100 protein-coding genes, 5 tRNA genes, 3 rRNA genes and 3 pseudogenes (2 of these 111 only partly in view) are annotated in these 115,343 nt (G+C 54.3%); 55 read left to right on the top strand and 56 right to left on the bottom strand.

What is annotated here, in order from left to right:
* From HO274_RS04475 to HO274_RS04450, 6 genes are all read right to left on the bottom strand, one after another.
* Positions 1–53 carry the start of a magnesium transporter gene (locus tag HO274_RS04475; RefSeq protein WP_273121757.1) on the bottom strand. It extends 823 nt beyond the left edge of the window, so the window shows 53 of its 876 coding nt (coding positions 1–53); the start codon lies at positions 51–53; its stop codon lies off the left edge, out of view.
* Between the two features lie 216 nt (positions 54–269).
* Positions 270–1,082, bottom strand: a complete 813-nt coding sequence (locus HO274_RS04470; RefSeq protein WP_273121755.1) for an RNA-guided endonuclease InsQ/TnpB family protein — start codon at positions 1,080–1,082, stop codon at positions 270–272.
* On the bottom strand, positions 994–1,722 hold the full coding sequence (locus tag HO274_RS04465; RefSeq protein WP_273121753.1) for a transposase: 729 nt from the start codon (positions 1,720–1,722) through the stop codon (positions 994–996). Before HO274_RS04465 ends, HO274_RS04470 begins: the two co-directional genes overlap by 89 nt.
* Before the next feature lie 69 nt (positions 1,723–1,791).
* Positions 1,792–2,466, bottom strand: a complete 675-nt coding sequence (locus HO274_RS04460; protein WP_420537376.1) for an ISAs1 family transposase — start codon at positions 2,464–2,466, stop codon at positions 1,792–1,794.
* 38 nt (positions 2,467–2,504) lie between these two features.
* Complete coding sequence (locus tag HO274_RS13395; protein ID WP_337954673.1) at positions 2,505–3,155, bottom strand: transposase family protein; 651 nt, start codon at positions 3,153–3,155, stop codon at positions 2,505–2,507.
* A complete protein-coding gene (locus tag HO274_RS04450) occupies positions 3,119–3,595 on the bottom strand; it encodes a Druantia anti-phage system protein DruA (RefSeq protein WP_337954672.1) in 477 nt (158 codons plus the stop codon). The genes HO274_RS13395 and HO274_RS04450 overlap by 37 nt, the downstream gene beginning before the upstream one ends.
* Positions 3,596–3,810: 215 nt before the next feature.
* Between HO274_RS04450 and HO274_RS04445 the strand changes: the two genes are divergently transcribed.
* Positions 3,811–4,332, top strand: a complete 522-nt coding sequence (locus HO274_RS04445; protein WP_273121751.1) for a hypothetical protein — start codon at positions 3,811–3,813, stop codon at positions 4,330–4,332.
* Between the two features lie 282 nt (positions 4,333–4,614).
* Entirely contained in the window at positions 4,615–5,073 is a 459-nt protein-coding gene (locus HO274_RS04440) for a hypothetical protein (RefSeq protein WP_273121749.1), read from the top strand.
* 338 nt (positions 5,074–5,411) lie between these two features.
* Here the strand turns inward: HO274_RS04440 and HO274_RS04435 are convergent, their stop codons facing one another.
* The 3 genes from HO274_RS04435 to HO274_RS04425 all read right to left on the bottom strand — a co-directional run bounded on the left by HO274_RS04435 (position 5,412) and on the right by HO274_RS04425 (position 7,672).
* A complete protein-coding gene (locus tag HO274_RS04435) occupies positions 5,412–6,119 on the bottom strand; it encodes a Crp/Fnr family transcriptional regulator (RefSeq protein WP_273121747.1) in 708 nt (235 codons plus the stop codon).
* Positions 6,120–6,253: 134 nt separating this feature from the next.
* Entirely contained in the window at positions 6,254–6,892 is a 639-nt protein-coding gene (locus tag HO274_RS04430) for a DUF1003 domain-containing protein (protein WP_273121746.1), read from the bottom strand.
* A gap of 75 nt (positions 6,893–6,967) precedes the next feature.
* Positions 6,968–7,672 (bottom strand): Crp/Fnr family transcriptional regulator, encoded by a 705-nt coding sequence (locus HO274_RS04425; RefSeq protein ID WP_062188478.1) that lies wholly within the window; start codon positions 7,670–7,672, stop codon positions 6,968–6,970.
* An 18-nt stretch (positions 7,673–7,690) separates the two neighbouring features.
* Here HO274_RS04425 and HO274_RS04420 point away from each other — a divergent pair, with 18 nt between their 5' ends.
* Entirely contained in the window at positions 7,691–7,846 is a 156-nt protein-coding gene (locus HO274_RS04420) for a hypothetical protein (RefSeq protein ID WP_273121743.1), read from the top strand.
* 14 nt (positions 7,847–7,860) lie between these two features.
* Here HO274_RS04420 and arsB read toward each other — a convergent pair whose 3' ends face one another.
* The 5 genes from arsB to HO274_RS04395 all read right to left on the bottom strand — a co-directional run bounded on the left by arsB (position 7,861) and on the right by HO274_RS04395 (position 12,072).
* A complete protein-coding gene (gene arsB, locus HO274_RS04415; protein WP_273121741.1) occupies positions 7,861–8,883 on the bottom strand; it encodes an ACR3 family arsenite efflux transporter in 1,023 nt (340 codons plus the stop codon).
* 31 nt (positions 8,884–8,914) lie between these two features.
* Positions 8,915–10,771: an arsenical pump-driving ATPase gene (arsA, locus tag HO274_RS04410; RefSeq protein WP_273121739.1), complete on the bottom strand. Its 1,857-nt coding sequence runs from the start codon at positions 10,769–10,771 to the stop codon at positions 8,915–8,917.
* 14 nt (positions 10,772–10,785) lie between these two features.
* Positions 10,786–11,145: an arsenite efflux transporter metallochaperone ArsD gene (gene arsD / locus HO274_RS04405; protein WP_273121737.1), complete on the bottom strand. Its 360-nt coding sequence runs from the start codon at positions 11,143–11,145 to the stop codon at positions 10,786–10,788.
* 87 nt (positions 11,146–11,232) lie between these two features.
* Positions 11,233–11,712, bottom strand: a complete 480-nt coding sequence (locus HO274_RS04400; RefSeq protein WP_273121735.1) for an arsenate reductase ArsC — start codon at positions 11,710–11,712, stop codon at positions 11,233–11,235.
* Positions 11,713–11,715: 3 nt separating this feature from the next.
* Positions 11,716–12,072 (bottom strand): ArsR/SmtB family transcription factor, encoded by a 357-nt coding sequence (locus HO274_RS04395; RefSeq protein ID WP_273121733.1) that lies wholly within the window; start codon positions 12,070–12,072, stop codon positions 11,716–11,718.
* Between the two features lie 146 nt (positions 12,073–12,218).
* Between HO274_RS04395 and HO274_RS04390 the strand changes: the two genes are divergently transcribed.
* Positions 12,219–12,683, top strand: a complete 465-nt coding sequence (locus tag HO274_RS04390; protein WP_273121731.1) for a hypothetical protein — start codon at positions 12,219–12,221, stop codon at positions 12,681–12,683.
* Complete coding sequence (locus HO274_RS04385) at positions 12,670–13,113, top strand: DUF3293 domain-containing protein (RefSeq protein ID WP_273121729.1); 444 nt, start codon at positions 12,670–12,672, stop codon at positions 13,111–13,113. The genes HO274_RS04390 and HO274_RS04385 overlap by 14 nt, the downstream gene beginning before the upstream one ends.
* A gap of 22 nt (positions 13,114–13,135) precedes the next feature.
* On the opposite strand, the gene HO274_RS04380 is transcribed toward HO274_RS04385, so the two are convergent.
* Complete coding sequence (locus HO274_RS04380; protein WP_273121727.1) at positions 13,136–13,462, bottom strand: hypothetical protein; 327 nt, start codon at positions 13,460–13,462, stop codon at positions 13,136–13,138.
* Positions 13,455–13,742, bottom strand: coding sequence for a BrnT family toxin (locus HO274_RS04375; protein ID WP_420537389.1), 288 nt, complete (start codon positions 13,740–13,742; stop codon positions 13,455–13,457). The genes HO274_RS04380 and HO274_RS04375 overlap by 8 nt, the downstream gene beginning before the upstream one ends.
* 363 nt (positions 13,743–14,105) lie before the next feature.
* Here HO274_RS04375 and HO274_RS04370 point away from each other — a divergent pair.
* From HO274_RS04370 to rrf, 5 genes are all read left to right on the top strand, one after another.
* Positions 14,106–14,182: transfer RNA gene (locus HO274_RS04370), tRNA-Met, on the top strand.
* A 146-nt stretch (positions 14,183–14,328) separates the two neighbouring features.
* Positions 14,329–15,865, top strand: a 16S ribosomal RNA gene (locus tag HO274_RS04365).
* A 50-nt stretch (positions 15,866–15,915) separates the two neighbouring features.
* Positions 15,916–15,992 (top strand) — tRNA-Ile (locus tag HO274_RS04360).
* 229 nt (positions 15,993–16,221) lie between these two features.
* Positions 16,222–19,239: ribosomal RNA gene (locus tag HO274_RS04355) — 23S ribosomal RNA — on the top strand.
* A gap of 87 nt (positions 19,240–19,326) precedes the next feature.
* A 5S ribosomal RNA gene (gene rrf, locus HO274_RS04350) occupies positions 19,327–19,440 on the top strand.
* Together the 16S, 23S and 5S rRNA genes with 2 tRNA genes alongside form the textbook arrangement of a ribosomal RNA operon.
* 21 nt (positions 19,441–19,461) lie before the next feature.
* On the opposite strand, the pseudogene HO274_RS04340 reads toward rrf, so the two are convergent.
* Positions 19,462–20,681: pseudogene (locus HO274_RS04340) on the bottom strand (glucose-1-phosphate adenylyltransferase).
* Positions 20,682–21,150: 469 nt separating this feature from the next.
* On the opposite strand from HO274_RS04340, the gene HO274_RS04335 reads away from it, so the two are divergent.
* Positions 21,151–22,395: an MFS transporter gene (locus HO274_RS04335; protein ID WP_273122273.1), complete on the top strand. Its 1,245-nt coding sequence runs from the start codon at positions 21,151–21,153 to the stop codon at positions 22,393–22,395.
* A 56-nt stretch (positions 22,396–22,451) separates the two neighbouring features.
* Here the strand turns inward: HO274_RS04335 and HO274_RS04330 are convergent, their stop codons facing one another.
* From HO274_RS04330 to HO274_RS04320, 3 genes are read right to left on the bottom strand one after another with little or no spacing between them, the layout of a single operon-like run.
* Positions 22,452–23,885, bottom strand: a complete 1,434-nt coding sequence (locus tag HO274_RS04330) for an efflux transporter outer membrane subunit (RefSeq protein WP_273121719.1) — start codon at positions 23,883–23,885, stop codon at positions 22,452–22,454.
* A gap of 4 nt (positions 23,886–23,889) precedes the next feature.
* Entirely contained in the window at positions 23,890–25,407 is a 1,518-nt protein-coding gene (locus HO274_RS04325) for a DHA2 family efflux MFS transporter permease subunit (protein WP_273121717.1), read from the bottom strand.
* Entirely contained in the window at positions 25,397–26,431 is a 1,035-nt protein-coding gene (locus HO274_RS04320; RefSeq protein WP_273121716.1) for an HlyD family secretion protein, read from the bottom strand. Before HO274_RS04320 ends, HO274_RS04325 begins: the two co-directional genes overlap by 11 nt.
* 157 nt (positions 26,432–26,588) lie before the next feature.
* Here HO274_RS04320 and HO274_RS04315 point away from each other — a divergent pair, with 157 nt between their 5' ends.
* Positions 26,589–27,485 carry a LysR family transcriptional regulator gene (locus tag HO274_RS04315; RefSeq protein WP_273121714.1) on the top strand — a complete coding sequence of 299 codons (897 nt, stop codon included), beginning with the start codon at positions 26,589–26,591 and terminating at the stop codon, positions 27,483–27,485.
* A gap of 24 nt (positions 27,486–27,509) precedes the next feature.
* Here the strand turns inward: HO274_RS04315 and gstA are convergent, their stop codons facing one another.
* Positions 27,510–28,115, bottom strand: coding sequence for a glutathione transferase GstA (gene gstA, locus HO274_RS04310; RefSeq protein WP_273121712.1), 606 nt, complete (start codon positions 28,113–28,115; stop codon positions 27,510–27,512).
* Positions 28,116–28,292: 177 nt separating this feature from the next.
* Between gstA and HO274_RS04305 the strand changes: the two genes are divergently transcribed.
* Positions 28,293–28,736 carry a hypothetical protein gene (locus HO274_RS04305; protein ID WP_273121710.1) on the top strand — a complete coding sequence of 148 codons (444 nt, stop codon included), beginning with the start codon at positions 28,293–28,295 and terminating at the stop codon, positions 28,734–28,736.
* Positions 28,737–28,789: 53 nt separating this feature from the next.
* On the opposite strand, the gene HO274_RS04300 is transcribed toward HO274_RS04305, so the two are convergent.
* From HO274_RS04300 to HO274_RS04285, 4 genes are read right to left on the bottom strand one after another with little or no spacing between them, the layout of a single operon-like run.
* Positions 28,790–30,463: an asparagine synthetase B family protein gene (locus tag HO274_RS04300; RefSeq protein ID WP_273121708.1), complete on the bottom strand. Its 1,674-nt coding sequence runs from the start codon at positions 30,461–30,463 to the stop codon at positions 28,790–28,792.
* 2 nt (positions 30,464–30,465) lie between these two features.
* Complete coding sequence (locus tag HO274_RS04295) at positions 30,466–31,704, bottom strand: pyridoxal-dependent decarboxylase, exosortase A system-associated (RefSeq protein ID WP_273121706.1); 1,239 nt, start codon at positions 31,702–31,704, stop codon at positions 30,466–30,468.
* Positions 31,705–31,725: 21 nt separating this feature from the next.
* On the bottom strand, positions 31,726–32,754 hold the full coding sequence (locus HO274_RS04290; RefSeq protein WP_273121704.1) for an SDR family oxidoreductase: 1,029 nt from the start codon (positions 32,752–32,754) through the stop codon (positions 31,726–31,728).
* The gene (locus tag HO274_RS04285) at positions 32,751–34,037 is read right to left on the bottom strand and encodes a nucleotide sugar dehydrogenase (protein ID WP_411463765.1); all 1,287 of its coding nucleotides are present in this window, start codon (positions 34,035–34,037) and stop codon (positions 32,751–32,753) included. The genes HO274_RS04290 and HO274_RS04285 overlap by 4 nt, the downstream gene beginning before the upstream one ends.
* Before the next feature lie 243 nt (positions 34,038–34,280).
* Here HO274_RS04285 and HO274_RS04280 point away from each other — a divergent pair, with 243 nt between their 5' ends.
* Positions 34,281–35,867 carry a DHA2 family efflux MFS transporter permease subunit gene (locus HO274_RS04280; RefSeq protein WP_035417058.1) on the top strand — a complete coding sequence of 529 codons (1,587 nt, stop codon included), beginning with the start codon at positions 34,281–34,283 and terminating at the stop codon, positions 35,865–35,867.
* 3 nt (positions 35,868–35,870) lie between these two features.
* Here the strand turns inward: HO274_RS04280 and HO274_RS04275 are convergent, their stop codons facing one another.
* From HO274_RS04275 to aceE, 3 genes are read right to left on the bottom strand one after another with little or no spacing between them, the layout of a single operon-like run.
* Complete coding sequence (locus HO274_RS04275) at positions 35,871–36,845, bottom strand: polysaccharide deacetylase family protein (protein WP_273121701.1); 975 nt, start codon at positions 36,843–36,845, stop codon at positions 35,871–35,873.
* A gap of 28 nt (positions 36,846–36,873) precedes the next feature.
* Complete coding sequence (locus HO274_RS04270; protein WP_273121699.1) at positions 36,874–38,850, bottom strand: APC family permease; 1,977 nt, start codon at positions 38,848–38,850, stop codon at positions 36,874–36,876.
* Positions 38,851–38,854: 4 nt separating this feature from the next.
* Entirely contained in the window at positions 38,855–41,521 is a 2,667-nt protein-coding gene (gene aceE / locus HO274_RS04265) for a pyruvate dehydrogenase (acetyl-transferring), homodimeric type (RefSeq protein WP_273122271.1), read from the bottom strand.
* Positions 41,522–41,685: 164 nt separating this feature from the next.
* Here aceE and lptF point away from each other — a divergent pair, with 164 nt between their 5' ends.
* The 6 genes from lptF (at position 41,686) to HO274_RS04235 (ending at position 50,114) form a co-directional block, all read left to right on the top strand.
* Positions 41,686–42,807, top strand: coding sequence for an LPS export ABC transporter permease LptF (lptF, locus tag HO274_RS04260; protein ID WP_273121697.1), 1,122 nt, complete (start codon positions 41,686–41,688; stop codon positions 42,805–42,807).
* Between the two features lie 108 nt (positions 42,808–42,915).
* Entirely contained in the window at positions 42,916–44,400 is a 1,485-nt protein-coding gene (locus tag HO274_RS04255) for a leucyl aminopeptidase (RefSeq protein ID WP_273121695.1), read from the top strand.
* Between the two features lie 2 nt (positions 44,401–44,402).
* Positions 44,403–44,831 (top strand): DNA polymerase III subunit chi, encoded by a 429-nt coding sequence (locus tag HO274_RS04250; protein WP_031596023.1) that lies wholly within the window; start codon positions 44,403–44,405, stop codon positions 44,829–44,831.
* 37 nt (positions 44,832–44,868) lie between these two features.
* On the top strand, positions 44,869–47,583 hold the full coding sequence (locus HO274_RS04245) for a valine--tRNA ligase (protein ID WP_273121693.1): 2,715 nt from the start codon (positions 44,869–44,871) through the stop codon (positions 47,581–47,583).
* Between the two features lie 70 nt (positions 47,584–47,653).
* Positions 47,654–49,087, top strand: coding sequence for a beta-barrel assembly-enhancing protease (locus tag HO274_RS04240; protein WP_031596026.1), 1,434 nt, complete (start codon positions 47,654–47,656; stop codon positions 49,085–49,087).
* A gap of 13 nt (positions 49,088–49,100) precedes the next feature.
* Complete coding sequence (locus tag HO274_RS04235; protein ID WP_273121690.1) at positions 49,101–50,114, top strand: NAD-dependent epimerase; 1,014 nt, start codon at positions 49,101–49,103, stop codon at positions 50,112–50,114.
* Between the two features lie 31 nt (positions 50,115–50,145).
* On the opposite strand, the gene HO274_RS04230 is transcribed toward HO274_RS04235, so the two are convergent.
* The 8 genes from HO274_RS04230 to HO274_RS04195 form a co-directional block, all read right to left on the bottom strand.
* The gene (locus HO274_RS04230; RefSeq protein WP_273121688.1) at positions 50,146–51,786 is read right to left on the bottom strand and encodes a phospholipase D family protein; all 1,641 of its coding nucleotides are present in this window, start codon (positions 51,784–51,786) and stop codon (positions 50,146–50,148) included.
* Positions 51,787–51,850: 64 nt separating this feature from the next.
* Positions 51,851–52,771 carry a sensor domain-containing protein gene (locus HO274_RS04225; protein WP_273121686.1) on the bottom strand — a complete coding sequence of 307 codons (921 nt, stop codon included), beginning with the start codon at positions 52,769–52,771 and terminating at the stop codon, positions 51,851–51,853.
* Positions 52,772–52,892: 121 nt separating this feature from the next.
* Positions 52,893–53,120, bottom strand: a complete 228-nt coding sequence (locus HO274_RS04220) for a zinc ribbon domain-containing protein (protein WP_273121685.1) — start codon at positions 53,118–53,120, stop codon at positions 52,893–52,895.
* A gap of 1 nt (position 53,121) precedes the next feature.
* Positions 53,122–53,523 (bottom strand): HEPN domain-containing protein, encoded by a 402-nt coding sequence (locus HO274_RS04215; RefSeq protein ID WP_062188445.1) that lies wholly within the window; start codon positions 53,521–53,523, stop codon positions 53,122–53,124.
* Positions 53,507–53,818, bottom strand: a complete 312-nt coding sequence (locus HO274_RS04210; protein ID WP_031598993.1) for a nucleotidyltransferase domain-containing protein — start codon at positions 53,816–53,818, stop codon at positions 53,507–53,509. Before HO274_RS04210 ends, HO274_RS04215 begins: the two co-directional genes overlap by 17 nt.
* A 43-nt stretch (positions 53,819–53,861) precedes the next feature.
* Positions 53,862–54,281: a hypothetical protein gene (locus tag HO274_RS04205; protein WP_273121684.1), complete on the bottom strand. Its 420-nt coding sequence runs from the start codon at positions 54,279–54,281 to the stop codon at positions 53,862–53,864.
* Positions 54,282–54,693: 412 nt separating this feature from the next.
* Positions 54,694–54,770: transfer RNA gene (locus tag HO274_RS04200), tRNA-Arg, on the bottom strand.
* A 25-nt stretch (positions 54,771–54,795) separates the two neighbouring features.
* On the bottom strand, positions 54,796–55,647 hold the full coding sequence (locus HO274_RS04195; RefSeq protein WP_062188444.1) for a radical SAM protein: 852 nt from the start codon (positions 55,645–55,647) through the stop codon (positions 54,796–54,798).
* A 166-nt stretch (positions 55,648–55,813) separates the two neighbouring features.
* Between HO274_RS04195 and HO274_RS04190 the strand changes: the two genes are divergently transcribed.
* The 5 genes from HO274_RS04190 to HO274_RS04170 all read left to right on the top strand — a co-directional run bounded on the left by HO274_RS04190 (position 55,814) and on the right by HO274_RS04170 (position 60,457).
* Positions 55,814–57,061: an aspartate kinase gene (locus tag HO274_RS04190; RefSeq protein ID WP_031599179.1), complete on the top strand. Its 1,248-nt coding sequence runs from the start codon at positions 55,814–55,816 to the stop codon at positions 57,059–57,061.
* Positions 57,062–57,079: 18 nt separating this feature from the next.
* Positions 57,080–57,172: transfer RNA gene (locus HO274_RS04185), tRNA-Ser, on the top strand.
* Positions 57,173–57,958: 786 nt separating this feature from the next.
* Positions 57,959–58,381: a CHC2 zinc finger domain-containing protein gene (locus HO274_RS04180; protein WP_273121682.1), complete on the top strand. Its 423-nt coding sequence runs from the start codon at positions 57,959–57,961 to the stop codon at positions 58,379–58,381.
* On the top strand, positions 58,374–59,930 hold the full coding sequence (locus HO274_RS04175; RefSeq protein ID WP_062188441.1) for a YfjI family protein: 1,557 nt from the start codon (positions 58,374–58,376) through the stop codon (positions 59,928–59,930). Before HO274_RS04180 ends, HO274_RS04175 begins: the two co-directional genes overlap by 8 nt.
* Positions 59,927–60,457, top strand: coding sequence for a hypothetical protein (locus HO274_RS04170; RefSeq protein WP_062188440.1), 531 nt, complete (start codon positions 59,927–59,929; stop codon positions 60,455–60,457). Before HO274_RS04175 ends, HO274_RS04170 begins: the two co-directional genes overlap by 4 nt.
* A 97-nt stretch (positions 60,458–60,554) precedes the next feature.
* Here the strand turns inward: HO274_RS04170 and HO274_RS04165 are convergent, their stop codons facing one another.
* Both HO274_RS04165 and HO274_RS04160 read right to left on the bottom strand, forming a co-directional pair.
* The gene (locus tag HO274_RS04165; protein ID WP_273122269.1) at positions 60,555–61,760 is read right to left on the bottom strand and encodes an ISL3 family transposase; all 1,206 of its coding nucleotides are present in this window, start codon (positions 61,758–61,760) and stop codon (positions 60,555–60,557) included.
* Positions 61,761–61,994: 234 nt separating this feature from the next.
* Positions 61,995–62,597 (bottom strand): hypothetical protein, encoded by a 603-nt coding sequence (locus HO274_RS04160; RefSeq protein ID WP_273121680.1) that lies wholly within the window; start codon positions 62,595–62,597, stop codon positions 61,995–61,997.
* Positions 62,598–62,623: 26 nt separating this feature from the next.
* Between HO274_RS04160 and HO274_RS04155 the strand changes: the two are divergent.
* Positions 62,624–63,466: pseudogene (locus tag HO274_RS04155) on the top strand (IS66 family transposase).
* Positions 63,467–63,671: 205 nt separating this feature from the next.
* Positions 63,672–63,947, top strand: coding sequence for a hypothetical protein (locus HO274_RS04150; RefSeq protein WP_062188439.1), 276 nt, complete (start codon positions 63,672–63,674; stop codon positions 63,945–63,947).
* Between the two features lie 35 nt (positions 63,948–63,982).
* Here the strand turns inward: HO274_RS04150 and HO274_RS04145 are convergent, their stop codons facing one another.
* Positions 63,983–64,627 (bottom strand): hypothetical protein, encoded by a 645-nt coding sequence (locus HO274_RS04145; RefSeq protein WP_062188438.1) that lies wholly within the window; start codon positions 64,625–64,627, stop codon positions 63,983–63,985.
* A 404-nt stretch (positions 64,628–65,031) separates the two neighbouring features.
* Here HO274_RS04145 and HO274_RS04140 point away from each other — a divergent pair, with 404 nt between their 5' ends.
* Positions 65,032–65,187: a hypothetical protein gene (locus HO274_RS04140; RefSeq protein WP_160171574.1), complete on the top strand. Its 156-nt coding sequence runs from the start codon at positions 65,032–65,034 to the stop codon at positions 65,185–65,187.
* A 1,335-nt stretch (positions 65,188–66,522) separates the two neighbouring features.
* Here the strand turns inward: HO274_RS04140 and tnpA are convergent.
* A complete protein-coding gene (gene tnpA, locus HO274_RS04135) occupies positions 66,523–66,816 on the bottom strand; it encodes an IS66 family insertion sequence element accessory protein TnpA (protein ID WP_031599129.1) in 294 nt (97 codons plus the stop codon).
* 162 nt (positions 66,817–66,978) lie between these two features.
* Between tnpA and HO274_RS04130 the strand changes: the two genes are divergently transcribed.
* The 4 genes from HO274_RS04130 to HO274_RS04115 all read left to right on the top strand — a co-directional run bounded on the left by HO274_RS04130 (position 66,979) and on the right by HO274_RS04115 (position 77,848).
* Positions 66,979–70,704, top strand: a complete 3,726-nt coding sequence (locus HO274_RS04130) for an SIR2 family NAD-dependent protein deacylase (RefSeq protein WP_273121676.1) — start codon at positions 66,979–66,981, stop codon at positions 70,702–70,704.
* Positions 70,705–70,956: 252 nt separating this feature from the next.
* Positions 70,957–75,891 (top strand): DEAD/DEAH box helicase, encoded by a 4,935-nt coding sequence (locus HO274_RS04125; protein ID WP_273121674.1) that lies wholly within the window; start codon positions 70,957–70,959, stop codon positions 75,889–75,891.
* A gap of 167 nt (positions 75,892–76,058) precedes the next feature.
* Entirely contained in the window at positions 76,059–77,186 is a 1,128-nt protein-coding gene (locus tag HO274_RS04120) for an AAA family ATPase (RefSeq protein WP_273121672.1), read from the top strand.
* Positions 77,186–77,848, top strand: coding sequence for a DUF3226 domain-containing protein (locus HO274_RS04115; RefSeq protein WP_273121670.1), 663 nt, complete (start codon positions 77,186–77,188; stop codon positions 77,846–77,848). The genes HO274_RS04120 and HO274_RS04115 overlap by 1 nt, the downstream gene beginning before the upstream one ends.
* Positions 77,849–77,950: 102 nt before the next feature.
* Here the strand turns inward: HO274_RS04115 and HO274_RS04110 are convergent, their stop codons facing one another.
* The 3 genes and pseudogenes from HO274_RS04110 to HO274_RS04100 all read right to left on the bottom strand — a co-directional run bounded on the left by HO274_RS04110 (position 77,951) and on the right by HO274_RS04100 (position 81,335).
* The gene (locus tag HO274_RS04110; RefSeq protein WP_031597123.1) at positions 77,951–78,964 is read right to left on the bottom strand and encodes a site-specific integrase; all 1,014 of its coding nucleotides are present in this window, start codon (positions 78,962–78,964) and stop codon (positions 77,951–77,953) included.
* Positions 78,965–79,195: 231 nt separating this feature from the next.
* Positions 79,196–79,456 (bottom strand): annotated as a pseudogene (locus HO274_RS04105) (transposase); the annotation flags it as partial.
* 7 nt (positions 79,457–79,463) lie between these two features.
* Complete coding sequence (locus HO274_RS04100; protein ID WP_031597120.1) at positions 79,464–81,335, bottom strand: potassium transporter Kup; 1,872 nt, start codon at positions 81,333–81,335, stop codon at positions 79,464–79,466.
* A 306-nt stretch (positions 81,336–81,641) separates the two neighbouring features.
* On the opposite strand from HO274_RS04100, the gene rpmB reads away from it, so the two are divergent.
* From rpmB to HO274_RS04085, 3 genes are all read left to right on the top strand, one after another.
* A complete protein-coding gene (rpmB, locus tag HO274_RS04095; RefSeq protein WP_031597116.1) occupies positions 81,642–81,878 on the top strand; it encodes a 50S ribosomal protein L28 in 237 nt (78 codons plus the stop codon).
* A 20-nt stretch (positions 81,879–81,898) separates the two neighbouring features.
* On the top strand, positions 81,899–82,054 hold the full coding sequence (gene rpmG / locus HO274_RS04090) for a 50S ribosomal protein L33 (protein ID WP_031597113.1): 156 nt from the start codon (positions 81,899–81,901) through the stop codon (positions 82,052–82,054).
* A gap of 8 nt (positions 82,055–82,062) precedes the next feature.
* A tRNA-Ser gene (locus HO274_RS04085) sits at positions 82,063–82,153 on the top strand.
* A gap of 128 nt (positions 82,154–82,281) precedes the next feature.
* On the opposite strand, the gene HO274_RS04080 is transcribed toward HO274_RS04085, so the two are convergent.
* Together HO274_RS04080 and HO274_RS04075 are read right to left on the bottom strand one after the other, a co-directional pair.
* Entirely contained in the window at positions 82,282–83,388 is a 1,107-nt protein-coding gene (locus tag HO274_RS04080; protein WP_273122267.1) for an HD domain-containing phosphohydrolase, read from the bottom strand.
* Between the two features lie 20 nt (positions 83,389–83,408).
* Positions 83,409–85,010, bottom strand: coding sequence for a methyl-accepting chemotaxis protein (locus HO274_RS04075; RefSeq protein ID WP_273121664.1), 1,602 nt, complete (start codon positions 85,008–85,010; stop codon positions 83,409–83,411).
* 169 nt (positions 85,011–85,179) lie between these two features.
* Here HO274_RS04075 and HO274_RS04070 point away from each other — a divergent pair, with 169 nt between their 5' ends.
* Genes HO274_RS04070 through HO274_RS04060 form a run of 3 tightly spaced genes read left to right on the top strand, consistent with a single transcriptional unit; the run spans position 85,180 to position 89,650 of the window.
* Positions 85,180–85,779, top strand: coding sequence for a response regulator (locus tag HO274_RS04070; protein WP_273121662.1), 600 nt, complete (start codon positions 85,180–85,182; stop codon positions 85,777–85,779).
* A 14-nt stretch (positions 85,780–85,793) separates the two neighbouring features.
* Entirely contained in the window at positions 85,794–89,285 is a 3,492-nt protein-coding gene (locus HO274_RS04065; protein ID WP_273121660.1) for an ATP-binding protein, read from the top strand.
* Positions 89,282–89,650 (top strand): response regulator, encoded by a 369-nt coding sequence (locus HO274_RS04060; protein WP_273121658.1) that lies wholly within the window; start codon positions 89,282–89,284, stop codon positions 89,648–89,650. The genes HO274_RS04065 and HO274_RS04060 overlap by 4 nt, the downstream gene beginning before the upstream one ends.
* A 24-nt stretch (positions 89,651–89,674) precedes the next feature.
* On the opposite strand, the gene HO274_RS04055 is transcribed toward HO274_RS04060, so the two are convergent.
* From HO274_RS04055 to glyA, 9 genes are all read right to left on the bottom strand, one after another.
* Positions 89,675–90,040, bottom strand: a complete 366-nt coding sequence (locus HO274_RS04055; RefSeq protein ID WP_273121656.1) for a sirohydrochlorin chelatase — start codon at positions 90,038–90,040, stop codon at positions 89,675–89,677.
* Between the two features lies 1 nt (position 90,041).
* Entirely contained in the window at positions 90,042–90,491 is a 450-nt protein-coding gene (gene dut, locus HO274_RS04050) for a dUTP diphosphatase (RefSeq protein ID WP_031597730.1), read from the bottom strand.
* A gap of 16 nt (positions 90,492–90,507) precedes the next feature.
* Positions 90,508–91,743 carry a bifunctional phosphopantothenoylcysteine decarboxylase/phosphopantothenate--cysteine ligase CoaBC gene (coaBC, locus tag HO274_RS04045; protein ID WP_273121654.1) on the bottom strand — a complete coding sequence of 412 codons (1,236 nt, stop codon included), beginning with the start codon at positions 91,741–91,743 and terminating at the stop codon, positions 90,508–90,510.
* Positions 91,744–91,758: 15 nt separating this feature from the next.
* Positions 91,759–92,736, bottom strand: a complete 978-nt coding sequence (locus tag HO274_RS04040) for an HpcH/HpaI aldolase/citrate lyase family protein (RefSeq protein ID WP_031597728.1) — start codon at positions 92,734–92,736, stop codon at positions 91,759–91,761.
* A gap of 15 nt (positions 92,737–92,751) precedes the next feature.
* Complete coding sequence (sucD, locus tag HO274_RS04035) at positions 92,752–93,639, bottom strand: succinate--CoA ligase subunit alpha (RefSeq protein WP_031597727.1); 888 nt, start codon at positions 93,637–93,639, stop codon at positions 92,752–92,754.
* A 24-nt stretch (positions 93,640–93,663) separates the two neighbouring features.
* A complete protein-coding gene (locus HO274_RS04030; protein WP_273121652.1) occupies positions 93,664–94,833 on the bottom strand; it encodes a malate--CoA ligase subunit beta in 1,170 nt (389 codons plus the stop codon).
* A gap of 115 nt (positions 94,834–94,948) precedes the next feature.
* Entirely contained in the window at positions 94,949–95,899 is a 951-nt protein-coding gene (locus tag HO274_RS04025) for a D-2-hydroxyacid dehydrogenase (RefSeq protein WP_273121651.1), read from the bottom strand.
* A complete protein-coding gene (locus HO274_RS04020; protein WP_273121649.1) occupies positions 95,896–97,092 on the bottom strand; it encodes an aminotransferase class V-fold PLP-dependent enzyme in 1,197 nt (398 codons plus the stop codon). The genes HO274_RS04025 and HO274_RS04020 overlap by 4 nt, the downstream gene beginning before the upstream one ends.
* A gap of 29 nt (positions 97,093–97,121) precedes the next feature.
* On the bottom strand, positions 97,122–98,369 hold the full coding sequence (glyA, locus tag HO274_RS04015; RefSeq protein WP_062187870.1) for a serine hydroxymethyltransferase: 1,248 nt from the start codon (positions 98,367–98,369) through the stop codon (positions 97,122–97,124).
* Positions 98,370–98,468: 99 nt separating this feature from the next.
* Between glyA and HO274_RS04010 the strand changes: the two genes are divergently transcribed.
* The 7 genes from HO274_RS04010 (at position 98,469) to HO274_RS03980 (ending at position 104,616) form a co-directional block, all read left to right on the top strand.
* Positions 98,469–99,755, top strand: coding sequence for a glycerate kinase type-2 family protein (locus HO274_RS04010; RefSeq protein ID WP_273121646.1), 1,287 nt, complete (start codon positions 98,469–98,471; stop codon positions 99,753–99,755).
* Between the two features lie 112 nt (positions 99,756–99,867).
* Positions 99,868–101,139, top strand: a complete 1,272-nt coding sequence (folC, locus tag HO274_RS04005) for a bifunctional tetrahydrofolate synthase/dihydrofolate synthase (RefSeq protein WP_273121645.1) — start codon at positions 99,868–99,870, stop codon at positions 101,137–101,139.
* Positions 101,140–101,172: 33 nt separating this feature from the next.
* The gene (locus tag HO274_RS04000) at positions 101,173–101,565 is read left to right on the top strand and encodes a DsrE/DsrF/DrsH-like family protein (protein WP_273121643.1); all 393 of its coding nucleotides are present in this window, start codon (positions 101,173–101,175) and stop codon (positions 101,563–101,565) included.
* Between the two features lie 69 nt (positions 101,566–101,634).
* Positions 101,635–101,865 (top strand): sulfurtransferase TusA family protein, encoded by a 231-nt coding sequence (locus HO274_RS03995; protein ID WP_273121641.1) that lies wholly within the window; start codon positions 101,635–101,637, stop codon positions 101,863–101,865.
* Between the two features lie 42 nt (positions 101,866–101,907).
* Positions 101,908–103,041, top strand: a complete 1,134-nt coding sequence (locus HO274_RS03990) for an NAD(P)/FAD-dependent oxidoreductase (protein ID WP_273121639.1) — start codon at positions 101,908–101,910, stop codon at positions 103,039–103,041.
* A gap of 9 nt (positions 103,042–103,050) precedes the next feature.
* On the top strand, positions 103,051–103,662 hold the full coding sequence (locus HO274_RS03985) for a hypothetical protein (protein WP_273121637.1): 612 nt from the start codon (positions 103,051–103,053) through the stop codon (positions 103,660–103,662).
* A 33-nt stretch (positions 103,663–103,695) separates the two neighbouring features.
* On the top strand, positions 103,696–104,616 hold the full coding sequence (locus HO274_RS03980; RefSeq protein ID WP_273121635.1) for a DMT family transporter: 921 nt from the start codon (positions 103,696–103,698) through the stop codon (positions 104,614–104,616).
* A 7-nt stretch (positions 104,617–104,623) separates the two neighbouring features.
* On the opposite strand, the gene HO274_RS03975 is transcribed toward HO274_RS03980, so the two are convergent.
* Positions 104,624–105,328, bottom strand: a complete 705-nt coding sequence (locus HO274_RS03975; protein ID WP_273121633.1) for a heparan-alpha-glucosaminide N-acetyltransferase — start codon at positions 105,326–105,328, stop codon at positions 104,624–104,626.
* Positions 105,306–105,743: a type II secretion system protein N gene (locus tag HO274_RS03970; RefSeq protein WP_273121631.1), complete on the bottom strand. Its 438-nt coding sequence runs from the start codon at positions 105,741–105,743 to the stop codon at positions 105,306–105,308. Before HO274_RS03970 ends, HO274_RS03975 begins: the two co-directional genes overlap by 23 nt.
* 153 nt (positions 105,744–105,896) lie before the next feature.
* Between HO274_RS03970 and gspG the strand changes: the two genes are divergently transcribed.
* The 10 genes in view from gspG to gspF are tightly spaced (at most 2 nt apart) and all read left to right on the top strand, a layout consistent with a single transcriptional unit that may run on beyond the window.
* Complete coding sequence (gspG, locus tag HO274_RS03965; RefSeq protein ID WP_273121630.1) at positions 105,897–106,361, top strand: type II secretion system major pseudopilin GspG; 465 nt, start codon at positions 105,897–105,899, stop codon at positions 106,359–106,361.
* Positions 106,330–106,728, top strand: coding sequence for a type II secretion system minor pseudopilin GspI (gene gspI / locus HO274_RS03960; RefSeq protein WP_031597706.1), 399 nt, complete (start codon positions 106,330–106,332; stop codon positions 106,726–106,728). The genes gspG and gspI overlap by 32 nt, the downstream gene beginning before the upstream one ends.
* 1 nt (position 106,729) lies before the next feature.
* A complete protein-coding gene (locus tag HO274_RS03955; protein ID WP_273121628.1) occupies positions 106,730–107,329 on the top strand; it encodes a PulJ/GspJ family protein in 600 nt (199 codons plus the stop codon).
* The gene (gspK, locus tag HO274_RS03950; protein ID WP_273121627.1) at positions 107,329–108,372 is read left to right on the top strand and encodes a type II secretion system minor pseudopilin GspK; all 1,044 of its coding nucleotides are present in this window, start codon (positions 107,329–107,331) and stop codon (positions 108,370–108,372) included. The genes HO274_RS03955 and gspK overlap by 1 nt, the downstream gene beginning before the upstream one ends.
* The gene (gene gspL, locus HO274_RS03945; RefSeq protein WP_273121625.1) at positions 108,369–109,520 is read left to right on the top strand and encodes a type II secretion system protein GspL; all 1,152 of its coding nucleotides are present in this window, start codon (positions 108,369–108,371) and stop codon (positions 109,518–109,520) included. The genes gspK and gspL overlap by 4 nt, the downstream gene beginning before the upstream one ends.
* Positions 109,517–110,008 carry a type II secretion system protein GspM gene (gene gspM / locus HO274_RS03940; protein ID WP_273121622.1) on the top strand — a complete coding sequence of 164 codons (492 nt, stop codon included), beginning with the start codon at positions 109,517–109,519 and terminating at the stop codon, positions 110,006–110,008. Before gspL ends, gspM begins: the two co-directional genes overlap by 4 nt.
* Positions 110,005–110,757 carry a type II secretion system protein N gene (gspN, locus tag HO274_RS03935; RefSeq protein WP_062187889.1) on the top strand — a complete coding sequence of 251 codons (753 nt, stop codon included), beginning with the start codon at positions 110,005–110,007 and terminating at the stop codon, positions 110,755–110,757. The genes gspM and gspN overlap by 4 nt, the downstream gene beginning before the upstream one ends.
* Positions 110,747–113,089, top strand: a complete 2,343-nt coding sequence (gspD, locus tag HO274_RS03930; protein WP_273121619.1) for a type II secretion system secretin GspD — start codon at positions 110,747–110,749, stop codon at positions 113,087–113,089. The genes gspN and gspD overlap by 11 nt, the downstream gene beginning before the upstream one ends.
* 2 nt (positions 113,090–113,091) lie before the next feature.
* Positions 113,092–114,522, top strand: coding sequence for a GspE/PulE family protein (locus HO274_RS03925; protein WP_273121618.1), 1,431 nt, complete (start codon positions 113,092–113,094; stop codon positions 114,520–114,522).
* A protein-coding gene (gspF, locus tag HO274_RS03920; RefSeq protein WP_031596597.1) for a type II secretion system inner membrane protein GspF crosses the window boundary here: on the top strand, positions 114,519–115,343 show its 5' portion. Its footprint extends 387 nt past the window's final position; only the first 825 of its 1,212 coding nucleotides appear in the window; its start codon is at positions 114,519–114,521; its stop codon lies off the right edge, out of view. The genes HO274_RS03925 and gspF overlap by 4 nt, the downstream gene beginning before the upstream one ends.

The raw sequence follows: 115,343 nt of genomic DNA, 5'->3' as shown, positions 1-115,343 counted from the left end.
CCGGCTTTTAAGGCGCGCAGTTTGTGATCCGGTTGGGCGGTAATGACGAGCACTGGAAGGTAGCCATTGGGTTCAATGGTCCGGAGTGAGCGCGATCACTGGTAACAAGCAAAGAGGCAGACCTGAACCTTGTATGGTGTCCTGACCGGTTGATATGTTCTGTGCGATGCCGAACAGGGGGGGGCTTAACAGACTGTTGGACCTGAGCGCAACTGCCTGGCAGTTTGCCTGCTTTGAACGGCAATTCGGTTCATGAAGTTCTCCCACCGCTAAAGCCCTAAAGGTCTTGTAGTGGGGGTTTCCAAGATCAACGACCAGCGCGCGGAAGTGTTTCCACTTCTATGACTTACCGAGGTCTCACTTAGCGTAGACTGCGATTTCTCGCAGTCGGTTCGAGAGCCTTCCGCCCCTACCTCGCCCCTTGCGGGGGCACATTGCGTACTTCTTGTGATCTTGCACCGCTTTTTCTTCTTTTCGACATACTCACCCGATTTCAACAACTTGACGCCACGCATGGCAATGACTTTTGCGGCATTATGATCGGCATGGTCGGTGTTTCCGCAGCTTAGGCAGACAAATTCGGATTGCGATACCCGGTTGTCCTGGTGAACGTGGCCGCATGCGGCACATTCCTGCGAAGAATAAAACGGTGGTACTTCGAGAACCAATTTGCCCTGACGACGGGCCTTGTACTGCAAATACATTTTTGTCTGCCCCCAGGTAGAGGCTAAAACGGATTTGTTGAGCCCAGACTTCGCAGCCGCTCCGTTACGCATCCATCGGCCCTGAGCATCCTTTTTGGCTTTTGCCCTTTGAGTCATGTTCTTGATTTTAAGGGCTTCGAATACGTAGAGTTTGTAAAGAGGATCGCAAGCCAGGGTATGACTGGTCTTGTGCGCCACATCCCTGCGCACGTCAACGCCGTACCGCTGGTAACGCGCCGCCTTATGCTTCGCCTTGAACCAACCTGATGAGTATTCGGGTTCGTCGGTCCTAGCGGCGCTGCCAGCGCTTCTTGTGGCGTTCCTGGGCGAGTAGACGCTTGTCCTGAACTTTTGAAAACCCGAATTTCTGTCCGTCACTTCCAGCCAACGGCAAGTTGACGCCTCGATCCAGCCCTGCAGTCATCTTGCGCAACTCGGCTTCATCAAACTGAATCAGCCAATTAGCTATTTCTTTGTCAGAAGGTTCTTGAATCCCGTCATCGTAGTTAAACGAAACGTACCAGCGCCTGGCATGAATGCTGATGTGTAGCGAAGCAGGAATCTTGTAGTCTCGATGGGCTTTGAATGCCAACACCCCAACCGGGAATTTCTTGATTCCTACATGAAGTTCGTAACCTTCTGCGACCGGCACGAACTTGAAGACTTCCGAAGTGAGCCATACCGATTGCTTGCTGTGCCTTTTATGGATAGTTGGGCGTCCTCCAAGATTGGAGAAATAACGACCATACGCCTGCTTCCACAGCACTGCACCATTCCGCAGTACGACACTAGGCACTTCGTCCAGATACGGCGTAAGTTCGGTTTTGAATTGTCCGTACTTCTGGTCAATGGGCGCATACTGACCGACGTGTTGCAGCGATTTGCGCGCAAAGCACCGGAAATACCGATCTTCGCGTACTTTGGCGTTATAGATGTTTCGCTGACAGCCGATCCACTGCAACAAGGTTTGTTCCTGCGCAGGAGTGGGGTAACAACGAAAACGATTGCCGATCTGCATCGTGAAATTATACCAGAACTTTGATTATTATGCAATAGTCAGCCTTATCCAATCACGGTAAATTTGTTCTCAATTTCTGAGCGACACAGTTGCCGAATTGTTTGTCATCCGCAGGTAGTCGAAGACGAGGCGTGTGCGGAAGCTGAGTTTGCGCATCAACTCGGCGATGGATTGATTGGGTTTCTGGAATGACTTGAGTATCCCGACCGCGAAGCGGCGCAGACGGGAAATGTTTTCCGGGCCAAAACCGGTATGGATACGGCTGCGATCCTCATCATAGTTCCAGTCGATGATGTAATGAACGCTTTCGATGCTCCAATGCCCTCGGTTGACGGCCAGCACCCGTTGCGGTGAGGCTTCTTGCGGAGTGCGGCTCGTCAACCCCAGTGCAATTTCACGCGAATAATCCCCGGTTTTTTTCCGGATGGATTCACGCTCGATCAGAAAAACCTGACCAACATGGGGGAAATCGAGGTAGGCATTGAGCGCCGTGCTGCACCAAATACGCCGCGTCTCGATGCGACCATGATCGGCAGAACTCATCTCGACGAAGTCGGCGGGCCCGCGCTTCTCGAACAGCAACGCGATATCGCGTTGCAGCCCGGGTTGGTTGCCCTTGGCGGTGAAGTGATAATGCGCCTGCTGCTCAACGATATAGTTTGCCAGTGCGCGCTGGGTCAGCAGAGCGTCGCCCGTGATATCGACACCTGCGAGGTCACAGGTGTCGAGCAACGGAATCGCCATGCCGATTTCGTTCGTGCGCTTCTGCTCATCACTGCCCTTTACGGGCAAGGTACCGACTTTTTTTGGGCGTGACAGATTTTGGATTGATGCCCGACAACGCTCATGATATGAGCCTGATGTCCCGCCTCGTCAATGGCATTCTTCATGGTCTTGCCATCGAGTGCCAACGCATCGTCTTTCTTCCCCCACGCCGCGTTCCAGGCATTGAGTGCCCGATCCAGCGCGTCCGGTTCGATGCGAACCAGGCAGTCGCGAATGACGAATTCACTAGGGACGACATAACTTCCCTTCTCACGCCGACAACCGAACCGCTCGCGGGCTTTCTGTCCCAAGGCATCGGCCCAATCAGAGATGGCTTTATAGCCGCGCATGCCGCACAGCGTTGCTCCCGCCGCAATGCCCAGTACGACAGGCAGGCGATGACGTATCCCATGAGCGCGGCGCGGATCGGAAACCATCGTGAAACACTGCGGCAGCATGCGCATCTGTTCGGCATTGAGCATGATCTTGGGGGCTCCTGTGAGTTGAAGGTGTGCTCGGTTGGGATGGGTCAATTGCCCCTGAGGATTGCGACACAGGGGGCGAACAAAGACCCGCTTGGGGGCATCGGCTTCCGCGCTGTAGCCTTCTCGGGTACGTCGATATCCCTGGGTCAGTCCCAACTCGATCCAGTTGGCTGCGCGATACACGCCACCATGGAAGCGCCGGGATCGACAAAGGTCTCCAGCAGCAGTAACGGATGACCAAAGCGCGTCTGCCAATCAGTGACGACCCGGCGTTCGGTCAGCGACAGAACGCGTGAGCCAATATTCGGCCGGTGCCAGTCGGGAAGAATCAAGAAGCGACTATTGTTGGCGATCAGTTTGAGCCGTCCATACTGCGAGCGAAAGTCCCAGCCGATCCACCGGTCACGAACGCCGCATTTCAGCGCCGCCGCCGATATACTCAGTTGCGCTACCCATTCTTCCCGCCAAGTCGCAACGTACCACACCGTTTCACCGATCTTCGGTAGTCCTCCAAGGTAATGGTGGCGCACCATCTGCTCTTGATAGCGCGTCTCCTCGCCCCGTTCCACAGGGCGTACCTGGATCTCTGATAGCACTTTGCTGGCGAGGTTCGTTGGTTCCATTCGGTGATTTATACCGGAAGTCTTCGGCAATGTCCAGCCCTACATGGTAACCAGCTGGTTTTAGTTGCCGTTTACAGGAGGGCAAATTCACCCTGCTTATCCAATGTGGTATGAGTCTGAAGGATGGCTGTATTTCCAACGAGGAATGAGCCTGAAGCGAATAATCTGAGGTCGATTGAAGAAGTGGGTTGATCATTGCAAGGATGATGATCAACATGAACGAAACACGGCTTTGCACGATTGAGCAGATTGAGCAATTTCTCAGTGGCTGCCTCCAGGTTGAATTCACCAAGTCTGGTGACGACAGCGAACGCTATGAACACATCAGCCGCGTGCTCAAGCGCTTTGACTATCCCGGGCAGGGTAAGCGAGAGAAAGGTGTGCTGCTGAAGTACCTGCAAGTCACCAGCGGCTACAGCCGCGCGCAAGTCACCCGCTTGGTCACCCAGTGGCACACAAACCGTTTGGCTACCGTACCCCTGTCCAAACGCTACCGTGCGCCTGCTGCCCCCTTTGCGCGCAAATACACGGCTATCGATATCGCGCTGCTCGCCGAGATGGACAAGGCCAATGAAGACGTGTGCGGCCCGGCCATTGCGCACCTCTTGCAGCGCGCTTACGGCGTCTATGGCGACGCGCGCTATGAGCGGCTGGTCGGCCTGTCGGTTTCGCACCTGTACAACCTGCGCAAAAAGCACGGGCTATCAAGCCTTGCGGGTAGTTTTCGCCAAGACTAATCCGGTGTGCAATCACATCGGTGTACGCAAAGTGCCACGCCCCAACGGGAGAGTCGGTTTTGTGCGTATCGACACCGTCCACCAGGGCGATCTTGACGGCATCAAGGGCGTGTATCACATCACCTGCGTTGACTCTGTGAGCCAATGGCAAGTCGAGGCGTGCGTGCAGGGTATTAGCGAGGCATTTTTTGTTACCCGTACTGGAACTGGTCATCGAACAGTTTCCTTTTTGTAATTAGAGGGTTCCACTCGGACAACGGCTCTGAGTACATCAATGGCCCGGTGGCTGCGATCCTTGAGAAACTGCGGATCGAGCAAACCAAATCACGCTCGCGCCACAGCAACGATAACGCGCTGGCCGAGAGCAAGAATGCCAGTGTGGTGCGCAAGCACATGGGCTTCGAACATATCCCCCAAAAGTACGCTCAACCCATCAATGCGTTCTATCAGGAAACGTTTAATCCATGGCTCAATTTTCACCGCCCGTGCATGTTTGCGACCGAGATCATCAGCCCCAAGGGCAAGATCATCAAACGCTATAAAGACGAGGATGTGAAGACCCCGCTGGAATGCTTGGTGCTGTTAAGTGTGAAGGATTTAGTCACGCTCAAAGAGGGCATCACTCTGGACGCATTGCAGGCGCAGGCGAAGTCCAAAACAGACTTGGCGGCGGCACAGGAAATGCAACGCGCCAAGAGTGAATTATTTGCAAGCTTTCAAAAACAAAAACGCCGGGCGTAACTGATCGGAAAACGACACCGAAAAAGCACCAATTCTTGAGGCTAAAATCATTAGAAAATAAACTCAAAACCGATTAGCATAATTCCATTAAACTTAACTTTTAAACCCGACCAACCCGCACTATCAAATCACCAAGTCCGTCACTGCTTCAGGCTCATACCTGAATTGGAAAATACTTAGTCAAAACGTAAATAAATTGACTTATATGCTGTTTTTGCAGACTTTTACAAAAACAAACCGTCCGCTAACCCCCTCCTGGCGCAAGCTTGGCGTGGAACTCGCCAAGGAAGGGGAATGCGCGGACAAGTGTTCAAGTAAAGACCGGCTGTGGGTAGAAACTACTTGGGGAGCAGGCGATCGAACTCTTTCTTGACCACTGCGTAACATTCGCAGACCCGCTTCTCCAGACCTACCCGGTCAAGAATGGTAATGTGGCCCCGACTGTACTTGATCAAGCCCGCTTTCTGCACATTTCCGGCGGCCTCCGTGACGCCTTCGCGACGTACCCCGAGCATGGCGGCGATCAGTTCCTGGGTCATGATCAGTTCGTTGGAGGGCAAACGATCGAGGCTCAGCAGGAGCCATCGGCAGAACTGCTGATCCAGGGTGTGATGCCGGTTGCATACCGCGGTTTGTGCCATCTGCGTCAGCAAGGCCTGAGTGTAGCGCAGCAACAGATGCTGCATCGGACCCGCGCGGAAAAACTCGTTTTTAAGAAACTGACCCTTCAGTCGGTAGGCATTGCCGGCACTTTGCACCACTGCCCGGCTGGGGGTGGTTTCACCTCCCATGAAAAGAGAGACGCCGACGATACCTTCGTTGCCCACTACGGCGATTTCTGCCGATGAACCGTCTTCCATGACATAGAGCAGGGACACGATGGAATCGACTGGAAAATATACGTGGCGCATCTGCATTCCGGACTCGTAGAGCACCTCGCCAAGTGGCATCTGCACCCCTTCCAGAAAGGGTGAGAAGTACGCGTAGTCTTCCTCCGGCAAGGCGGCAAGAAGATGATTCTGGCGAGGGTCTGGTAGAGATGACATGCGCACTCCCCCTGTACACCGACAGAATCAAAGAAATCTGTCGACACTCTATGGATGGTCTAATTCCAAGACCAGTATGAACTATCCGATTCATTATGTACAGTATCGTACAGAGGGCGCTGACGGGAACCCGGTCAGGGTGTTTGCTGGCTGCTGCTCATGTCCTCTTGGGTTTCTGTGCTCTGCTTCAAGCGTTCCTCAGAGTTTCCGCCTTCATCCAGTGCGGCGAGCACCAAATCCGGACTCATGGACTGCTGCAGCGCAACCGCTTCGGGATCATGGCGATTTTTGACATTCGGTAGGTCGCGTCTCAACTCTTCCAGCAGGTCTATCAACTTAGCCGCCTTCTGTTCGGTCAATAGCGTCACTTTCAAGTCCAGATGGGCACGCTGTTCCTCGAGTTTGGCCAGTCGGTTCTGCTTGGTCAGCACCACGGTCATGATAAGCAATGCGCCCAGACCAACGATTCCTTGCAGCCAGAAAAATGGAGGCGGATCAAATGCCGTCAAGCCAAGTTGGTGCAATACAATATTGGAAATTGTCCAGAGCACAACAAAAAGCAGAATAGCTCCCACAAAAACGGGTTGTCCGATGAATAGACTGATACGTTCTAGGACCCGTTGCGAGTGACTGATCTTTTGATCTTCTCGCGTGTAGAACTTCAGAATGGCCTCGATATTCTGGCTGATCTGATCGCGTTCGGATTCGACGGGCATATCCGGCAGGGAATCTTTCGAGCTTTTATCCACCGGAAGGTATCTCAAACCAACCAAACGAACGACTCATGAACTCTCCATCCTTGATCAGGATCACTCCATCCTCTTCTCTGTGCTTGCCAATTCTTCGTTCTATACCATGATACGGTCGTAAGTCGTTTTGTCAGTTTCATAACAGTTGCAGGAAGAGTTCTCCAGACCAATCCGGTCAAGAATCGTGATGTCTCCCCGTTTGTAGCGAATCAACTGATTCAGTTGCAGGGAAGTGGCTGCTTTGGTGACACCCGCTCGGCGTACACCCAGCACATAAGCCAGAAACTCGTGCGTGACATGAAATTCGTCCGAGTGGGCCCTGTCCTGCATCATCAGGAGCCATCGGGCAAGGCGCGTTTCTATCCTGTGGAAGTGGTTGCAGATTACAGTTTGCGTGAGTTGGCTGATCACCACGAAGATGTAGTATTTCAATGCTCGTTGCAAGGCAATATTCTGATCGAGTTCTCGAATGAATGATGAAGCCTGCATGCGCAAAGCCGGACCTGCGCCTTGTACCAAAACTCGCAGGGAACAGAGATCCACGCCCAGTGCCAGGGAAATTCCAAACATGCCTTCGTCTCCGATCAATCCCGTTTCCAGCACATGGTCATCGGTTCGTGCGATCAGAGAAATGAAACTGTGGGTGGGGAAGTAAATGTGGCGAATACGGCTTCCCGGTTCGGCCAAGATCTCACCAAAGGGCAGATCAACTAATTCGCACCCAGACAGCAGTTGTTCTCGGCTTCCGTGGGGTAAGCCTTCCAGTAGACGATTGGTTGAAAGGGAATGATCAACAGGAGGCACAGGTAGGGCTCTCCAAGCATGAGTAAAAATCTGCAAGTTGCCGGAGCAAAAAACTCCCAGATAAATGTCAAGTCTGGGGTGAAACTCAAGGGCAGTCTGTTCTGTATCGTACAGACGCCCCAACAAACTTCCCGATTCTTTGGTACGGGTTTGACGGAAATTCTTCCTTTTTGATCGTTAATAGGTCATCAGGCATGACGTTCATACCATGGCTTGGTTGCATTGACCACGCGTACCACCAGCAGCATCACCGGTACTTCAATCAGCACCCCGATCACGGTGGCCAATGCCGCGCCTGAATGAAAGCCAAACAAACTGATGGCAGCGGCAACGGCCAGTTCGAAAAAATTGGAGGCACCGATCAAGGCAGAGGGGCACGCCACATTGTGTTTCTCACCGACCCACCGGTTGAGTCCATAGGCCAGTGCCGAGTTGAAGAGGACCTGGATCAGGATGGGTACGGCCAGTAGGGCAATGACCAACGGTTGCTTCAAGATGGGTTCACCCTGAAAGGCGAAGAGAAGTACCAGGGTCGCCAGCAAGGCAGTTATCGACCAAGGTCCGATTCTGGTCATGGTCGCGTCGAAGGTGGTCTGACCTTTGGATAAAAGCCACTTGCGCCAGAACTGGGCCAACCCCACGGGGATTACAATGTACAGAACCACCGAGGTGATCAGTGTGTCCCACGGTACAGTAATGGCGGAAATGCCAAGCAGGAAGCCCACCAGCGGGGCAAATGCCACAACCATGATGCAGTCGTTTAAAGCAACCTGCGACAGTGTGAAGAGCGGATCTCCCTGGGTTAGACGACTCCAGACAAATACCATTGCCGTGCAGGGGGCAGCGGCCAGCAGGATCAAGCCGGCAACGTAACTGTCGATCTGGTCGGCTGGCAACAGGGAGGCAAACAGGTGGCGGAGAAAAAGCCAGCCAAGGAATGCCATGGAGAAAGGCTTGACCAGCCAGTTCACGAACAGCGTCACACCGATGCCTCGAACGTGTTGACGGACTTCGTGCAGCGCACCGAAGTCTACCTTGACCAGCATGGGAATGATCATTACCCAGATCAATAGTCCTACTGGGAGATTGACCTGGGCCATCTCCATGCGTCCGATGGCCTGGAACAGGCTGGGCTGAATTTGTCCCAGGGCAATACCGGCAAAGATGCAGAGAAAAACCCACACCGTCAGATAGCGTTCGAAAATATTCATGGGTATGCCAGCCGATTCTTTTGGTGTGACGTCACATTGAACAGACAAGGGGGTCTCCGGATTTCGGGTTCTGTTGTAGGAGTGGTTCGATTCTGGGCTCTTTGTCGTCCCGCTTAGAGCCTTCGATGCGCTGATTGATCAGTTCCAGCAGAGAATTCACGCCCACCGGTTCATGTTTCATGAGCGGAACGAGGGCGTAGCGCCGGGCATGTTGGGTGGAGACGGCATGAATTTCACCTAACTCGTTATGTGCGCGTTGCCGCAGCAGGTGCGCGCGCGGGTGTGCTGCAGCAATGCTTTGGTTGACTATCCAGGCCCACGGTTCGATGCCTGCACGGCGCAGGTCGGCTTGCAAGTTGGCAGTTTCCAGCACAGGTGTGGTTTCTGCCCAGGTCACCAGCAGTACCTTTGTTTGCTTCGGGTTTTGCAATTGCATCATCGGCGTCGTGACGTGATGGCCGGTATTCCTCCCTTGCCGAGTGACTTCGCGGTGATAGGCACCGGTTGCATCCAGCAACAGTAGTGTGTGGCCTGTGGGGGCAGTATCCATGACCACAAATCGCTTATCTGCTTCTCCGATGATCCGGGAGAAGGCCTGGAATACGGCAATTTCTTCAGTGCAGGGAGAACGCAAGTCCTCTTCCAGCAGGGCACGACCTTCAGCATCGAGTTGGGCACCCTGAGTGTCCATTACATGCTTTCGATGGCGTTCCTTTTCTTCGGTGGGGTCGATGCGACTGACGGTCAGATGGGCCAGCGATTCTTCCAGCGTGTGAGTCAGATGGGCGGCAGGGTCAGAGGTGGTCAAATGAACGGACAACCCCTTGCGTGCCAACCCCACAGCCACCGCCGCCGCCAACGTAGTTTTGCCTACCCCGCCTTTGCCCATCAGCAGGATCAATCCAGGGCCGTCAGTGGATATCTGATCAATCAGGTCGGAGAGGTTGTTGGGGGTATCCCCTGACTCAAATAATTCCACCTCGCCCGAAGGGGCGGGCTCGGGGTGGTGGGTGAAAAAATGCCGCAAGGCATCCAGTCCCACCAGGTTGAAGGGCTTGAGTTCGACGTAAGCGCGTGGCAAGGCTTTGAGGATGTCCGGGAGGGTCGCAAGCGCCGCTTGTTCTCGCCGATGGATGGCTGCAGCCAGTTCATCGCAGGGAAGGGGGGGAGAGGGGAGCAGCCCGTTGATGACGAGGTACTGTTGGGACAACCCGAGGGAAAACAGTTCTTCGGAGGTGCGTGCAGCCTCGCGTAGCGAGGCACGTTGTGCACGGGTTACCAGAACCAGGCGCGTGCGTGCGGGATCAGTCAACGCTCTGACGACGGCCTGGTATTCCGTGCGTTGTTTTTCCAGTCCGGCCAAGGGCCCCAGGCAGGATGCATCGCCCTTCCCCGTTTCGAGGAAACGACTCCATGCCCCAGGCAGTTGAAGCAAACGCAGGGTATGGCCGGTGGGAGCCGTATCGAAAACGATGTGTTCATAATCGGCGGTCATGGCAGAGTCCACCAGCAGTGCAGTGAACTCATCAAATGCGGCAATTTCTGTGGTACAGGCCCCCGAAAGTTGTTCCGCGATGGCATTCAGCACTGGTTCGGGCAACACACCACGTACCGGACCGAGGATGCGTTCCCGGAAAGTCTGGGCCGCTGCCAGCGGATCAATTTCGAGTGCGGCCAGATTGGGGACCGCAGGAATGGTTGTGATACGGTGGCCGATGCTGACTCCGAATACCTGTCCCACGTTCGAGGCGGGGTCCGTGCTCACCAGCAGTATGGATTTTCCTTCGGTGGCCAGTTGGAGGGCGGTGGCGCAGGCCATCGAAGTCTTGCCCACTCCGCCTTTTCCTGTAAAGAAAAGGAAGCGTGGTGGACGGTCAAGGAACTGCATGGCTATTCCCGGGTTCAGCAGCAGCCACTGTCGGAACAGCAAGCGACGTCAATTTTTGGGGGGAGGGTTTTGGCGATGCCTGCCCAGCGTGCCAACTCGATCCGGGTGGGGTAGCGACCTGCCAAAGCCACCTCACCGGCCACCAGAATCAGGGGCAAAGCTTCGGGACCCGAGCGTTCCAGGAAGGCTTTGACGGTGGCGTTTTCAGCAAAAGCAAGGGGTTGCTGAGCAAGATTCATGCGCTCGATCTGTGCGCCGTTCTTTATGGCCCAGTCCACGTCTGCGGCGAAAGTCACCAGTGCTTGATCGACTTGAACACCACAAACGCCCGTGCTGCAACACAGAACTGGATCAAAAATATGAATCTTGGTCATGGGGTTTCCTCTCGGAAGTGGTTTTAAATGAGTTCATGAGGCGGCGGCGGTTGCTGTTGAAACAGATTCTTGAAGTTGAGAAGAAAGTCAGGGGATCAAGGTACCGATGCGGTCAAGTTCGGCCTTGAGTTTCGTCTTGTCCCGTTGCAGTTCAGCCAACGGTAACGCCAAAAATGTTTCGATGCGCAAACGTAAAATGCGGTAGGCCGTCATAAATGCAGCGTCGATTTCTTCATCGCTTCCGGTTGCGTGGGCAGGGTCTTCAACGCCCCAGTGGGTGCGCAGCACAGGGCCGAGGTAAGCCGGACAGGTTTCTCCTGCGGCGCTGGAACATACGGTGATCACGATATCCGGTGGGGTCGGTAGATCGTTCCATGACTTGCTGTGATACCCCGCAGCAGAGATGCCCAGACGGGCGAGTAAAGCCAAGGAGCGTGGGTGGATTTGTCCGGTGGGCCGGCTGCCAGCGCTCATGGCTTTCCAACCGGCGGGGGCCAGGTGGTTGAAGGTGGCTTCGGCTAGGATCGAGCGGCAGGAGTTGCCCGTACAGAGGAAGAGAACATTCATCGGTCAGAACTCGCGAGCGTTGAAGAAAAGAACGGAAGAAGGGGGAGCAGCGCACTGGGGCAGACATTGCTCGGGATGGCCGGCACAACACTCTTCGGTCAGATAGGCAATCAGGTCCAGCATCAGTGGGATATTGGCCTGGTAGCGCTGAAATCGTCCCTCTTGCGCCACGGTGAGTAGTCCTGCCTGTGTCAGCGCCTTGAGATGGAAGGACAGATTGGTGGGAGGAATGTGGAGTGTTGAAGCGATTTCGCCCGCGACCATGCCTTCCCTGCCTTTTTTGACGAGCAGTCGATACACGTCCAGACGCAGGCCGGAAGAGAGTGACTCGAAAATCTTGGTGGCTGTCTTTTGTTCCATGATTCAATCATACAACACAAGTTGAAATAATGAAATGTTTTTTCAGGAGAGTATCCTCAGAGCGGGCGCGGAACGGATCCCAATGGATACTTTCAATCAAGGGATGTTGTAGAATCGAAAAACCTTGACTTAATATATGGATGATCATGAGACAGCCTATCAAACAGGCCATACAGGTGGCCGGGATTCTCTGGGGAACCCTGTGGATCAGTACGCCGGCATCTGCTTTCGAGTTGGGCGAACCAGGGTATTACGGTCCCGTTGTCGTGGGACCTGGCCCGGCCCCTCAATTGATTTCCCCTCAACCGGTCTGGGTTGCCCCGACACCCTATGGCGTTGCACCGCCTCCGCCCCTTTATTTGCGCGTTCCTCCCCGGGTGTGGCGTCATTGGCCTAATTTTTGTGTTCAGTATGCCGCCTGTGGGCGACCGGTCTATTTCGTCAGGAATTCCTGGTATCTCGGTGCCTTTGTTCCCTATTATCGTTTGCACCCCGAGTTCTGGCATCGGGAGGGTGGACCCTGGATGCGTGAAGGTCATCCAGAAGGAGAGCGCTGGCGCGAGGGTGACCGTGGGCGCTGGAGAGAGGGGGGAGACCATGAGCATCACTGAGTCGACGACCACCATCTCTCCGGAACTTCTGGCGATTTATCGAAGCAGTGATTACCGGGTGACGGAGGAGGAGGGAAGGGGTTTTGTGATGCATATTGATGAGCCTTCTTCCATGCTCGGTGCATTGATGGAGCGACACGGTGCGCGCAGCGCCGTGTTTGTCAGTGCTTATAATCCGGCCAGCGAACCCCGTACCGAAGCAGAAAACCAGGGGGCTCAGGCGCGTCTGGAACAGGAGATCCGTGCGCAGGGATATCGGATATTCCAGGGAGTGGGAGAAGATCCGGACGGGGGGTGCTCAGGAGAACCCTGTCTTCTGGTTCTTGACTGGCCCCGTGAAAAAGTTTTGGCCCTGGGTCAGGCCTACGGTCAGAATGCGCTGTTATGGGCGGGTACGGATGCAGTGCCGCGCCTGGTCCTGACTCGCTGAACAAAATATTCCCCGAACGGAACTAACCGGCGCGCACAACTTTTCCGCGCGTACGAGTTGATGGTCGGGTTAGACCAGGTGCGATCTCTACAAGCCGACCAGTGACAAATTTGTGAAGTACACTGGACATTAGCGTTTGGTAAGGAATGGCTTCTTCAGCGGCCTTTGCTTGAATATCTTCGAGATCACGGGAAGAAATGCGAATATTTACGCGTTTATTCTTGGTAAGTGATGCCGATGCCATAGCGGAAAAGTGCGCAATTTCTTCATTCAGATTGGGGGCGGATTGCCACTCTCCCCTTTCAAAGGAAGCAAGAATTTCTTCTTCAAGTAAATTTTCTTTATCCATTTGAACTTTCCTCAGTTAAATAAAGACGGGTAGCCTTCCTGCTCGGAATGATCGTTTTCAGGAAGACCTCGCTTCCGTTTTCCACAAACGGCACCAAATAGGCATAGTTGCGAATACGAACCACAAGAAGACGTTGATTCGGATACTGCTCTTTATTCGGGTGGTCTCGAATATCAAGAAGGCCACCATGCGACATGGCTGATAGAACTTCTTCAAAGGAAACACCGCGTTCTGCCTTGAGAAGAATGTTTTTCTTTGTATTCCAGTTCACGGGTTTCATGCCTTTCATGATACACCTGTGTGCTTTATGGCATCAAGCCGTTTAACGTGAAGCCAAGGGACATAGTGCTTTTGTGCGCCGTGGTAGTGCGCAACTCCATTAATTCGAGTCTGTGACTGTTCTCACGGCAGATACCCCACCTATGCCTACGTTGGTGACCAGTGGCTTTCGGGTAGCGATTTTGCAATATTGACCAACTCTTTCGATTTTTCAAAAAAATGAAAAAATAATATTAGCAATTATTTTCAAATGGTTAAAACGTTTTCGAAGCGATTTTTCAAGAAGGTTCTGAGACAGGATGGCGCAAAGAATTTGACAGACCCGAAAACAATCTGTAAAGTAGCGAACTCTACTCAAGACGGACGCGGGGTGGAGCAGTCTGGCAGCTCGTCGGGCTCATAACCCGAAGGTCGTAGGTTCAAATCCTACCCCCGCAACCAGAAAGAGATTGTTCATTAAAAATTTGATACCGATAGGTGTGGGTACTACAAGGGAGTAATAAATTGTAGTGCTCACGAAGAAATAACCGTTAGGTTACTTTGAGTGGGGTGATGGTGCAGAGATGTGCTGTTACAAAAGAGGATTTGAACTGAAGAGTTTGATCCTGGCTCAGATTGAACGCTGGCGGCATGCTTTACACATGCAAGTCGAACGGCAGCACGGGGGCAACCCTGGTGGCGAGTGGCGAACGGGTGAGTAATGCATCGGAACGTATCCTTGAGTGGGGGATAACGCAGCGAAAGTTGTGCTAATACCGCATAAGCTCTGAGGAGGAAAGCGGGGGACCGAAAGGCCTCGCGCTGAAGGAGCGGCCGATGTCCGATTAGCTAGTTGGTGAGGTAAAGGCTTACCAAGGCGACGATCGGTAGCTGGTCTGAGAGGATGATCAGCCACACTGGGACTGAGACACGGCCCAGACTCCTACGGGAGGCAGCAGTGGGGAATTTTGGACAATGGGGGAAACCCTGATCCAGCCATGCCGCGTGAGTGAAGAAGGCCTTCGGGTTGTAAAGCTCTTTCGTGAGGGAAGAAAAGGTTCAGGCGAATAACCTGGATTGATGACGGTACCTCAAGAAGAAGCACCGGCTAACTACGTGCCAGCAGCCGCGGTAATACGTAGGGTGCGAGCGTTAATCGGAATTACTGGGCGTAAAGCGTGCGCAGGTGGTTTGTTAAGTCAGATGTGAAAGCCCCGAGCTTAACTTGGGAACTGCGTTTGAAACTGGCAAGCTAGAGTCTGTCAGAGGGGGGTAGAATTCCACGTGTAGCAGTGAAATGCGTAGAGATGTGGAGGAATACCAATGGCGAAGGCAGCCCCCTGGGATAAGACTGACGCTCATGCACGAAAGCGTGGGGAGCAAACAGGATTAGATACCCTGGTAGTCCACGCCCTAAACGATGTCAACTGGTTGTTGGGCAACTTGATTGTTCAGTAACGAAGCTAACGCGAGAAGTTGACCGCCTGGGGAGTACGGTCGCAAGATTAAAACTCAAAGGAATTGACGGGGACCCGCACAAGCGGTGGATGATGTGGATTAATTCGATGCAACGCGAAAAACCTTACCTACCCTTGACATGTACGGAAGTCTGCTGAGAGGTGGATGTGCCTGAAAGGGAACCGTAACACAGGTGCTGCATGGCTGTCGTCAGCTCGTGTCGTGAGATGTTGGGTTAAGTCCCGCAACGAGCGCAACCCTTGCTATTAATTGCCATCATTAAGTTGGGCACTTTAATAGGACTGCTGGTGATAAACCGGAGGAAGGTGGGGATGACGTCAAGTCCTCATGGCCCTTATGGGTAGGGCTTCACACGTCATACAATGGCCGGTACAGAGGGATGCCAACCCGCGAGGGGGAGCCAATCTCAGAAAGCCGGTCGTAGTCCGGATTGTTCTCTGCAACTCGAGAGCATGAAGTCGGAATCGCTAGTAATCGCGGATCAGCATGTCGCGGTGAATACGTTCCCGGGTCTTGTACACACCGCCCGTCACACCATGGGAGTGGGTGATACCAGAAGTAGGCAGTCTAACCGCAAGGGGGGCGCTTACCACGGTATGATTCATGACTGGGGTGAAGTCGTAACAAGGTAGCCGTAGGGGAACCTGCGGCTGGATCACCTCCTTTAAGATCCCTTAGTTAGTACCCACACCTATCGGTAGTATGAATGCCAACGCGGGTCTGTAGCTCAGTTGGTTAGAGCACACGCTTGATAAGCGTGGGGTCGGTGGTTCAAATCCACCCAGACCCACCAATCTGTGGGCATTCTACGTTCTTTAACAAACTGGATGAAGTAAAGGATTTGACTGCTACGAAGGGGAGAGGGCTGGTCGCGAGACTGGTTTAATTTCAAGAAAGCGTAGTGGTCAGATACTGGGTTAGATTGTATTGACACCTTCTTTGAGAGAGGGAGGTGAGATAAACACGAGCTTATAGCATTTGGTACTTTACGAGGTAGGGATGTGAGGTGCTTGAGGTTATAGGATCAAGTGAATAAGTGCATGTGGTGGATGCCTTGGCGATTACAGGCGATGAAGGACGTGGTAGCCTGCGAAAAGTTTCGGGGAGCTGGCAAACGAGCTTTGATCCGAAAATGTCCGAATGGGGAAACCCACCCGCGAGGGTACCCATACCTGAATACATAGGGTATGAGGAGCGAACCTGCCGAACTGAAACATCTAAGTAGGCAGAGGAAAAGAAATCAACCGAGATTCCCGTAGTAGTGGCGAGCGAACTGGGAAGAGCCTGCAACAGATAGCCATTGATTTAGCGGAAAGGCCTGGAAAGGTCTGCCATAGAGGGTGAGAGCCCCGTACGCGAAAGGTGAGTGGTGAGACTGAGGTTGCGATAAGTAGGGCGGGACACGTGAAATCCTGTTTGAAGATGGGGGGACCATCCTCCAAGGCTAAATACTCGTAATCGACCGATAGTGAACTAGTACCGTGAGGGAAAGGCGAAAAGAACCCCGGGAGGGGAGTGAAATAGATCCTGAAACCACATGCATACAAACAGTAGGAGCCCCAGATTTAATGATCTTCGGGTCTTTGGGCGAGCGAAGTGAGCCAAAAGACTATTAGAAGATGAAATATTGATGATCTTCATGGATTTTTGGTCTTTAAAAGGCTAGAGGATCTGGATTAATTTTGAGGGTCATTAGATCTGGGGTGACTGCGTACCTTTTGTATAATGGGTCAGCGACTTACATTCCGTGGCGAGCTTAACCGAATAGGGGAGGCGAAGCGAAAGCGAGTCTGAACAGGGCGTTCAGTCGCGGGGTGTAGACCCGAAACCAGATGAGCTATTCATGGCCAGGTTGAAGGTAGGGTAACACCTGCTGGAGGACCGAACCCACTAGTGTTGAAAAACTAGGGGATGAGCTGTGGATAGGGGTGAAAGGCTTAACAAATCTGGAAATAGCTGGTTCTCTCCGAAAACTATTTAGGTAGTGCCTCACGTATCACTTCTGGGGGTAGAGCACTGTTTTGGCTAGGGGGTCGTTTAGATCTACCAACCCAAGGCAAACTCCGAATACCGGAAAGTGCGAGCGTGGGAGACAGACATCGGGTGCTAACGTCCGGTGTCGAAAGGGAAACAACCCAGACCCTCAGCTAAGGTCCCCAAGACATGGTTAAGTGGAAAACGAGGTGGGAAGGCGAAGACAGTCAGGAAGTTGGCTTAGAAGCAGCCATCCTTTAAAGAAAGCGTAATAGCTCACTGATCGAGTCGTTCTGCGCGGAAGATGTAACGGGGCTCAAACCATGCACCGAAGCTAGGGATATCCGAAAGGATATGGTAGGAGAGCGTTCTGTAGGCCGTTGAAGGTGAGGTGTGAACCTTGCTGGAGGTATCAGAAGTGCGAATGCTGACATGAGTAGCGATAAAGCGGGTGAAAGGCCCGCTCGCCGAAAAGCCCAAGGTTTCCTGCGCAACGTTCATCGACGCAGGGTGAGTCGGCCCCTAAGGCGAGGCTGAGAAGCGTAGCTGATGGGAAATCGGTGAATATTCCGATACCTTGATTCAATGCGAAGGGGGGACGGAGAAGGTTAGGCTAGCCGGGTGTTGGAAGTCCCGGTTTAAGCGTGTAGGCAGATGCTCTAGGCAAATCCGGAGTGTCAATGCTGAGGCGTGATGACGAGGACCTACGGGTCTGAAGTAGTTGATACCCTGCTTCCAAGAAAAGCCTCTAAGCGATAGTTGAATCGAGACCGTACCGCAAACCGACACAGGTGGGCAGGATGAGAATTCTAAGGCGCTTGAGAGAACTCGGGTGAAGGAACTCGGCAAATTAGCACCGTAACTTCGGGAGAAGGTGCGCCCCAATAATGTGAAGGTCTTTACGACCGGAGCAAAAAGGGGTTGCAGTGAAATGGTGGCTGCGACTGTTTAATAAAAACACAGCACTCTGCAAACACGAAAGTGGACGTATAGGGTGTGACGCCTGCCCGGTGCCGGAAGGTTAAGTGATGGGGTGCAAGCTCTTGATCGAAGCCCCGGTAAACGGCGGCCGTAACTATAACGGTCCTAAGGTAGCGAAATTCCTTGTCGGGTAAGTTCCGACCCGCACGAATGGCGTAACGATGGCCACACTGTCTCCACCCGAGACTCAGCGAAGTTGAAGTGTTTGTGAAGATGCAATCTACCCGCTGCTAGACGGAAAGACCCCATGCACCTTTACTGTAGCTTTACATTGGACTTTGATGGGATTTGTGTAGGATAGGTGGGAGGCTGTGAGGGTATGCCGCCAGGTGTACCGGAGCCAACCTTGAAATACCACCCTGATGTCATTGAGGTTCTAACCTAGGTCCATGATCTGGATCGGGGACCGTGTATGGTAGGCAGTTTGACTGGGGCGGTCTCCTCCCAAAGAGTAACGGAGGAGTGCGAAGGTATCCTAGGTACGGTCGGACATCGTACTGATAGTGCAATGGCATAAGGATGCTTAACTGCGAGACTGACAAGTCGAGCAGATGCGAAAGCAGGTCATAGTGATCCGGTGGTTCTGAATGGAAGGGCCATCGCTCAACGGATAAAAGGTACGCTGGGGATAACAGGCTGATTCCTCCCAAGAGTTCATATCGACGGGGGAGTTTGGCACCTCGATGTCGGCTCATCACATCCTGGGGCTGTAGCCGGTCCCAAGGGTATGGCTGTTCGCCATTTAAAGTGGTACGTGAGCTGGGTTTAAAACGTCGTGAGACAGTTTGGTCCCTATCTGCAGTGGGCGTTGGAAGTTTGAGGGGGGCTGCTCCTAGTACGAGAGGACCGGAGTGGACGAACCTCTGGTGTACCGGTTATGACGCCAGTCGTATTGCCGGGTAGCTATGTTCGGAAGAGATAACCGCTGAAAGCATCTAAGCGGGAAACTTGCCTCAAGATAAGACTTCCCTGAGGGCTTGACCCTCCTAAAGGTTCGTTCGAGACCAGGACGTTGATAGGTCGGGTGTGGAAGCGCAGTAATGCGTTAAGCTAACCGATACTAATTGACCGTGAGGCTTGATCCTATAATCGCAGGCATCTGCGAGTTCGTGAAAACAATCAATCCAGTAACTTTACTTCAATCCAGTTTGTGCGTGCCGACGCGTTTTTTGTTTGGCGGCCATAGCGTCTTGGACCCACCCCTTCCCATCCCGAACAGGGACGTGAAACGAGACAGCGCCGATGATAGTGTGGATTACCCATGCGAAAGTAGGTCACCGCCAGACACCCTACCCGTTCCTTCTGCTTCACAGAAGAAACACCAAAAAAAGCACAGTCCCCACGGACCGTGCTTTTTTTTGGCCCGTATCTCTGTGTGTAATTGAACTGAAAGACTTGCCAGAATTCTGGTTGCTCATATGGATATGCTGTCCAAGCATATCTGGTGTTATCAGCGTTACCCCTTTTTCTGTGACATGGAACTGCTTTGCATCTTTGACCGGGTCAAACCTCGCCTCCAGACCGTCTGGAATAACACACTGCTTGTCGATGATTACTTTGTTCAGCTTGACATAGCGTCCGATTTCAACCTTCGGCAGGATCACAGAATCGGTAATTTTTGTGTAGTTATTGACCCTGACATCGGAAAAAAGCAGGGAGTGATGAATCATTGCACCGCTGATGATGCACCCGCCGGAAACCATGGAATCGATTGCAATACCGCGTCGATCCTCGTCATCGAAAATAAATTTTGCAGGAGGAAGCTGTTCCTGATGGGTCCGGATCGCCAGGTCTTGTCATATAGATTGAGGTCAGGAACCACCTTGATCAATTCCATATTGGCTTCCCAATAGGCATCCACTGTCCCTACATCGCGCCAGTAGGCGGGTTTGTCACCCATCCCGACGCAGCTGTCCTCGAAGCGGTGCGCATAAACGCGGTAGCGACTGACGAGGTGTGGAATGATGGTGACCCGATCACCCTCGCCGACCACCATCACGCCGAAGGCGGAGACTTCGGATACAGGCAACTCGTAGCAACCAATCGTCATGTCCGCTTTGGAGTTGACATGGAAAGCGAGCATCTTGCCATAATCCATCTTGTGGATATGGTCCCCAGCGAGGATCACCACGAACTTGGGATCGTAGGAGCACAGGATGTCGATGTTCTGGAAAATCGCATCGGCCGTCCCCTTGTACCATTCTTCCTGGATGCGCTGCTGGGCAGGGAGCAGTTCTACGAACTCATTGAATTCTCCCCTTAAAAATCCCCAACCCCTCTGGATATGCTGGATCAGATTGTGCGCCTTGTACTGCGTCACGACCCCGATCCGCCGTATACCGGAATTGATGCAGTTGGAGAGCGGGAAATCAATGATCCTGTGTTTTCCGCCAAACGGCACCGCCGGTTTTGCACGCCAATCGGTCAACTGTTCCAGTCTGGATCCACGCCCTCCTGCAAGAATCAATGCAACCGTATTCTTGGTCAGTGTACTGATAAAACGCGGGGAAGAAATTTCTGGCTGCATGGATAAAAATCCTGTTCTATTTTTGTGGTTACCGGTAGCGCTTGCGGATTAATTGTAATAATTCTGTCAAGGTCGCCAGATTAAAGGCGCGTGTGGGGTATCGATCCGCGTTTCGATGAGGCATGAGCCCCCGTTGTGAACGGAATGACCTCCTTCCTTAATTTTCCGCTCATTTTCTACCCCTTGGGTGAAACCAGGAAACCTTGGAACTCAGTTTCTTGCTTTGTAATCACATTGAGTTACGGCGTTTGTGCGATACCGTACACTATAAAAAACGATAATCTATACTGATTTTATTGCTAATATTATCCAGTGTACATATTAATAATATTGTACATCTGTCTATGGTAGATTGTTGGTACGCTACGAGTACTATTATCAATACGGTATAAAGAGGGGGGAACGATGAGAGGAAAAGAGTTATTGCGTGTCGATTCATGGGTTACAGAGCCTGTCGCTCTCTTGTCCAATGATTCTTTCCCCTTTTCTTGATCTGACAAAGAAGAGTCTTTTTGGCCGGGATTTTCCTGGAAGGGGCCCTTTCTTTTCTGCCAATTTTCTTGTCGGGGACATTCAGACCGGTATCATGCCCCTTCTGGCCGTCTATTTGCTCCTGTCCGAGCACTGGAAAGCTGTGGCAGTGGGAGAGGTTTTGGCTTTTGGCGGTCTTGTTACTCTCATTGCCCAGCCAATTGCCGGGATCATGGCCGATCAGATCGTGGCCAAAAAAACGTTCTTCCTTGTGCTTGTATCTCTGTTTGCGGCAGGATGTTTTCTCATTTGCGGTTCTAACCCTTCTTTTGGACGCATTCTTTTTTCTCAGGCTCTTATCGGTGTTGCCCAGGCAGGGATTGTTCCAGTTCTGAGTTCGGTCGCCATGGGACTCGTTGGCAATGGGCGTTTTGCCAGTGTGATGGGAAAAGCCCAGGGGACAACCCATGCCGGGTCAGTTTTTGGAGCAGTGGCGGTGCTTTTTTTGACAAGCCAATTTCTTTCGGTGAATATTTTCGTTTTTTATGGAATCTCGGCTCTTGCTGCAGGATTGGTCCTGCTCGGAGTTCCCGGAGACAAGATCGATCCGCTCAGGGCTCGTGAAGCGGAAGGGGTTGATAGAGTTTGTTCGATTCGTCAACTTTTTACTCCTTCCCTGATCTTTTTTCTCTCCCTTATTTTCCTTTTTTTCATCGCGAATACGGCCATGCTTCCTTTGGCTGGAGAGAAACTCTCGGGAATTTCCTCCCTCTCTTCGGGAAGGGTGATGGGCATTCTGGTGCTTACGACACAGGGGGTCATGATCCCATTTTCCCTGCTGGCCCCATCCATTATCCGGCGATTTGGATCACGGATTCTTCTGAGTGCCTTTTGCGTGCTTTTGTCTCTGAGGGGTGGGATCCTTTTTATGGCCACTTCCATGGGAGGTATTTTGCTCGGGCAGGTTCTGGACGGAATGGTGACGGGGGTCCTGTCGGTTCTTCTCCCCGTTCTTGTGTCCGAGTTCGGAAGGGGAACCGGGCGGTTCAACTTGCTGCAGGGAATTTCAGGAACGGTAGTTTCTGCAGGCGGTTCAGTGAGCCAGCTTCTGTCGGGGGAGTCTGTGGGATTATGGGGAAGAGACAGGACCTTTTTGTTGCTTGGCGGGTTGTCCCTGGGCATCTGGATCTTTCATCTGGCCGGGAATCGGTTTGGAGGATTCGCAAAAAAAGAGGCAGAGTGAGAAAATGACCCCGAACCGGGCTGCTGGTTTTTGGTTTTTATAGTCGGTCTGGAGAATTACCGGGTTTTATTACTCAGGGGGGAACCTCCCAAGGCCACAAATAAACGGGTGATATCGAGATACTGCTGAGTTAACGCTTCCTCAAGTTTCAATTGTGTCTGAGCCAGTGTCCGATGGGCTGTTTCAATTTCCAGATCAGAGGTATTGCCAGCAGCACGACTTTTCATGGAGAGGTCCAGCGCAGACTGGCTCGTGTCCACGACAGATTTCATCGCATTGACGGAATCGGCGTCGTTGACCAATGCGGTCAAGGCATCTGCCACCTGGCTGAAGGCTTGAACCACGGTCTGGTGATATTCCGCCAGGGATGCCTGGTACGCATGGAAGGCCCCCTGTTTTTCTGCTTCGAGCATCCCGCCATTGAATAGGGGCATAGAGACCCCTCCCGCCAATGCCCACGCATTTCCTGCGCCTAGAAACAAGTTTGCGGGGGTTAATGCTTCCTGAAGCATATTGGCCGTCAGCATCAGTGCGGGATATTGATTGGCCATCGCCACGCCCAGGGATGCACTGGCCACCTGCAAACTGGCTTCTGCCGCCAGAATATCCGGTCGTTTGCGCAGCAATTCTGAAGGCAGGGCTACCGGCAATGATAGGGGTATTTTCAGGTCGTCAAAAATCAGGGAGGGGGGGTTCCAGTCCGCAGGAGCCTTCCCCACCAAGACCGAAAGTGTGTGCAGATTCGAACTGTACTGCTGTTTGAGCGGCGGCAACAGCGCACGGTCCATCGCCAAACGATGTTGGGCATTCAGAATATCGGTTGGTGTGGCCATCCCCGCCTGATAGGAAGACCGAATTAGGCTCAAAGTTTTTTTATCTGCGTCCAATATGCGCTGGACCGTGGCAATTTCCGCTTTCGTGGCGGCTATCTGGACCGATTGTGTGACTACATTGGCGGTCAGTTCCACATACAGGGCGTCGAGTTGGCGATGCTGATAGGTGGCCAGTGCTTGTTGACGTTCTACGCTGCGTTTTCCCCCGCCAAAAAAATCCGGACTCCAACTCAGGAATGGACCGACTTCATAGTAACTGAAGGGAGGAATCACAAAATTTGAGGGGCCGAACAATGCGACCCCATATTTTTGTCGGCCAGCCAAGGCATTCATGGAGCCTTGGGGCATCAGGCTACCCTGTTGCGCCTTGACGGCCTCTTCTGCCTGCGCCAGAGTTTCTCGGGCTGCCGTCAGATCGTAGTTGTCTTCAAGGGCGCGATGGATCAGGGCACTGAGCGGTGGATAGGAAAATACGCTCCCCCACTCGGATTCGATCTGTTTGCCGAGGACAATGTTTGGTTGCGGCTCTACCCGTTCGGCGGGAGAGGTATAGTGATCGGCTGGCGCGAGTTTGGGGGGGATAAAATCCGGTCCTACGGTGCAGGCGGACAAGCCGACGGCCAGGATCAAAGGAAGCCGGTGGACAGGGAATTTCATGGGGTTATTCCATGAGGGTTTGGGCACTGCCCTGTGGCGCTCTGGAGGCTGGGCGCAACAAGAGCAACAGAGGAATGACCGCAAGTGTCACGATCATCATCAGTTCAAAGTCGTCATTGTAGGCAATCATGGCAGCCTGACGGGTGATTAGGCCATTGATGGCCAGAATACCCGAAGGGTGGGTCGGATCCAGTGCCCCGAAGACCGGTGAATGCAGTGTATACGGTGTGATGTGTTGAGCCAGGGTGGCATGGTTGATCTGCGTATTTCGGGTCAATAGGGTTTGTACGATGGAAATTCCAATGGAACTTCCGATATTGCGCAGCAAGTTGAAAAAAGCCGTTCCTTCATTGCGCAGAGTCTGGGGTAAGGAACTGAACGCCACCGTGGACAGGGGCACATAGGACAGTCCGACGCCAAATCCCTGCAATAGCCCGGTATAAATGATCGGAGTTGCGTCCATCAACAGATCGAAGTGCATCATTTGCCATAGCGAGAGGACGGTCATTCCCAATCCGACCGCCATGATCACCCGGATGTCATATTTTCCGATCAATCTTCCTACCACCATCATGGCCATCATGGTTCCCATTCCCCGAGGTGCCGTCACGAATCCGGTGAGCATGACGGGGTAATTCATTTCATTCTGGAGCAGGGGAGGCACCAGGGCCAAGGTGGCAAACAGGACGACGCCAATGATGAAGATGAAGATATTGGAGGTGAGAAAGTTTTTATCCTTGAATAGGGACACGCTCAGGAAGGGGCGTTCGGCGGTTAGCGTGTGCAGGATGAACAGATAGAAGGAAATGCCGATGATCAGTGCGTACAGATCAATTTCCGGGGAATGGAACCAATCCTTCAACTCTCCCCTGTCCAGAAGCAACTGTAAGGCACCGATCCCCAGACTCAGGGTCAGAAACCCAAAAAAATCAAAGGACCCTGCAATTTTTTTAGTATTGGGCATGAAACTCGACAGGCCTAGATAAGCCAGGATGCCGATGGGCACATTGATATAGAACACCCAGCGCCAACTGTACTGATCTGTCAGCCATCCCCCTAATGCCGGACCCAGAATGGGACCCATGGTGACGCCTACTCCCCAGAGGGCCATGGCTTTGCCATGATTTTCCCGAGGATTGATATCAAACAGGACGGCTTGGGATAACGGCACCAGGGCCGCGCCCGATATGCCTTGCAATAGTCGGAAGAAAACCATTTCAGGCAGGGTGGTGGCCAGCCCACAAAGCGCCGAAGCGAGGGTAAACCCGGTCACTGAAATCAAAAACACCGGCTTGCGTCCAAACCGCTGGGCCAACCAGCCCGTCAGGGGGATCATGATGGCTGCGGCCACGATGTATGAGGTCAGTACCCAGGTCATTGCGTCCTGGGTGGCCGCCAGGGTTCCCTGCATTTTCGGCAGCGCCACATTGGCAATGGTGGAGTCCAGCGCCTGCATGATGGTGGCGGCCATCACCGAGACCGTAATCAGCGGCCGATTGAGCGAAGTTGTCTCAGTGGTCATGACTGATGTCCACCACCACGACGGCACTCAGACCTGCCTGAAGAGGTTGGTCAGAGTCTACATTTTCGAGGCTGATGCGAACGGGCAGACGTTGTACGACCTTGACCCAATTACCGGTGGCATTTTCCGGAGGCAATAATGAAAAACTGGACCCCGTGCCAGGGCTCAGGCTTTGAACGTGCCCATGGAAGATCCGGCCGGGATATGCATCGATTTCCACTGTTCCAGGTTGACCCGGATGCAGGTGGGTCAGGTCTGTTTCCTTGAAATTAGCCTCGATCCACCGATTTTGTCTGGAGACCAGAGCGAACAGCGGGGTCGCCACATTCACGTAGTCACCGACCTGCAACTGTTCCACCTTTGAAACGATCCCCGCCTGAGGGGCCTTCACCACCGTGTAGGATAGATTGAGCAGGGCCCTGTCCAGCACTGCTTGCGCTTGTTGTACCGCCGGGTGATCCTCGATATTCTGGTTGGGATGATAGTTCAGGGCAGCCAGAACATTCTCTCGTTCCTGTTGCGTCCCTTGCAATTTCTGTGTGGCCTGAAGGTAGGCATGTCGGGCCTGGTCCAGTTGCGCCTGAGAAGAAACCCCTTGGGCGACCAGACGCTTTTGTCGATCAAGTTCATTTTCATGATAGGCCAGGGTTTCCTGTGCGGCCGTGACCTCTGCTTGATGTTGCCGATAGGACGCCTTCAACGAACTCACCTGAAGTTTTGCATTGGCCAACCGTGCTCTGGCATCTGCCACGTTCAGCGCAAAATCCCGTTCATCGAGTTTGAATAAAACTTCCCCGGCTTGCACGAACTGATTGTCTTTGACCAGAATTTCGACGACCCGACCGGCCACATTGGCGCTGATGTCCGTACGCGCGACGACGACATAAGCATCGTCCGTGGAAACCCGATTCAGGTTTTTGAAATACAAGAACCCGGCAATCGCCAAGAGGAGCAAGGGTCCTGCCACCAATAAGGGTCTTCGGTATCGCTTGAGCCTATTCTGGCTCACGCTGTCATCGTTCATGGAAAACTCCCGGATCATGCCTTACCAGAACCCGTTCTGGTAAGGATCCTCTTCAGTAAACAGGATGTGCTTCGTTTCATCAGCAGGATAGTCTAGGCCAGTGTATTATCCAGATAAAGGCACATAATCCGAATACACTATGTAGGAATACAATATAATGCGTGGCAATGAATTTGCGGAGTTGAAAGCGTTCATGGCGATCGTCGATCAGGGGAACTTTGCCCGTGCGGCGGCTACCCTGAACATGGCCCCCTCGACCTTGAGTCAAGTGATCCGGACGCTCGAAACTCGTCTTGGGGTCCGTCTATTGCACCGCACGACTCGCCGTCTTTCGGTGACAGAGGCGGGGGAACGACTGCTGGACCGGATCCGCCCTGCCTTCGAGACCCTCCACGCCGCAGTGGAATCCCTCAACGATTTTCGTGATACCCCTATGGGCACCCTGCGCCTTAGCGTATCAACCGTTCCTGCCCAGTGGATTCTGGCCCCATTATTGAGGGAATTTCTGGTTAAATACCCGGCCATTCAACTGGATATTACCGTTGACAATTCCACCAGCGAACTGGTCATGGGACGTTTCGATGCGGGGATTCGCTATGGCCGGCGAATTGCCCACGACATGTTGCAGGTACGGGCCAGTCTACCTTCGCGAATCGTTGCGGTTGCAGCGCCGGACTACCTGGCGCGTTATCCGGCACCTACCCTGCCGCAAGAATTACAAAACCATGCCTGTATTCGTTATCGTTTGGCCAATCAACAGGTGATAGTGTGGGAATTTGAAAAGTCGGCGCAAAAAATTGAAATTGCGGTGGATGGACCCTTGATCGTGAACGATGTCGATCTGATGATCAAGGCGGCAAAAGAGGGGGTCGGAATCGGATATGTGCTGGAGGCCTATATTGCAGAAGATATCCGTAGCGGGCTTTTGGTGCCAATACTGACCGATTGGTCACTCCCCTATCACAGTTATTACCTCTACTACGCGGGGCGACACCAACTGTCCGCACCCTTGAGAGCGTTCATCCAGTTTCTGAAAGATCAGGTTCATGGATGAACGCTCCGGGCACTGTGTTCGGGTTTAACCGTTTTTTTCTGCCTGTTGGGCCGATTGAACCGTGGGGCGGGACTGAATCCGCGCCATATAGGCCTGGAGTTCGGGCCAACGTTCCAGAGAAATGCCCATGGGATGGGCCCATCCCAGGACGGTGAACAAATAGGCATCGGCTACGGTGAATCCGCCGGGCATGAGGTATTCCTGGGTTTTCAGGGTGTCGTTGAGTTGATCGAAGCGCAGTGCCAGGCGATTTTTCTGGAAGTCCTTGACGGTGTCAGGAAAGGTGGGATTGAACAGCGGACTGAATTGCTTGTGCAGTTCCGTGGAAATGAAGTTGAGCCAGGATTGCAGTTGGTAGCGCGGCAGGGTTCCATTGGCGGGAGCCAGACCCGATTCGGGTTTGAGGTCCGCCAGATATTGAACGATGGCCGGGCCTTCGGTGAGTTTCGTTCCATCGTCGAGAATCAGAAGTGGGACATAGCCCTTGGGGTTAATCGCGCAGAAATCGGAACCATCACTCAGTTGCTTGGTGCCCAGGTTGACCCGAACCAGATCAAAGGGCACGCCGAGTTCGCGCAACACGATATGCGGGGAAAGAGAACAGGCACCGGGGCTGAAATAGAGTTTCATGGATCATCCTTGTGAGATCGGAGTAAAATTGGAAGCACTGGGGTACATTGTATGCGTTCGTACGAAATTGACAAGCCCCTGAGCCTTCAAGGTCGCTGAGGTGGGGGGATGGGAACTTTTCGAGTTACATTGAGTCCATGGGTTCTGTAGGCTTTGAGTTTATTTGGGAGGGATTCCATGACAAGTTTGAAACCGATGCGATTGATCTTTCTGGGATTGGGTGTGTGTGGGGTCCTGGGAGCAGTACCTGCGCAAGCAGATCGTGGCTGGGGTTGGGGCTGGGGAATGATGGGGTTGGCAACCGGTGCCCTGGTGGGAGCGGAGTTGGCCAATCCTTATCGCGTTTATCCGTACCCCTACTATCCCGCGCCGGTGGTTTATGCGGCTCCGCCCGTAGTGGTTCAGCAGCAACCCGTGGTTTATTCTTCTCCCCCTCAAGGGCAGCCACCGCAACGGCAATATTCCCAGTCCATGGCACCGCCCCCTCCAGGGGCGAGTCAGCACACGGCCGCCAACAGTTGGTATTACTGCGCTTCTGCCAAGGGCTACTACCCCTATGTGCAGAACTGTCCAGAGCCATGGCGCAGTGTACCCGCCGCGCCTCCAGGGGCTCCGCACTGATCAGCCGGTGGGATGCAAAATCCCCTTTGGTTTAAAAAGTCGGGGACCAGGGATCAGGCAGAGGGGGAGAACTGGTAGTGATTGGCATGGGCCTGAAACCATTGTTCCAGCATGAGGAGGATCCACACCATTTCCCCATAAAACCCCGGATGGCCGGGTAGGTATTGCTGGAACAATTGATTCACGAAGGGATGTCGAATCAGACCACGTTCGGCCAGTTGATGCAGGGAGGATTCGGCCAACTGATGCAGGGATGGATGACGCAGCACCCATATGCCGAAGGGAAGACCGAAACCATGCTTTTGCTTGGTGATGATTTCCTCCGGCAGAAAACCTCGTAACGCTTCCTTGAAAAACCAACGCAGTTTGAGACCATTGACCTTGTAATGGGGTGGGAGTTTCAGGGAAAAATCCACCAGCCGTTCGTCCAGCAGGGGAAAACCTACCTCGATACCCGCCAAGGTCGTGGTTCCGCAAACTTTGGGTAAATCATTTTCGGCCAGGGTGAAGCGCCAGTCGTAGGCCAGCATCTGATTGACAAAATCCGCCCCATCGGTTTCGTGCCAAACTGCCCGTTCCAAGGTGCCGGGAATGGCCGGTGAAAACAAGGAAAGAACCTGTGCGGGAAAAATATTCTCTGCCCCGATCTGCTCCAGAAGCCCGTAGGCAGTGATTCGGTCCGGCATGGGGACTTTGGCTTGGTCGATATAACTGCCCAGTTTGCGCACCAGGGGAAGTCGGTTGAAAAGGGGTGCCAGAGGTTCGAGGATTCCCTGGCGCAGAATGGAAGGTACGTGGGTGTAGGCGTGAAATAACTTTTGCTTGGCGTATCGACTGTTTCCACCAAATAATTCATCCCCCCCGTCTCCTGCCAGCAATCGTTGCAAACCGTCTTGTTGGGCCAGTTGGGCACAGTAAAACCCGGGCAGGGCAGAAGAATTGCCGAAGGGTTGGTCGTAGTAGGCTGCGACGCGCGGAATTCCCTGAACCAAATCCTCCGGAGTGACATAGTATTCATGGTGCCGGGTTTTGAAATGACGGGAGGCAATGCGTGCGTACTCCATTTCATCATAGCCTTCCGCATCAAAGCCGATGGAGTAGGTGGGCACGCCTTCCCCGAATTGCTGGCTCAATAGGCCGGTCACGGTGGAACTGTCGGTGCCTCCACTCAGGAAACAGCCGGTACGACCGCCCTCATGACGCTGGCTTTGAACCGAACTCCTTAAAATATCCAGAAACTCTTCCTTCAAAGAGGAAAAGTCAGCGGAATCTGCGGAGGTAAACCGTGGTCGCCAGTAGTGGGCCACCGTCAGTTTCCCTCCTTGGAACAGTCCGTAATGTGCGGCGGGTAGACGCAGCACCTGCTGAAAGATCGTCCGTGGCGCGGGAATGACATGAAAATGGAAGTAGTCGTAAATGGCCTGCATATCCAACGATGAAGAAGATGCAGCGACTTCATCGGCGCGGGCGGCAACCTGGAGGGTCGAAGCATTCTCCACGCGATAACATAATGAACGACGCGCAAAGCGATCCACGGCCATGAAAGTCTTGCCCGGCTCTGGCGAAAAAGCCACGGCAAAGTCTCCTTGAACCTGATTGGGGGCTTGAGGGCCATGACGCCGATAGGCTTCGCGCCATGCGCTCTCCACCCCCTGGATACGGGAAATTTCGCTCAGGTCTGGTTCCTGAAAGCGCGGATGGCCGAAAAATAATGCCAATGCGGTCATGGCTACAGGTCTCCGATCAATACTTCACGGGCCGGAGGGTGTCCCAGAAAAGCCGCAGGGCTGGCGCTCAGGCCATAGGCACCGGACTGGTAAATCACCACCAGATCCCCTACCTCGGCACGGGGCAGGAGCATTTTGTCCGCCAGGAGGTCGAGGGGGGTACACAGGGGGCCCACCACGGAGACTTCTTCCAAGGGCGGGGATTTCTTCCGGGTGACGATGGTCACTGGATAATTCTTGCGAATGACCTGTCCAAAATTGCCGGATGCCGCCAGGTGGTGGTGTAATCCCCCATCGGTGATGAGAAAAGTCTGGCCCCGGGAAACCTTGCGGTCGAGGATGCGGCACACATACACACCCGCTTCACCGACGAGGTAGCGGCCCAATTCGATGACGGGTTGGGTATCGGGCAACTGCTGGTGCAGGTGAGGTAACAGGTGTTGCAAGGCATCTCCTACCCGCTCGAGCTCCAGAGGTGATTCGCCAGGAAAATAGGGAATCCCGAAGCCCCCTCCCAAATTCAGGGTGGGGAGGGGTGCCCCACTCTCCTGAACCAGCCGAATGGCCAGATCCACGGTGTTTTTCTGGGCCTCAATGAGTGCGTCCGCCTTGAGGCTCTGTGATCCACTAAAAATATGAAACCCCTGAAAAACCAGGTCAGAGGCCAGGATGCGGCGGACCAGGGCGGGAACCCGTTCCACATCCACCCCGAAGGGTTTGGCCCCCCCGCCCATGCGCATACCGGAGCCCCGCAATTCAAAATCCGGGTTGACCCGGATGGCCACTTTGGGACGGTAGCCATGTAGTTCACTCAGCGAGAAGACCGTCTCCAGTTCTCCTTCGGACTCCAGATTGAGTACAACGCCAGCAGCCATGGCCATCAGAAGATCGTGGGAAGATTTGCCGGGACCGGCAAAACTGATATGGGCGCGCGGAATCAGGGTATCCAGCGCTATTCCCAGTTCTCCTCCGGAAGCCACATCCAGACCATCCACCTGAGTGGCAAGAAACTGGACCACGGCGGGCATGGGGTTGGCCTTGATGGCATAGTGCAGGTGAATGCCCTTGGGGAGCAGGAAGCGTAACATCTGAACACGCTTGAAAATACCTGTGCGGTCATAGGCAAAGAAGGGGGTTTGGCCGACTTGATGGGCTAGGCGCGGGAGATCGATGCCGCCGATGGACAAGGGATCGCCCGTTCCCATGGCAAAACAGGCAGGGTGATGAATGGGTTTACTCATAAGGTGCCTGTAGAAACGAACTCACAGATTGTGCGTGTACCAGTCCGCAGCCTTTTCCAGTCCTTCCTTGACCGAGAAACGGGGCTCGTAACCCAGAAGTTGTCGGGCTTTGTGAATGTCTGCCAGGGAGTGGCGGACATCGCCCGCCCGAAAATCCCGGTAACGGGGGCCGGGGATCTCCCGGTTTGGCGCACGCTGCTTCAGTTGAGCGCAGATCAGCGCATACAACTGGTTGAGGGTGGTGGATTCGGAGTAAGCAATGTTATAGACCTGTCCCAGGGCCTCGGGCCGTTCCGTACAGGCCGCCAGAATATTGGCTTGGATGACATTGTCGATATAACAGAAATCACGGCTGGTTTCACCGTCGCCATTGATATCGATCGGATTCCCCTTCAATAACCCACCAAACCACTTGGGAATCACGGCTGCATAGGCACCTTCCGGATTTTGGCGGGGGCCGAAGACGTTAAAATAGCGCAGACCGGTGGCCTTGAACTGATAGACCCGGTCAAAGACCTGCGCGTAGAGTTCATTGACCAGTTTCGTGACGGCATAGGGAGAGAGGGGGTTGCCGATGATCTCTTCCTTTTTGGGAAGCCCAGGATGGTCCCCATAAGTGGAACTCGAGGCGGCATAGATGAAGCGTTCGATCCCCATGAGTTGAGCTGTTCTCAGCATGTTGAGGAATCCATCGATGTTGCTGGCATGGGTGGTCAGAGGGTCCTCGATGGAACGGGGAACACTGCCCAGGGCCGCCTGATGCAACACGATATCCGCCCTGTCACAGACGCGCTGGCAATCGTCCAGGTGGCGGATATCTCCTTTGAAAAAAGTGAAGTTTTTCCAACGGGGTTCTCCAACCAGTTTCTGAACCTGCTTCAGGTTACAGTCGTCGATGGTGGAAAAATTATCCAATCCCACGACGGTCTGATCCAGTCGAAGCAAGGTCTCGAGCAGGTTGGAACCGATGAACCCTGCCACTCCGGTAATGGCCCAACGGCGTGGTGCGGCCTGGATCTTGTTTTGAATGAGGTCATAGTGCGTGGTCATAGCCGCCAGAGACGCAGATTGGATTGGGAGAAATCGTCGCGGGAAAAAAGTCCCTTGACATCGATCAGGACGGGGCAATCGCCCATCAGGGATAATATTCCCTCGGTTTGAAGGGTTCGATATTCATCATGGGCCACCGCCAGAATCACGGCTGCTGCGGGTTTCAAGGCAACGGTGGGGGTGAGGGAAACGCCGTATTCCTCCTCAGCCTCGTGGGGGTCCGCCAGGGGATCGTGGATCTGTACCTCGATTCCGTAATCCTGTAGTTCATGAATGATATCGATGACCTTGGAATTACGCAGGTCCGGACAGTTTTCCTTGAAGGTGAGTCCCAGGACGGTGACGCGACTGCCCGAGATGACATGTCCGGCATGGACCATTTCCTTGACACAGCGTTGGGCCACAAATTTCCCCATGCCATTGTTGATACGTCGCCCGGAAAGGATGACCTGGGGAATGTATCCCAATTTTTCGGCCTTATGGGTGAGATAATAGGGGTCTACGCCGATGCAGTGACCACCCACCAGTCCCGGTTTGAACTTGAGAAAGTTCCATTTGGTGCCGGCGGCTTCCAGCACGGCATTGGTATCGATATTCATCAGGTCAAAAATCAGGGCCAGTTCATTCATCAGGGCGATATTCAGGTCCCGTTGGGTATTCTCGATGACCTTGGCGGCCTCGGCCACCTTGATGGAGGGAGCACGGTGAACGCCTGCTGTGACCACGGATTCATAGACCTGAGCAACGATTTCGCAGGTTTCCGCATCCTGTCCCGATACCACCTTCTTGATCTTGGTAAAGGTGTGTTCCTTGTCTCCGGGGTTGATGCGCTCAGGACTATAGCCCACCTTGAAATCGACGCCACATTTGAGGCCGGATTTCGCTTCCAGAATAGGGACGCATTCCTCTTCCGTTACTCCGGGGTAGACCGTGGATTCATAAACCACGATATCCCCCTTCTTCAGGGCACTTCCCACGGTTCCCGAGGCCTTCAACATGGGGGTGAGGTCGGGTTGATTGGCATCGTTGACAGGGGTTGGGACAGCGACGATATGAAAATTTGCCAACTGGAGATCGCTGATCTGATCCGTGTACAGGATATCCGCTTTTTCGAGGCCTCCCTCTTCCACTTCTCCTGTCCGGTCATGCCCGGCGCGCAACTCCCGGATTCGTACCGGATTGATGTCAAAGCCAATGGTTCGACGCACTTTGCCAAAGGCTACAGCCACGGGCAATCCCACATAACCCAAACCGACTACGGAAATGATCCTCTCTTCGCCCACCACAGACATGATGCCTCCTGACCTGAACAGTGATTTACCGATTAAGTCATGAGGATAACCCATAGAAGGATATTTATGCTACCCAAAATTTGGAACAGGTTGAGAAAGTTGATCACTGCCAGGGAAGACGTCCTCAAACGCTCACTACTTTGTGTTAACGTGGCACTTTGACATTTCAGGATGATCGGTGGAATCATGCCTGAATTTCAGTAATTGCCTGGCGTGATATGGAGATTTGTTTGAATGGCGGCTTCCCCGATGGGTGCGTTTTCTCCCCCCCGTAATTTTCGTGGAGATTTGATCAGCCCGTGGTGGGTGGCCGTGACCGTGGCTTTGACCACCTTTATGGAGGTCCTGGATATTTCCATTGCCAATGTGGCGTTGCGTCACATTGCCGGGGATATGTCCGTGAGCGAAGACGAAGCCGTGTGGGTATTGACTTCTTATATGGTGTCCAACGCCATCGTCTTGCCCATGAGCGGTTGGTTATCCACGCTCTTCGGGCGCCGCCGATTTTACCTGTTCTGTGTGGCCATGTTTTCCGTCAGTTCGTTACTGTGTGGCCTGGCCCCCAACCTGACTACCCTGATCCTGTTTCGTACCCTGCAAGGCATCGGTGGCGGGGGATTGCAGCCCTGTTCTCAAGCCATCTTGACGGACAGTTTTCCTCCTTCGAAACGGGGCATGGCTTTTGCGGTGTATGGCATCACGACCGTTTTGGCACCGGCCATTGGCCCGACCATCGGCGGTTGGATTACGGATACCTTTTCCTGGCGCTGGATCTTCCTGATCAATGTCCCTGTGGGATTTCTGTCCTTGTATCTGTCCCGGCGGCTGTTGTCGGATCCTCCTGCTTTGATTGAACAGAGCGCCGAGTTTAGGCGCCGGGGATTCACGGTGGATTGGAAAGGGTTCGTGTTATTGTCGGTGGGATTTGGCTGTTTGCAGGTGGTGCTGGACCGAGGGCAGCAAGACGACTGGTTTTCATCGCCCTTTATCATGCTGATGTCAGCGCTGTCGACCCTGTCACTGCTTATTCTACCCTTTTGGGAAACCCGTCAACATTACCCCATGGTGGATTTCAATCTGCTCAAGGAAAGAAACTTTCTGTTCAGCAATATCTTGATGTTTCTGGTGGGATTTATCCTGTTTGGCAGTACGGTGCTCCTTCCCATGTGGGTCCAGGCCCTGATGGGGTATTCGGCCACTCAGGCAGGAATGTTGTTGTCTCCTGGCGCATTGACCGTGTTATTGGTATTGCCCTTCGTGGGATGGGCCATCAACAAGGTGGATGTGCGCCACATGATTGCCTTTGGGTTGTTGTGTAACGGGGTGGCCTTGTATCTTTTTTCCCATATGAATTTGCAGGCGGATTACTGGTCTTTGGCGACTTTGAGAATCCTGCAGGGGATCGGGTTGGGGTTTCTCTTCGTGCCCGTCAATGCGGCAGCTTACTCGTGGGTGCCTCCGAACAAAAGCAGCAACGCTTCGGCCATCATCAACTTGTCGCGCAATCTGGGGGGGAGTTTCGGCATATCCCTGGTTCAAACCTGGTTGACGCGCGGGACACAACGTCATCAAAGCGTTCTGACGACTCATTTGACCGATTCCTCCACGGCGACCCAGGCGTGGCTGGCGGGCGTGATCCACCAGTTGGCAGGGGTCGGCAGTCATGGGGTGGCGGTGGCGCACGCCTTGTTGTATGCCACCGTGCAAAGACAGGCCAGCCTGCTTTCCTTCATGGATGACTTTCGCTTGCTGGGCACCTTGGCCCTAGTATTCATCCCCGTGGTATATGCCCTGAAACGACCGGTGCGAGAGAAACATTGATACTCAGGAATGGGTCCACAGGTTTTGACTGAGGCGCAGGGAGAAACGCAGGAGTGAGCGGTCCCAGGGAGTGAAACGCGGCAAATGAAAGAGATCGCTTTCTCCCCGGGCAATGCCTGGTTCGGTGGAAAGTGCTGCCGAGTATCCCATTTCCCGCACCATATCGGCATGTTCCTGACGGTAATCCTGACCGAATTTTCCGTTGGGATAGGCGAACAGGACAGGAGGACTGCCCAGCAATCGGGTCAGGCAGGCATGGTTCTGCTCGATTTCTCGGCGCGCAATGGCGGGCGGAAGGGAGGTCAAAATGGGGTGATTGACCGTATGTCCCCCAATACTCATCCCCGCTTGGTGCAGAGATATTACTTGGGCATCATTCATCATGAGGTGGGAAGGGGGGGTGACCCCCAACTGCGTTTCAAGATGGTGGAGATGGTCGCAACGCACTTCCGGCGCCTCGTATTTGAGGCGTTGCAGCAGGATCGCGAGGGCGGATTTCCGCTCTGCCAAGGTCGTCAGAGGGAGTGATCCCAATTCGAGAAAGCGAAGATCGATGGATTCTGCGGGATGCTGGCGGACCAACTCGATGGCGCGATCATTGAACATGCACCCTCCATTCAAGTAGCCCGAGGCTACGAAAAAAGTGGCGCAGACCCCGTGCTTTTTCAGCAGTGGGAGTGCAATGGAGGCGTTATCGGCATACCCGTCATCGAAGGTGAGGCAGGCAGCGCGCGGGGGCAAGACATGGTTTTTTAATCTTTCCACCGCTTCGGGCAAGGGGAGGATGTGAAAGACATTCTTGAGCAGATTCAACTGCGCATCAAAACGTTGAGCATCCACCTCGTCCGGAAAAAGGGGGTCGGGTTTGGGCAGCACGCGGTGGTAGATCAGGATGGACAGGGAGCCCGTACTGCCCCCAGGAGAGAGCCAGGAATTCAGGCAGCGAAATAAAGGGTAAGTGGTGGAGGCGAGGACCATAAAGGGATCATCAGGTAGGTAGCATGTCTCAGTCGACCTTCATGGGCAGGATCACCATGGTCATGCCCTGGAGATGAAGGATACGTTGCATTTGCAGGGCGGTTTGATTATGGAGGATGCGCGTCAGCCAGTTATCGTGGACGAAAATCAATTTGCTGGCAAAAAAGATGCTGTTGGGAAATTCTTCGTGGACCTGCTCGGACAGACGGGTGAGTTCGGCGATTCGGTCCGTGCCATAGGCTTCGTAGGACTTGGCGGCAATGCCATTCCGATGGCAGAAATTGACATAGTAGTCGCAGGCGGAATGAACGGATTCCTTGAGTCCTTCAATCGATCCTTCTCCGCCATAACTTTGAGTGTCCACGGCACCCACACTGAGGAACACAAAATTGCGGTAGACGTTGGGAAAGAGTCGCTGGACCCACAGGAGGGTATGCATGCCCGTGCCTTTGGCCTGACTGATCAGAAAGACGGCGGTGGGCGCATCGGGATCGAGGGCAGGGGGGGTGACTACCGGGGTGGCCGGGAGCTGGGACAGCAGATGGTCGGCCTTGGCCATCTGGGCGGCTGTTTCGCGGTAATGCTGGCGAATCAGCAGGCACAGGCCAATGACGGCGCTGGTGATGAGGAGGGTCATCCACCCGCCTTCAAAAAACTTTTCCGCCAGGGTGACCATGAGGATGCTCGAAGTCACGATCAATCCTACCACGGAGACCCCGAGGCGAAGGGCCCATTGGGGATGTTCGCGGTGCTTCCACCAGTACAGGGTCAGTCCCGTGAGCGAGAGACTGAAGGTGAGAAAGACATTGATGCTGTAGAGCACCGCCAGCAGGTCCACGACGCCACCACTCCAGAGCAGGATGAAGAGGGCTGCTATGCCCATCAGAAGGATTCCGTACTTGGTGACCAGACGACTGGACAGGGAACTGAACTGGGAGGGTGTCCAACCGTCATTGGCCATGTTGGCCAGTACGGCGGGGCCGCCCAGCAAGCCGGTATTGGCGGCCACATACAAAAGCGCCCCTTCGAGGACCAGCACGGTGGTGAGAAGCACATAGGAAAGGCCGGGACTGAAACCTAGGGATGCGATGACCGAACGGAAAGCAACGGCGTTCAGGGTCTCGCCATTGCTGGAGGGGACGGCATTCCACAACAGGTAGATCAGGATGATGCCCCCCGCCGTGAAGGCCAGGGAAGTGGCCATGTAGAACATGGTCAGTTTTCCGGTATGTACACGGGGTTCCTGGAGAACATTGACATTGTTGGAGACCGCTTCGATCCCCGTATAGGTTCCGCCCCCCATGGAATAGGCGCGCAGGAACAGGGAGGCCACAAAGACCCAACCCATCTGGCCCGCCAGAGAAGAGGTTTCATGCAGCGTCTGATGGACGATGGAGGGGATCTCGTTTCCGCGGATGGCCACCCCATACACGATGATCAGCACATGGGTGATGACGAAGCCCATGAAGATGGGGGTCAGGATCTTGATGCTCTCCTTCATGCCGCGCAGGTTCAGGAACATCAGAAACAGGGTGAGGAACAGTTCGACGGTCAGTTTGTGACTTTGCCAGGCCGTGGGCAGGGAACTGAAAACGGCGTCCACCCCGCTGGCCACGGAAATAGCAATGGTCAGGACATAATCCACGATCAGGGCAGCACCGCTGATCAGACCGGCGTGAGGCCCGATCAGTTGGGTGGCAACCTTATAGCCTCCACCGCCTGTGGGAAACAGTTCGATGACCTGGTTATAGGCAGTGGAGATGAGGAAAACCGTGAAGGCCGTGGCAATGGCCAGATAAAGGCTGAGGTGGACATGGGTACCCAGGGCCTTGAAGGCTTCTTCCGGCCCATAGGCCGAGGAGGATAGTCCATCGGCACCCAGTCCCACCCATGCAAAAAAGGCCATGAGGGCGATGTGCTGACGGGTTTCCGGCGCAAAGGGGTCGCGCGCCGGACCAAAAAGCAACTCTTTGATCTGTTTAAATAAGTTGCTTTTTAGTGCCATGGGGTCAGACCTTCAGCGGATTCGGTTTGGCGGGGTCGAGAGCATATTTTCGTTGCGCTTCGGCCACCTGGGACAGGGGGATTACGCCCTCGTCAGCCAAGGCATGGAGTGCGGCTTCCACCACATAGTAACGATCTACTTCGAAAAAATGGCGCAATTGGGCGCGCGTGTCGGAACGGCCAAATCCATCGGTACCTAGGGTTACGAAACGACGGGGTACGAAGGCACGGATTTGTTCCGTGAAGGTTTTGATGTAGTCGGTGGCCGCAATCACCGGCCCACGGGTGTCTTTCAGACACTGGGTGACGTAGGGAATCTGAGCCGGTTCTGTGGGGTGATGACGGTTGTGGCGCAGGACATTTTGACCTTCTCTGGCCAATTCATTGAAACTGGGGCAACTCCACACGTTGCTCGACACGCCCCAGTCCGTGGCCAACAGTTGGGCAGCTGCCTCCACTTCGCGCAGGATGGTGCCCGATCCCAGCAACTGGACGCAAGGGCCCCTGGATGCCGCCCGTTCATGCAATAGGTACATGCCTTTGAGAATGCCTTCCCGTGCCCCCTCGGGAAGCGCAGGGTGGGCATAGTTTTCATTCATGGTGGTGAGGTAGTAAAAGACGTTTTCCTGAGCGTGGAACATGCGATGCAGGCCGTCTTGAATGATGACCGCCAGTTCATAGGCATAGGTAGGGTCGTAGGAGATACAGTTGGGAATGAAGGAGGCATGAACCTGACTGTGTCCGTCCTGGTGCTGCAACCCTTCGCCATTCAGGGTGGTCCGTCCCGCCGTCCCGCCGATGAGGAAGCCGCGACACTGCATGTCCCCTGCCGCCCAGGCCAGATCACCGACGCGCTGAAAACCGAACATGGAATAAAAAATATAGAACGGGAGAGTGGTGACGCCATGGGTGGAATAAGACGTGGCGGCAGCGATCCAGGAAGAGAAAGCGCCGGCTTCATTGATCCCTTCCTGGAGGATCTGACCATTCACGCTTTCGCGGTAGTACATCAGTTGATCATGATCCTGGGGTTCGTACAATTGCCCCACGGAAGAATAGATGCCCAGGCTACGGAACATGCCCTCCATGCCGAAGGTACGGGATTCGTCGGGAACAATGGGGACGATGCGCTGACTCAGTGTCTCATCGCGGATGAGTAGATTAAGGAGACGCACGAAGGCCATGGTGGTGGATAGATGACGTTCGCCACTGGCTTCCAGCAAGGGTCCAAAATATTCCAGGGGGGGGATGTCCAGAGGCGCACTGGCACTGTGCCGCACCGGCAGATAGCCGCCCAGAGCCTGGCGCCGTTCCTGCAGATAACGGATCTCCGGGCTGTCATCGGCAGGGCGGTAGAAGGGGGCAGCGGCAATTACGGCATCGTCGATGGGGATCTTGAAGCGGTTACGGAACTGCTTGAGGGCGCTTTCGCCCATCTTCTTTTGTTGGTGGGTGATGTTTTGCCCTTCGCCCGCTTCGCCCATACCATAGCCTTTGATGGTCTTGGCCAGAATCACCGTGGGTTGGTCACTGTGACGCACCGCCGCCAGGTAGGCATTATAGACCTTGAAGGCGTCGTGTCCGCCGCGCGACAGATGCCAGATCTCGTCATCGGACATGTTGGCCACCAGGCGCAGCAACTCGGGATACTTGCCGAAAAAATGCTGACGCACGTAGGCGCCATCGTGTGCCTTGAAACTTTGGTATTCCCCATCCACGGCTTCCATCATGCGCTGCAGCAGCAAGCCACTCGTGTCCTTGGCAATGAGGGCATCCCAGGGGCTTCCCCAGATCACTTTGATGACGTTCCAGCCAGCCCCGCGAAAATCCGCTTCCAGTTCCTGAATGATTTTGCCATTTCCGCGCACGGGACCGTCGAGACGTTGCAGGTTACAATTCACCACGAAGATCAGGTTGTCAAGATTTTCTCGGGCGGCCAGGGAAATGGCGCCCAGAGATTCGGGTTCGTCCATCTCTCCATCGCCCATGAAAGCCCACACCTTGCGTCCTTCGGTCTGGGCCAACCCGCGGTTTTGCAGGTATTTCATGAAACGGGCCTGATAAATGGACATGAGGGGACCAAGTCCCATGGAGACGGTGGGCATTTGCCAAAAATCGGGCATGAGCCAGGGATGGGGGTAACTGGATAACCCCTTGCCCTCCACTTCGCGGCGGAAGTGGGCCAGTTGTTCTTCGCTCAGGCGTCCTTCCAGAAAGGCGCGGGCATAAATGCCCGGGGCCGAGTGACCTTGGGTGTAGAGCACATCCCCCCCATGCTCCGGGGTAGGTGCACGAAAAAAGTAGTCGAAGCCCACATCATACAGAGTGGCCGCCGACTGAAAACTGGCGATATGCCCACCCAGTTCTTCCCCACCCTTGTTGGCCCGCACCACCATGGCCAAGGCATTCCAGCGAATCAGGGAACGGATGCGGTACTCCATTTCCGGGTTCCCGGGCATGGGTTCTTCGAGCGCTGGAGGAATGGTATTGAGGTAGGCCGTATTGGCACTATAGGGCAGGAAGGCCCCCGAACGACGAGCCTTGTCCACCAATCGTTCAAGCAGGAAATGGGCCCGTTCCGGTCCCTCCGCACAGAGCACGCCATTCAGCGCATCCAGCCATTCCTGCGTTTCCTGGGGATCTGAATCGTGATCCTTGGGGGGTGATGCCATCATGCTCTAGCCTCGTTTATTACTCAAAAGTCGCTAGATTCTATAGCGAAACTGGTTTGAGTGAAACCCGCAGTCGGAACTGCCCGCAGAAAAGTGCCCCTAGGACACAGCGCCGTTTCCCTGCTTCTTGATAGAATGGAGGACTATCGGGTTCAGAGGACATCATGCTCTTCAGTCGGCTCTTACGCAAGGAGTTTGCGCGCACGGCATTGATGGCCATGGTCATTTTGCTGGCCATTCTGCTGACCGTCAGTTTGGTCAAATTGCTGGGATTGGCGGCGGGAGGGACCTTGTCGGGCAGCGCAGTGATGGCCATGTTGGCTTTTGGTTCCTTGACTTACCTGCCGGTCTTGTTGTCCGCTTCTATTTTTACGGCCCTGCTGCTGGCCATGACCCGTTTCTACCGCGACTCGGAAATGATCATCTGGCAGAGTGCCGGGGTCAGCCTGAACCGTTTTCTCGGTCCGGTACTGCGCTTCACGGTGCCCATGGCTCTGGTGGTGGCGCTTCTCAGTCTGGTCATTGCGCCCTGGGCCATTGGGCAGAAGGCACAGTATCAGAAACAATTGGATGTGCAGGACGACACCTCCCAGATCACGCCCGGCGTGTTCCGGGAGTCGCATCAGTCAGATCAGGTATTCTTCGTGGATGCCCTGTCCCAAAGCAAGGAGAAGGTTTCCAATGTCTTCGTTCAGTCTGTTCAGGGCCATCAGGTGGGCGTGATCGCAGCGGACAGTGGTTACATTGCGACGGAACCCAATGGAGATCGCTTCGTGGTGTTGCAACATGGACGCCGTTATGAGGGGGAACCGGGCACGCTCAACTATCGTCTGGTGGATTTTGAGCAAGCGCGCCTGCGCATCGATCAGCATGGGGTGACGGCGGCGGCCCTTTCGGTAAAATCTATGTCGGCTCAGAACCTGCTCCGCAACCCCACTCTGGAAGGGTGGGGGGAATTGCACTGGCGTCTGGGGTTGCCGTTGAGCCTGCTGGTGCTGTCCGTGTTTTCTGTACCCCTGTCCTACATTAACGTGCGGGGTGGACGTTCCACCAACATGATTTTTGCCCTGCTGGCCTACATGGTGTATTACAACTGTATGAGTATTGCACAGGCTTGGGTGGCGCAGGGTAAACTGCCCTTCTGGATTGGCTTGTGGCCCGTGCATCTGCTCTTTTTGACCGTGGCATGGATCTGGTTGCAGCAACGCCAGCGTGTCTGGTCCTGGCGCTGGTGGATGGGCCAGCGTCGTTCCCGGGAGATCCGGGAGCGCAGGGAAGATCCATGAAATTCGTTGGGACCGGCGGAAACTCCGGCCTGCTTTTTGACTTCAATCCGGGATGGCGGGATAATCTCCTGCTTTATCTCAGGTCATGACCCTTTAGGGAGAAACCCCGTGGAATTTACACTCAAAGTAGCACATCCGGCTTCAACCAAGACCGCCTGTGTCGTCGTTCCAGTGACGGGAGGCCGTTGTTTGACCCCCGCTGCCCAGGCCCTTGACCAGGCGAGTGAAGGTCAGTTGACGCAGATTCTCAAACGAGGAGATCTGGCTGCAGAGGCGGGCAAAACACTCCTGTTATCCGGACTTCAAGGGGTGACGGCGAGCCGTGTGCTGCTGGTGGAAACGGGCAGCGATCCCCTCAAGGACAGCACTTACCGTACCCTGGTATGTTCCATGGAGCAGGCTCTGGCGAACACCGCCGTCAAGGAAGTGCTGTGTACTCTGACCGAGTTGGATATGGCGGGTCGGGACAGTGTCTGGGTGCTGGAACAGACCGTTTTGACCTTGAGGGAACAGCGTTACCGTATCCCAAAGCAGACTCAGACCCCAAAACCGTCTTCTCACTGGCAAAAAACCGTCCTCCTGCTGCCTTCCTCCCTGTCGCTCAAAAAAGCCCAGGGTTTCGTGGAACAAGCTCAGGCAGTGGCTAACGGAACCGATTTGACGCGGGATCTGGGTAATTTGCCGCCCAATCTGTGTACACCTACCCACCTGGCGGAAACGGCGCAGGCTGTGGGCAAGGACTGGGGGCTCAAGGTGCGCGTGCTGGACCGTGCCGACATGGAAAAGTTGGGTATGGGCGCGTTGTTGGCTGTGGCGGCGGGCAGCCATCTTCCTCCCCGGTTCATCATCATGGAATACGCCGGAGGCAAGGCCAGAGCCAAGCCGGTGGTGCTGGTGGGCAAGGGCATCACCTTCGACACCGGCGGGATATCCTTGAAACCCGCGCCAGAAATGGATGAAATGAAATTTGACATGTGTGGTGCAGCCAGTGTCCTGGGGACGATGCGTGCCTTGGCTGAAATGAAATTGCCCCTGAATGTCGTGGCGCTCATTCCCACCTGCGAGAACATGCCGGGGGGCGGGGCCACCCGTCCTGGGGATGTGGTCAAGAGTTTATCTGGCCAAACCATCGAGATTCTCAATACTGATGCGGAAGGGCGTCTGATTTTGTGCGATGCCCTGACCTACGCTGAACGTTTTGAACCTGTCGTGGTGGTGGATGTGGCGACCTTGACCGGGGCCTGTGTCATTGCTCTGGGGCACGAAGCCGCAGGGTTAATGGCGAATGACGAGGTTCTGCGCAATGAATTGCAGACAGCAGGGGATTACAGTGGTGATCGCGCCTGGCCTTTGCCCTTGTGGGAAGAGTACCAGGAAGGGCTGAAGAGCAACTTTGCAGACATGGCCAACGTGGCGGGTCGTCCTGCCGGGACCATTACGGCAGCGAGTTTTTTGGCGAATTACACTAAACGGTACCGTTGGGCTCATTTGGATATCGCTGGCGTGGCATGGCGCAGTGGCAAGGAAAAGGGAGCCACAGGCCGTCCTGTTCGGTTGTTTTGCCGTTTTCTGCAACAGCGCTGTCAGGGGTAAGGGTGACACGCATCGACTTTTACACCCATGTGGCGGACAAGGTGCCGGTGGCCCTGCAGTTGACCTGCAAGGCATGGGCGCAAGGACTGCCCGTGTGGTTGCGGGTGCCGGACGAAGTCATGGCTCAGCAACTGGACCAGAGGTTGTGGACCCATCCGCAGGCCGAATTCGTGCCCCATTGTCGGTCCGATCACGCATTGGCTGCGGAAACCCCCATCGTCATCGATGCCCTGGAAATGGAACCGCGCTCCCACCGGGTGTTGATCAACCTGCGTTCAGACCCGCCGTTGTACTTTGCCCGTTTCGAACGTCTGGCGGAAATCGTCAGTCAGATCGATCAGGATGCAGCGCAGGCACGGGAGCGTTTCCGTTTCTATCGTCAGCGGGGTTTTGAAGTGCAGGCCCATAATCTGGCGAACCATCGTTTTTGAGCCTTGGGCTCCACCCTTAATTACTGGATTGTTTTCCATGAGTCTTGCCAAAATTTTTGACCCTCAGGCCATTGAGGCGCACTGGTACCCTGTTTGGGAAGCGCGTGGTGATTTCAAGCCTTCCCTTGATCCCCAGACGCCTGCGTACTGTATCCTGCTGCCGCCGCCCAATGTAACGGGGACGCTGCATATGGGGCATGCCTTTCAGCATACCCTCATGGATGCCCTGATTCGCTACCATCGAATGAAGGGCGAGAATGTGCTGTGGCAAGCAGGGACGGATCATGCCGGGATTGCCACCCAGATGCTGGTGGAACGTCAACTGGAAGCCAAGGGCGAAGGGCGCGCCACTTTGGGACGGGAGGCCTTTCTGGAGCGGGTGTGGCAGTGGAAGGAACAGTCGGGTTCCACCATTACCCGGCAGATGCGGCGTTTGGGCAGTTCCTGTGACTGGACCCGCGAGCGTTTTACTCTGGATGAGGACCTCAGTCAGGCCGTCACCCAGGTGTTCGTCCGCCTCTATCGAGAAGGATTGATCTATCGCGGCCAGCGTCTGGTGAACTGGGATCCTCACCTGCAGACGGCGGTGTCTGACCTGGAAGTGGAGGCCCACGAAGAATCGGGGCATCTTTGGCATATCCGGTATCCTCGCGTGGATGGTCAGGGCTATCTGGTAGTGGCCACCACCCGTCCCGAAACCTTGCTGGGCGATGTGGCAGTGGCGGTGCACCCTGCCGACGAGCGTTATTGCAACCTCATCGGGCACGCGCTTCATTTGCCTCTGACGGACCGCACTATTCCGGTGATTGCCGATGAGTCGGTGGATCCTGCCTTCGGCACGGGCTGTGTCAAAATCACCCCGGCCCATGATTTCAACGATTATCAGATGGGCAGGCGGCATGGATTGACGCCCATCAACATCTTTACCCCGGATGCCCACTTGAACGATCAGGTACCCCCTGAATATCGTGGACTGGAGCGTTTTCGTGCCCGTCAACGTCTTATCGACGACCTGGCGGCCCGGAACCTGCTGGCCGAAGTAAAACCGCATACCCTGATGATTCCGCGCGGTGACCGCAGTGGCGCAGTGATCGAACCCATGCTTTCAGATCAATGGTTTCTCGATACCGAGCGCATGGGCCAAGAGGCCTTGCGCGTGGTGCACGAAGGACAGATCCGGTTTGTGCCGGGTAATTGGATTCATACCTACGAGCATTGGCTGGGCAATTTGCAACATTGGTGTATTTCCCGACAATTGTGGTGGGGGCACCGGATTCCCGCCTGGTACGATGATGCGGGACAAGTTTATGTGGCCGAGAACCAGCAGGAGGCGGAACGACAGGCCGGGAAACCCCTGCGTCAGGATGACGATGTGCTCGATACCTGGTTCTCCTCGGCACTCTGGCCCTTTTCTACCCTGGGTTGGCCGACGGATACCCCGGAACTGCACCAGTTCCTGCCCAGTAGTGTGTTGGTGACGGGCTTCGACATCATTTTCTTCTGGGTGGCTCGCATGGTCATGATGACCACGCATTTCACCGGTCAGGTGCCTTTCCGGGAGGTTTTTGTTACCGGTCTGGTGCGCGATGCCCAGGGCCACAAGATGAGCAAGTCCCGTGGCAACGTGCTAGATCCTCTGGATCTGATCGATGGAATCGATCTGGAATCCCTGGTGACCAAGCGCACCGCTCACCTTATGGACCCTCGTCAGGCTGAAAAGATCGAGAAGGCCACCCGTGCTGAATTTCCTCAGGGTATTCCAGCCTTTGGTACCGATGCCCTGCGTTTTACCTTTGCCAGTCTCGCCACTCATGGAAGAGATATCAAGTTTGATCTGCAACGATGTGATGGCTACCGAAATTTTTGCAACAAGTTGTGGAATGCCACGCGCTTCGTCCTGATGCAGGAAACCCCGGAGGGACTGGCTCAGTCGCCGACGGTGGCAGACCGCTGGATTGGACAGCGTCTCGATGCCACCATTCGGGCGGTGCATGAGCATTTTGCCCAATATCGGTTTGATTTGGTGGCCCGTACCCTGTACGAATTCATCTGGGAAGACTTCTGTGACTGGTATGTGGAATTGGCCAAGACCCAGTTGGCTAACCCCGATACGGCGGTCACCACCCATGCTACATTGCGCTCGATCCTGGAAACGGCTCTGCGCCTGACTCACCCCCTGATGCCCTTCATCACCGAGGAGTTGTGGCAGCAGGTGGCTTCCCTGGATGCCATGGGTTCCAGCATTGCCCTGCAACCCTTTCCTCAACCTGCGTTGGTCCCCGATCCTGCCGCCAACGAGGCGATGGAACGTCTCAAGGCATGGGTCAACGGTTGCCGTACCTTGCGTGGAGAAATGAACATCAGTCCGGCAGAGCGACTGCCTCTCAAAGTGGCGGGTGCCACGCAGGCGCTTTTGGGTATGGAACACTATCTGATGCATCTGGCACGCCTCACGGGGGTGGATACCAGTGCTACGCCTTTGCTGTCGGTGGAGGCGCCGGTGGTAACGGTGGATCACCTTCAGATGCAATTGCAGGTGCAGGTGGATGTCCCCGCGGAAATTGAACGTCTGACCAAACAACGGGACAAGACCAGAATCGAAGTAGAGCGCTGTTGCGCCAAACTGGATAACCCCGGTTTCGTGGATCGTGCGCCTGCCACTGTGGTTGCTCAGGAACGGGAACGTTTGGCTCGCTTTCGTCAGTCTCTGGCCGAGGTGGAAGTCCAGTTGGCGCGTCTGACTACCCTTTGAAGCAGGGGGACAGGCCATAGTCCCGAGGGGTTTCCGCGAAAACTTCCGCGGGTAAGGTATCATGAGCACCATGAAACGATGGTTACTTTTTCTTTATGTCAGCATGCTGTCCGTTCACTTGACGGCCTACGAGTTACCCGACCTGGGCGACAGTTCTTCCATGACATTGTCGAGCAAGGACGAGATGGCTCTGGGACGCCAGGTGATGCAGGAGATCCGCGCGGATCCCGCCTATTTCAACGATCCGGAGAGCGTAGATTTTGTCAGTTCCGTGGGGCACCGTTTGTTGGCCGTGAGTGATGATCTGGGCGATCAGCATCACTTCGAATTTTTTATTCTGGAAGATCCCACACTCAATGCCTTCGCCTTGCCCGGTGGGTTCATCGGGGTACATACGGCGCTGATCGAAGCGGCGGACAATGAGTCTGAACTGGCCTCGGTACTGGCCCACGAAATCTCCCACGTCACCCAGCATCATATTGCCCGTGCCATGGAGGATCAGAACAAGAATTTGCCCCTCTCCCTGGCGGCCATGGCGGCGGCCATTCTGGCGGCGCGCAGCAGTCCTGATGGGGCCATGGGTGGGGTGGTGGGGGCACAGGCCGGGATGGTCCAGGCCCAACTGAACTTTTCTCGGGGGAATGAACGGGAAGCCGATCGGCTGGGCATTCGTCGCCTTCTCAAGACTGACTACGATCCCCGTGCCATGGCGACTTTTTTTACCAAGTTGGGGCGTTATGGTCGCTTTTATGAAGGGGCACCTGCCTTTCTCCAGACTCACCCCTTGACCACCGAACGTTTGGCGGAAATACAGGACAGGTTGCAGAACGTTCCTTACCGGCAAGTTCAGGATGGTCCGGATTTCGCGCTTATCAAGGCCCGTATTCAGGCTCTGGTGGGAACCCCCCATGAAGCACTGGAAAGTTTTCAGAATCACGACTACGATATCCATCGTTCCGAGGACGTTCCTTTGCTCTATGGAAAGGCGGTTGCGCTGTGGCGTAGTCGCGCTTATGGAGAGGCTCAGTCCCTGCTCGAACAGGTGCGCGCCGTTTCTCCGCCCAATGCTTTATTTGACAGTCTGCGCGCTCAGATCACATTGGACTCGGGGCATGTGCATCAGGCCATTCTACAGTTTCAACATGGATTGCAGCGCTTTCCCGATGAGCGTGCGCTCAATTACGGTTATATCACGGCTTTGCTGACCGCAGGGTTACCTGAACAGGCGCTCAAGATCATCAACGAACGGATTTCACTCACCAGCAGCGATGAGCAACTCTACGAATTCCAGTCCCAGGCTTATTCTGCACTGAATCAGCAGATGATGAGTCATGAAGCCCTGGCCCATGCCTACCTGTTGCTGGATAATCCCAGTGCCGCCATGGACCAACTTCAGATCGCCCTGGGAGCAGGCGATGGAAACTTCTACCAGAAATCCCAGGTGGAAGCCACGATGCGCGAAATCAAGGCAGAACTGGCGGCACGCAAGGGCAATAAAAAGTAACCTGAGATCACCGATGAAAATACTTCTTACAGGTTGCGCCGGATTTATCGGCATGCAGGTTTCCCAACATCTCCTAGAACGGGGGGATGAGGTGATTGGGGTGGACAATCTCAATGACTACTACGATGTTTCCCTCAAGGAAGCGCGTCTGGCCCGTCTCACACCCTATGGAAACTTCGATTTTCATCGGCTCGATATCGCTGATGGGACGGCTCTCCAAGCACTCTTTGCTCAGGAAAAGCCCCGGAGAGTCGTGAACCTGGCCGCCCAGGCGGGGGTGCGCTACTCACTGCAGCATCCTCAGGCGTACATTGATGCCAATATCCAAGGTTTCCTGAATATTCTGGAAGGTTGTCGCCACCATTCCGTCGAACATCTGGTCTATGCCAGCAGTTCCAGTGTCTATGGGGGCAATACTCAACTGCCTTTTTCCGAGCACCATGCCGTCGATCATCCCGTCAGCCTGTACGCTGCCACCAAAAAGTCCAATGAACTGATGGCCCATACCTACAGTCATTTATTCAATCTGCCCACTACGGGTCTCCGTTTCTTCACCGTCTATGGTCCCTGGGGGCGCCCGGACATGGCCCTGTTCAAATTCACCCAGGCCATCCTGGCAGGATCTCCCATCGATGTCTATAACGAAGGGAAGATGGTGCGTGACTTTACCTACATCGATGATATCGTGGAGGGTACAGTGAGAGTCCTGGACAAACCCGCCACTTCCAACGAAGGCTTTCAGAAAGAACATCCTGACCCCGCTACCAGTTGGGCTCCCTACCGACTTTTCAATCTGGGTAACCAGCATCCCACCCCTCTGATGGATTATATTCACGCCATCGAAGTGGCTACGGGAAAAAAAGCCACCCTGAACTTTCTTCCCATGCAGCCAGGCGATGTGATGGCTACAGCAGCCAACACCGAAGAACTGGAAAAGTATTGCCAATTCACCTCCTATACTCCGGTGGAGGAGGGCGTAAAACGGTTCGTTGATTGGTATCGGACGTATACTGCGGCCAAGGGATAGGATTTTTGCTCCACTCAAGGGCCGCATCCCGTTATAACTCGTCATCCATGGGCAGCAAAGATAAAATATTGGCCTTGATTCTTTGCCAGTCACTCCTTGCCGGCTCCGTCGTATACTCGACAGTTTTACCGTTTTTCCGAGTGCGCCACACCAGGCTCTGTCCCACATCGTTTGGCCGCAATGCCAGCTGGTAGGCATTGGCCGGCTGCACCATAGCATCAAAACGCGTAGCAATCTGTTGCGCGAGCACGGGCGAGTCGATGATCAGACCGATCTCGGTATTGAGATGCATCGATCGTTGATCAAAGTTCATTGAGCCTATGAACAACTTTTGACGGTCAAATACGAACAGTTTCGCGTGCAGCGAATAATTTCCGTAGCGCGATATTGCCTTCGTTTCACCACTGCCGCGTGTGTTCCCCAGCAGCGAACGGATTTCATAAAGTTCCACGCCCTCTTCGAGCAATGGTATCCGATAATGCATATAACCAGCCTGCGCCGGCAATATCATGGATGAATCAAGTGAGTTGGTCAAAATGCGAACTCGTACGTTGCGTTTACGCAAGTCTTCGATCAGTTGCATCCCTTCCTTTCCCGGTATCAAAAAGGGCGTCACCATCAGTAATTCGGACTTTACCTCGAGGGCTGCATTGGCCACCGCGCGGTGCATCAATTTGCCCACCATTTCTCCATCTTCAACTTTTTTCTTGTCGGGGCTATCATAAATCAACTGTGCATGCGCCCAAATCAGAGGCAAGCGACCGGAGATAATCCCGTCAAATGGCTCGCCACTCGCAACCCGCTTTAAATAGTCAACCCCGGTCGCTTTTATCTCTCGATTCTGTTGTTTCAATTCCATGCGACGCTCTCTCAAGGTGGCATGGGACGGTTTTTCACCTGAAAGCGCCTCAGCAGGAATTGACAGATCGGAGTTCCAGAATTCATCGAAACTTGACGAGAGTTTTTTAGTGATGGGGCCGGCTACAAAGACATCATCATCGGCAAATTGGGAATCAGGATCGATCTGAAAGTATTGATCCCCGATATTCCGCCCTCCTATCAGCGCGATGGCATTGTCCACGACGAATAATTTATTGTGCATCCTGTAGTCGAGTCGGGAGGCATTGAATGTGAATTCTGTGGCTCTGAGCAACTCACTGTGACCACGATATGCGAAAGGATTGAATATTCGAACCTCGATAGAAGGATGTGCCGCCAGTTTGGTAATCTGCTCATCGCCAGCCACGGTGTCTCCATCGTCGAGCAGTATGCGCACACGCACCCCACGATCAGCTGCGCGCAATACGGCACTGGTCAGCAACTGTCCTGTATCGTCGTCGCGAAAAATGTAATATTGAAGGTCGAGTGTTCGTTCTGCCGCGTTGATCATTTGCATTCTGACCAGAAAACCGTTGGCTCCTGCCGGTATGATGCGAAATCCTGAGTTGTCGCCATGCTCCCGGCCAGCATTTTCGAACTGACGGCCGAGCCTTGTTTCCTCAGAATTGGCGAGTGCTGAGGATTTTGTTTTTGCGAAATTTGAACCAGGAGGAAGCGACGCACATCCACTCAAGACTGCGAGGATTATCATTACAACAAAGGAAAAACGTCCGGTCATTTTGGTAATCATGGCAGATAGGCTCTTTTCAACGAACTCGAATTGCGGTGTCAAGTTTTTGTTCCTTGACCGATTTCGGCCTACCGCTTACCCTCATGGGGTTGCGAGTGTAATGCCCTCATGGCGTCACCAATGACCTGAAACAACCCTTGCCTTCCCGCTTTGCCTCGTAAAGTGCAAGATCAGCATATTTGAGAAGATCCTGCGGATTCGTTCCGTGGTCCGGATAAAATGCAATGCCGATGCTCGCGTTCAGCATGATAGGATGGCCCTGCAGTTCCATCTCCTCCGAAAGTTTCTGCAGTATGGTTTCCGCCAGACAGTAGGCCGGATCCTTTCTTTCCAGTCCATCGAATAAAATGATGAATTCGTCCCCTCCAGGCCTTGCCAGCAGATCCGATGCACGGATTGACTCCTTGATGCGGCTTGCGGCTTTCACCAGAACCTCGTCTCCTACGAGATGCCCGTAGGTGTCGTTCACCTCCTTGAACCCGTCCAAGTCTATGCCCATCACTGCGATGATGCAATTCCGGCGCGCGGCCTTCCTGCAGGCGTCGTCGAGGGCGGCATAAAGGTGGTGACGGTTTGCAACTCCCGTCAGGGAGTCGGTCAGAGCGATCCGCTCGAGTTCCCTTTCAGCAGTTTTTCTGTCGCTGATGTCCAGAATCGCGCCGGCCATGTAATTTTCGTCTGAAAAGGGAAAAATGGCTTTGTGAAAGATCACATCGTGGATCGAGCCATCTGCATATTTGACCTTGGCCTCATATTGCTCCTCGCCGCCAGCCCTGAAAAGCCGGTTGTCCGCTTCATGATAGACCTTCGCCAGTTCCGCATCCCAGAGATCGTATACGCTGCGACCCACGATCTCGCCGGACTTTTTCCCTACGTATTTTTCGAAGGGAACGTTGCAATACACGTAGATCCCCTTCGAATTTTTGACGAAGATCGGTACAGGAAGCGCATTGATGATCGACTGAATCAAAACGGATACGTCAGCGCAACTGAACTCGCCGCTTGCCTGATCATGTTCCACGGTCATGATTCTCCCAATTTTTGTTGTTGGTGATTTCGGGACATTACAAATAGCCGCTTTTTTCTCGACCCTATCAGCATAAACGTTGACATCTCCCCCAGCCAAAGCAAGGGGATTCCTACGGCGCTCAAGCAGAGGCTGCTTGAGTCACTTCGGTGGGTTCCTGCTTCACGGAACGGCCTGACTGCGCCGATTCTCCACAGGCTAACAAGCGATGTCCTCGCTCTAAAATATTGATAGCGCCAACCCTATCGGCGTTGTTCTCATAGCCGCATTCCACGCACGCAAACTTGGCTTGTGTCTGGCGATTATCTGCCGACACATGCCCGACGCGTTCGTGGTTGGTGATCGTCATCTTAATCCCTCTGTTCCAAACTCGCTGTAGCCCAGGCAAGTGTTTGTTCTACTATATCAATGAACCAAGTCGGTTCACACAAAGGTGGCTCATCATCGGGCAGTTCCTCATAACGTAGCACCACGCCATACGGCACCAACTGCCCCAATTCGTCAGCATTGGGTGGCAGTGTTTGCTGCGCTTGCCGCAATAGTTCGACCAACATCACCAAATTATGAGTGCGCGGATAAACAACATTTGCGTTCGACAATACCGCTTTGAGTGCCTTTTCAACCGCCTGCTCGGCATGAAATCCCAACACCCATCCCGGCGCATCTGCTTCACCCGCCAGTCGACGCACCACAAAAAAATCATCGCGTGCTTTGGTCAGCAAGCCATTTGCATGATCAAGCTGCGAATTCATGCAAACTCCCTTCGCGATCAGCGCGCCATGCCAGCGTATTGATGATTGACTTTTGCCTTTCAAATGCAGCAGCACTCAGCACTACTACATCTGCTGGAATCAGCTTTTGTCCCAGCAGGGTCGAAATCCTTGCCATCTCCGCAAAACGATTCGACACCTCTGGCTCAATCACCAGCAAATCAACATCGCTATCGAGCCGTGCATCGCCGCGCGCTTGAGAGCCAAACACAATCAAGCGACTTCCCTCTGGTAGCTTCCCTGTTAAACACAGTGCTGCTTCATCAATCCATGCCATCTTTCGCATCCTATTTCATTTCGCATCTTCACTGCGGCAATCCCTACCGACGCTTCGCCGGTTTCCTGAACATTGCATAGTGCCGCTGCAAGCGCTCCACATAAGTTTTGTCCTGGATGATTTCCTCAAACAATGAAAGGAAAAATTCTGCGTGTGGTGATTGTGGATTCAGCAAATCGAGGGTCGGACGGCACAGATCTTCAATGTCCATTAAGTCAGTTCCTGCCCATCCCCGATAGAACTCTGGAGTTTCCCAGCCATAACTAATCGTGGCCCAAGCCTTGTCCCCGCTGCGTTGGCCCAGCACTTTAATCATGACTCGACGGCAATCGCATTGTGCATCGTCGCAATAGAACTCTAGGAAGCCATATTCATCAGCGGGTATTTCCCTGCCGGGTGAGACGGTGCAAGCGCGCATTTCCTTGAATGCGAGGTCTCTGAATCGTGTAAAAAACGCAGACATTATCATTTCAGTTGTTCTCCCGCCTCAAGCGCAAGTTCATGCGGATTCATCAAACATGTCGTCGGTGCCCGTTGTTCCGGCACTCGGCTTTCCCCTTGCCTTCCTGGTAATTTCTTGCCAACTTTGCACCAGCCCATTGTACGCCATGGCCTCAGCAGCGTGCTTCTTGCGCTCGCACAGAGTGTAAGGACAAAGGTTGGGCAAGCACAGAAGATCGGCGGAAATGGTGGCGGCTTGTTGAAACGCCAGCACATTCCCATAGCACAAAAAATAATAGTGATGGAAACACTTAATCTCAAGTAGGCTGCTGCCTTCCTCAATATGCTGGTCGAAAATTCACCGGAAATTGGTACGTTTATGACTGCAGGAAAGAACAATGGGCTAAGCATTTCTGCCTAACCCATTGATTGTTTGGCGCGCCCGGCAGGATTCGAACCCACGACCCCTTGGTTCGTAGCCAAGTACTCTATCCAACTGAGCTACGGGCGCATCCGAAGGATTATAGCATTGTTGTTCAGACAGTGACAACGGGAACGCCGAGGTCTTCGATTTTTTCTGCCAAGTCCGCCAACCAGGTTCCCGAAACTGCTCCCAGGCGTGTTCCTCCAGGTTGCAGAGAAAGACGCGCCAAAGTGTACAGCAGGATGCCCTTGATGGGAATCTGCGCATCCTTTATGTGCCGAATAAAGTCCAGATACCTCTGGACTTCCTCCGTCGAAGGCGCCACTCCATCCCGTGTCGTCATGCAGGTTTGAATCCAGGTGGGGCAATGCGGTGCGATGGTTGCCAGTCGATGTTGTATCTGTCCAAGTGATAGATGAATCTGATTGGCTTGCCAGATGTCTTCGGAGGAGCCCCGGTCAATCTTGAACCAGAGCTCCCCACCGTGTTTCGTGGAATTCTCCAGAGCACGAAGCACAGCAGGTTCTTGCACATGACTGCCGTTCGTGATGGTAATGATTTTGACCGAATGTAATGGCGGACGTTGCTCAAGAGCCCGTAAGGCAATATCCATGGCGCCGGAAAACTGATCTGAACTGGTTGGCTCACCATTTCCTGAAAAGGCAATGTCTTTCAGATAACGCAATTCAACGGGGACATACGTCTCCAGAAATGTTTCCTGGGTCACGGCATCCAATAGGAAATTCAGTTCCCGTTCAAGTTGATCCAGGTCGGTAGGCGCAGCCTTGCCGCGCACCAGATCGGGTACCTGACAATACTCGCAAGCCCAGTTGCAGGCATTATTCTGGTTCAGATTGATTCCCACGGACACTCCGCCTGCACGACGGGAAACCACAGGATAAACCGTTTTTAGGCCGAAAAAAGGACGGTTATGGTCTGTAAAACTCAAGCGGGTCTCTGTCATGGGGTCCTGAGCATGGCCGGTGTAATTAAAGTAACGATGCTATCCTGAAATGCTGCCGTCTTGGGAATATGGGGGGAACGTAGCTGTAAACATATTTTCCCATTCTGCCAGTATCCATAATTTCCTGTAAAATTGTCGGTCAACCCCTTTAGGTTAGATTGTCAACATGGCATTGATTGTACAAAAATATGGAGGCACTTCCGTCGCTAATCCCGAACGCATCCAGAAAGTTGCGGAGCGGGTAGCCCGGTTTCATGCCCAGGGACACCAAATCGTGGTGGTTGTGTCTGCGATGAGTGGGGAGACGGACCGACTCATTCGGTTGGCGAAGGAGATTAATCCTCATCCTGACGGACGGGAACTGGATGTTCTGGTTTCCACCGGGGAACAGGTCACCATTGCCTTGATGGCCATGGCCATCAAGGAACTAGGGATTCCCGCGCGCAGTTATACAGGGGGTCAGGTGCGTATCCTGACTGATGAGGCCCATACCAAGGCCAGAATTCTGGACATCCAGGCCGATCGTTTGCTTGCTGATATTGCTGCTGGCACCGTCATCGTGGTTGCGGGCTTTCAGGGTATGACGGAACGGGGGGATATCACGACCTTGGGCCGCGGAGGCTCCGATACCACCGGGGTGGCCATTGCAGCAGCCCTTAAGGCCGATGAGTGCCAAATCTATACGGATGTGGATGGGGTATACACCACAGACCCGCGCATCGTACCAGAGGCGCGCCGCCTCGCGACCATCACTTTCGAGGAAATGCTGGAAATGGCCAGTTTGGGATCGAAAGTGTTGCAAATCCGCTCTGTGGAATTTGCCGGGAAATACAAGGTCAAGTTGCGTGTGTTATCGAGTTTTTCTGAAAACGACAATGAAGGCACCTTGATCACCTTCGAGGATAGCAAAACCATGGAACAACCCATCATTTCAGGTATCGCGTTCAATCGCGATGAAGCCAAACTCTCGTTACTGGGCGTACCCGATCGCCCGGGAATTGCTCATGCGATTTTATCGCCCGTGGGTGAAGCTCATGTCGATGTGGACATGATCATCCAGAATACGGGAGTAGATGGTTCTACGGATTTTTCTTTCACCGTACATCGAAACGATTACCAGAAAACTTTGGATATTTTGACACAGTCCATCAAACCCCTGACCGGGGCTCGGGAAGTACAGGGCGATTGCAAGATTTGCAAGATTTCCATCGTGGGCGTAGGTATGCGATCCCATGCAGGCGTGGCCAGCCTGATGTTCCGTACCCTGGCGGATGAAGGCATCAACATTCAGATGATTTCCACTTCGGAAATCAAGATTTCTGTGGTGATAGACGAAAAGTATATGGAACTGGCTGTCCGCGCTCTCCATAAAGCTTTTGGCCTGGATAGCGAAAATTCTCTAATTGAGCGATAATGGCGCCTGCGTCAGACCGGAGAGATGGCCGAGTGGTCGAAGGCACTCCCCTGCTAAGGGAGCATGCGGTCAAAAACTGCATCGAGGGTTCGAATCCCTCTCTCTCCGCCAACTCATTGAAAAACCGCTAGAAATAGCGGTTTTTTTATGCCAAAATCAAACCTGATTCAACCTGAAAATCGCATAAAATTCTCCATTTTCAAATTCCAAGTGTCCCTGTTTTGTCCCCGTTTTTCTCATTCTGACTTACTCTAACTCATTGTAACTGTCCCTGTTTTGTCCCAATCGGACAGACCTCGCGCCGCCAACTGTCCCCGATCAGCAGCAACACATCCCTGCGCCAAAAATATTTTTCACTAAACAGCCAAAAACACCCCAAATCGACTGATTACACGCCCGTGCAATGACATATCTCACGAACAGCCCATCTGGGCTCAGTCTGGGTTTATACCCATACCCGCCGACAATTGTGCCCATTTTGTCGGAGTGTGAGGGGGTGAGCGGGAGTGTGTCTGAATGACTTTTCTGTTTAAATTCAATAAGTTATAAGTTGACAAAGGGATTTTTTTGCGAGATGATTCACTCATCCCATCTCTAAGGAACTTACTTAATGACTCACCAAAATCATCAGCAACTACAGTTTGCGATCAGTGTTGTTGATGCGCTTTATTTGCTCGGTTGGACCGGAACCAGGAAGGAGGTCAGCAAGGCCGCTTCAAATTTGATCTCCAGAAACCGCTATCCACTACCTATCAGAAAAATTGGGCCGTACAAACGGGTCCTCATGAATGATGTTTTGAAGGCATGCGACTCAGACCTGTTTTCAGAACCGGCAATGACCAAATCACAACAGACGGAAAGCAGAGGTCGGGGCCGTCCGAGGAAAGGGAGCCCATCATGACTGTTGTGGAACTGCTGGAAAGGCTTCAGGGCGTTCGCAAGACTGACCATGGATGGACAGCCAAGTGTCCGTCTCACAACGATAACAGCCCTTCGTTAAGCGTAACCGAAAAAGACGGGAAAATCCTGCTCCATTGTTTTGCGGGATGTGGTGCCCATGAGATCGTTACCGCGGTGGGTCTCGAACTATCCGATTTGTTCCCTGAAAAGCTGGAATTTTCCAAAGGACGAACGCCACGATTCCCGGCCCATGAGGTTTTGATGGGATTGTCTGACGAGATCGATATAGCATCACTCTTGATAACCCGCTGGTTCGACCCGAGCAAGATTTGGGACCTGGACCACTACGACCGCCTGTTACTAAGTAACGCTCGCATTCAGAGCGGCGTGGTCATGATTGGGGGGCACCGTCATGAATAATCTGACCCCCAGCGAACTGCAGGCACTTTCAATCTCAAGACCGGCAAAACCGTCTATTCTGGACACGTTGGGGGTGGTCATGGCTTGGCCAGTGCCGCAGAATCTGGTCACCAGAATACAAACGGCCCCGTATCCCATGGACGCACTGCCGGATGACCTGAGGGCTACGGTTGGGGAAGTCCAGGCTTTTGTGAAGGCACCTGTCGCGATGGTCTCGACCTGTGCTATCACGGCGCTGTCGGTGGTGATTCAGGGCGTTGCGGATATTCGGAGAGCCTCAAAACTTGAAGGGCCAAGTAGCCTGTTTTCGCTGATCATCGCTGATTCAGGGGAACGCAAGTCAACCCTTGACAATTTTTTCTCGAAAGCAATCCGAAACTATGAAGACGTGGAGCGCGACCGGCTAGCGGAAGCCGTCAAGGAGAACCGTGCTGCCATTGCGACATGGACAGCAAAACGGGAAGGGCTGCTTGCTGCGATCAAGGTGGCAGGGAAAAGCGGCAAATCCACGGCTGACATTGAGGCCAAAATGCGCGATCACGAGAAGCGGGAACCAGCCCGTCTCCTGGTGCCGCGACTGACTTATTCAGACGCGACCAGCGAGGCATTGGCTTGGGGACTGCATGACGCATGGCCTACCGCCGGTTTGCTGTCCTCAGAGGCCGGTACCGTCTTCGGAGGGCACAGCATGGGCGGGGATTCGGTACTGAGAAACCTTGCGTTGCTGAATCAGTTGTGGGGAGCCGAAACAGTGCGGATTGACCGGCGCACTGCCCCATCATATATCCTCAAGGATGTGCGTTTGACGGTTGGCTTGCAGGTACAGGAGGCCGCTTTCAGATCGTTCCTCGAAAAGACCGGAACGCTTGCCCGAGGTTCGGGGTTCATGGCGCGGTTTTTGGTTTGTTGGCCGGGATCAACCCAAGGGACGCGAACATTCAAGGAGGCCCCGGCAACATGGCCGGCGTTGGCCCGGTATCACGAGCGTATGACCGAACTACTCCAAAGACAGCGCGGGATCGTCAAAGGAATTATCCCAGGTATGGTCGATTTAAGTGATGAAGCCAAGGCGCTATGGATCAAGTTCCATGACACGATTGAAACAGAACTAGCCAGCAAGGGAACACTGTTTGATGTTCGGGATGTTGCGTCAAAAGTTGCCGACAACGCAGCCCGTCTTGCGGTGATCTTCCACGTTTTCGAGACGGGTAGCCCGGTCGGACCCGTTGCGGAGCGACATATGGCCGGCGCGATCAGGGTTGCGGCTTGGCACCTGAAGGAATCGCAACGTTTCTTTGAGGAATTGGCACAGCCCCAGGAGATTGCCGATGCTGCGAGACTTGAGGGGTGGCTGGTTTCTGAGTGTAGTGGGCGAGGAAGTCCACCCACGAGGCGACACGCGCAGCAATATGGCCCAGTTCGGGACTCGAAACGACTTGGTGCGGCGTTGTCTGTTTTGGCTGACCTTGGACGCGCCAGAGAAACATCTGTACTCAAGCGGAAGGTCATCGAAGTGAACCCGGCTTTACTTGGTGGGGAGGTGGCATGAGACTTGACGACATTATCAAGGGTGATGGTTTTGGTGGGAACGCTAGCGCTACACCTGCTACTTTTGCTACGCTTCAGGGTGGAAAAGGGGTAAATGTAGCAAAAGTAGCAGGTGTAGCAGTAGCAAACCTTCAGAAACAAGCGCGCTGCTGGTTTGTGACCGAACCCGGCCGGAAATCATTCGAGGTTTACTGTTCCCCACCGGCATTGATGAGCGAAGTTCTGGACGGACGACCTGATGGCACCGCGGCAACACCATGCGAACCGAAACCAGTCAAGGCGTTCAGTCCGCCAGCAATCAACATTGAGCCGTGGCGTGATCGCCTCTGGGCGCAGTTGGACGAGAAGCCTGCCCTGAATTACGCCATTGAGGTTGTGTTGCCGAGCGATGATAATCCTGACGTTGAAATTCGCGTGGTGCGGCGCGGCGTTGGGACATTCACCCTACTGGTACCAAGGGGAACGATGACCCCGGTGGAGTGTCAACTAAAGATTCTGGAACTTTGCTGCGCATGGGCCGATTCCTGAAAATGCTACTGCTACAACTGCTACAACTGCTACATTTGCTACGCTTCAGGGTGGAAAAGGGGCAGTTGTAGCAGTAGCAACTTCAAAAAAATTGGCTCTATGTGAAATACAGTGGGTAACTGAATTTCAGTTTGCCGCACAAAAAGTAAATCATGTTGATGAAATTTCCAGTATTGCGGTAGCCCCTGGCGCGTCTTTTTGCTAGTTGAACCTTGCTGTTGATTCCTTCCAGGATGCCGTTGGTGATGCGCGATTCTACAAAATGAATGATGCCGGACCAATGCCCCCTGACCATTTTTGAGAAGGCCATAAAGGCGGGGATTTTAGCCTCTTCTACCTCGTTACACCAGTTGGTCAGAAACGTGGTTGCAGCCGCTTTGTTGGGCATTTCCCACAGATCATTGAACAGCACTTTCAACCTATAGGCTTTGCCCAGATTGGGATAAAGTTCGATCATTTCTGATAGTGATTGTTCTTGTTTGTCTGATAAGTTTTGTCGGTTTCTCAGGAACGTGTACTTGTGCCCTTTTAATTCCTCATGCTCAATCCGTTCAACTCTGCGTACCTTATCCATTGCTTCATTGAGCAATTTGACGACATGAAACCGATCAAAAGTGATGGCCGCAGCTGGGAAGGATTCCGCAGCACCGGCAATGAACGCTGGCGACAGATCCATACTGAGCTGCGTAATCTGCTCCTTTGGCGCACCCTTGGATTCAAGGTGTTGCTGAATGTTCTTCAAGGTTTCTTTGCCTTTACCCTCACACGCATGAATGACGCGAGCGGTCTCCAGATCGACGCCTAACGTGACGTATTTATGACCTTTACGTGATGAGGTCTCATCCACACCAAGCCGGGTGATTGAGGACGGATCATCTGCATCGCGTGCTTGAGCAATCCAGTGATTGAACACCGCCCATACTCGTTGTGGGTTAACTCCCAATATTTCGGCCACCCGATTCACCGGCATTTCGCGTTCGATTAACGCCATGGCAAATGCCTCAAACAACAGCGTAAATCCACTGCCGGGGCGGGACCATGGCACATCAACCGTCAACACCTTCCCATCGGTTGTCTTGATGCGCGGCACACCACAATGCAAAAAACAGTGGTGCTCAAAGAAGTTCAAATGTTGCCACTCACGCCCCACCTTATCGTGCACAGGGCAAGCAGTACCCGTCTCATCCGGAAAGCGCGAACCACGAACAAAACCAATATACAGATGAAGTTCTTTGCGATTGGATTCATCGGCAGAAAACGAAATATCGTCCACTTGCCAAGGCGATTGCAGGCCAAGCGCCATGCTAAATAAAGTTGTAACTGCTCGCCCCTGCAAAAATAATTGAAAAAGTGCTTGACAGGTTTTTGGGTGCTCAAGGCGAGCAGTTGACGACTTGGGCATATTTGCCACAGCAGTGCAGTTTTAAGCGCCGCCAATTGATGTAAATTTTGATTTGGTCAATTCGGGTTGTTTTTTCAAAAATAATTGACTTAAGGCACCTTAAAATCGGTCGAAAAAACGCATGTTATCATTCTGTTATTCAAAATGATGGCGTGAAAAATGGCAAGTCTGGATAAGACCTCGGTACGTAGCCAGGTAGAAAAAGTCAGGAAGGATTTTGAGCAACTTCGCTCTGACGGCAAAGTTTCGCCCGAAGTTCAGGCAATCATGAGCAGCATGCTCATGATTGTCGAACTTATCCTTGCCATTTTTTTGGAGCGAACCACCAAGAAGAATAGCGCTAACTCCAGCATTCCTCCCTCGCAAACCGACAAGGACAATTCGTCGCTCACCGATCCGGGCAGCAAGGGCAAAGGTAAGAAGGCCGACGGTGAAACGGTGAAGAATCGGCGCACAATCGAAACACTGACCATCGTACCGGTCGATTACTGTGATAAGTGCGGTGCCGATCTGAGGCAGGTTGGTTGCACCCATGAGCGCCGCACCAAGATCGACATCATATTCGAGAAAGTCGTCGAACATGTGGAAGTGGAGATCAAGCAGTGCCCCTCCTGCGAACGAGTTATCAAAGGCAAATTCCCGGTGGACATGCCCGGCCCGTTGCAATATGGTCTGGGTGTGCAGGCGTTTATCATCAACCTGCTGGCCTGCCAGATGGTTGCGCTCAAACGCGCGCAAAGCCTTTGGTTTACTCCATCATTGATGTGGTCATCGCCGAAGCCACTATGTTGCAGTTCATTCTGCGTTTGCATGCCGCATTGGAAAACTGGGAGGTACGGGCAACCGAAAAGTTATTACTGGAAGCGGTCATGCATGTCGATGAAACCTCGTTACGCGTCGACAAGACAAATTACTGGATTCATGTGCATTCGGCGGGTGGCATCACCCTGAAAAAAATTGCACCGAAAGCGGGGGTATAAAGGCCATGGAAGAAAATGATATTATCCCGCGATATATGGGCAAAAGCCTTTATCCATGATTGCTGGGCATCCTATTTCAGTTACTCAAACTGCGGGCATGGCCTATGCGGTTCGCACCTGTTGAGAGAACTGACTTTCGTGGTGGAGACCAATCGTTATCGATGGGCGCGCCGGATGAAACGCCTGCTGCAGGCCACCTACAAGCGCGTTTCTGATTGCGAGAAGAAATGCCTTGATGATAGGGAATATGCCCGATTGCTAAAATGCTATCGAAAAATTCTGGAACTGGGCACCTTGGAAATGCCTGCTATTCCAGATAAGCCAGCAGGAAAACGCGGTAGAATCGCCAAGTCGGACGCGCATAATTTGCTGGAGCGACTGCAAAAACATGAGGCTTCCGTATTGCTCTTCGCCAGAGACCCACTGGTACCGTTCACCAATAATCGCGGTGAACGCGACTTGAGAATGAGCAAGGTCAAGCAAAAGGTGTCTGGCTGCTTCCGCTCTGAAATCTATGCCCATGCCTATTGCCGCATCACCAGTTACCTGCAAACCATGGCTTACAAAGGGGTCAATCCCATGATTGCCATTCAAATGGCTTTGGCTGGTGAATTAGGGGGCGAGTAGTTACATAAAGTTGTACTATTCATGACGGAATTATCGCACCACCCACTACAAATCACATAGAGCCAAAAAATTGTTTGGGGACTGAAGACACACGCCCCCGCCATGGGGAGATCATTTGTTTTTTGAAATTTTTTGCAACCTTGACAATTCGCAACTGTTACGATATGACGAATCCGTTACAGTTGCGAAAAAAAAGGAGACTGACATGGATTCAGTCACTGTTACAAAAAAGAAGCCGGGGCGACCGACAAAATCAACGGATGGAGTGGCAATGCCTCCACGACTCCGCCAGAGGTTGTATCGACAACGAAAACGACTCGCGACTACTGAGGCCATCGGAAATGAGAAAACCGCGTCTACAGGTGTGTTGATCGGTTTGCTCGAAAGTCTCGCAAAAAATGATGCCCAATACTCCAATGCTGGCATCAAAAGAATTCTGATTGAATTATGTAACCGTTACGAATTAATCAGAGACCAATGATCTTCCCAGTGGGGGGGTGGTGAATCCCATTCATTTCAACCACGAAGCCGCCGGACATACCGGAGTTTTGCTGGCAAGGTTGGAGCAGTTTTCAGAGAAGCTCTGACGACTTCGGCACGGTACAACGAGGCCAGCTTCCCGATCTGCGATCTGGCGCCGTAAAAACCGCAGCCCTGACCAAAAAACGCAAGGGCGATGGTTCGACTCATTGACGCAGGGCTCCTTGACCGCACGGCTGCTATGATGGCTTCTCGATGCTCGTTGTACTTGGTCGAGGTGTAGCGCCATGTCATACGCGGTTTTGGAGCATCTTTTTTGGTCAGCAGGACAAGTTCGAAATCGTCACACCGGACGCGGTCTTTCCTCGCGTTTTTCAAAGTCTCCAGATCACGGGCGGCATGTTCCCCGTTCTCGGATACGAACAGCCACCACAGAACCAGATCGTCAAATTTTTTCCAGAGGATCAACTTCGCATTGCCGAGTCCTTTCCGTTGTCGGTAGGCGCGCGAGTTCTTGTCAGCGTCGACCTGATAATTTATGCGAAACTTGTCCACCAGGCGAGGTAGTTTTTCTGCGCTGATCGAGCCGTCACAGTACAACGGGTAACCCCGCGTGACCCCATCAGAAATCCGTTGCATGGCAACTTCTTTTTTATCATATACAGGAATGGCATGCCTCATGGGAGGGTTCTCCAAGCCGGACACACCACCGACTATTGCAAGTATTTATAACATGCTGATTGTATGAGAATTATACCATATCATGCAATATAAAAACCCCGGAGATCATCCGGGGTTTATTGTGCCGATTATGGCTGCCAACATTGTGGCATCTGTGCATTCTGGAACAATGCGTTCACAGGATATTGTTTTGCATGAAGGGGTAACCTCATGCTGACACGTATTTATTTTTCCGTGATATAAACCCCGGAGATCATCCGGGGTTTATTGTGCCAATTAAGCCGCGTATGCTTTCTGCATTATGGACAATGTGTTCATAGGTATTGCTTTTCATGATTGTGTAAATTTGTTGACTTTGGATTTTGTGTGGGGTAGAGTACGAACCACGCTGTTAGGTTTTACTGATGGCACCTTCAGATGTGCGTTTGCTCACGACGCATAACAATTCAGGAAGGACGGCGTGGCATCGCAAGTTTTTAAGCAAAGCGGCTTGGCAAGGTAAGGCACGGCTTGGCGAGGCATGGCGCGGCAAGGCGAGGGTTGAGCAAAGAACGGGCTAGTTTATTCTGGCCCGTTTTTATTTTCCGTGAAAAAAAACCGGCCCACAAGGGGCCGGTATGCGTTTAGGACTTATCCAGTCCAGCAGTTTTATGACATGCCGGTCGATCAATGGGCAGAAGCCCTCTATTTATTGGGTTATGGTTAATAAATGCCTGTTCCAGAGGCTCCAAACTATCGCAAATCTCAACAACATCCGGTGCCAACCGGATTACGGAACCGCGCCAACGGCCCCGTGAGTTACAACACACCCTGCCAAGGGTTTCAACATACAATTTCGACTGCTCCCAGCTTTCGATCCATGAACAAAACAGCAAGTCTGCCCATGAAACCTGCCCCAACCAATCCTCCGGTCTGGCACTACTCACCAAGTCTCCCCCGCGTAGCCTGAACAGGTGCCACCCCATCCAATAGCCTTAGCGGTTCCCACATTAGTTACCAAAGTCACGACCTTAGCCTGCTGGCTCCAGTTACAAGATTTTCTATGGGATCTTCCCATTCGCCCACCGTCGAACTGCAACGGTCAGGTTTTCAGCGACCCAGGATTCCAAGACGGTTCGCTTACTCCATGCAACCTTCGTCACCAACTTGCTTGCCACCCCTACGGGGTGGTACAGGCATAATCCAGTCACCCAACGCATCGCATCAGTCAGATTTCTCTGCTGGGATGCCTCTGTTTCATTACACCAAAGCTATCAACGATCCCCATAGCTTACGCTACAAGGTACCGGCCAAATCCACTCTCGCTCATTGGCCCTGATACGGTTTCCCGTACCCTCAGAAGTGTTGGTGTGGGTCACAGGTTCAACGGTCATCCGCTGCCCCTGGTCGGTAATGACGACAGGCCAACTGCCCTGTCTCCCGATCCTTTAATAACGAACCTTTCTGGTTTCTCCCGATAGTCTGGAAATCCCCCATGAGGCCCTGTCTGTGTCGCCCAAGCCTGTTCAAGGCCGGAATGGAGTCGAAGCGATAAAATCGCAGCGCCCCGTTGCATGCCGCACCAGCTCCACTACGAGCATGCGGCTTCCGCAGTCTATCCTGCTGGCGCAGGATTCCCCGTCCGGGGGTGTATGTCATCGTGTCCGGGGTTGGCGCCCCAGAACACGGAAATGGCAGGTGTTCCGGGATTGGCGTTCCCCATGCGACAGGGGAATCCTACCACCGGAACGACCTGTTTTATCGCCCTTGGAATCCTTCTTTATTTGGGTTGAATTCGCTCAGGTTTTTGATCCATGAATGGCCCGCCGAATCTCGGGATTGCTTTTATTTCGGAGCGGAATACAGCGTAGCCGGACCCGTGATTCTGGAAAGAACATCAGTTTCTGGTGAGGGTGTCACCACCACCCCATCCCCAGATCGAGTTTGAGTTCAAGGGTTCCTGTCTGGCGTTGAGGTTCGGAAACATGCAGCGTACCCAGATCCATAAACCCTACGGGTTGCATCTGGCTGATGGCGTGGGAAGTCAGATTGCGAAATACCCCTTGCCAGCGCATCAATCGGGATGGATTTAATCCCTTATCCCGACAGAAGTTCTTGCAGTTCTGACCACTGGACAGAAACTCGGACACGAACCCCTGCCAATCCTGCCTGCTGTGGCGAAATCTCCTGCCACCTCGCTTGGTTTCCATACTCGCTCTCCCGTGTCATAATCTGGAGGAGAGTATGCGGAAAAATTATCCGGGAAAATACAACGCCGCTTAATTACCACGTACCCTGTGCCGGATGCCGGAAATCCGGATACTTCAGACATAGGACACTATGGCTGGTATAGTCGCAGAATATGACAAAGGGTGCCGCACCATCTGCAAATTCTACCAGTGAAAACAATGCATGAGTTAAGCGATCTTTCCGACTATCCTGCCATCAAAAAGTTGGCATCAGCACTGCATCAGTTTGATGGCAACCAACATGGCGCGGCCATCATGATTGGCGCAGGCTTTAGTCGTAGCGCGGCGCGTCACGTCGGTGGTGAGAAAAAGATGCCGCTTTGGTACGAATTCAGCAAAAAACTAGCAACGGAACTCAATCCCAACGGCGATGATTTGAGTTTTTCAGACCCTTTGCGCATTGCCGAAGAATACCGCGCGTACTTTGGGCAGGCAGCACTGAATGCCCGAATTCGAGATGAAATCGATGATGACGCATGGCGAACTGGCGATATATACCTGTCGCTGCTGAAATTGCCGTGGTCAGAAATCATGACCACAAATTGGGACACATTGTTGGAGCGTGCTGCCAAGGATGTTCACGGCCCTTATTACACCACTGTTACCAAGCCATCTGATTTTACGTGGGCACCATCGCCACGTATCGTTAAACTCCACGGCACGATAGGTACGACTGACACCTTCATCGCGGCGCAAGAGGACTACCGCACCTACCCAGAGAAGTTTGCCCCGTTCGTCAATTTTGCACGGCAGGTATTTATCGAAAATGAACTTTGCCTACTGGGGTTCTCGGGTGACGACCCAAATTTCTTGCATTGGGCGGGTTGGGTACGAGATCACCTGGCTGGACATGCCAGAAAAATATATTTGGTTGGGGCATTGAAGTTGACAGCAGCGAGGCGCAAGTATTTGGAGTCCATCAACATCGCGCCGATTGATTTGTGGGATGCGGTGAAACATGTTGATGACCGTGATCTTAGGCATCAGATGGCGACAGGATTGTTTTTGAAAGCGATGATGGATGAGGGCAATTCCAAGGTAGAACCCCATACCTGGACGCCAAGTAATTTGGGCTCACAGCAAGTTACTCATGATAACTTGATCCGTCAACGCAAAGAACCCGAATACGCTGCCACATTACTAAAGCAAGAATTGGAAACATTGCAAAATGATCGCGAATCCTATCCGGGTTGGTTGGTATGTCCGCCGACGCTACGGTGGCGGGTGCAGAATCAACTGAGCAACCCATACCCCAATGCTGAAAATATCGCCGCTCTTGCACCCGATGATCGCGCCAAACTCCTTTACGAAATCGCATGGCGGCACAGCATTACTTTTGAATATATTTCCTCTTGGCTGGCGGAGGCACTTTTCCAAGTTTGCAATCCAGATGAGCCATGCGGCCTGAACAAACGCCAGCAAATGGAAATTGTTTTGGTGTTGCTCAAAAACAGTTGCTGGCTAGTTGCAGACGATGAAGTAGGAAAACAGGTAATTCAAGAACGCGTAAAAGTCTTGGTCGCCATGCTGGAAAAACACGCGCAGTATTTGCCAGACTGCGCTGCTGAAATTGCTTATCACCAAGTTCTTACGGCGCGTGATGAACTGAACTATGTGGGCATGGAGGCATTGGTTGAAAAGATTGCTGGCGAAGATCCGGTTTGGAAACTCAGGCAAGCCGCACTGCTGATGGAGTTGGGACGGTTTGACGAAGGAAAAATGCTCATCGCGAACGCTTACGGTGAGTTACGAGAAAACCATCGCCGTGATCGCTATTCCATCCCTATCCTGTCACGCTTGGTGTGGGCGCATTGGTTATTGATCGCAGCTCATAGAAGTGAATCCAATCAGATACCCGAGGAACTTCCAGCTTTCGTTGAAAGCAATTATCAAAAATGGAAATGCGACCCTTGGGATTGGATCGAAAAAATTCAAGAGGAAGCTAGCAAGCAACAAAAGGAGTACCTCCAAAACAAGAATCCCATCGAACCTTCGTTTGAACAAGGTCACTATCGGGATAACTCAAGACAGCGCTCATTCAGCAACGAAATATCCGAGTTATTACAATTAGATGGATTGGCCAGAAGTGTGGGTATTCCCTTGCGTTCAGGCGGAGTTATTATGAATGTCAATCCGCTTGCAGGGAGTGTCGATAAATTGGTGCTGTCTGGTGGCACCGGTGTTGAGTTATGGGATTATACCTTGGCGATTCGCGCAGCCAGCGATGAAAACTCCCCATCGATCAAAGGTGCATTTACGCGCATCGGTGTGGCGTGTGCATCAAAAGAGGTTGTGGATACCTTGGTCGACCGCATCTTGCTTGCAATTGGCTACTGGCGAGAAAAACGCAACAAGGGAACCTCAGATCAACAAGGCTATGTGCTATCTGCCCTTCGTGTGCTGATAGAAGTTCTGGCGCGTCTCGTCGTTCGCGAGTCGCCTGACAAAGCAGGAAAAATATTCCGGTTGGCTATATCGCTGGGGCAACAGCAAGATTTGCAACATTATTGGTTGTTTGATGTCTTCGATCACCTACTGACCCATTCGCAAAAAAGTATCCCAGAATCAGAACAGGGAAAATTACTGGCGGATGCATTAGCGTTTCCCTTGCAAAGCGAGATGGCGGTGAACAGGGATTTCCCTCGTTTCCCAAATCCCGTTATCAATCACCCCGACGAACGTGAAACATACCCCGGCATCGAAAGGCGGGTTGGCGAGTTGATAGAAGCAGTGACGCCAGGCGGCTCGGTTTCAAGCACTGCCGCCTTGTTAAGGCTTTTACCTTTGGTTGAAAAAGAAGGATTTCTCACGCAGATTGAGCGTGGCAACTTAGCAAGCGTACTTTGGGGTAGTGCGCCCACCTACCAGGTTTTTCCTAATACAGGTCTACTCCCTCATGCCTTACTCCTTCTGCCTACACTAGATGCAGGACAGGTCAAGGCGCTGGTCTGTCGTCATTTGTATGAGCATGGTGAAGAGGTTTTGACAGATACTCAGGAAAAACTACAGTCTTATCTATCACCGAAAATTCACCGAGCCATCGTGATTTATAAAGGTATGGCGAATGCCGCTGCCAATGAGACAACGCGCCTGCTACCAACACAAGACCAGGCATTAGCCTTGTTTGATCGTTTGGTGGTGTGGCGACCACAAATAGAACAAGATGTTTTTTTTGGCGCTATTGCCGATAGCTATCGGAAACAATTAATACAAAGCATCAGCAACGCACTTTCCTATGCGATTGCGCCTGTACTGTCTAATGAGGCGAAAACCGCTGAGCGATTTGAACAATTGAAGGCGTTTTATGAAGAGATCGAAGGGGCATTCTTCGTGATACCTGCCTTAGTTTATTTTTCACATATTAATGAATACATTGCGACCGATGTTAAAAACATTATCCGAAATGCATTACAAGGCCGTGATGCAACTGAGGTGAGTTATGCAGCGATTGCTTTGCAGAAATGGATGGGGCTATTCGAGGCGGAAAGTTCATTACAACTCAGCAGTCTGATTTCAAGACTGATCGCCATTATCGAATCAGGTCGCACCGTGGGATTGCAACAGTTACTATTGGTTGCAGGTGAACTTTTCAAAAATAAACAGTTATCCGAAGAGCAAGTAATAACACTGATAGATGCCATACAGAACGCCTTTAACGCAGCAAACTACATCAACATAGAACCCAACGGCCAAGAAGCAATTAGTGTGTCCGGTATTCGAGAGGCATGTGCGAAATTGGCTAATACACTTGTCAGCCAACATCCAAACGATCTCGCCCTTCTAGGTTTGCTTAAAGAATCCAAAACGGATGCTCTTCCAGAGGTGCGTTTTGCGATTGATCGAAATTAACCTTGAATTGCTCGGGCCCAGTTAGACATTTCAGCCATTTGCATTTCCTATTCCAGTCCGCCTGCTTCGGCGATCTCGATCAAGGTTGGAATATTGGAAAATCCCAACAATATTGTAACTTCCCAGTAGAGGAACCTTTTTCTTTCCGGCCACTCGCTCTACAGCCACAAGCGTCCATGATTCCATCCAGAGGCACCAAAATTGAAAATTGTAGAGTAGGATGGTGGTTTTGCGTTTTTCGAGGATTGCCTTGTGTCTGCACTGTCTTCCCTGCTGGATGCCTACCACCAGATTGCCCAGACCCAGCGCGAGAAGGGGACCTACTTTGAAGACCTGATCCTCTGTTACCTCAAGAACGAACCCAAATACCGCGACCTGTACGAAAGCGCCTGGACCTACTCCGACTGGGCCCGATTGCAGGGGATCAACGCGCAGGATGCCGGGATCGACCTGGTGGCCGAGGTTCGGGGAACCGGGGAATTCCACGCCATCCAGTGCAAGTTGTACGCCCCGGATTATGTCCTGCGCAAGGAAGACATCGACAGTTTCATGACGGCTTCGGGTAAAATCGCTTTTACCCACCGCCTGATCTTCAGCACCTGCCTGCACTGGTCCCACCATGCGGAAAGCGCCATCGAGGGCCAGACCATTCCGGTCAGCCGGATTGACCTGTATGACCTAGAAACCAGCGCGATTGACTGGGCGCGGTATCAACCCAAGCAAGCTCCTCCCCTGCGCCCCAAAAAATCCCTGATGCCGCACCAGAAGGAAGCAGTGCGAAATGTACTTCACGGCCTGCACCAGGCCGACCGGGGCAAACTCATCATGGCCTGCGGGACGGGCAAAACCTTTACCAGCCTCAAGATTGCCGAGTCTCTGGTCGGTCCCGGAAAGCAGGTTCTGTTTCTGGTGCCCAGCCTCGCCCTGCTGTCCCAGAGTTTGACGGATTGGACCCAGGAGAGTGAGGTCCCTCTGCATAGTTTTGCCGTTTGTTCCGATTCCGATGTGGGTAAGAAGGGTAAACGCAAGGAAGAAGACCGGGTGGAAACCCTGGTGCATGAACTGCGCTACCCGGCCACCACGGATGCCGCAAAACTGGCCAGTGCTGTTTTCAGACGCCGGGGGGATGAGGGTATGACGGTGATCTTCGGTACTTATCACTCGATTGAAGTCGTTCACCAGGCCCAGAAGCATCACGGATTGCCCGCCTTTGACCTGATCGTGTGTGATGAAGCCCACCGCACCACGGGGGCCACCTTTGATGACGAGGATGAAAGCGCTTTTGTCCGGGTGCATAACCAGGACGATCTGAACGCCACCAAGCGGCTTTACATGACCGCCACCCCACGGGTCTATGGCAACAACGCCAAGGTCAGGGCGGAGACAGACAATGTGGTGCTCTGCTCCATGGATGACGATGCCTTGTATGGCAAGGATTTGCATGTCATCACCTTTTCAACGGCAGTTCAACTGGGGCTGCTGGTGGATTACAAGGTCATCGTGCTGGCCGTGGAGGAAGCCCATGTCAGCCGTCGTCTGCAAGAACTGCTCAAGGATGAAAACAATCAGCTCAAGGTGGACGATGCCGCCCGTATCGTCGGCTGCTGGAAGGCCCTGTCCAAGCAGGGCATGACCGAGGATGACCGGTCGCCCATGCGTCGCGCCGTGGCCTTCTGCCAGGTCATCGAACGGGCCAAGGAGGGCAAGGTTCACAAGGTCAGTTCCAAACAGATCGCCGGCATGTTCCAGTCGGTGGTGGAAGCCTATCAGGAGCAGGAGGAATTCGAGACCGAGGCCCGTCTGATTTGCGAAGCCGAGCATGTGGACGGGAGCATGAATGCCGGCGAGAAGGAAGCCAAACTGGTCTGGCTCAAGGAACCGTCCCCGGACAACACCTGCCGGATTCTCAGCAATGTGCGCTGTCTGTCCGAAGGGGTAGATGTCCCGGCTCTGGATGCGGTGCTGTTCCTCACCCCACGCAATTCCCAGGTGGACGTAGTGCAGTCCGTGGGGCGCGTGATGCGTAACGCCCCCGGCAAGAAACTGGGTTATGTCATCCTGCCCGTGGTGATCCCGGTGGGCGTGGAACCCCATGAAGCCCTGAACGACAACAAGACCTATGCGGTGGTGTGGCAGGTCTTGCAGGCCCTGCGCTCCCACGATGACCGGTTTGATGCCATGGTCAACAAACTGGATTTGAATGGTCGTGACCCGCGCAAGATGGAAGTCATCGCCATCACCGACAAAATCCAAAGGCAAGCGGCCAAAACCAAGGACAAAATCACCAAGCCTCGCGGTCCATCCGGGCGGGGCAGACATGGGATTGGTGAACCTGCGCCCATGCCTCCTTATCCGGTGCAGCAAGAAATACAGTTCGAGATTGGCGAGATCGAACGGGCCATTTACGCCAGACTGGTCCAGAAAGTCGGCAACCGCCACCACTGGGAAGACTGGGCCAATGACATTGCCAAAATTGCCAACACTCACATCGACCGCATCCGGGGAATCCTAGAGAACCCGGACAACAGGGAGGAGCAGACGGCCTTTGCCGCTTTTGCCACCGACCTGCGCCATAACCTGAACGACAGCATCAGCAATGACGAAATCATCGAGATGCTGGCCCAGCACCTCATCACCAAGCCGGTTTTTGATGCCTTGTTCGAGGGCTACAGTTTTGCCCGGCACAACCCCATCTCCCAGGCCATGCAGTCCGTGGTGGACATTCTGGAATCTCACCAGATCGGCAAGGAAGCCGACACCCTGCAAGCTTTCTATGACAGCGTGAAATTCCGGGCAGCAGGCATCGACAACGCCGCCGGAAAGCAGAAGATCGTGGTGGAACTCTACGACAAGTTCTTCCGCAACGCATTCCCCAGGATGTCCGAACGACTGGGTATTGTCTATACCCCGGTGGAAGTGGTGGACTTCATCATTCACAGTGTGAACCACATCCTCAAGGTGGAGTTCGATCAGACCCTGGGCAGTCCGGGGGTGCATATTCTGGACCCGTTCACGGGAACCGGGACCTTCATCACCCGGCTGCTCCAGAGTGGCCTGATTACCCCAGAAGAACTGCCCTACAAATACCAGAATGAGATCCACGCCAACGAGATCGTGCTGCTGGCCTACTACATTGCCGCCATTAACATTGAGGCGACTTACCACGGGATCGTCGGGGGAGAGTACAAACCCTTCGAGGGAATTTGTCTGACGGACACTTTCCAGCTCTACGAGAAGGAAGACCTAGGGGATGCCATGCTGGTCCAGAACAGCAACCGAAGAAGAAAACAGAGGAACCTCGATATCCGGGTGATCCTGGGAAATCCGCCATACTCTGTTGGACAGACCAGTGCCAACGATAACAATCAGAATGTAGGGTACCCCCATCTGGATACTCGTATTGCTAATACCTATGCGGCCAAGTCAGTGATGACTTCTGTAAAAAACCTGTACGACAGTTACATCCGGGCGATTCGCTGGGCCAGTGACCGGATTGGCGATAGTGGTGTGATTGGGTTTGTATCCGGTTCCGGGTTTGCGGAAAAACCAGCCATGGATGGGTTACGCAAATGTCTGGCCGAGGAATTTACCTGCATTCATGTGCTGAACTTGCGGGGAGATATCCGGAAAAACATGCTGAGTAAGGGACGAGCGCAAGAAGGACAGAATATTTTTGGAAGCGGCAGCATGACTGGTATTGCTGTGACCCTGTTCGTCAAAAACAAGGACGACGAACGGCGTGGTCAGATTTATTACCACAACATTGGTGATGGCCTGACCCGTGAGGAAAAACTGGGCAAACTCATCGAGTTTGGCAGTATTGCAGGGATCACTGAGCAACAACGGTGGCAAACCGTTACCCCGGACCAGCATGGGGACTGGCTCAACCAGCGCGATGACGGGTTCAGTCAGTATGTCGTGATGGGAGACAAAAAAAGCGCTGGCTTGAAATTGTTTGAAAACTTTTCATTGGGGGTTGCTACAGGGCGTGATGCTTGGTGCTACAACGCCTCCAGTGCCCATGTCGAAACCAACATGAGAAGCATGATTACGTTTTACAACGACGAGGTGGATCGGTTTGACAAAGCCCATCCAGGACTGGACAAGGCCGGGCGTGAAGCCAAGGTGGACGGGTTCATCAACGCTGATCCGGGGAAGATTAGTTGGACCCGCGCCTTGAAGCAGGATCTCGTCAAAGGAAAACGGTATTCCTATGATGACAACGCCTTGATCCAGAGCCTGTATCGTCCCTTTACCAAGCAGTGGCTCTATTTCAATCGCCGGTTCAACGAGATGGTGTACCAGATGCCACGGATTTTTCCAGACAGTGCAGCGGAAAACCGGGTGATCTGTGTGTCGGGCATTGGGGCAAGGAGTGGGTTTTCTGCGTTGATCGTGAATGCCTTACCAAATTTGCATACCCTGGATACAGGACAATGCTTCCCCCTGTACCTGTACGACGAGGGTGAACGGGTAGAGGAACCGGTTGTGTCCCGGATGGATAGCCTGTTTGGAGAATCACATCAGCCTGTGGCTCGTTCCCGCACCCGCCGTTATGCCCTTACCGATGAAGGGTTGGCGCATTTTGAGACAGCCTATCCGGGAGAGGCCATTTCCAAGGAGGATGTCTTCTACTACATCTATGGTCTGCTCCATTCTCCCGACTATCGTGCCAAGTACGCCGACAATCTGTCCAAGGAACTGCCCCGCATTCCCTGCGTGCCGGGAGCAGAGAAGTTTTGGGCGTTTTGTGAGGCAGGGCGACAACTGGCTGACCTGCACCTGAACTACGAAACTGTGGAGCTATATCCGGTGACCCTCACGGTTCACGGGGATGCGCCTCTGACCGATGCTGATTATCGCGTGGTCAAGATGCGTTACGGTAAGACTGGGAAGGAAAAAGACCTGACCACGATCCACTACAATGACCGGATTACGATTTCAGAGATTCCCTTGGAAGCCCATGAGTTCATCGTGAACGGAAAGCCTGCTCTGGACTGGGTAATGGAGCGCCAGTGCGTCAAGACCGACAAGGACAGCGGAATCGTGTCAGATGCCAATGACTGGGCCGTGGAAACCATGAAGAACCCGCGTTACCCCCTTGAGTTGGTCCAGAGGGTAGCGCGGGTGAGTTTGGAAACTGATAAAATCGTCAAAACGCTGGATCAATTATATGGAGCCAGATAGATGACTGAGACGAAATACAATCTGGATCAATTCGGTCAGAATACGAAGAATGCGCGGGCTTTGTGTGCAAGCCACCGATGTTCGTTCTCGCAGCGTGAATGACCTGCATTTTGGCCAAGCGACCATCCGACTTCTGGTGTGTCTCAGAAATTTCATAGGAAATAAGCATGATCAGCGCTCTAACAATTGAAAATTACCGTGGATTTAAAAACTTCTCAATGGATAAGGTTAAGCGTATAAACCTTATTGTTGGCGGGAATAACATTGGAAAAACATCGGTTCTTGAAGCGATAATGTTGATAATTTCCAAAGGTGATCCACAGACAATTTGGAAAATTATTAGTGGTCGTGGTGAAATAGTAAACTATGGTGGAATACTACAGGGGGTAATTCAACCAGAGATATCTGTCAGGCATTTATTTCACGGGCATGAGGTTAAACTTGGGTCTGCGTTCAAAATTGGCGCAATAATGACCCAGACGAATCAAAGTATCGATATTGACTTCAAGATAATTGAAGCAAAGCAGGAAGACAACCAAATTTTATACGCATCACTTCCCAGCGAAGGAATGGACACATTCGGACCAAAAATTGCGTTATCAATTACAGGATCGGACAAAAAAAATCTTTTGTTATCCTCCATTCCTCTTTCCTCTCAAGGAATTCTAAAACAAAACACTCTCCAGACCTTGGTAAATATAAATTTTCAACAGTTTCCGAATGAAAGTGGGCAAGCAGTTTTTCAATATATACCTACCACATCCTTGACCGGCCAAGAGTTGATTTCCATGTGGAATGCAGTCGCCTTAACTTCTGAAGAGAAACGCGTTGTTGAGGCTTTGCAGTCACTTGACGATAATATCGAGCAAGTCGCCGCCATCAGTTCGTCTGTTATTTTCCCACAATTTGGTCAAAAGACGGGTTTTATTGTAAGAATGCGTGACTTAGAAAAACCTGTCCCAATTGGAAGTTTGGGAGAAGGCACTTGGAGGATGCTTGTTTTGGCGATCGCTCTTGTAAAATCGAAAGATGCAATTCTACTGATTGACGAAATAGACATAGGACTCCATTTCAGGGCTCTCTCATCTATGTGGAAAATGATTGTTGATGCATCAAACCGATTAAATATTCAAGTGTTTGCGACAACACACAATAATGACTGTATAAAAGCACTAGCCATGCTAAATGAATCTGAAATCAGTATTCAACGCATTGAATCATTTGATGGCCTTGCTGTTAATTACTCTGCCGACGAGATAAGAGTTGCTGCTACCAGAAACATTGAGGTTCGCTAATGCAAAAAAACGGAAAGATACTTTTGGTAGAAGGCAGTACTGATAAGTATGCGATTGCCATGTTAATGAGGGAGCACACAGAGTGGCTAAGAGATGATCCCCCAGTTGATATCAAAGATGAAGGTGGTGTTGATAAAATTTTAAATCAAGTTACATTCAGTACATATATTAAGTCATGCTCTACTCTAGGTATTGTGATTGATGCAGATGAAAATATCAACTCGCGATGGGAATCCATTAAAACAATATGTCGAGTTAATTTTCCTGAATTACCTGATAGTTTTCCAATAAACGGGTTAATTTTATGCAATCAACAGGAGAAGAGACTTGGCGTATGGATCATGCCTGACAATAATTCTAGAGGGATGATGGAAACATTTTTATCTACTCTTGTAACTGATGAAGAAGGTCGTAATTTACTTGAATATTCTAAAGAAGTTGTCGCTAATGCAAAGTCAACTTATTCAGCGCCATTCATGGACCTACACAATGATAAGGCGGTAATTCATTCGTGGCTTGCTTGGCAAGATCCACCTGGAGAAGCGTTCGGAAATGCAATCGCCAAGAAAATTCTTGACCCATTCTCTATAACAGCAATTAATTTTTCCGGATGGTTTTGTAAATTATTTGAACTTGAATGTAGTCAGGTTGTAGATGAGTAAATTTGGAATTCCCGCATGGGACTATTCCGGTTTTTTCGAGATGCCCGCACGGTGATTTTACTCCAATTTACGGGCCAATCCTTCTATGCAACGGGATAGTGGTTACCCCAGTTTTTTGGCAATATTTTCGGCCTGCAAATGGGTATAGCGTTTCAACATCTGCATGGTCTTATGACCACTGACAGTGGCTATTTCAAAGAGGGATAAATCACCCCGCTCAGCTAGCCTGGATAACGCCTCATGCCGCAGGTCATGCCATGTGAAGTCATCAATGTTGGCGCGTTTACAAGCTGCTATGAAGGCATGGTAGAGGGTTGTCTTTCCGACGGGGAGAATAGCGTCCTCTTGATCGTTTGAGGGCAGCAAGTCCAGTACCATGAGTGCTGATTTTGAGAGGGGGACGGCACGCGGCTCCTCTGTTTTTAACTTCGCAGGATCAAGTAGAAGGGCCAGGCAGCGTGTCCGGTCTATCATCTTCCACCGAAGTTGGAGTAATTCGCCCTGACGCATTCCGGTTTCGACGGCAAGTTGTACCCCAGGCCAGAGCCAGGGATTACGCGAAGACCGGCACTCATGTTCCAATGCGAACCATTCGGCTGCTGTCAATCTCCGATCTCTGGCCTTCCCGCCTTTTGGCTTTCTGATTCTCGGTAGAGGGTTTCCGGCGGGGAGGGGAATTCCGAACTCCTGCGTTGCCACAGTGAGAACTTTCGAAAGCATGTTCAATTCTTTCCGCACTGTAGCGCCGGACACTTTCTTCAGCCGTTCGTCCCGATATTTTGCAATCAGTTGAGGCATCAGTGCGGCAATAGAATATTTTCCTAAAAAAATGTCAAGATGCTGGCATTCAAATCGCCATGACTCTCTTTTGTCTTCGCGTTGTCGGTAGTGATACGGGGCGAACTCAGTCAGAAATCTGACAATGATTTCCGAAAGGGTGGTGTTCTCAGCAAGAGAAGTGGAAACGAAGGAACCTTTGTCCATGGCAGATTCGACATTGCGAGCCCAAACTTCCGCTGCCGTCTTGGTTTTGAAACTTTTGCTTTGCGATGGGTAGCCCTTGCGTCTGACCTTGGCCTGAATCCAACCGCTGTCCCGTTCCAGAAATGTCGCCATCGTCAAAACTCCAACTGTCCCCGTTTTGTCCCCATATTCGTTATATTAATTGTAAAACTACATTAACATATTGTCAATAAATGATTATTTAAAATAAAATCACTCCCCTGCTAAGGGAGCATGCGGTCAAAAACTGCATCGAGGGTTCGAATCCCTCTCTCTTCGCCAAATAATAGACATAACACATTGATTTTATTGTGTTTTGTCAGGCACGAAATACATGGTATGCCATTACGTTTTGCCATTGAGGCTCGAATGACCCCGTTCACCGTTGTACCAGTCGATATATTCCGCAATGTCCTTGCGTGCGGCGCTGACGCTATCGTAGGCCCGAAGGTAGACGCGCTCGTACTTGACTGACCGCCATACTCGCTCGACAAAAACGTTGTCACGCCACGCACCTCGACCATCCATGGACAACTTCACTCCGTTATCGATGACGGCATCGACGAAATCCTGTGCAGTGAACTGACTGCCCTGGTCTGTGGCGAACGGGGTATCAGATGGCGATCTGTCGTCCAATTTCCACCACCCCATCACCGGGTAATCTGAAGAAGTCCGTGACGTGTACAGAATTTCTTTCCATCCAGGCAAAGACAACTGTCACCCAGTGAGGCAAACCTTTCCCGTCCTCTCTGCCAAGAACAGTTTCATGCCCGATATAGTAGACTACATCGTCTATTTGAAGGGGACAGCCCTGCTCGAATGCGTGCCCAAGCACCTCGGGAATGTTTGGCCTCTCCATAAATCCATACCTTGCTGTTGCGCGCCAGAAATTGGGTTCGATTTCTACCAATGACAGGCGTTTAGAATTTTCGATCCATGGGACAGATTCCGACACAACGGTGAGCACAACTAAAAGTTCGTGTAACGCGCGGTTGTGTAGGACATGCCAAACCATGACGGGAGGTGTTTCGGACAATGTCCGGGTCAGAAAGACAGCGGTGCCAGAAACCCGGGGGATTTTACGGGACACGACTGACCCCAGGAACTCCTTGACTGAAACACCCCGCTCGGTGAGGGTTTGTACCACTGCCGTCGAGCCGCTGTGCCAGATCCACATTATTCCGTAAATCAGGCTGGCGAGAAGCAGCGGAACATAACCACCGTCAGCGATCTTGGTGAGGTTTGCCACGAAAAAACTGGTATCAATACAAAGAAAAGCACCAGCAATCGCGCCACTTGCGAACCGGTTCCAGCCCCAGATCTCGCGCATGGCAATGAAAAGAAGCGCGGAAGTCATGAGCATGGTTAGCGAAACGGCGATTCCGTAGGCCGCCGCCAGGTTGTCGGACTTCCCAAAGAAAAGTGTCAGGCTGACTGTGGCGATCATGAGCAACCAATTGATGGTCCCGACATAGATTTGTCCGTAACCTTCTGCAGAGGTCTGGGCGATCCGCACGCGGGGTAACCAGCCCAGTTGGATTGCTTGCCGGGTCATCGAGAATGCACCCGTGATAATCGATTGGCTGGCAATGATGGTTGCGATCGTCGCCAAGAGAATAAATGGAATAAGGAGAGGTCCCGGGCACAATTGATAAAAAATATTATCGGTCGTGGATGCGCCACCGAGTACGATGGCAGCCTGACCTGCATAATTCAGCGCCAGACTTGGCAGCACTATGGCTGACCAGGCGAGTCTGATGGGACGGGGGCCGAAATGTCCCATGTCCGCATAGAGCGCCTCAGCACCCGTGACGCACAGGAAGACTCCTCCCAACACAAGAAAACTCGTAAAACCATTTGAAAAGAGAAAGCGAATGCCATAAATCGGGTTAAGAGCAACCAAGACTGCCGGATGCCGGGAAATCCCCCATAGACCAAGGAGCGCGATCGCAAAAAACCAGACAGCCATAATTGGGCCAAATGCCTTGCCGATTCGCGCCGTGCCAAGCGGTTGGATTGCAAAGAGTGCAACGAGAATCGCCACTGCGGCCGGCAGAACATAGGGCCTCAGGGCCGGCGTGGCAATATTCAATCCTTCAAGCGCGGAAAGAACCGAAATAGCCGGGGTGATCGCTCCATCGCCATAAATCAGTGCTGCCCCAAATAATCCGATGGCAACAATCGTCGGCCTTCGGTGTTTCTTGACAGCCAGCAGGGACATCAGAGCAAGAACCCCTCCTTCTCCGTCATTATCGACTCTCATCGCAAAGCCTACATATTTCACAGAGGTGACTATAATGAGCGTCCACAGAATCAACGAAAGTATTCCGAGGATGACATAGGGTGCAGGCGCGCTACCTGTCATGTTGAGAATGGTTTTGAAGGTATAAAGCGGGCTCGTCCCGATATCACCAAAAACGATTCCCAGGGCTGACAGCCCTAGGACACCTACGCCGGGGCCTGGTTTACTTTTCGTGCGACTCATGATTGGTCATTCCTTGAAAGGGTATCCAGTTAAATACTGTAATGTTGAAATCGATACCCGGGTTCGATGGTCACAGGGCTTTGTCTCCTCGGATTGTATCAGCACCACGACCAGGGCACTGTGCAGGTATATGTAGCAGTTCGACGCTTGTCTTCTGCGCTGAAACTGTCGGGGTGGAAGGGCTTCGGTCAACGGATCTATCTGTGGAACCGGCAGGATCATGAATTGGACCTTGCTGAAATCGGATATTTCATGCGATAATCCTCGTTTGCGATTTTTCAATACATTAATTACGGGAGTTACAACATGGCACGCGTCTGCGCGGTCACCGGGAAAAAACCCATGGTTGGCCACAATGTGTCCCACGCCAATAACAAAACAAAACGGCGTTTTCTACCCAATCTGCAATATCGTCGTTTTTGGCTGGAAAGTCAGAACCGCTGGATTCGTCTGCGCGTCTCCAATGCGGGACTTCGTCTGATCGACAAGAAAGGCATTGAAGTCGTTCTCGCCGAGTTGGGTGGAACGGCTCTGCAAGGTTAATTCCAAGGAGAATTCTTTACATGCGTGACAAGATCAAACTGGAATCGACCGCTGGTACCGGTCATTTCTACACCACCACCAAGAACAAGAAAACCATGCCCGGAAAGATGGAAATCAAGAAGTTTGATCCCGTCGCTCGCAAGCATGTTCCGTACAAAGAAGCCAAGATCAAATAATCTCACACGGAGAGGTGGATGAGCGGTTTAAGTCGCACGCCTGGAAAGCGTGTTTAGGATAATATCCTAACGCGGGTTCGAATCCCGCCCTCTCCGCCAACTCATTGAAAATCCGCTGCTTTTAGCGGATTTTTTATTTCAATTCTGCAGTAGTTGTGCTTGACTAACCCGGCAGTTCGGCCTTGCTCATAAACTGCTGAAACAGGCGGGCTGAATGCGGAGTAAAGTTACAACGAGAATCCGTTTTGCGGTTCGTGTTCACCTCTGCCGGAGAATATCTCTTCCATGGTATCTGCTCGGCGCTGGAATGCCGCCAAGACTGCAGGGTCGAAATGAGAGGGCAGGGTGCGCCCATCCCCGTTGAGGATGATGTCAATGGCTTTTGCATGGTCGAATGCCGGCTTGTACGGACGTTTGCTGCGCAGGGCATCGTAGACGTCTGCGAGTTGCATGATCCGCGCCGGCAAGGGGATTGTCTCTCCCCTGAGGCCGCCAGGATAACCGCTGCCGTCCCAGTGTTCGTGGTGACCCAAGGCAATGGCATACCCCATCTTCAAGTAAGGAGAAGAATTATTCTCCAGAATATGTGCTCCAATGGTGGTATGACTTTTCATGATCGCCCATTCGGCGGGCTCTAAACTTCCGGGCTTCAGCAGGATATGATCAGGAATACCGATTTTTCCGATATCGTGCATGGGGCTGGCATAAAAAATGAGTTCACAGAATTCCTTGTCCAGCCCCATTTGTTTCGCCAGTTCATGGCTGTAATAGCTAATTCTCTTCACATGATCGCCCGTTTCATCATCGCGAAATTCCGCTGCCCGAATCAGGGTGAATATGGATTCGACGAAAGATTCACGCAACGCATTGGTGCGCTCCTGCACTTTGGTTTCCAGTATCTGGTTGTGGTTTTCCAAAAACTCATTGAATTTCTTTAGTTGAAGCAGATTGCGTACACGAATTTGCAGATCCGTATGATCGATGGGTTTGGTAAGGAATTCTTCGGCCCCAGCCTTTAGTCCTTGCAAACGCGAAGCTCTGTCTTCCAAGGAACTGACCAGGATGATCGGTATCGACTGGGTGTCTGGATCCATTTTAAGTTTTTTGACCACCTCGAATCCAGTCATGCCCGGCATCATCAGATCCAGAAGGATCAACTGTGGTTTGAAACTCTTTACGCTCTCCAAAGCTTGCTGCCCATTTTCGGCCAAAGCCGTTTCCAGTCCCTCACCTTGGAGCAGGATTTCGAGCAGACAACGGGTCTGCAAATCGTCGTCCACCACAAGTACACGGCTCCGGGTGTCATCTGCTGAGGTTCTCTGGAAGGATGTCATCACCAATGCCTCCGTCAGGTTCAAATTTTGAACCGGTTGATTGTGGTGCGCATATCATCGGCCAGATGTTCAAGGTGATCTGCGGCATCAGCGGTGGTTTCTGCAGCGGCACTGTTCTTCTCTGTCAATTGCGAGATCCTTTCGATATGTGTGGCGATGTCGTTGCTTGCGGCGGTTTGCTCGTTCAGGGCGGTGGACATTTCTCCCACCGTATTGGCCGTCTGCCCTGACCCTGCCTTGATCTGATTGATGGCTTCGCCTGCCTGTTCGGCCAATTTTACGCCTTCGTGAACCTGATTGACCATGACGACCATGCTGTCTACGGACTTTTTTGAAGCCTGCTGGATGGTATCGATCATCTGCGACACTTCAGCAGTGGCCAGACTGGTTCTTTCGGATAGTTTACGAACCTCGTCCGCCACCACGGCAAAGCCTCTTCCCAACTCTCCGGCTCGCGCCGCTTCGATGGCGGCGTTCAGGGCGAGCAGGTTGGTCTGGTCCGCGATTTCCTTGATGACCTCGACGATGGATGAAATCTTGGTCGACTGCATCCCGAGATTTTCTATGGATTGCGAAGTCGCTTTCGCAATTTCGGCGATCCGTTTCATTTCTTCCGAGGCGCGGTGAATGATCTTGCTCCCCTGCTCGGACAACTCGCCGGAGTGCCGTGAAAGTTTCATTGCCTCCTGGCTCCCTTCGGAAATGTTGCTGATGCTGACCACGATCTGCTCAACGGTTGCCGCCATTGCAGCAGTGGCTTCGCTTTGATGGGATGAGTCGGTCGCCACCTGATGGGACGACACTGAAAGAGAATGGGAAGATCCCGCCAGTTTCTCGATGCCTTCATGCACCTGGCGGAATGATTGCTGCAGGTTTGTCATGAGGTCGTTGAAGGCACCACTTGTCTGCCCGATTTCGTCTTCAGAATGCACATCGACGCGCATGGTGAAATCGCCGGTCTTTGCGATTTCCTGGATCGTCCTCTGCATTCTGCCTGCAGGCGCTGATACAAGTATGGTGAGAATGAACCGGATCAGCAGCCACAGGAAAATCTGAACCACCACCACAACGGTAACGGAGGTCCAGACAAGTCGCTTCAATTTGGCACGATCGGCCGAGATGTCCAGATCGATGACCGAAGCGCCATTGTGATAGCCCACCGGCACAACGTGACACATCAGACAGTCGGTCCCTCTGAAATTGTGGCTCTCGGTATAAGGGATGATCCCGTGCAGCAGATTGCCCTTAATGCTGAAACGCTTTTTCCCGTCATCCAGGGACTGTCTTTCTTCGTCTCCAACAGGTTGCTCTTCCGGCAGTCCCGCGCCGAACTGCTGTTGCACCAGTTTGTTCCGGATCAACCGCAGAGATTTGACATTCTCGCTTGAGCCCATCTTCCGGATGAAGAGTTTCCTCTGCTCCACATCGCTGATGATCCCGTTGAGCATGAGCATGTTGGCTCCGTTGATCACGCCGTCGGCCAACACCTCGATCTTGCCTTGCTCGTCCATAAGCATCGAATTCTTTTCGACACTATAGAAAGACATCGCAACGGCAATGCCGACCAAAAGCAGGATGGATTGAACAGCCAACTGAATTTTGAATGCGATGGCATGTTTCATGGAAACTTGTTTTATGAAACCGCTGGAGGTTTTGTTCATGTTGTTTGAACACTCTAATTGATTGAGCGAAAAGCATTGTACCTACGATCTGTCCAAAATGTCCACACTATCTGTATTGTTCGTTATAATCAGTGGGAAGTTAAAATGTTCATGAACATGGATCAGGTATATGACAACTGGAGAAGCAGCACGCATGCTTGGCGTAGGTCTGAATACGGTCAAACGTTGGATAAACCGCGGTGATTTGCGGGGTGTTTGCACCCCCGGTGGCCACTGGCGCATTTCGAAAGAAGATCTTTACGCATTCATGCGCGGGAAGGGCCTGCCGATCCCGGGCAGAGACAAGACAACCCCGGTGCGCATGCTCATTGTCGATGACGACCCTTTCGTATGCACATTGCTCAGGGCAGTACTGGAACAGGCTGACTTCCCTTCGGAAATCCAATGCGTCCACGATGGTTACACGGGGCTGATGCGGATTGGCGCATGGCGACCGGATGTGCTGGTGCTGGACATTCTCATGCCCGGCATCAACGGCCTGGAGGTACTGAACCGCATCAGGGCGGATCCTGATCTTGACGACATGGCCATCGTTGTGATCACGGCGATCTTTGATCGGTCTGATGTCGTGCAGGCGGCACGATCCGCCGGGGTAGCGGCTATATTGCCCAAACCCGTGGAAGCACGTCGGTTTCTGGATATCATCGGCGCATGTATGGCTTTGCCGGTCCCTTTCCCTAACGAAGAGCGCGGGGCACTGCAAAGATGAGGAGTGAGGCGGGTATGTTTAAATCGAGGCTGGGACTGCGGTTGAGCGTTATTCTGGGTGCGGTCCTGGCCCTGTTGCTGGTCGGCGGATTGACCTGGCTTGATCACAACGAGCGCCAGTCCATGGCGGAGCAGGCAGAACAATCCACCGAACAGACGGCACTGGCGCTGGAAGCCAGCCTGAAATCCATCATGCTGGCCGGCGAGGGACCGATTGCGCACGATTGGTTGAAGCGTGTCAGGCAGACGACCGACTTCGATGATGTGCGTATCTACCGCCGCGACGGTACCGAGGCTTTCGTGGACAACGCCACCATTGATCGTGTGAACGTCTGGCTGGGCACGAAACACTTTGCACACCATGATCGGGAGGTCAAACCGGAAACCTTGCCCCCCTCCCTCGGGAAATCCTTCACCGCAGCCGCAGCCGGAACTGAGACCAGAGTCATTGAAAACGGTCGCCTGACCCTGCTGCTGCCTATCCGCATCGAGAATGCGTGTCTACAATGCCACGGCTATGATGGAGCCCCCGCTAATCCTGTGCGCGGCGTACTCAAATTGTCTGTGCCCACCAGTGCCTTGACCAAGGCCATGGCCGGTCAGCGCAGCAAAATCCTTTGGTCGGTGGCTGCAGTTATTTTGCTGACGGGAGGGTTGCTGATGTGGTTGTTGAACCGCGAGGTGATCCGGCCCATTGGTCTGCTGCAGGCTGGCGCGAAAAAGATCGAAACGGGAGGAGACCACTCCTATCGTGTGACGCTGGATCGCACCGATGAACTGGGCAGTCTCGCGAACATGTTCAACGAACTGGTGAGCCACCTGCAGCAGCAGACGATCAAGCAGGCGACCATGTACGAAGCTGTCATTGGTCTTTCCCGGGAACTGGTGGACGAGGTGCTGCTCAGGAAGATCGGTGAACTGGCGATGCAATTGACGGATGCGCGTTATGCCATGCTGTCCTACCTGAAGGATGGCGAGAAGCAATTTGTTCCACTGGGGATGGACGATGCCCAACTGGAGAAACTCAAAGGGCATGCGCCACAGGGACTGGGGTTGCTTGGGCTTCTGTGGAACGACCGTCAGGTGGTACGCGCAGAAAATATCACCAACCATTCGAAATCCATAGGTTTTCCAGAGGGTCATCCACAAATGACCTCATTCCTCGGGGTTCCGATCGAATTTGCCGGAAAGATGATCGGGGCGTTGTATTTGACGGACAAGAAAGGGGGGCACCCTTTTTCCAAGGATGACGAATCGGCAGTGCGAATGCTGGCATCCAGTTGCGCCGTGGCATTGTCCAACGCACAACAGTTCGAGCATCTGCAAGAGGCCAATGCCGAACTGGAAAATCGTGTGGCCGCGCGTACCAGCGAACTCAATAACGCCAACCGCCTGCTGCGCAGCCATGAAATCGAACTGGAACTGATGAATGACGAGTTGCGCCATGCCAGCGAGGCAAAAAATCAATTCCTGGCCAATACCAGTCATGAGTTGCGTACGCCCCTGAATGCGATTATCGGTTTCTCCGACCTGCTTCTTGTGAAATCCAAGGAACTGTCGACCAAACATAAGGAGTATGTGGAATACATCAATATCAGCGGTAGGCGCTTGCTGGAATTGATCAACAGTCTGCTGGATCTGTCCAAGATCGAGGCAGGCATGCTGGAGATCCATCAGGAACCTACAATTCCGAGCACTGTCCTCAAATTCATGGTCAATCATCTCAGACCTTTACTGGACAAGAAAGGGCTGGAAGTCAGTTTCATCCTGCCTGAAGAAGACCGCACGGCCTATCTCGATGCAGGTAAATTGCAACAGGTCTGGGTCAACCTGATTGGAAATGCGATCAAGTTCACGCCAGACGGGGGGCATATCGAGGTGGGTTTCACCCTCAAGGGCGACGATGCCCATGCCGTTCTCGAGGGCTGGGTGCGGGATAGCGGGATTGGCATCGAGCCAGCCGACATCGAGCGCATTTTTCAGCCCTTTGTCCAGGGTGAGGGCGGATTGACGCGCGAGTATGGCGGTACAGGACTGGGGCTGACATTGGTACGTCGCTTGCTGGAGATACAGGGCGGTTCCATCCGGGTGGAGAGCAAGCCGGGCACGGGCAGCCTGTTTGCCTTTACACTGCCGGTACAGATGGTGGCGGCTGAAGGGGAGGTGGGAATCCCCCTTTTGGAGGGGCAAGGGGAAAAGGTCGAATCCCAGTTGCTCATGGAAGTGGTCGATGAAGACCTCTCTGAGTTGGTGGAGTTGCCGGTGATTCTGATCGTCGATGATGACAAGGCTCGTGCTGCCGCAGTCTCCTCCTTGTTGCGAGAAGAAGGGTACCTGGGTGAAATGACCGATCTGGGTCATGTCGAACTTCTGGCGGAAGAAAAATGTCCTTTCCTGATCATTGTCGGCATACCAGACGACCCCGTGGATATTTATCGCCAACTGCATCTGCTGCGCTCGCGCAAGGCCACCCGCCATATTCCGCTGGTGCTGCTTGGCGGCAACGCCGAGTCACCCAGTTTTTCACTGGGTACGGTGGATACCATGGACAAGCAGGTGACCAGGAATGATCTGGTGAATCTGATCAGTCGTCACGGGCGGCAAATTCAGCATGCACCAAGTATGACGGTGCTTGTGATTGACGATGAGCCCGGTGTGCGCGAATACATCAGGGAATGTCTCCGCGGCCAGGGCTATCGCCTCCTGCTGGCTGCCAATGGACGGGACGGCATTCAGGCAGCCATTGAACATGATCCGGATCTGATCATACTGGATTTGATGATGCCGGGCATCAACGGATTTGAGGTGGTTGAGGAATTGAAGCGTCATCCCACGGCCTGTGATATTCCGGTGGTCATTTTCTCGGCCAAGGACTTGACGCGCGAAGAGGTCATGCGACTTGGTCAGGAAGTGGAAAAGGTGTTGACCAAGGGGGCCACCAGTCGCTCCGATTTATTGCGAGAACTGCGCTCCATGGAATTGTTGTATCCGGTGCAGGCACGATTGATGGACAGCGTGTTGCGTTGCTACAATTTGCGCTACAGGCAACTTCGTTTGGCGCAGGAATGCAATCGCGCGGAGCGCTACGGTCAGACCTTTTCACTGGTGGGGTGGCAGATGGATTATTACGATGCCTATGTGAAGAAATATGGCCAGCACTGGGGCGTGGCTGCCCTCAAGGAAATCGTTGAGTTGGTGAATTCGGTCACCCGCGAAGGAGATGTGCTGGTTCGTTCCGGTGAGGCATCCTTCATGTTGATTTTGACGGGCACCGCGCAATCTGTGGCGGAACGGGTGGCTGAGAAGTTGCGATTGCGAATTCGCATCCATAAATTTCCCCTGGCAGGGGGGAAGACGGGGAATTTCACTGCCTCCTTTGGATGTGTGCAATTCGGTATTGGTGCGTTCAGCCCTGAAGATCTGCTGACGCAACTGAATGCGCTCATGGCGTTTGCCATGAAATCTGGTGGTGATCGCTGCATATGCTCCGAGGTGGGGGAATCATGAGCAGAATTCTGGTGGTTGATGACAATGTGCTAAATCTGCAGTTGGCTTGTATCACGCTCGAGATGGCCGGACACGAAACTCTGGGCGCTTCCGATGGCAGAAAAGCCATCGAGGTCGCAGAATCAGAGCCACTGGATTTGATTCTCATGGACCTGCGCATGCCGGTGATGGATGGCAAGCACGCGATGAAGCATATCAAGGCTAATGAACGGACACGGCATATTCCCGTGGTTGCGTTGACCGCCAGCGCCATGAAAGGGGAACGTGAACTGCTTCTGACCAGTGGCTTTGACGGCTATATCGACAAACCCATCGATGTGAACTCCTTTGTCCACACGATCGCCGAATTCCTCCCGAAGGGGTGAAAGGCTTCCGCGCAGTCCCTGGGGTCATGCCTGGGTGATGACCCACTGGGCAATGGCTTCAAGCAACTCGGGGGAATCTCCCAGGGCCGTGGTGACCCGGATTTTGAGTGCGGGATGCTGATGATGCAAGGTTTCGATCAGAGAGGGGAGATCATGGCGCAAATGCCCTCCCTGCGCCATGAATAAAGGGACGATGATCAGATCGGTGACCCCTCGACGGGTTTGCTCCTGGACCGCCTGGTCCAGGGAAGGATGCATCAATTCGAGAAAACACAGGTCGACGTCCTGGGTCGGACGAAGGGAACGGACTTTTTCCAGAATGTCGAGAAAGGGGTTGGCCCAGAGCGGATCGCGGGCACCATGGGCAAAGAGCAGGATGCCTTGAGGCATTTCAATGCCTTCCGGTACTACCAAAGCCCCCTTCACCCCGGTCACTTAGGGAAAAATACTCGACCACTTCGAGACGTGCCTGAACCACAGGAACCACCACCAGTTGGGCTATGCGTTCCATGGGTTTGATTTCGAAGACTTCATGTCCTCGATTCCAGAGAGAGACCAACACCTGTCCCTGATAGTCGGAGTCGATCAGACCCACTAGGTTGCCCAGGACGATCCCATGTTTATGGCCCAATCCGGAGCGGGGCAAGATCATGGCGGCGAAGTTTGGATCGCCAATATGGATGGCCAGACCGGCAGGAATCAACTCGGCTTGCCCTGGGTAGAGGGTCACAGGTTCCTCCAGGCAGGCGCGCAGGTCGAGGCCTGCTGCGCCTGCAGTCCCATAGGTGGGAAGATTGTCTCGTAGACGTGGGTCAAGAATTTTTACCTGCAGGGGAATCATGATGACCTCAATAAAATCAGGAAGAAATTCCGCGATGAGCCATCAGGGCCACCGCATGACTCAGGATCTGCCGGGCCAATTCAATTTTGGAGGCAGGTGGGAGAGGGTGGCGCCCGTGGTCATCGAACAGAATGACTTCGTTGTCTTCCCGTCCCAGCGCCCGTTGAGCCAAATTACCCACGATCAGAGGGATTTTTTTGGCGAGACGCTTATGTTTGGCATACTCCTCGAGATTCTGACTTTCGGCTGCAAACCCCACACAAAAGGGAGGGTTCGGCAAGGAAGCCACGGTCGCGAGAATGTCGGAGGTGGGGACCAGGGTCAAGGTGAGGGGTTCCCCACTTTTTTTGATCTTGTGACCACTGGGATAGGCCGGGGTATAGTCCGCCACGGCGGCAACGGCAAAGAACAGATCCGTATGAGGAATCTCGGATAAGACAGCATCACGCATCTGGGCAGCGCTACGCACAGGAATGATGCGGCAACCGGCGGGGGCCGCCAGGGCAGTGGGGCCGCTGACCAGGACGACCTCGGCTCCACTGGCGAGGGCGGCTTCTGCCAGGGCATAGCCCATTTTTCCGGAACTGATATTGGACAGGATGCGGACGGGGTCGATGGCTTCCACGGTGGGACCGGCGGTCAGCAAGACCTTTTTCCCCTGCAAACAGGGTAGAGGGTAACGACCGAGATGGGGGGACAGATGCGTCATGATCTCGTTGGGTTCCAACAAACGTCCCAGACCTGACTCTCCGCAGGCCTGGGATCCCCTGGCCGGACCCAGAAACACGACCCCGTCTTCCTGTAACTGCGCCACATTGCGCTGATTTGCGGGATTTTGCCACATGGCCTGATTCATGGCGGGGGCGACGAAGAGAGGGATGGTACGAGCAGCGACGAGGGTGGTCAGCAGATCATCTGCCAACCCCGCGGCGATGTGGGCCAAACAGTTCGCGCTGGCGGGAGCGATCAGAAGAGCATCGGCATGACGGACCAGATCGATGTGATCCATGCCTCCCTCACGCAGGGGTTCCCACAGATGCGTCGCCACCGGGCGAGTTGAAAGCGCCTGGAAAGTGAGGGGAGTCACGAAACGAGTGGCTGACTCGGTCATGACGACCTGAACTTCGAGGCCCGCCTTGACCATCAGGCGGGTGAGTTCGGCCGCCTTGTAAGCGGCCACCCCCCCGGTGACCCCCAGAATCCAGCGCTGGAGAGGGTGGGGTGATGTGAAGGGAAGGGCCGAATCGGCCATCCGTAAAATCCCCCTTCAGGCGTCCAGACCCATGGTCCGCGCCTTGCTGAGCAGGCTTTCGGCCATCCGGATGCTGGCGATATCGATCAGGCGACCATCCAGCGAGACGGCCCCGCGCCCTTCGCGGGCGGCTTGTTCCATGGCCTCCACAATGCGTTGGGCTTTGAGGACTTCGGCCTCACTGGGGGTGAAGACCTGGTTGCACAGATCGATCTGGGAAGGATGAATGGCCCATTTTCCTTCGTAGCCCAACACGGCCACCCGATTGGCCGCAGCAATGAATCCGTCGGGATCGCTGAAATCGCCAAAGGGACCATCCACAGGGCGCAGGCCATAGGCTCGACAGGCAACCAGCATACGGGTTTGTGCTGCGTGCCAGGGGTCTGTCCAGAAATAGTCCCGATGACCGTTTTCATCCTTGTCCGTGAGTACCCCGGAGTCCTTGTGCACGCCCCCAATGATGGTGGTCCGGGCACGGGTCGATGCGGCGTAGTCGGCAACCCCGAAACTCATGGCCTCCAAACGCGGGCTGGCCTGGGCAATGGCTTCCACATTGGCCAGACCCAGAGCCGTTTCGATGAGGGCTTCAAAGCCGATACGTTTGGTCCGTCCCATAGCATTCTCGATCTGGGTAACGAGCATGTCCATGGCGTACAGGTCTTGAGGAACCCCCACCTTGGGAACCAGAATCATGTCGAGACGAGGGCAGGCTTCCACCACATCCACCACATCGCGGTAGGCGTAATGTGTATCCAATCCGTTCATGCGAATCATCAGGGTCTTGTGGCCCCAATCGATGTCATTCAGAGCCTGGATGATATTCTTGCGTGCCGTGGCCTTGTCATCCGGTGCGACCGCATCTTCCAGATCCAGAAAAACGATGTCGGCTTTGGAGCGGGCGGCTTTTTCAAAAAGACTGACGTTGGATCCCGGCACGGCCAGTTCGGAACGATGCAGACGGGCGGTGGCAGGGGTAATCTGGGTAAAACTCATGAATGGAAACTCCAGTTAAAGGGTGGCAATGGCTTGCGCAACGGTGCTGCCCAACTCGGATGCACTGGGCGCAACGAACAGGCCATAGGATTTCATGATCTCGGCTTTCTCGCCCGCCGTATCTCCCTCGGCGGAGATGATGGCGCCGGCATGACCCATACGGCGGCCCTTGGGGGCCGTCAGTCCGGCGACATACCCGATTACGGGTTTGCTCATGTTTTCTTTGATCCACTGGGCGGCTTCGGCTTCCTGGGGACCGCCAATTTCGCCGATCATGACCACGGCATGGGTATCCGGATCCTGTTCGAAAAGTGCCATATGGTCGAGAAAGGAACTGCCATTGATGGGGTCGCCGCCAATCCCGACGCTGGTGGAAACGCCGATACCCAAGGCGGTCATCTGGGCAGCGGCTTCATAGCCCAGCGTGCCGGAACGGGAGACGATACCCACATTGCCGCGCTTGTAGATATGTCCCGGCATGATTCCCAGCATGGCCCGTCCGGCACTGATGATGCCGGCACAGTTGGGGCCCACGATCAGGGTTCGGGTTTCCTTGGGATAGCGCAGCAGGTAACGTTTGACGCGCATCATGTCCTGCGTGGGGATGCCATCGGTAATGATGCAGACCAATTTCAGCCCTGCTTCGGCAGCTTCCATCAGCGCATCGGCGGCAAAGGGAGGAGGGACGAAGGCGAGACTGGCTTCGGCTCCAGTGGATTCTACGGCTTGTCGCACGGTGTCAAAGACGGGGCGCTCGAGGTGTTTCATGCCTCCTTTGCCGGGGGTGACGCCCCCCACCACATTCGTCCCGTACTGAATCATTTCGTTGGCATGGAAAGTGGCCTTGTCGCCGGTGAATCCCTGAACGATGACCTTGGTGTTTTCATCAATAAGAATACTCATGAATCGGTGTCTCCTGAATGCGCGTTACGCGTTTTTGCCATGGGCTGCGGCCACGGCGCGCTCGGCAGCTTCTGCCAGGGTATCGGCGCTGATGATGGGCAGACCGCTTTCCTGGATGATCTTTTGCCCGGCTTCCACATTGGTTCCCGCCAGTCGGACCACGAGGGGCACCTTCAGGTCGCGGGCGGCTTGGACGACGCCTTCGGCGACCCAATCACAACGGTTGATACCTGCAAAGATGTTGACCAGAATGGCCTTGACGTTAGGGTCTGACAGAACCAGGCGGAAAGCTTCTGCCACACGTTCCGGGGATGCGCCGCCACCGACGTCGAGAAAATTGGCGGGTTCGCCACCGGCATACTTGATCGTGTCCATGGTGGCCATGGCCAACCCGGCACCGTTGATGATACAACCGATATCGCCGCTCAAGCCCACATAGTTCAGTCCATGCAGGTGTGCCTGTGCCTCGCGGGGGTCTTCCTGGGCAGGATCGTGCATTTCGTGCAGTTTGGGATGGCGGAAGAGGGCATTGTCATCGAAGGACATCTTGCCATCCAGAGCGACCAAACGGCCTTCCCGGGTCACCACCAAGGGATTGATTTCCGCCATGGACGCATCCAGATTGCGGAAGGCGCGGTAGCACCCCAGGGTGAGGGCAACAAATTGATGGACCTGCTTGAGGGTCAATCCGCCCAGACCAAAGGCCAGTTCCCGTGCCTGAAAAGACTGAAGTCCAACGGCGGGTTCCACTTCCACCTGAAGTACGGCTTCGGGGTGGGTTTTGACGATATCCTCGATCTCCATGCCCCCTTGGGCGGAGGCGATGATCCGAATGCGTTGGGTTTTGCGGTCCAGGACGAACCCCAGATAAATTTCTCGCTCGAAGGGTTCGGCTACTTCGATATACAGACGTTCCACGATCTTGCCTTCGGGGCCGGTCTGATGAGTGACAAGGGTGGTGCCAAGGAGAGCTTCGGCGACTTTGGAGACTTCATGAGGAGTCTTGCACAGGCGCACCCCTCCCGCCTTGCCCCGTCCACCCGCGTGAATTTGGGCTTTGACGGCCCACAGTTCGCTTCCGAGCTCCGTCGCGGCTTGGGCGGCCTCAGCTGGGGTATAGACCACTTTGCCGCGCGGGATGGGAACTCCATGCTGCGCCAACAATTCCTTGGCCTGATACTCATGAATATCCATGTCACCTCCTGTTAATAATTTTGCGATGATAACATGGAGATGGGCCAAAAGACGACTCTCACCCACCCCAACCCAGGGGCGGGTGAGACTTTGGATATCCCCTCCGTGGCCGGCTTCAAATCACCAGGTTTTGAGGCGTACCGCGCTGCCAGGCTTCGATATTGTCGATCAGTTGATCCGCCAGAAATTGCATGGCACCATCGGATGCCCAGGCGACGTGGGGGGTCAGAATGAAGTTGGAACGGCGCACTTCAAGGAGCGGGTGGCCCTGAGTGGGGGGTTCGGTGGTCAGTACATCGAACCCGGCTCCTCCGATCCACCCTTCATCCAGCGCACGGATCAACGCAGCCTCATCCACCAGACCGCCGCGCGCGGTATTGATGAGAAGCGCCGTGGGTTTCATGCGGCGCAGTTCCTTTTCACCGATGAGGTTGCGTGTGCTGGTCGTGAGCGGACAATGAAGGGAAAGAATGTCTGCTTGTTCAAGGATCTCTTCCAGGGGGGTATAGGTGATTCCCTCATGCCTGGGTCCGTCATGTTTCGCAAACAAGACCTTCATGCCAAACCCTGTGGCGATCCGCGCCGTTCCCTGACCCAGGACTCCTTCGCCGATGATGCCCAAGGTGGACCCAAACAGGTCCCCGATGGGATGATCGAAGAAACAGAATTGAGGGGAAGTCTGCCAAACGCCGTTTTCCACGTCCTGGCGATAGGCCAACAAATTGCGACGCAGAGCCAGAATCAGGGCAAAGGCATGTTCCGGTACCGTATGGACGGCATAATTGCGGATGTTGGCTACGCGAATGCCTTGAGCCTGACAGGCGGGAATGTCCACCACATCGTACCCCGTGGCTGCCACGGCGATCATTTTTAGATCAGGTAATTGGCGCAGTGTTTCAGCGCGCAACGGCACTTTGTTGGTGATGGCCACTTGAGCGCCGTGCAGGCGTTCCAACACCTGTGCGGTGCTGGTCTGGTCATGCTCGATATAACTGTCAGAAAAGTCCGGAGTACGAACCCGCGCCTTGAGTGAGGCGCGGTCAAGAAAGACCACGCGTCCGCTCATGCACCCGCTCCCAGGCCCACGGGGGCCTCATGGGTGCGCCAGAATTGGTTGGCGGCGGCTACTCCGCTTCCGGGAGTGACGGGAATGCCACAGTCCAGCATGGCCATCTCGGCGCCTGCAATGGCCCCCATCAGCATCACCTCGTTGAGGTCGCCCAGATGTCCAATCCGGAAAACCTTGCCAGCCACTTTCGAAAGCCCGGTGCCCAGTGCCAGATTATATCGGCGGTAGGCTCGTTCGATGACTTCGGCTGCGTTGAACCCGGCGGGAACCACGATGGCTGAAACCGAGTCCGAGTACCACTGGGGCGCCTTGGCACACAGGGATAATTTCCATCCTTGAGTGACAGCGGCCCGCACTCCTTCGGCCAGATAATGATGGCGGGCAAAGACGTTTTCGAGTCCTTCCTCTTCCAGCATGACCAGGGCTTCACGCAGACCGTAGAGCATGGGAATGGAAGGCGTGTAGGGGAAGTAGCCGGTGCCATTGCTCTTGACCATGTCGAGGTAATCAAAGTAACAACGGGGATGACGGCTGTTCTGGGCGGCTTGCAGGGCTTTCTGGCTAACGCAGGTGATTCCCATGCCGGCTGGCAACATCAGACCTTTTTGGGAACCGGCGACGCAGATATCCACTTTCCATTCATCCATACGAAAGTCGATACTGCCCAGAGCGCTGACCGAATCCACAAAGAGCAGGGCAGGGTGACCCAAATCCTCCAGCACTTGACGGATGGCCAAAATATCACTGGTCACGCCGGTGGCGGTTTCATTCTGACAGACCAATACGGCCTTGATCTGATGCTGTACATCTGCCGCCAATGCGCTTCGGTACCCTTCCACTGGAGCGCCTTCGCCCCACTCCACTTCAATGATGTTCATGTCGAAACCCAGACGTCTTCCCATGTCGCACCAGAGGTGACTGAATTGTCCGAAGCGGGAAGCCAGGATCTGGTCCCCAGGGTTCAAACAGTTGGTCAGCGCCGCTTCCCAGCATCCCGTCCCGGAGGAAGGGAAGACGATGGGGGCGGCGGATTCCGTCTTGAAAACCCTTTTTAAACCGGCCAGGATCTCCTGGGTCAGAGCAGGGAATTTAACCGAGCGATGATCCTCCATAGGGACCGCCATGGCGCGCAGGATGCGGTTGGGGACGTTGGAGGGTCCGGGAACGAAAAGAAAATTATGACCTGCCATGATAACTCCTGAAACGAATGCTTGAACGATTAGCGATAGACGGGGTGACGCTGACAGAGTGTTCCCACCTCTTTGAGAACATGCTGCAGTACGCTGTCATCCTCCGGAGCCTCAAGCAAGTCGCTGATCAGGTGGGAGACCTTGCGTGCCTCATTGTGACCAAAACCACGGGTGGTCAGGGCCGGGGAGCCGATTCTGATGCCGGAGGTGACAAAGGGTTTTTCCGGATCATTGGGAATGGCGTTCTTGTTGACCGTGATATTGGCTCGTCCCAGCAGTGCTTCGGCAGCCTTGCCGGTGATCTGACGGGCACGCAGGTCCATCAGGAAGAGATGGCTTTCCGTGCCGCCGGAAACGATGCGCAAGCCACGCTCGATGAAGGTTTCTGCCATGGCTTGGGCATTGGCTTTGACGCGCTTCTGGTAGGACTTGAATTCGGGTTTGAGCGCCTCATTGAAGGCGGTGGCCTTGGCCGCGATGACATGCATCAGGGGCCCCCCTTGAATGCCTGGAAAAATCATGGAGTTGATGGGTTTTTCAAACTCGGCGGAGGACAGGATGATTCCGCCGCGCGGACCGCGCAAGGTCTTGTGGGTGGTGGAGGTGACGAAGTGGGCAATGCCCACGGGGCTGGGGTATTCGCCTGCAGCGATGAGACCGGCATAGTGCGCCATGTCAACCATGAGATAAGCCCCGATGGAATCGGCAATGGCACGAAAACGAGTCCAATCGATGACCATGGAATAGGCCGAGGCACCCGCCACGATCATTTTGGGTTTATGTTCCTGGGCCAGACGTTCCACTTCGTCGTAGTCGATCCGCTCCGTGTCGGGATGAAGACCATAACTCACCGACTTGTAGAGCTTGCCGCTGAAATTGACGGAGGCCCCATGGGTCAGGTGACCGCCATGGGCCAAGGACATGCCAAGAATCGTGTCGCCCGGTTGGAGCATGGCCATGTACACGGCGGCATTGGCCTGGGAGCCGGAATGGGGCTGGACGTTGGCATATTCGGCGCCAAAAAGTTGTTTCACGCGATCAATGGCCAGTTGTTCGGCCATGTCGACGAATTCGCAGCCGCCGTAGTAACGCTTGCCGGGATACCCCTCTGCATATTTGTTGGTCAGAACGGAACCTTGCGCCTGCAGGACTGCCGGACTGGTATAGTTCTCCGAAGCAATCAATTCGATATGGTCTTCCTGCCGGCGGTATTCTTTCTGGACGACATCCCATAATTCGGGGTCCGTATCGGCAAGCAACTTTCTGGAATCAAACACGACAAATCCTCCAAAGGATGAACAATGACTATCATTTTAAGTATGAAGCCTCTATTCTAGCGACTTTCGATCCTTCTGTGAAAATTTATAACGCCTGTTATGAAAAATAATACCACCCCCCCCTCCTTTGCAGAAGAACGCATATTTTTGCGTTCCCTTTTTGACTCCGCCGTGGCCGCAGCAGACCCACATCGGGTACTTCCCTCATTTCTGCCGGCAGTTCCACGGGGACGTACGGTGGTGGTGGGGGCCGGCAAGGCGGCGGGAGCCATGGCTCAGGCGCTGGAACAGCATTGGACGGGTGCCTTGGGGGGGGTGGTGGTGACGCGCTACGGTCACAAGGTTTCCACCCGTTTCATCGAGGTTCTCGAGGCGGCCCATCCGGTGCCGGACGAGGCGGGACAACGGGCCAGCCAGCGGATTCTCGAAGCCGTTCAAGGATTGAGGGCGGAAGATCTGGTGATCTGCCTGATTTCGGGCGGGGGCTCTGCACTGTTGGCAGCACCGGCCCCCGGGTTGACGCTGGCGGACAAGCAGACCATGAACCGGAGTCTGCTCAGAAGTGGTGCCACCATTACTGAGATGAATTGCGTGCGCAAGCATCTTTCAAGTCTCAAGGGGGGTCGTTTGGCCCTGGCTTGTTATCCGGCCCAAGTGGTCACCCTGTTGATTTCCGATGTGCCTGGTGATGACCCCACCGTGATTGCTTCCGGTCCCACGGTGGCGGATCCCACCACCTTTGCCGAGGCACGCGCCATCGTGGAGAAATACGGATTGCAGGACCAGGTACGGGCCTATGCACACCTCTGTGCCACCCAGGAAGAAACCCCCAAACCAGGAGATCCCCGGCTGGCGCGTACTTCGACCCATCTCATTGCGACGCCCCAGCATTCCCTCGAGGCGGCTGCGGCCGTTGCACGGGCGGCCGGGGTCAACCCCTTGATTTTAGGGGACAGTATCGAAGGCGAAGCCCGTGAGGTGGCCACAGTCATGGCGGGTATGGCCCGACAAGTGATGCGTCATGGACAACCGGCAGCGCGTCCCTGTGTCCTGTTGTCCGGGGGAGAAACCACGGTGACGGTGCGGGGCAAGGGGCGCGGCGGGCGAAACGTCGAATTTCTGCTGGCACTGACCCAGGCCCTGCGGGGCGAACCGGGGGTGTTTGCGTTGGCAGGGGATACGGATGGTATCGATGGAACCGAGGATAACGCAGGGGCCATGGTACTGCCGGATACCTGGGCGCGCGCGGAACATCTGGGTCTGAAGGTGACCGATTATCTGGCCAACAATGACGGTTATGGTTTTTTTGCGGCGTTGGACGATCTGGTGATCACGGGGCCTACCCTCACCAATGTCAATGATTTTCGCGCACTTCTCATTCCTTGAAATTTCGGGGAATGGGGGTTCCCTGAGGGGGGGAAGCAAGGGATAATCCCCCCTTTTGTTTTGCAACGGGTGACGGATGGCTTCATCGGATAGGGGCAGGGAAGAAAACACCATGACGCTGGCTGCCTGGCTGGCTTACCTGGACCGTATCCACCCTCGTTCCATGGACCTGGGGCTGGAACGGGTCGGGCAGGTGCGCGACCTGCTCGGTATTTTTCCCGCCTTTCCAATTCTGATGGTGGCGGGCACCAACGGCAAGGGGTCCGCCTGCGCTTATTTAACAGCGACTCTGAAGGCTGCGGGCTATCGGGTGGGAACCTATACTTCGCCTCATCTGGTGCGCTACAACGAGCGGGTGGTCGTGGATGGGATTCCCGTCTCCGATGCCCAACTCTGTGCTGCCTTTGCCCGGATCGAGGCAGCCCGTCAGGCGATCAGTCTGACCCCTTTTGAATTCGGTACCCTGGCAGCGGTGGATATTTTTCAACGGGCTCTGGTGGACGTGGCGGTGCTGGAGGTGGGGTTGGGGGGGCGTCTGGATGCCGTCAATCTCTTCGAGCCAGTGGTTTCCCTGGTGACCGGGATTGCCCTGGACCATGAAATGTGGCTGGGCTCCACCCGCGAAGCGATTGGCGTAGAAAAGGCGGGAATTTTTCGCTCAGGGGTTCCTGCGCTCTGTGCCGATCCAGCCCCCCCCCGTAGTTTGTTGGCGCGGGCGGTGGCACTGGAGACCCCACTTTGGTTGTGGGGACGGGATTTTACGGTGGAAAGACAGGCGCAAGGGAGGTGGACCTTGCATTTGCCGCACCAGACCTGGTCTGACCTGCCAGCGCCTCCCCTGTGCGGAGATTTTCAATACCGCAATGCCGCCCTGGCCCTGGCGGCGTTGCAGTTCCTGCCTATGCAGGTGACGCCGGAACAGGGCCGGCGCGGGATTGCGGGTACGGTGCTGCCGGGGCGTTTCCAGACCTGGCGCTTTTCGCCTCAGGTAATTTTGGATGTGGCCCATAATCCACAAGCGGCTCAGGAACTGGCGCATAATCTGAAAAGCACGTCCTGCGCCGGACGGACGCGTCTGGTCCTGGGCATGTTGCGTGACAAGGATAGGGTGGGCGTAGTCCAGGCCCTGGATACCTTGGTGGATGACTGGTATCTGGCTGACCTTCATGAAGAGCGCGGGGCCTGTCGGAAAGAGATGGAACCGGCGCTAGCGGGGGTACGGGGGACCGTGCAATGGCACCCGTCTCCCGAGCAAGCCTACGGCGCGGCTTGTACGGCAGCAGCCGTGGAAGACCGGGTGGTGGTGTGCGGGTCCTTTGTGATGGTGGGCAAGATCCTGGCCTTACAGGAGGACTATGCCGAAACGAAGGGGGATTCTCCCTGAGGCAAGGGGAAAACGCGGATCGAGGAGAAAAAAATGGTTGGCCAAAAAATTTGTGTCGTGGTGATCTCGGGTACCTTGGAACGATTACAGGCGGCGGCCATGGTGGCTTCAGTGGCGGCGGTGAGTGGTCAGGAAGTCCTGGTTTTTCTATCCATGAATGCCTTGCCCCATTTTGTCAAGGGAGCGACGGCAGAGGCCCCTCACGAAGGCCCCATGGGCGATTTGATAATAGCCAAGAAAGTCCCTGAATTCAAAATGTTGTTTGAACAGGCCATAGAGTTGGGAGGAGCCCGTCTCTATCCCTGTTCCATGGCCATGGACGTGCTGGAAGTCGGTTCTGAACAACTGGAGGACTATCTGGAAGAAGCCACCGGTTTGACCAGATTGCTGACCGAGGTTCAGAATGGGCAGGTCTGGACTTTTTGATTTCGGGATAATCACTGTGTGTGCAGGGAATCTGACCGAGTCGAACAACCGATTCAAGAGAGGATCACAATGACGGAAAGAAAAATCGTGGATGGTAAAGGAAGTTTTTGTCCAGGTCCGCTGATGGAACTGATTGTCGCCCTGAAGCACAGTCAGATTGGGGATGAACTGGAAGTGTTGTCCACAGACAAGGGGTCAGCCAATGATATTCCCGAGTGGGTGCATCGGGTGGGTCATGACTACGTTTCCACAACAGAAAACGACGGTGTCTGGCATATCGTGGTGCGCAAGACCAAATAATTGGGGCGCATGGTTTCCAACATACTTTAGGCGGGAGGACGCATGAAGATTTTGATTGTCGGTGGCGGAATGGGTGGGACGATCCTGGCCAATAATCTGGCCCGTCGTTTGGTTCCGGAATTGAAGGAGGGCAAGGCGCAGATCACGATGCTGTCGGCTTCGGACAAGCACATGTATCAGCCGGGTTTGTTGTATCTGGCCGTGGGACGCATGACCCCCGATGAGTTATACCGGGATCAGGCCGGTTTGCTGGAATCGAGTATCCATTTTCATGTGGATCCGGTGGAAGAGTTTCATCTGGATGATCAACAGGTCAAAACCCGCAGTGGGCGAATCCATGCCTACGACATTCTGGTGATCGCCACCGGTTCGCGCATGTATCCGGAAGAAATTCCGGGGCTGGCCGAGTATGCAGAAACCTTTTACACGGAAGCCTCGGCGCTCAAGATGTTCAAGCGCTTGCAGTCCTTTGAAGGTGGAAAAGTGGTGATTGCCGTGGGCGTTCCCCACAAGTGTCCCATGGCGCCCCTGGAAATCACCTTCATGCTGCACGATTACTTCAAGGACCGGGGTCTCCTCGACAAGGTTCAACTGCATTACACTTACCCCATCAATCGCGTACACACCCTTGAAAACGTGGCTAAGTGGGCCGCGCCAGAAATGGACCGGCTGGGCATCACTTACGAAACTTTTTTCAACATGAAGGAAGTGGATGGCGAGAAAAAAGTGGTGCATAGCGAGGAAGGGACTGAAGTCCCTTACGATTTGCTGATCACCATTCCCGCCCATCGTGGAATGGAAGTTCTGGAAAGGAACAATCTGGGGAAAAATGGCTGGATCCCTACCCACCGGGGCAAACTCAACATGGAAGGCCGGGAGAATGTTTTCGTGTTGGGGGATACCACCAATATTCCCATCAGCAAGTCCGGTTCCACGGCCCACTTTCAGGCGGATACACTGGGGGAGAATATCGCAGCCCTGATCAAACTGGGGGCGCCGGTACGGGAATATGACGGCAAGGTCTTCTGTTTCATCGAAACGGGCAAGGATCGGGCGACTTATGCCATGTTCAACTACCAGACCCCTCCTTCACCCCAGCCCCCTACCAAAGCGGTGCACTGGTTCAAGATGGCCTACAACAAACTCTACTGGGTTTCCGCCCGTGGTTTGCTTTGAGCAGAGGGGATGATGATGACAGAACTCAAGGAATCAACCGATTGTTCGTCCGCAGAAGCAGAACATCTGGTGACTGCGGCCCGGGACGCTCTGAGCGACGAAATGGTCAGTCGTCTCGCGGGGTTTTGCAGTGAGGGGATGGATCTGGTGGATCGGGTCCAGCGCTCCGGTCTCCCCCAGGCTCTTCCGGTTCTTGCCGAAATGGTGGATAACGGGGATCTGGACAGAATTTTTCAGTTGGCCCGTGTCTACCAGTCGTTTCAGGATGCCCTGAGCGATGAAATGGTGGGACGGCTGGCGGAAACGGTGGGGGAGGGGTTGTCCATGCTCGACCGTTTCAATCGCGGCGGCGGTGGACGGTTGCTGCAGATGCTGGAACGTCTGGAAGCCACTGGCGCTCTGGAACGAATCCTCCAGAGTCTGCCTGCGTTGCTCGACAAACTGGACCGGGTGGTGGGTTTGCTCAATGCTCTGGAGGTTGCCAGCACAGCCAAACAGGCCCCGCCTGGGGGAGGATTGGGGGGGCTATGGAACCTCATGACGCAACGGGAAACCCAACAGGCCCTGCAATTTCTGACAACCTTGAGCCAGCAGATGCGGGATGAATGCGCCAAGGGATGATCTGTTCTCTGGTGGGTGCATAGGAGATTGTATTTGAAGTATTCTCGTGGTTGGGGTCCGCTGTTGGGCCTGGTGGTGCTGTCCCTTACCTGGGGTTATAGTTGGGTAGCAGCCAAGGAAGGGTTGGGTTTTGCCGGGCCGCTTCATTTTGCGGCGCAACGTTCTGTTTTGGGGGGGCTGGCCTTGCTTGCGCTGCTTCCTCTGACGGGACGTTCCTGGCGTTGGCAATTCCCCAAGGAAACTCTGGTCATCGGTCTCGTTCAGGTTTCCGGTTTCATGCTTTTTCAAACCTGGGCGCTGGTGACCGGGGGCCCCGGGAAAACGGCGGTATTGATCTTTACCATGCCCATTTGGACTTTGCTGCTCTCGGGATTGGTGTTGCGTGAGTCGGTGAAGGGAGCACAGTGGATCGCTGCGGGACTGACGCTGGCGGGATTGATCTTCATCATCGAGCCCTGGGAAATGCATACCAGTTTGATCAGCAAATGTCTGGGGCTGATGGCTGCCCTGTGTTGGGCCATCGGTACCCTTTTGGTGAAACGATTACGTCAGCGACACGTGCTGGATCTGCTCAACCTGACGGCCTGGCAAATGGCATTGGGGGCCATCCCTCTGGTGTGTGCAGCACTTCTGATTCCGGAGCGGGCGATGCACTGGACCTGGACCTATGGTGGCATTCTGGCCTTCATGGCCTTGGGCAGTACGGCACTGTGCTGGTGGTTATGGCTCTACATACTGGACCGGGTTCCTGCCTGGGAGGCCAGTTTGTCGGTACTGGGTACGCCTGTGGTGGCGATTCTGTCCTCCCGCTGGATGACGGGGGAATCTTTTCATCGGTCAGAGGTAGGGGGGATTTTTCTGATCGGTTCAGGCCTCGCCTTTTTGGCTTTTATCGGGTGGCTGAACAGTCGCCGAGCGGGACGGTTTTCGCCAGAGAGTGGGCGGGCGGAGTGATCCGGAGTTAGCGAACAGGATAAATCCACCGGGTTAGTTCAAATACTGTGAAAAGTATGGGTTGATGGACAAGATAGAGAATCAGACCATGGCGCCCCATCCATTGAACGCCCCGGTCGGGCACCGAGCATGAAGCGGGATTGCTTTGCGGACGGGAAGACCAGGGCTGGATTCCGGTCCACATACCCAACCACAGGACTCCGATCCAGGGCAGGAGAGGAGCATAATCCTCGGTGGAGGGTTTATGGGCAGCGAGTCCGATCCAGTTGAGCCAACGTGGGTCCATGGCCGTCATTCCCCATTGCCCCACCACCAACGCCAACAGCCCCAGAGGCAGCAATTTTGCGCGCAACCCCAGCAGGGGACGACTGATGACGGTGGCAAGCCAGTAGAAGTGCAGAACGCCGAAATAGATCCAGCGCGCGCCGAACATTGCATAGGTCACCCCACTGACCAGCAGGGCCCCCACCCCCAGTTGAAAGAGACGGCGGCGTTGCCGCTGGGCCGGATGGTGGGCGCTGAGGGCCAGACTGATCCCGGAAAGGAACACGAAAAGCGTGACGATCAGGGTGCGCCACGTGGTCCAGAAAAATGACCCCAGCATATCGAAATGGGCATAGCCGAAGTAGGTGGCGTCATAGCAGCCATGAAAAAGCACCATCATGACGATGGCCAGGCCCCGTCCCCGGTCAAGGTAGGCGAGGCGGAGCAAGCGCAGTCCCTTTGGGGAGCGATGGAACGGGCAAGGATAACGTTTCTTCCTGCCCCCCCCGGGCCAAGGTGACGCTGTGCCGGTCTACTCGCACCAGATAGACGCCGGGCAGTACTTCCTGTCCCACCTCCCAGGCGCGGATGGGAGTTCCTTCCGGGGCCAGCAACGCCACCCCCCCGCCGGCAGAGGTGATGATTCCCCGTACCTGCACAGGAATCTGTGCCACCGGCGCAGAAAATACCGTTTCCCAGCGGCGTTCCTCGGGCACGGGGGTCAACGCTCCGGAGCGGGGAGCCAGGTGAGGCAGGGGACGGGCCAGTTGCATTCCCCAATAGCCGGTCAGGGCCACGACGATCAGCCACCCGACCACCTCTACGCCCAGCGGCAGTAACTGATGGGAACGATCGAAGTTCATTTTCCTCATCCGTGCACCTTACCTGAAAGTTTTTATGATGCCAAGACCTGGGCCCCGTCTTTGACCTGCCAGCAGACTTGCGGGATTGGCATATTGGATGTATGGTCCGATCTTCCTTTATGCATGCCAAGGACGAGGTGGAATACGGTGAAGATGGGGACAATAGTACTTCGTGAAGAAAAGGGAGGGGTGAAATCCCGAGGTCTTCGGGAGCGGGGTTTCACCTTGATCGAAATCATGGTGGTGATGGTCATCATTGCCATTCTGGCCGGGATGATCGTACCCCGGGTCATGAACCGGCCGGATCAGGCGCGCAAGTTGGCAGCCCGTCAGGATGTTGCCAGCCTTGTGCAGGCCCTGAAATTGTACCGTCTGGATGTAGGGCGTTATCCCACGACCGAACAGGGGTTGATGGCATTGGTCAAACAACCCGCGCAGGAACCGGTGCCCGGCAATTGGATGCAAACCCTGGATTCCTTGCCCAAGGATCCCTGGGGGCATCCCTATCATTATGCCAATCCCGGCCAGCACGGCGAGATCGATGTCTGGAGTCTGGGCGCTGATGGGCAGCCGGGAGGGGAAGGCAATGATGCCGATATCGGCAACTGGGACTCCTGAGCGGGGCTTCACCCTGATCGAGGTGCTGGTGGCTCTGTTTGTGTTGGCTGTGGCCCTGGCAGCGGGAATGCGCGCTTTGGGGGGGGTGACCCGGCTCGGGGAGGCGGTGCCGGAACGTCTGGCGGCGCAGTGGAGTGCAACCAATGCCTTGAACGAGTTGCGTTTGAGCCGGCAATGGCCCCCCCTTGGGGGAACTGACTTTGCCTGTCCCCAGGGGCGTTTTGTGCTGACTTGCCACGAAAATGTACAGGAAACCCCCAATCCCTCCTTTCGTCTGGTGGAAGTGACTGTGTTTCTGGAAGGGGGGGGAAGCGTTCTGGCGCGGGTCAGTACTGTGGTGCCCCTCAGTCCGGCTCAGGTATTATAGGATGCGTGGATTCACCTTGGTGGAAGTGATGATCGTCGCCCTTCTGATGTCGATCATGGCGCTCATGTCGTGGCGCGTGTTGGAGTCGATGACGCGCACCCAGTCTGTCCTGCATGAGCGGGGATTGGCGTTGGAGGACACACAGGCACTGTTCAACCAGTGGCAAAGGGATTGTCATGCGTTGCTTCCTCCTGACCAGTGGGTTCTGGGAGTGCCGGTTCATCTGGGAACCCGGCAGATGGCCTGGGTGGTGCATGAGGACGGGGCAGTGCGGGTGGTCAGTTACGCTTTGGCGGGGGGAGTGGTGCGGCGGGCGATATCTCCCGCCCTCACGACGCGCGGGGAATTGAATGGCGTATGGCAGGCGGTACTGCAGGGCGAGTTACCGCAGAATTCGGGAGGGCAGGCGAGTACCCTGGTCGTGGCGGGGGGAGTGGACCTGCAGGATCAGGCCTGGCTGGGGGGGCAAGGCTGGGTGGATGCTACGCAGGACCCGGCTTTGAACGTGCAGTCCGTGCGGGTGCGCGGTCTGGCTTTGGAGATTTTTTTGGGGGGAACGGCGGCCCCCTTGCGTCAAGTTTGTTTGACCGGGCAGGATTGATGGAACAGGAACGGGGCGCAGCACTGTTGATGGCCTTGCTGTTGGCCATTCTGGTGGCTGTGCTGGCCAGTGGCATGATGCAGGACGAACAGAGGCGAGTGAAATTGCTCGAAAACCAGCGGGTGCGCGATGAAGCGGAGCAGATGGGCGTGGGAGCACTGGACTGGGCTCGGCTCATCTTGCGCGAAGATTTGTTGCACACGGGGGCGGTGGACCATCTGGGCGAGGTATGGGCCGTGCCCATCACGGACATTCCCTTGGAAAGTGTGACGGGAGGGGGTGGGGCTTCGGGTATTCGTCTGTCTGGACGCATTCTCGATGCCCAGAGCCGTTTCAACCTGATGTCCCTGGTTAAGGTCGCAAACTTGGGCGCTGATCAGGGCTGGGTCGGAGCCACGGCCATCGATCCCGATGGCGTGGCCGTTTTTCAGCGGTTGTTGCAGTCTTTGGGACTGGACCCCGCCGTTGCCCCCGCGATTGCTGCCCAGATCCTGGCCAGTCGCTCTACGGCGCTTCCTCCCTCCGGACCCACCTCTACTCCAGACCCTTTTCCTGCCCGACAGATCACCGATCAGAGTACGGGCGCTCCCTTGCCGCTGGGTATCGTGAGTGAGGTACGCACCTGGTTTCCCGATGCCGATGCGGCTACACTGGCTCGCCTGGAATCCTGTCTTGTCATCTTGCCTCACCCTACCCAGGTGAATGCCAACACGGCCTCGGCCAGTGTGCTGGGTGCCGTGTTGGGCGTGGATCCCGGAACCTTGACCGGCTTGCTGCAGGGCCGTCAGCAGCAGGTTTTTAGCGATACGGCCGATCTGCAACGGCGGGTGAATACCCTGTTGCCCAACTTGGGATCCTTTCCGTCCAGCCAGTTGGGTGTCAGTTCGGACTATTTCTGGGTGGTGGAGGAGTTGCGTCGCCCCGGCGCAGTGCAACGACGTCAGGCTCTGGTGGCCCGCCATCAGGGGGTCGGACAGATGACTCAAGTATTGGAATGGCATAGGGGCTGGACCCCCGGTATGGATTTGACGGGGGGCGGATGAGTGTGACGATCTGTCGGGTGGTGCTGCCCCACAAACCTCTGAATCTACCCTCCGCTGAATGGCGCTGGGTTCCCTTGCCGTTTTATCTGCTGGGGGGGGAGGGTCAGATCTTGCGCTCAGGGCGCGCACTGCCCCACGAGTTGCCAGAGGCCCACCGTCATGAATGGATTTTGCCCGCAGCGGCAGTCACCCGTCTTTTTGTGACGGAGTCCCTGCTGGCCGGGATTCCTCAGACACGTTGGCGTGAAGCCCTCCCCAATCTGCTGGAACCCCAGGTGTTGTGGCCGCTGGAGGAGTGTCACTGCGCCCTTGCGCCAGCCCCGGATGCCCAGGGCAGGCGGGTCGTGGCGGTGATGGAGCGGGCCTGGATGAATTTCATTCATGGGGCATTTTCCGGCAGAAGGGGGAGACTGATCCTGTCTTCCAGTCATGATTGGGCGCCCATCGGGTGCCGGGGGGAGTGGGTTTTCCCCGTTCTGGACCCTGCGGAAGAAGGAAGTCTGCGCTGGTGGCGAGATGCTACTGGGGAAGGAGGCGGCATACGCGGACGACGGGAGGAGATGGGGGTGCTGCCGTGGGAAGAAGGGCTGGATTTGTCGCCGATGACGCTCATGGAGCGCTTGGTACAGCCAACCTCGGCCCCTTCACTCCTTGATTTATGTCAGTTTGAATGGGCCGCACGGGGTTTGGCGCGCTGGGGACCCGCCTGGAAGAGGGCCTTGACTGCGGTGGGGACGGCGGTTCTGGTGGCGTTTGTGGGTTTGTATCTTGAATGGGGCAGGCTGGCCTGGTCTGCCCATGATCTGGTGGGGGAGGAAAAGCGGATTCTGGCGCAACGGGGTTTAACCGATTCCGCTCATGGCGCTGTTGCTGAATGGGCCCATGCTTGGGTACAACGTTCCCAGTCTTCCACACAGGAGGGATTGCAGGGTGAATTTCCGCACCTCACCGGGCAACTGGTGACCTTGCTGGCGCAGCAACCGGGTTTGGTGCCATTGGGGTTGGTTTATCGTCCCCATCGTCTGGAAGTGCATTTCCCGGTGGGGGTGACGATGGCTGCAGGGTTGAGCGAGGCAGCGAGCCATCAGCATTTGCGCTGGCAGAGCGAGGGGAAGGGTGTCTGGGTTCTCGAAGAGGTGCAGCCATGATTGCTCTGCGGGAATATCTCGATACCCTGCGGGTCCGCCTGGAGCAAGGCTGGGGGGCTCGCCAGCCAAGGGAACGTCAACTTCTGGGGGGGCTGGCGGGTCTATTGCTGCTGGCCCTTCTGCAATTCCTGTGGACCCGGGGTTGGGAGGGCGTAACTCGACTGGAACAGGAACTGCCGGGAATGCGTCATGACCTGGAACGTTTGCAAGGGCTGAGCGCACCTGTCCAACCCCCCCAGGTGCTACACCCCCAAGCCTTGCTCGACGTGTTGCAGCGCCAAGGACAGCTTTTGAATGCCGGATTGGTGCAATTCACAGCACGGGACAAGGGCGTGGAAATGATCTGGGCGGGTGCGGATTTTTCGGTACTTGCCCATTGGCTGGACAGGGTGGCTTCGACGGTGCGAGTGAGGGTGGTAGAGGCCGATGTGCAACGGGTCCCGGGCCAGGGATTGACGGCGCATCTGATCCTGGAATCGGGCGAATGAAACGGACGCGGCGCGGTGCGCTTCTGGGCTTGGGGCTATTGGTGCTGTTGGGCGTGGGGCTGTGGCAATGGCCTGCCACAGCACTATCGCCCTGGGTCCATGCAGAGTCGGGGGGAAGGGTGCGTCTGACCAATGAAGTCGGGACCTTGTGGCATGGGTCGGCAGAGTTGGCCCTGGTGAACGATCAGACCGAGGGAGACTGGCCGGGACGGATCGAGTGGAGAATCAATCCGCAATGGACGGGGCTGGGCTGGATACTGACCAATGCCACGGAGCGGGCCGGTGTGCTGGTTCAGGGACGCTGGCATGGCGGTGTTTGGGATCTGCAGCCGGGGCAGGGGTATTTTCCGGCTCAACTGCTGGAAGGGCTGGGGATGCCTTTCACCACCCTGCATCCGGGAGGAATGGTCCATGTGCAGTGGGGGGCGGCGCAGTGGCAAGGCGGAGAATTGACCCATCCATGGACAGGGGAATGTCTTTTGGAGTCGCTAACCTCCCGCCTGTCTCCGGTTACCCCCTTGGGGAGTTATGAAGTGCGTGCCGTGGTGAGTCGATTAGGAACCCATTTAACCCTGACCACCCGTCAGGGTCCGTTACAATTGCGTGGGGAAGGGGAGCAAGGGTCCGGGAAATTTCATTTTACGGGTCAGGCCAGTGCCGATCCCGAACAACGATTCGTGCTGGCCGGTTTATTGAGTATCCTGGGCAAGCCGGAGGGAGAAGGAGTGAGATTGGACTATGCACCATGAGCCTGCAGCAGGGATCAATGCGATGAAAAAACTTTTTCTTTACACTTTTTGCTGGGCTTTGATGTGGCCGCAGATGGCTTCGCTCCAGGCTGCGGAGAGCAGCGCCGCCCCCCTGGCCCAACCCGGTCTGATGACCCTGAATTTTATCAATGCGGACCTGGAAGGCGTGATCAAGGCCGTGGGGGAAGCGGTGGGGGTGAACATTCTGGTGGATCCGCGCGTCAAGGGAACGCTCAGTCTGGCCAGCGACAAGCCGGTGACGGGACCGGAGGCCCTCGATTTGTTGGGGGCCAGTTTGCGCATGCAGGGGTTTTCTCTGGTTAAAAGTGACGGATTGTACCGCGTGGTTCCTGAAGCTGACGCCAAGATGCTGGGCGGAGCAGTTTCCGAAGATGTCGATGGCCTGGGTCGGCGTTCAACTTCCGTCGCCGGGGGCAGTCAGGTGGTGACGCGGGTTTTTCATCTGCGTTATGAATCGGCCAACAATCTGCTGCCGGTGCTGCGTCCCCTGATTGCGCCGAATAACCCCATCACCGCCTATCCGGCCAATAATACGCTGGTGGTGACGGACTATGCTGAAAATCTGGGGCGTATCGCCAAGTTGATCGATTCCCTCGATGTGCCGCAGGTGGGAGAGGCCGAGGTCATTCCCTTGCATCATGCACTGGCCATCGATCTGGCCAGTCTGGTGAATCATGTGACCGATTCTGGCGGGGGAGATCCTAATCTGAAAGCCCTCGCTCTGGCGGAACCGCGTACCAACAGTCTTATCCTGAGGGCGCCCACGCTGACCCGACTTCAGCAATTGCATTCCTTGATCGACAAACTGGACGCGCCCACAGCGCAGCCGGGCAACATCTGGGTCGTTCCGTTGCGTAATGCGGAAGCGATTCAATTGGCCAAAACCTTGCGTGGCATCGTGACCGCCGATGGAACAGGCTTGACGACGCCAGCGGGCGAGACTGCCTTTTCTGCGCTGGGGAGTCCCTTCGCTGGGAATGCGACGGGCAACACGGGTGGGGGTTCCGGAACTTCGGCATCCTCCTCGGGCTCGGGTTCTCCTTCCTCTTCTTCGGGAGCCACGGGATTTGGCGCGGGAGCCGGGAGTGGGGCGAGTGGAGGGGGCGGGGTAGGCGGGGCAGGTGGAGGTGCCACCACGGCGGGTGCGGGGGGGGCGGGAGGATCTTTGCCGGCAGGCATGATCCAGGCCGATGTGGCCACCAATTCGTTGATCATCACAGCCAACGAACGGGTGTATCGCAATCTGCGGGAGGTGATCGATCGGTTGGATGCCCGTCGCCCACAAATTTATGTGGAATCCATGATCGTCGAGGTATCCAGTAACAAGACCGAAGAATTTGGGACCCAATTGCAGGGATTGCTGGGGGGTGGGTCCACCCAGGGATTTGCAGGAACCAACTTCAATGCCGGCAATCCTGGAGCGAATATCGTCACTCTGGGGTCTCAAACCAGCAGTCTGCTCAATCTGGGGGCCGGTGCCACGCCGCCTCTGGTGACTCCGGCGGCAGGCACCAATCTGGCGGTTCTGCATAGTTTCAATGGGGTGATGGGGATGGCCGCCCTCGTCCGGGCGGTGAGTCTCATCAGTGGCGTGAATGTCCTGTCCACGCCGAATCTGCTGACTCTGGACAACGAAACGGCACAGATCATCATTGCCGAGAATGTCCCCTTCGTGACGGGTTCCTATGCCCAGACGGGCATTACGGGTACCGTCAATCCCTTCACCACGGTGGATCGAAAGGATATTGGGTTGATTCTGCGGATTCGACCCCAGATTTCCGAGGGAGGGTTGGTCAAGATGCAAATCTATGAAGAATCCTCGGCGCTCGATGCCACCACCCTCAACAACATCAACGGTCCGAGTTATACCAAACGTTCGGTGGATTCCAGTGTCCTGGTTCACGATGGGCAATTGATCGTTTTGGGGGGGTTGCTGTCGGACAATTATTCGGATTCCATGGAAAAAACCCCGTGGCTGGCAGAGATTCCCTACCTTGGTGTGCTTTTTCGCTACGAATCCAAAGCCCGTATCAAGGATAACCTCATGCTGTTCCTGCGCCCCTACGTCATTCGCACGGCAGAACAAAGTGATGCCCTGACCAATGACCGGTATGGCTGGACGCAGGAAATGAGGGATGGAGCACCACGTAATGTCCGCATTCTTTCCAATGAATCCTTGACTCCTTTGACGCCGGCTCAGGGGTCGGGGGCCCCCTTTGTGGATCCGCTCCATGCTTCGCCTCTCCCCACGGCTACTCCTTTGCCGGGTGGGGATTCCAATGCAGTCCCTGCCGGGGCAGGGACACCCTGAGCATGTTGGAACCTTCCGTTCTGACCCCACTGGCGGCCCGTTTGCTGCCCTTCGCTTTTGCCCGTGCGCAGGGCGTGTTGGTCGTGGCCCAGCAGGCGGGGGTTACCGAGATCTGGGTTCATGCAGGAACCCAGCCGACGGGAGTGTTGGAGGTGGGTCGTCGGTATGGGGCATTGGTTTGTCATACCCTGACCACGCCGGAATGGAAGAATGCCTTGAGCGAGGCTTATCGGGCGCAGCAAGGCGAAGCGGCTCAGGTGGTGGGTGAGGTGGAGGAGGAAGCCGACCTGTCGCGTCTCATGCAGGACTTGCCCGAAGTGGAGGATTTGCTCGATACACAGGATGATGCGCCCATCATTCGGATGCTCAATGCATTGTTGTCCCAAGCGGCACGGGAAGGCGCCTCGGACATCCATATCGAAGCCGCAGAAAGGGAGTGCGTGGTGCGTTTCCGGGTGGATGGAACTCTGCGCGAGGTGGTGCAACTCAAGCGGGCGCTTCATGCAGCGCTCATTTCCCGGCTCAAGATCATGGCCCAACTGGACATTGCCGAAAAACGTCTGCCCCAGGATGGCCGAATCGCGCTCAAGGTGGCGGGCAGGGCTGTGGATGTACGGGTTTCGACACTTCCTACGGGGTATGGGGAACGGGCGGTTTTGCGTCTTCTGGAAAAGGACCTGGAGCGACTGGATCTGGCGCGTCTCGGAATGGCTCAGGATACCCTGGTATCCTTCGATCAACTGGTTCATCGTCCCCACGGTATCGTGCTGGTCACCGGGCCCACCGGGAGTGGAAAAAGCACGACGCTCTATGCTGCCTTGCTGCGCCTCGATCGCCAGACTACCAATATTCTGACGGTGGAAGATCCCATCGAGTACCACATCGACGGAATCGGTCAGACGCCGATTAATCCGCGCATCGACCTGACCTTTGCGCGCGCCCTGCGTGCGTTGCTCCGTCAGGACCCCGATGTCATCATGATCGGCGAGATTCGCGATGCGGAAACCGCTCAGATCGCGGTGCAGGCCAGTTTGACGGGGCACCTGGTGCTGGCGACCTTGCATACCAATGATGCGGTCAGCGCCCTGGCCCGCCTCGTTGACATGGGAGTGGAGCCCTATCTGTTATCCAGTTCCCTGTTGGGGGTGCTGGCCCAGCGCCTGGTCCGGCGTTGCTGCAGCGCCTGTGGTGGAAGCGGATGTGAGGTCTGCGGCCAGAGCGGGTTCCGGGGACGCATGGGCATTTACGAATTGCTGGAAATCACCCCCACTCTGCAGACCCTCATTCATCAGCAGTGTCCGGAATCTGAAATGCGCCTCCAGGCCCTTGCTTCCGGCATGCGTACATTACAGATGGATGGACAGCGCTGGGTGGAAGGGGGGCAGACGACGGCCGAAGAATTGTGGCGCGTGACCGGTACCGGTGATTCATGACCCACTACCGGTTTGAAGCCCTGGATGATTCGGGGCAAAAGGAGCAGGGTACCCTCGAGGCCGATTCTCCCCGCCAGGCCCGGACGATGTTGCGCAGTCGCGGGTTGAGCCCGATCCGTGTGCGTGTGGAATCGATGGTGGCAGGAACAGGACTGGGACACTGGACACAACGCCGTTTTTCTGGACGAGAGCGTGTATTGATCCTGCGCCAACTGGCGGTATTGCTGGGTGGAGGAGTACCTCTGGACGAGGCGCTGGCCGGGGTGGCTGCCGAGGCCGACCGGGAAGGGGTGCGCCACAGGCTCCTGAAAGTTCGCGCTGAAGTGGTGGCGGGGAGCCCTCTGGCGCAGGCGCTGGGACAATTCCCCCGGGATTTCCCCAGTCTGTACCCGGCGCTGGTGGCGGCGGGAGAAAAAAGCGGACGTTTGGCCTGGGTGCTCGAGCGTTTGGCCGATTATGCGGCAGCGCAGGATCATCTGAGCGGCAAGGTGCTGGGTGCTCTGGCTTATCCCATCGTCCTGATGGGGGTGGCCACGGCCATCGTTCTGTTTCTGATGGGTTCCGTGGTGCCGCAAGTGGTGGGGGTCTTTGCCAGCAATCATCAAACCCTGCCTATTTTGACGCGGGTCTTGATTTTTTTGTCGGAGGGGATTCGTCACTGGGGAATTTGGGGGTTGGCGGGCATGGGCGTACTGGCGTGGGGAGGAGTGCATTTGTGGCGGAAACCCGCACTGCGCCTGCGTTGGGATCGACATGTCCTGGGTTGGCCTCTGGTGGGACGACTGGTGTTGAGTTACGATACCGAGCGTCTGGCCAGCACC

The sequence above is a fragment of the Ferrovum myxofaciens genome (assembly GCF_013181415.1).
GTDB lineage: Bacteria > Pseudomonadota > Gammaproteobacteria > Burkholderiales > Ferrovaceae > Ferrovum > Ferrovum myxofaciens.
This window is presented reverse-complemented; position numbering and strand designations above follow the sequence as displayed.

Excerpts from the sequence above, each read along its gene's own strand:
- HO274_RS04270 (WP_273121699.1), bottom strand. The coding sequence starts at position 38,850 with ATGGCACTAAAAAGCAACTTATTTAAACAGATCAAAGAGTTGCTTTTT.
- arsB (WP_273121741.1), bottom strand. The coding sequence starts at position 8,883 with ATGAATATTTTCGAACGCTATCTGACGGTGTGGGTTTTTCTCTGCATC.
- HO274_RS04205 (WP_273121684.1), bottom strand. The coding sequence starts at position 54,281 with ATGTCTGCGTTTTTTACACGATTCAGAGACCTCGCATTCAAGGAAATG.
- lptF (WP_273121697.1), top strand. The coding sequence starts at position 41,686 with ATGCTCTTCAGTCGGCTCTTACGCAAGGAGTTTGCGCGCACGGCATTG.
- aceE (WP_273122271.1), bottom strand. The coding sequence starts at position 41,521 with ATGGCATCACCCCCCAAGGATCACGATTCAGATCCCCAGGAAACGCAG.
- HO274_RS04020 (WP_273121649.1), bottom strand. The coding sequence starts at position 97,092 with ATGGCAGGTCATAATTTTCTTTTCGTTCCCGGACCCTCCAACGTCCCC.
- HO274_RS04330 (WP_273121719.1), bottom strand. The coding sequence starts at position 23,885 with ATGAAATTCCCTGTCCACCGGCTTCCTTTGATCCTGGCCGTCGGCTTG.
- coaBC (WP_273121654.1), bottom strand. The coding sequence starts at position 91,743 with ATGGCCGATTCGGCCCTTCCCTTCACATCACCCCACCCTCTCCAGCGC.
- HO274_RS04240 (WP_031596026.1), top strand. The coding sequence starts at position 47,654 with ATGAAACGATGGTTACTTTTTCTTTATGTCAGCATGCTGTCCGTTCAC.
- HO274_RS04115 (WP_273121670.1), top strand. The coding sequence starts at position 77,186 with ATGCAAAAAAACGGAAAGATACTTTTGGTAGAAGGCAGTACTGATAAG.
- gspD (WP_273121619.1), top strand. The coding sequence starts at position 110,747 with ATGCACCATGAGCCTGCAGCAGGGATCAATGCGATGAAAAAACTTTTT.
- dut (WP_031597730.1), bottom strand. The coding sequence starts at position 90,491 with ATGATTCCCCTGCAGGTAAAAATTCTTGACCCACGTCTACGAGACAAT.
- HO274_RS04460 (WP_420537376.1), bottom strand. The coding sequence starts at position 2,466 with ATGGCGATTCCGTTGCTCGACACCTGTGACCTCGCAGGTGTCGATATC.
- HO274_RS04055 (WP_273121656.1), bottom strand. The coding sequence starts at position 90,040 with ATGCCTCAAGGCATCCTGCTCTTTGCCCATGGTGCCCGCGATCCGCTC.
- gspI (WP_031597706.1), top strand. The coding sequence starts at position 106,330 with ATGATGCCGATATCGGCAACTGGGACTCCTGAGCGGGGCTTCACCCTG.
- HO274_RS04180 (WP_273121682.1), top strand. The coding sequence starts at position 57,959 with ATGACTGTTGTGGAACTGCTGGAAAGGCTTCAGGGCGTTCGCAAGACT.
- HO274_RS04080 (WP_273122267.1), bottom strand. The coding sequence starts at position 83,388 with ATGACATCCTTCCAGAGAACCTCAGCAGATGACACCCGGAGCCGTGTA.
- gspK (WP_273121627.1), top strand. The coding sequence starts at position 107,329 with ATGGAACAGGAACGGGGCGCAGCACTGTTGATGGCCTTGCTGTTGGCC.
- HO274_RS04140 (WP_160171574.1), top strand. The coding sequence starts at position 65,032 with ATGGCACCTTCAGATGTGCGTTTGCTCACGACGCATAACAATTCAGGA.
- HO274_RS04375 (WP_420537389.1), bottom strand. The coding sequence starts at position 13,742 with ATGAAACCCGTGAACTGGAATACAAAGAAAAACATTCTTCTCAAGGCA.
- HO274_RS04215 (WP_062188445.1), bottom strand. The coding sequence starts at position 53,523 with ATGAATTCGCAGCTTGATCATGCAAATGGCTTGCTGACCAAAGCACGC.
- HO274_RS04070 (WP_273121662.1), top strand. The coding sequence starts at position 85,180 with ATGACAACTGGAGAAGCAGCACGCATGCTTGGCGTAGGTCTGAATACG.
- gspN (WP_062187889.1), top strand. The coding sequence starts at position 110,005 with ATGAAACGGACGCGGCGCGGTGCGCTTCTGGGCTTGGGGCTATTGGTG.
- HO274_RS03970 (WP_273121631.1), bottom strand. The coding sequence starts at position 105,743 with ATGAACTTCGATCGTTCCCATCAGTTACTGCCGCTGGGCGTAGAGGTG.
- HO274_RS04300 (WP_273121708.1), bottom strand. The coding sequence starts at position 30,463 with ATGACCGCATTGGCATTATTTTTCGGCCATCCGCGCTTTCAGGAACCA.
- HO274_RS04100 (WP_031597120.1), bottom strand. The coding sequence starts at position 81,335 with ATGAGTCGCACGAAAAGTAAACCAGGCCCCGGCGTAGGTGTCCTAGGG.
- HO274_RS04275 (WP_273121701.1), bottom strand. The coding sequence starts at position 36,845 with ATGGTCCTCGCCTCCACCACTTACCCTTTATTTCGCTGCCTGAATTCC.
- HO274_RS04305 (WP_273121710.1), top strand. The coding sequence starts at position 28,293 with ATGACAAGTTTGAAACCGATGCGATTGATCTTTCTGGGATTGGGTGTG.
- HO274_RS04380 (WP_273121727.1), bottom strand. The coding sequence starts at position 13,462 with ATGGATAAAGAAAATTTACTTGAAGAAGAAATTCTTGCTTCCTTTGAA.
- rpmG (WP_031597113.1), top strand. The coding sequence starts at position 81,899 with ATGCGTGACAAGATCAAACTGGAATCGACCGCTGGTACCGGTCATTTC.
- HO274_RS04145 (WP_062188438.1), bottom strand. The coding sequence starts at position 64,627 with ATGAGGCATGCCATTCCTGTATATGATAAAAAAGAAGTTGCCATGCAA.
- folC (WP_273121645.1), top strand. The coding sequence starts at position 99,868 with ATGACGCTGGCTGCCTGGCTGGCTTACCTGGACCGTATCCACCCTCGT.
- gspG (WP_273121630.1), top strand. The coding sequence starts at position 105,897 with ATGGGGACAATAGTACTTCGTGAAGAAAAGGGAGGGGTGAAATCCCGA.
- HO274_RS04445 (WP_273121751.1), top strand. The coding sequence starts at position 3,811 with ATGAACGAAACACGGCTTTGCACGATTGAGCAGATTGAGCAATTTCTC.
- tnpA (WP_031599129.1), bottom strand. The coding sequence starts at position 66,816 with ATGGAAACCAAGCGAGGTGGCAGGAGATTTCGCCACAGCAGGCAGGAT.
- sucD (WP_031597727.1), bottom strand. The coding sequence starts at position 93,639 with ATGAGTATTCTTATTGATGAAAACACCAAGGTCATCGTTCAGGGATTC.
- HO274_RS04395 (WP_273121733.1), bottom strand. The coding sequence starts at position 12,072 with ATGGAACAAAAGACAGCCACCAAGATTTTCGAGTCACTCTCTTCCGGC.
- HO274_RS04280 (WP_035417058.1), top strand. The coding sequence starts at position 34,281 with ATGGCGGCTTCCCCGATGGGTGCGTTTTCTCCCCCCCGTAATTTTCGT.
- HO274_RS04040 (WP_031597728.1), bottom strand. The coding sequence starts at position 92,736 with ATGAGTTTTACCCAGATTACCCCTGCCACCGCCCGTCTGCATCGTTCC.
- HO274_RS04165 (WP_273122269.1), bottom strand. The coding sequence starts at position 61,760 with ATGGCGCTTGGCCTGCAATCGCCTTGGCAAGTGGACGATATTTCGTTT.
- HO274_RS04450 (WP_337954672.1), bottom strand. The coding sequence starts at position 3,595 with ATGGAACCAACGAACCTCGCCAGCAAAGTGCTATCAGAGATCCAGGTA.
- HO274_RS04150 (WP_062188439.1), top strand. The coding sequence starts at position 63,672 with ATGGATTCAGTCACTGTTACAAAAAAGAAGCCGGGGCGACCGACAAAA.
- HO274_RS04065 (WP_273121660.1), top strand. The coding sequence starts at position 85,794 with ATGTTTAAATCGAGGCTGGGACTGCGGTTGAGCGTTATTCTGGGTGCG.
- HO274_RS04385 (WP_273121729.1), top strand. The coding sequence starts at position 12,670 with ATGAGCATCACTGAGTCGACGACCACCATCTCTCCGGAACTTCTGGCG.
- HO274_RS04435 (WP_273121747.1), bottom strand. The coding sequence starts at position 6,119 with ATGTCATCTCTACCAGACCCTCGCCAGAATCATCTTCTTGCCGCCTTG.
- HO274_RS04010 (WP_273121646.1), top strand. The coding sequence starts at position 98,469 with ATGAAAAATAATACCACCCCCCCCTCCTTTGCAGAAGAACGCATATTT.
- HO274_RS04000 (WP_273121643.1), top strand. The coding sequence starts at position 101,173 with ATGGTTGGCCAAAAAATTTGTGTCGTGGTGATCTCGGGTACCTTGGAA.
- HO274_RS03990 (WP_273121639.1), top strand. The coding sequence starts at position 101,908 with ATGAAGATTTTGATTGTCGGTGGCGGAATGGGTGGGACGATCCTGGCC.
- HO274_RS04465 (WP_273121753.1), bottom strand. The coding sequence starts at position 1,722 with ATGCAGATCGGCAATCGTTTTCGTTGTTACCCCACTCCTGCGCAGGAA.
- HO274_RS04025 (WP_273121651.1), bottom strand. The coding sequence starts at position 95,899 with ATGAGCGGACGCGTGGTCTTTCTTGACCGCGCCTCACTCAAGGCGCGG.
- HO274_RS03995 (WP_273121641.1), top strand. The coding sequence starts at position 101,635 with ATGACGGAAAGAAAAATCGTGGATGGTAAAGGAAGTTTTTGTCCAGGT.
- HO274_RS04175 (WP_062188441.1), top strand. The coding sequence starts at position 58,374 with ATGAATAATCTGACCCCCAGCGAACTGCAGGCACTTTCAATCTCAAGA.
- HO274_RS04120 (WP_273121672.1), top strand. The coding sequence starts at position 76,059 with ATGATCAGCGCTCTAACAATTGAAAATTACCGTGGATTTAAAAACTTC.
- HO274_RS04110 (WP_031597123.1), bottom strand. The coding sequence starts at position 78,964 with ATGGCGACATTTCTGGAACGGGACAGCGGTTGGATTCAGGCCAAGGTC.
- HO274_RS04225 (WP_273121686.1), bottom strand. The coding sequence starts at position 52,771 with ATGACCGTGGAACATGATCAGGCAAGCGGCGAGTTCAGTTGCGCTGAC.
- HO274_RS04315 (WP_273121714.1), top strand. The coding sequence starts at position 26,589 with ATGCGTGGCAATGAATTTGCGGAGTTGAAAGCGTTCATGGCGATCGTC.
- HO274_RS04060 (WP_273121658.1), top strand. The coding sequence starts at position 89,282 with ATGAGCAGAATTCTGGTGGTTGATGACAATGTGCTAAATCTGCAGTTG.
- arsA (WP_273121739.1), bottom strand. The coding sequence starts at position 10,771 with ATGCAGTTCCTTGACCGTCCACCACGCTTCCTTTTCTTTACAGGAAAA.
- HO274_RS04325 (WP_273121717.1), bottom strand. The coding sequence starts at position 25,407 with ATGACCACTGAGACAACTTCGCTCAATCGGCCGCTGATTACGGTCTCG.
- gspM (WP_273121622.1), top strand. The coding sequence starts at position 109,517 with ATGATTGCTCTGCGGGAATATCTCGATACCCTGCGGGTCCGCCTGGAG.
- HO274_RS04195 (WP_062188444.1), bottom strand. The coding sequence starts at position 55,647 with ATGACAGAGACCCGCTTGAGTTTTACAGACCATAACCGTCCTTTTTTC.
- HO274_RS04295 (WP_273121706.1), bottom strand. The coding sequence starts at position 31,704 with ATGAGTAAACCCATTCATCACCCTGCCTGTTTTGCCATGGGAACGGGC.
- HO274_RS03925 (WP_273121618.1), top strand. The coding sequence starts at position 113,092 with ATGTTGGAACCTTCCGTTCTGACCCCACTGGCGGCCCGTTTGCTGCCC.
- HO274_RS04245 (WP_273121693.1), top strand. The coding sequence starts at position 44,869 with ATGAGTCTTGCCAAAATTTTTGACCCTCAGGCCATTGAGGCGCACTGG.
- HO274_RS04290 (WP_273121704.1), bottom strand. The coding sequence starts at position 32,754 with ATGACCACGCACTATGACCTCATTCAAAACAAGATCCAGGCCGCACCA.
- HO274_RS04400 (WP_273121735.1), bottom strand. The coding sequence starts at position 11,712 with ATGAATGTTCTCTTCCTCTGTACGGGCAACTCCTGCCGCTCGATCCTA.
- rpmB (WP_031597116.1), top strand. The coding sequence starts at position 81,642 with ATGGCACGCGTCTGCGCGGTCACCGGGAAAAAACCCATGGTTGGCCAC.
- HO274_RS04170 (WP_062188440.1), top strand. The coding sequence starts at position 59,927 with ATGAGACTTGACGACATTATCAAGGGTGATGGTTTTGGTGGGAACGCT.
- HO274_RS04210 (WP_031598993.1), bottom strand. The coding sequence starts at position 53,818 with ATGGCATGGATTGATGAAGCAGCACTGTGTTTAACAGGGAAGCTACCA.
- HO274_RS04235 (WP_273121690.1), top strand. The coding sequence starts at position 49,101 with ATGAAAATACTTCTTACAGGTTGCGCCGGATTTATCGGCATGCAGGTT.
- HO274_RS04320 (WP_273121716.1), bottom strand. The coding sequence starts at position 26,431 with ATGAACGATGACAGCGTGAGCCAGAATAGGCTCAAGCGATACCGAAGA.
- HO274_RS03985 (WP_273121637.1), top strand. The coding sequence starts at position 103,051 with ATGATGATGACAGAACTCAAGGAATCAACCGATTGTTCGTCCGCAGAA.
- arsD (WP_273121737.1), bottom strand. The coding sequence starts at position 11,145 with ATGACCAAGATTCATATTTTTGATCCAGTTCTGTGTTGCAGCACGGGC.
- HO274_RS04030 (WP_273121652.1), bottom strand. The coding sequence starts at position 94,833 with ATGGATATTCATGAGTATCAGGCCAAGGAATTGTTGGCGCAGCATGGA.
- gstA (WP_273121712.1), bottom strand. The coding sequence starts at position 28,115 with ATGAAACTCTATTTCAGCCCCGGTGCCTGTTCTCTTTCCCCGCATATC.
- HO274_RS04220 (WP_273121685.1), bottom strand. The coding sequence starts at position 53,120 with ATGACGATCACCAACCACGAACGCGTCGGGCATGTGTCGGCAGATAAT.
- HO274_RS04075 (WP_273121664.1), bottom strand. The coding sequence starts at position 85,010 with ATGAAACATGCCATCGCATTCAAAATTCAGTTGGCTGTTCAATCCATC.
- HO274_RS04335 (WP_273122273.1), top strand. The coding sequence starts at position 21,151 with ATGATTCTTTCCCCTTTTCTTGATCTGACAAAGAAGAGTCTTTTTGGC.
- HO274_RS03955 (WP_273121628.1), top strand. The coding sequence starts at position 106,730 with ATGCGTGGATTCACCTTGGTGGAAGTGATGATCGTCGCCCTTCTGATG.
- gspL (WP_273121625.1), top strand. The coding sequence starts at position 108,369 with ATGAGTGTGACGATCTGTCGGGTGGTGCTGCCCCACAAACCTCTGAAT.
- HO274_RS04190 (WP_031599179.1), top strand. The coding sequence starts at position 55,814 with ATGGCATTGATTGTACAAAAATATGGAGGCACTTCCGTCGCTAATCCC.
- HO274_RS04420 (WP_273121743.1), top strand. The coding sequence starts at position 7,691 with ATGAGTAAAAATCTGCAAGTTGCCGGAGCAAAAAACTCCCAGATAAAT.
- HO274_RS04390 (WP_273121731.1), top strand. The coding sequence starts at position 12,219 with ATGAGACAGCCTATCAAACAGGCCATACAGGTGGCCGGGATTCTCTGG.